Source organism: Halorubellus sp. JP-L1 (assembly GCF_011440375.1).
Lineage (GTDB): Archaea > Halobacteriota > Halobacteria > Halobacteriales > Natrialbaceae > Halorubellus.
The window spans coordinates 54,731-170,073 of record NZ_JAAOIR010000003.1; the positions used below are offsets into that span (position 1 = coordinate 54,731).

General features: G+C 66.4%; 101 protein-coding genes and 5 pseudogenes (1 of these 106 cut by a window edge). 65 read left to right on the plus strand and 41 right to left on the minus strand.

The window, feature by feature from the left end; genetic code table 11:
- From G9C85_RS14070 to G9C85_RS14125, 12 genes are all read right to left on the minus strand, one after another.
- A protein-coding gene (locus G9C85_RS14070; protein WP_193570766.1) for a hypothetical protein crosses the window boundary here: on the minus strand, positions 1–70 show its 5' end (the start). It extends 596 nt beyond the left edge of the window; only the first 70 of its 666 coding nucleotides appear in the window; the start codon lies at positions 68–70; its stop codon lies beyond the left edge, outside the window.
- Between the two features lie 125 nt (positions 71–195).
- Positions 196–618, minus strand: coding sequence for a hypothetical protein (locus tag G9C85_RS14075; protein ID WP_166041108.1), 423 nt, complete (start codon positions 616–618; stop codon positions 196–198).
- A gap of 188 nt (positions 619–806) precedes the next feature.
- Entirely contained in the window at positions 807–1,388 is a 582-nt protein-coding gene (locus G9C85_RS14080; RefSeq protein WP_166041111.1) for a hypothetical protein, read from the minus strand.
- Positions 1,389–1,601: 213 nt separating this feature from the next.
- Entirely contained in the window at positions 1,602–3,278 is a 1,677-nt protein-coding gene (locus G9C85_RS14085; RefSeq protein WP_166041114.1) for a bacterio-opsin activator domain-containing protein, read from the minus strand.
- Positions 3,275–3,733 (minus strand): response regulator, encoded by a 459-nt coding sequence (locus tag G9C85_RS14090; RefSeq protein ID WP_166041116.1) that lies wholly within the window; start codon positions 3,731–3,733, stop codon positions 3,275–3,277. Before G9C85_RS14090 ends, G9C85_RS14085 begins: the two co-directional genes overlap by 4 nt.
- Positions 3,726–6,623 (minus strand): PAS domain-containing protein, encoded by a 2,898-nt coding sequence (locus tag G9C85_RS14095; protein WP_205254370.1) that lies wholly within the window; start codon positions 6,621–6,623, stop codon positions 3,726–3,728. The genes G9C85_RS14090 and G9C85_RS14095 overlap by 8 nt, the downstream gene beginning before the upstream one ends.
- Before the next feature lie 259 nt (positions 6,624–6,882).
- A complete protein-coding gene (locus G9C85_RS14100; RefSeq protein WP_166041118.1) occupies positions 6,883–7,083 on the minus strand; it encodes a hypothetical protein in 201 nt (66 codons plus the stop codon).
- A 52-nt stretch (positions 7,084–7,135) separates the two neighbouring features.
- Positions 7,136–7,480: a HalOD1 output domain-containing protein gene (locus G9C85_RS14105; RefSeq protein ID WP_166041120.1), complete on the minus strand. Its 345-nt coding sequence runs from the start codon at positions 7,478–7,480 to the stop codon at positions 7,136–7,138.
- A gap of 111 nt (positions 7,481–7,591) precedes the next feature.
- Positions 7,592–9,748 (minus strand): bacterio-opsin activator domain-containing protein, encoded by a 2,157-nt coding sequence (locus G9C85_RS14110; RefSeq protein ID WP_166041123.1) that lies wholly within the window; start codon positions 9,746–9,748, stop codon positions 7,592–7,594.
- A 1,294-nt stretch (positions 9,749–11,042) separates the two neighbouring features.
- Positions 11,043–12,239 (minus strand): orc1/cdc6 family replication initiation protein, encoded by a 1,197-nt coding sequence (locus tag G9C85_RS14115; RefSeq protein ID WP_166041124.1) that lies wholly within the window; start codon positions 12,237–12,239, stop codon positions 11,043–11,045.
- A gap of 238 nt (positions 12,240–12,477) precedes the next feature.
- Positions 12,478–13,734 (minus strand): RNA-guided endonuclease TnpB family protein, encoded by a 1,257-nt coding sequence (locus G9C85_RS14120; RefSeq protein WP_166041126.1) that lies wholly within the window; start codon positions 13,732–13,734, stop codon positions 12,478–12,480.
- 337 nt (positions 13,735–14,071) lie between these two features.
- Positions 14,072–14,872, minus strand: coding sequence for an aldo/keto reductase (locus tag G9C85_RS14125; RefSeq protein ID WP_166041128.1), 801 nt, complete (start codon positions 14,870–14,872; stop codon positions 14,072–14,074).
- 155 nt (positions 14,873–15,027) lie between these two features.
- On the opposite strand from G9C85_RS14125, the gene G9C85_RS14130 reads away from it, so the two are divergent.
- Positions 15,028–15,285 carry a hypothetical protein gene (locus G9C85_RS14130; protein WP_166041130.1) on the plus strand — a complete coding sequence of 86 codons (258 nt, stop codon included), beginning with the start codon at positions 15,028–15,030 and terminating at the stop codon, positions 15,283–15,285.
- A gap of 89 nt (positions 15,286–15,374) precedes the next feature.
- Here the strand turns inward: G9C85_RS14130 and G9C85_RS14135 are convergent, their stop codons facing one another.
- From G9C85_RS14135 to G9C85_RS14155, 5 genes are all read right to left on the minus strand, one after another.
- Positions 15,375–16,013, minus strand: coding sequence for a hypothetical protein (locus G9C85_RS14135; RefSeq protein ID WP_166041132.1), 639 nt, complete (start codon positions 16,011–16,013; stop codon positions 15,375–15,377).
- Between the two features lie 131 nt (positions 16,014–16,144).
- Positions 16,145–16,435 (minus strand): translation initiation factor, encoded by a 291-nt coding sequence (locus G9C85_RS14140; RefSeq protein ID WP_166041134.1) that lies wholly within the window; start codon positions 16,433–16,435, stop codon positions 16,145–16,147.
- Positions 16,436–16,642: 207 nt separating this feature from the next.
- Positions 16,643–17,938 (minus strand): site-specific integrase, encoded by a 1,296-nt coding sequence (locus G9C85_RS14145; RefSeq protein WP_166041136.1) that lies wholly within the window; start codon positions 17,936–17,938, stop codon positions 16,643–16,645.
- 133 nt (positions 17,939–18,071) lie between these two features.
- Positions 18,072–19,475, minus strand: coding sequence for an ATP-binding protein (locus G9C85_RS14150; RefSeq protein WP_166041138.1), 1,404 nt, complete (start codon positions 19,473–19,475; stop codon positions 18,072–18,074).
- A gap of 308 nt (positions 19,476–19,783) precedes the next feature.
- Positions 19,784–21,133 carry a hypothetical protein gene (locus G9C85_RS14155; protein WP_166041139.1) on the minus strand — a complete coding sequence of 450 codons (1,350 nt, stop codon included), beginning with the start codon at positions 21,131–21,133 and terminating at the stop codon, positions 19,784–19,786.
- A 172-nt stretch (positions 21,134–21,305) separates the two neighbouring features.
- Between G9C85_RS14155 and G9C85_RS14160 the strand changes: the two genes are divergently transcribed.
- The 3 genes from G9C85_RS14160 to G9C85_RS14170 all read left to right on the plus strand — a co-directional run bounded on the left by G9C85_RS14160 (position 21,306) and on the right by G9C85_RS14170 (position 23,051).
- Entirely contained in the window at positions 21,306–22,400 is a 1,095-nt protein-coding gene (locus G9C85_RS14160; RefSeq protein ID WP_166041141.1) for a TIGR04053 family radical SAM/SPASM domain-containing protein, read from the plus strand.
- 143 nt (positions 22,401–22,543) lie between these two features.
- Complete coding sequence (locus G9C85_RS14165; RefSeq protein ID WP_193570767.1) at positions 22,544–22,831, plus strand: DUF2249 domain-containing protein; 288 nt, start codon at positions 22,544–22,546, stop codon at positions 22,829–22,831.
- Positions 22,824–23,051, plus strand: coding sequence for a hypothetical protein (locus G9C85_RS14170; protein WP_166041145.1), 228 nt, complete (start codon positions 22,824–22,826; stop codon positions 23,049–23,051). The genes G9C85_RS14165 and G9C85_RS14170 overlap by 8 nt, the downstream gene beginning before the upstream one ends.
- A gap of 160 nt (positions 23,052–23,211) precedes the next feature.
- On the opposite strand, the gene G9C85_RS14175 is transcribed toward G9C85_RS14170, so the two are convergent.
- A complete protein-coding gene (locus G9C85_RS14175; protein WP_166041147.1) occupies positions 23,212–23,445 on the minus strand; it encodes a DUF2249 domain-containing protein in 234 nt (77 codons plus the stop codon).
- Positions 23,446–23,582: 137 nt separating this feature from the next.
- Here G9C85_RS14175 and G9C85_RS14180 point away from each other — a divergent pair, with 137 nt between their 5' ends.
- Positions 23,583–24,119 carry a hypothetical protein gene (locus G9C85_RS14180; protein WP_240148904.1) on the plus strand — a complete coding sequence of 179 codons (537 nt, stop codon included), beginning with the start codon at positions 23,583–23,585 and terminating at the stop codon, positions 24,117–24,119.
- 31 nt (positions 24,120–24,150) lie between these two features.
- Here the strand turns inward: G9C85_RS14180 and G9C85_RS14185 are convergent, their stop codons facing one another.
- Positions 24,151–24,372, minus strand: coding sequence for a DUF2249 domain-containing protein (locus tag G9C85_RS14185; RefSeq protein ID WP_166041149.1), 222 nt, complete (start codon positions 24,370–24,372; stop codon positions 24,151–24,153).
- Positions 24,373–24,424: 52 nt separating this feature from the next.
- Complete coding sequence (locus G9C85_RS14190) at positions 24,425–25,075, minus strand: helix-turn-helix domain-containing protein (protein ID WP_166041151.1); 651 nt, start codon at positions 25,073–25,075, stop codon at positions 24,425–24,427.
- A 121-nt stretch (positions 25,076–25,196) separates the two neighbouring features.
- On the opposite strand from G9C85_RS14190, the gene G9C85_RS14195 reads away from it, so the two are divergent.
- The 14 genes from G9C85_RS14195 (at position 25,197) to G9C85_RS14260 (ending at position 40,642) form a co-directional block, all read left to right on the plus strand.
- The gene (locus tag G9C85_RS14195) at positions 25,197–25,610 is read left to right on the plus strand and encodes an SRPBCC family protein (RefSeq protein ID WP_166041153.1); all 414 of its coding nucleotides are present in this window, start codon (positions 25,197–25,199) and stop codon (positions 25,608–25,610) included.
- A 134-nt stretch (positions 25,611–25,744) separates the two neighbouring features.
- A complete protein-coding gene (locus G9C85_RS14200) occupies positions 25,745–28,030 on the plus strand; it encodes a nitric-oxide reductase large subunit (RefSeq protein ID WP_166041155.1) in 2,286 nt (761 codons plus the stop codon).
- A gap of 111 nt (positions 28,031–28,141) precedes the next feature.
- On the plus strand, positions 28,142–28,375 hold the full coding sequence (locus G9C85_RS14205) for a DUF2249 domain-containing protein (RefSeq protein WP_166041157.1): 234 nt from the start codon (positions 28,142–28,144) through the stop codon (positions 28,373–28,375).
- 153 nt (positions 28,376–28,528) lie between these two features.
- Positions 28,529–28,909: a cupin domain-containing protein gene (locus G9C85_RS14210; protein WP_166041159.1), complete on the plus strand. Its 381-nt coding sequence runs from the start codon at positions 28,529–28,531 to the stop codon at positions 28,907–28,909.
- Positions 28,906–29,211, plus strand: coding sequence for a cupin domain-containing protein (locus G9C85_RS14215; RefSeq protein ID WP_166041161.1), 306 nt, complete (start codon positions 28,906–28,908; stop codon positions 29,209–29,211). Before G9C85_RS14210 ends, G9C85_RS14215 begins: the two co-directional genes overlap by 4 nt.
- Before the next feature lie 105 nt (positions 29,212–29,316).
- On the plus strand, positions 29,317–29,487 hold the full coding sequence (locus tag G9C85_RS14220; protein WP_166041163.1) for a hypothetical protein: 171 nt from the start codon (positions 29,317–29,319) through the stop codon (positions 29,485–29,487).
- 135 nt (positions 29,488–29,622) lie between these two features.
- Positions 29,623–30,936 (plus strand): molybdopterin molybdotransferase MoeA, encoded by a 1,314-nt coding sequence (locus tag G9C85_RS14225; protein ID WP_166041165.1) that lies wholly within the window; start codon positions 29,623–29,625, stop codon positions 30,934–30,936.
- 194 nt (positions 30,937–31,130) lie between these two features.
- Complete coding sequence (locus G9C85_RS14230) at positions 31,131–34,304, plus strand: molybdopterin-dependent oxidoreductase (RefSeq protein ID WP_166041167.1); 3,174 nt, start codon at positions 31,131–31,133, stop codon at positions 34,302–34,304.
- Positions 34,305–35,486: a 4Fe-4S dicluster domain-containing protein gene (locus G9C85_RS14235; RefSeq protein WP_166041170.1), complete on the plus strand. Its 1,182-nt coding sequence runs from the start codon at positions 34,305–34,307 to the stop codon at positions 35,484–35,486.
- A gap of 9 nt (positions 35,487–35,495) precedes the next feature.
- The gene (locus tag G9C85_RS14240) at positions 35,496–36,440 is read left to right on the plus strand and encodes a molecular chaperone (protein WP_240148905.1); all 945 of its coding nucleotides are present in this window, start codon (positions 35,496–35,498) and stop codon (positions 36,438–36,440) included.
- Positions 36,437–37,513 carry an ethylbenzene dehydrogenase-related protein gene (locus G9C85_RS14245; protein WP_369680826.1) on the plus strand — a complete coding sequence of 359 codons (1,077 nt, stop codon included), beginning with the start codon at positions 36,437–36,439 and terminating at the stop codon, positions 37,511–37,513. Before G9C85_RS14240 ends, G9C85_RS14245 begins: the two co-directional genes overlap by 4 nt.
- Complete coding sequence (locus G9C85_RS14250) at positions 37,510–38,451, plus strand: HEAT repeat domain-containing protein (RefSeq protein ID WP_166041172.1); 942 nt, start codon at positions 37,510–37,512, stop codon at positions 38,449–38,451. The genes G9C85_RS14245 and G9C85_RS14250 overlap by 4 nt, the downstream gene beginning before the upstream one ends.
- Positions 38,452–38,453: 2 nt before the next feature.
- Entirely contained in the window at positions 38,454–39,176 is a 723-nt protein-coding gene (locus tag G9C85_RS14255) for a hypothetical protein (protein WP_193570769.1), read from the plus strand.
- A gap of 2 nt (positions 39,177–39,178) precedes the next feature.
- On the plus strand, positions 39,179–40,642 hold the full coding sequence (locus G9C85_RS14260; protein ID WP_166041174.1) for a P-loop NTPase: 1,464 nt from the start codon (positions 39,179–39,181) through the stop codon (positions 40,640–40,642).
- 4 nt (positions 40,643–40,646) lie between these two features.
- On the opposite strand, the gene G9C85_RS14265 is transcribed toward G9C85_RS14260, so the two are convergent.
- Positions 40,647–41,414 carry a molybdenum cofactor guanylyltransferase gene (locus G9C85_RS14265; RefSeq protein WP_166041176.1) on the minus strand — a complete coding sequence of 256 codons (768 nt, stop codon included), beginning with the start codon at positions 41,412–41,414 and terminating at the stop codon, positions 40,647–40,649.
- Between the two features lie 115 nt (positions 41,415–41,529).
- On the opposite strand from G9C85_RS14265, the gene G9C85_RS14270 reads away from it, so the two are divergent.
- Positions 41,530–42,294: a pirin family protein gene (locus G9C85_RS14270; RefSeq protein WP_166041179.1), complete on the plus strand. Its 765-nt coding sequence runs from the start codon at positions 41,530–41,532 to the stop codon at positions 42,292–42,294.
- Between the two features lie 61 nt (positions 42,295–42,355).
- Here the strand turns inward: G9C85_RS14270 and G9C85_RS14275 are convergent, their stop codons facing one another.
- Positions 42,356–42,679: a hypothetical protein gene (locus G9C85_RS14275; protein ID WP_166041181.1), complete on the minus strand. Its 324-nt coding sequence runs from the start codon at positions 42,677–42,679 to the stop codon at positions 42,356–42,358.
- Positions 42,680–42,991: 312 nt separating this feature from the next.
- Between G9C85_RS14275 and G9C85_RS14280 the strand changes: the two genes are divergently transcribed.
- The 5 genes and pseudogenes from G9C85_RS14280 to G9C85_RS19275 all read left to right on the plus strand — a co-directional run.
- The gene (locus G9C85_RS14280; RefSeq protein ID WP_166041182.1) at positions 42,992–43,390 is read left to right on the plus strand and encodes a metalloregulator ArsR/SmtB family transcription factor; all 399 of its coding nucleotides are present in this window, start codon (positions 42,992–42,994) and stop codon (positions 43,388–43,390) included.
- Positions 43,383–44,546, plus strand: a complete 1,164-nt coding sequence (gene arsB / locus G9C85_RS14285) for an ACR3 family arsenite efflux transporter (protein WP_166041185.1) — start codon at positions 43,383–43,385, stop codon at positions 44,544–44,546. Before G9C85_RS14280 ends, arsB begins: the two co-directional genes overlap by 8 nt.
- Positions 44,547–44,600: 54 nt before the next feature.
- Positions 44,601–45,239, plus strand: coding sequence for a hypothetical protein (locus tag G9C85_RS14290; RefSeq protein WP_166041188.1), 639 nt, complete (start codon positions 44,601–44,603; stop codon positions 45,237–45,239).
- A gap of 20 nt (positions 45,240–45,259) precedes the next feature.
- Positions 45,260–45,868, plus strand: a complete 609-nt coding sequence (locus G9C85_RS14295) for a hypothetical protein (protein ID WP_166041634.1) — start codon at positions 45,260–45,262, stop codon at positions 45,866–45,868.
- A 79-nt stretch (positions 45,869–45,947) separates the two neighbouring features.
- A pseudogene (locus tag G9C85_RS19275) lies at positions 45,948–46,350 on the plus strand (SDR family oxidoreductase); the annotation flags it as partial.
- Here the strand turns inward: G9C85_RS19275 and G9C85_RS14305 are convergent.
- A complete protein-coding gene (locus G9C85_RS14305) occupies positions 46,343–48,115 on the minus strand; it encodes a hypothetical protein (RefSeq protein ID WP_166041190.1) in 1,773 nt (590 codons plus the stop codon). The pseudogene G9C85_RS19275 and the gene G9C85_RS14305 overlap by 8 nt on opposite strands.
- 533 nt (positions 48,116–48,648) lie before the next feature.
- Positions 48,649–49,377 (minus strand): PHP domain-containing protein, encoded by a 729-nt coding sequence (locus G9C85_RS14310; RefSeq protein WP_193570770.1) that lies wholly within the window; start codon positions 49,375–49,377, stop codon positions 48,649–48,651.
- 27 nt (positions 49,378–49,404) lie between these two features.
- Here G9C85_RS14310 and G9C85_RS14315 point away from each other — a divergent pair, with 27 nt between their 5' ends.
- The 6 genes and pseudogenes from G9C85_RS14315 to G9C85_RS14335 all read left to right on the plus strand — a co-directional run bounded on the left by G9C85_RS14315 (position 49,405) and on the right by G9C85_RS14335 (position 55,157).
- Positions 49,405–50,328, plus strand: coding sequence for a diacylglycerol kinase family protein (locus tag G9C85_RS14315; protein ID WP_166041192.1), 924 nt, complete (start codon positions 49,405–49,407; stop codon positions 50,326–50,328).
- A 116-nt stretch (positions 50,329–50,444) separates the two neighbouring features.
- Entirely contained in the window at positions 50,445–50,819 is a 375-nt protein-coding gene (locus tag G9C85_RS14320) for a hypothetical protein (RefSeq protein ID WP_166041194.1), read from the plus strand.
- A 106-nt stretch (positions 50,820–50,925) separates the two neighbouring features.
- Positions 50,926–51,165, plus strand: coding sequence for a hypothetical protein (locus G9C85_RS14325; RefSeq protein ID WP_166041195.1), 240 nt, complete (start codon positions 50,926–50,928; stop codon positions 51,163–51,165).
- Between the two features lie 191 nt (positions 51,166–51,356).
- Positions 51,357–53,216 carry an SLC13 family permease gene (locus G9C85_RS14330; protein ID WP_166041197.1) on the plus strand — a complete coding sequence of 620 codons (1,860 nt, stop codon included), beginning with the start codon at positions 51,357–51,359 and terminating at the stop codon, positions 53,214–53,216.
- A 443-nt stretch (positions 53,217–53,659) separates the two neighbouring features.
- Positions 53,660–54,085: pseudogene (gene rdfA / locus G9C85_RS19280) on the plus strand (rod-determining factor RdfA).
- Positions 54,063–55,157, plus strand: a complete 1,095-nt coding sequence (locus G9C85_RS14335) for an SDR family oxidoreductase (protein WP_205254372.1) — start codon at positions 54,063–54,065, stop codon at positions 55,155–55,157. The pseudogene rdfA and the gene G9C85_RS14335 overlap by 23 nt, the downstream one beginning before the upstream one ends.
- Before the next feature lie 58 nt (positions 55,158–55,215).
- Here the strand turns inward: G9C85_RS14335 and G9C85_RS14340 are convergent, their stop codons facing one another.
- Together G9C85_RS14340 and G9C85_RS14345 are read right to left on the minus strand one after the other, a co-directional pair.
- Positions 55,216–55,929: an ABC transporter ATP-binding protein gene (locus tag G9C85_RS14340; protein ID WP_166041199.1), complete on the minus strand. Its 714-nt coding sequence runs from the start codon at positions 55,927–55,929 to the stop codon at positions 55,216–55,218.
- A complete protein-coding gene (locus G9C85_RS14345; protein ID WP_166041201.1) occupies positions 55,929–56,639 on the minus strand; it encodes an ABC transporter ATP-binding protein in 711 nt (236 codons plus the stop codon). Before G9C85_RS14345 ends, G9C85_RS14340 begins: the two co-directional genes overlap by 1 nt.
- Before the next feature lie 140 nt (positions 56,640–56,779).
- On the opposite strand from G9C85_RS14345, the gene G9C85_RS14350 reads away from it, so the two are divergent.
- From G9C85_RS14350 to G9C85_RS14365, 4 genes are all read left to right on the plus strand, one after another.
- Positions 56,780–57,640, plus strand: coding sequence for a flavin reductase family protein (locus G9C85_RS14350; protein WP_166041203.1), 861 nt, complete (start codon positions 56,780–56,782; stop codon positions 57,638–57,640).
- A 62-nt stretch (positions 57,641–57,702) separates the two neighbouring features.
- Positions 57,703–58,074: a hypothetical protein gene (locus G9C85_RS14355; protein WP_166041205.1), complete on the plus strand. Its 372-nt coding sequence runs from the start codon at positions 57,703–57,705 to the stop codon at positions 58,072–58,074.
- A complete protein-coding gene (locus G9C85_RS14360) occupies positions 58,067–58,858 on the plus strand; it encodes an alpha/beta fold hydrolase (protein ID WP_166041207.1) in 792 nt (263 codons plus the stop codon). The genes G9C85_RS14355 and G9C85_RS14360 overlap by 8 nt, the downstream gene beginning before the upstream one ends.
- Before the next feature lie 164 nt (positions 58,859–59,022).
- Positions 59,023–60,333 carry an ABC transporter substrate-binding protein gene (locus G9C85_RS14365; RefSeq protein WP_205254373.1) on the plus strand — a complete coding sequence of 437 codons (1,311 nt, stop codon included), beginning with the start codon at positions 59,023–59,025 and terminating at the stop codon, positions 60,331–60,333.
- Positions 60,334–60,506: 173 nt separating this feature from the next.
- On the opposite strand, the gene G9C85_RS14370 is transcribed toward G9C85_RS14365, so the two are convergent.
- Together G9C85_RS14370 and G9C85_RS14375 are read right to left on the minus strand one after the other, a co-directional pair.
- Positions 60,507–61,445, minus strand: a complete 939-nt coding sequence (locus G9C85_RS14370; protein WP_166041211.1) for a MaoC family dehydratase N-terminal domain-containing protein — start codon at positions 61,443–61,445, stop codon at positions 60,507–60,509.
- A 66-nt stretch (positions 61,446–61,511) separates the two neighbouring features.
- Positions 61,512–62,744 carry a CaiB/BaiF CoA transferase family protein gene (locus tag G9C85_RS14375; protein WP_369680827.1) on the minus strand — a complete coding sequence of 411 codons (1,233 nt, stop codon included), beginning with the start codon at positions 62,742–62,744 and terminating at the stop codon, positions 61,512–61,514.
- A gap of 100 nt (positions 62,745–62,844) precedes the next feature.
- Between G9C85_RS14375 and G9C85_RS14380 the strand changes: the two genes are divergently transcribed.
- Positions 62,845–63,594 carry an IclR family transcriptional regulator gene (locus G9C85_RS14380; RefSeq protein ID WP_166041215.1) on the plus strand — a complete coding sequence of 250 codons (750 nt, stop codon included), beginning with the start codon at positions 62,845–62,847 and terminating at the stop codon, positions 63,592–63,594.
- A 441-nt stretch (positions 63,595–64,035) separates the two neighbouring features.
- Here the strand turns inward: G9C85_RS14380 and G9C85_RS14385 are convergent, their stop codons facing one another.
- Positions 64,036–65,163 (minus strand): acyl-CoA dehydrogenase family protein, encoded by a 1,128-nt coding sequence (locus G9C85_RS14385; RefSeq protein WP_166041217.1) that lies wholly within the window; start codon positions 65,161–65,163, stop codon positions 64,036–64,038.
- A 221-nt stretch (positions 65,164–65,384) separates the two neighbouring features.
- Between G9C85_RS14385 and G9C85_RS14390 the strand changes: the two genes are divergently transcribed.
- Positions 65,385–66,557, plus strand: coding sequence for a thiolase domain-containing protein (locus G9C85_RS14390; protein WP_166041219.1), 1,173 nt, complete (start codon positions 65,385–65,387; stop codon positions 66,555–66,557).
- Between the two features lie 26 nt (positions 66,558–66,583).
- A complete protein-coding gene (locus G9C85_RS14395; protein WP_205254374.1) occupies positions 66,584–66,979 on the plus strand; it encodes an OB-fold domain-containing protein in 396 nt (131 codons plus the stop codon).
- A gap of 48 nt (positions 66,980–67,027) precedes the next feature.
- Here G9C85_RS14395 and G9C85_RS14400 read toward each other — a convergent pair whose 3' ends face one another.
- A complete protein-coding gene (locus tag G9C85_RS14400; protein ID WP_166041223.1) occupies positions 67,028–68,653 on the minus strand; it encodes a class I adenylate-forming enzyme family protein in 1,626 nt (541 codons plus the stop codon).
- A gap of 146 nt (positions 68,654–68,799) precedes the next feature.
- Between G9C85_RS14400 and G9C85_RS14405 the strand changes: the two genes are divergently transcribed.
- The 3 genes from G9C85_RS14405 (at position 68,800) to G9C85_RS14415 (ending at position 71,508) form a co-directional block, all read left to right on the plus strand.
- Complete coding sequence (locus G9C85_RS14405) at positions 68,800–69,405, plus strand: flavin reductase family protein (protein WP_166041225.1); 606 nt, start codon at positions 68,800–68,802, stop codon at positions 69,403–69,405.
- 181 nt (positions 69,406–69,586) lie between these two features.
- Complete coding sequence (locus G9C85_RS14410; protein WP_166041227.1) at positions 69,587–70,450, plus strand: branched-chain amino acid ABC transporter permease; 864 nt, start codon at positions 69,587–69,589, stop codon at positions 70,448–70,450.
- Positions 70,447–71,508 carry a branched-chain amino acid ABC transporter permease gene (locus G9C85_RS14415; RefSeq protein ID WP_166041229.1) on the plus strand — a complete coding sequence of 354 codons (1,062 nt, stop codon included), beginning with the start codon at positions 70,447–70,449 and terminating at the stop codon, positions 71,506–71,508. Before G9C85_RS14410 ends, G9C85_RS14415 begins: the two co-directional genes overlap by 4 nt.
- A gap of 55 nt (positions 71,509–71,563) precedes the next feature.
- Here G9C85_RS14415 and G9C85_RS14420 read toward each other — a convergent pair whose 3' ends face one another.
- The gene (locus G9C85_RS14420; RefSeq protein ID WP_166041231.1) at positions 71,564–72,349 is read right to left on the minus strand and encodes an enoyl-CoA hydratase/isomerase family protein; all 786 of its coding nucleotides are present in this window, start codon (positions 72,347–72,349) and stop codon (positions 71,564–71,566) included.
- A 163-nt stretch (positions 72,350–72,512) separates the two neighbouring features.
- On the opposite strand from G9C85_RS14420, the gene tcuA reads away from it, so the two are divergent.
- Positions 72,513–73,907, plus strand: coding sequence for an FAD-dependent tricarballylate dehydrogenase TcuA (gene tcuA, locus G9C85_RS14425; RefSeq protein WP_166041233.1), 1,395 nt, complete (start codon positions 72,513–72,515; stop codon positions 73,905–73,907).
- Positions 73,908–74,000: 93 nt separating this feature from the next.
- Positions 74,001–75,251, plus strand: coding sequence for an MFS transporter (locus G9C85_RS14430; protein ID WP_166041235.1), 1,251 nt, complete (start codon positions 74,001–74,003; stop codon positions 75,249–75,251).
- Positions 75,252–75,605: 354 nt separating this feature from the next.
- On the opposite strand, the pseudogene G9C85_RS14435 reads toward G9C85_RS14430, so the two are convergent.
- Positions 75,606–76,330 (minus strand): annotated as a pseudogene (locus G9C85_RS14435) (IS6 family transposase).
- Between the two features lie 483 nt (positions 76,331–76,813).
- Between G9C85_RS14435 and G9C85_RS18975 the strand changes: the two are divergent.
- The 5 genes and pseudogenes from G9C85_RS18975 to G9C85_RS14460 form a co-directional block, all read left to right on the plus strand.
- A pseudogene (locus G9C85_RS18975) lies at positions 76,814–76,954 on the plus strand (RNA-guided endonuclease TnpB family protein); the annotation flags it as partial.
- Positions 76,955–77,022: 68 nt separating this feature from the next.
- A pseudogene (locus G9C85_RS14445) lies at positions 77,023–77,100 on the plus strand (IS6 family transposase); the annotation flags it as partial.
- Between the two features lie 328 nt (positions 77,101–77,428).
- The gene (locus G9C85_RS14450; RefSeq protein ID WP_166041237.1) at positions 77,429–81,943 is read left to right on the plus strand and encodes a PKD domain-containing protein; all 4,515 of its coding nucleotides are present in this window, start codon (positions 77,429–77,431) and stop codon (positions 81,941–81,943) included.
- A gap of 190 nt (positions 81,944–82,133) precedes the next feature.
- Positions 82,134–84,047 carry an ATP-binding protein gene (locus tag G9C85_RS14455; protein ID WP_166041239.1) on the plus strand — a complete coding sequence of 638 codons (1,914 nt, stop codon included), beginning with the start codon at positions 82,134–82,136 and terminating at the stop codon, positions 84,045–84,047.
- The gene (locus G9C85_RS14460; RefSeq protein WP_166041241.1) at positions 84,044–86,104 is read left to right on the plus strand and encodes a hypothetical protein; all 2,061 of its coding nucleotides are present in this window, start codon (positions 84,044–84,046) and stop codon (positions 86,102–86,104) included. Before G9C85_RS14455 ends, G9C85_RS14460 begins: the two co-directional genes overlap by 4 nt.
- A gap of 63 nt (positions 86,105–86,167) precedes the next feature.
- On the opposite strand, the gene G9C85_RS14465 is transcribed toward G9C85_RS14460, so the two are convergent.
- A complete protein-coding gene (locus G9C85_RS14465) occupies positions 86,168–86,524 on the minus strand; it encodes a DsrE family protein (protein WP_166041243.1) in 357 nt (118 codons plus the stop codon).
- 127 nt (positions 86,525–86,651) lie between these two features.
- Positions 86,652–88,127 (minus strand): dihydrolipoyl dehydrogenase, encoded by a 1,476-nt coding sequence (locus G9C85_RS14470; protein WP_166041245.1) that lies wholly within the window; start codon positions 88,125–88,127, stop codon positions 86,652–86,654.
- A 258-nt stretch (positions 88,128–88,385) separates the two neighbouring features.
- Between G9C85_RS14470 and G9C85_RS14475 the strand changes: the two genes are divergently transcribed.
- The 7 genes from G9C85_RS14475 (at position 88,386) to G9C85_RS14505 (ending at position 95,590) form a co-directional block, all read left to right on the plus strand.
- Complete coding sequence (locus G9C85_RS14475; protein WP_166041247.1) at positions 88,386–89,144, plus strand: helix-hairpin-helix domain-containing protein; 759 nt, start codon at positions 88,386–88,388, stop codon at positions 89,142–89,144.
- Positions 89,145–90,434: 1,290 nt separating this feature from the next.
- Entirely contained in the window at positions 90,435–90,659 is a 225-nt protein-coding gene (locus G9C85_RS14480) for a hypothetical protein (protein WP_166041001.1), read from the plus strand.
- A gap of 179 nt (positions 90,660–90,838) precedes the next feature.
- Complete coding sequence (locus G9C85_RS14485) at positions 90,839–92,041, plus strand: CaiB/BaiF CoA-transferase family protein (protein WP_166041249.1); 1,203 nt, start codon at positions 90,839–90,841, stop codon at positions 92,039–92,041.
- A 33-nt stretch (positions 92,042–92,074) separates the two neighbouring features.
- The gene (locus tag G9C85_RS14490) at positions 92,075–93,013 is read left to right on the plus strand and encodes a hydroxymethylglutaryl-CoA lyase (protein WP_166041251.1); all 939 of its coding nucleotides are present in this window, start codon (positions 92,075–92,077) and stop codon (positions 93,011–93,013) included.
- 105 nt (positions 93,014–93,118) lie between these two features.
- Positions 93,119–94,432: a 3-isopropylmalate dehydratase large subunit gene (locus G9C85_RS14495; protein ID WP_166041253.1), complete on the plus strand. Its 1,314-nt coding sequence runs from the start codon at positions 93,119–93,121 to the stop codon at positions 94,430–94,432.
- Positions 94,429–94,944, plus strand: coding sequence for a 3-isopropylmalate dehydratase small subunit (locus G9C85_RS14500; RefSeq protein WP_166041255.1), 516 nt, complete (start codon positions 94,429–94,431; stop codon positions 94,942–94,944). Before G9C85_RS14495 ends, G9C85_RS14500 begins: the two co-directional genes overlap by 4 nt.
- Before the next feature lie 157 nt (positions 94,945–95,101).
- Positions 95,102–95,590: a redoxin domain-containing protein gene (locus tag G9C85_RS14505; RefSeq protein ID WP_166041258.1), complete on the plus strand. Its 489-nt coding sequence runs from the start codon at positions 95,102–95,104 to the stop codon at positions 95,588–95,590.
- A 664-nt stretch (positions 95,591–96,254) separates the two neighbouring features.
- Here G9C85_RS14505 and G9C85_RS14510 read toward each other — a convergent pair.
- From G9C85_RS14510 to G9C85_RS14520, 3 genes are all read right to left on the minus strand, one after another.
- Positions 96,255–97,025 (minus strand): IclR family transcriptional regulator, encoded by a 771-nt coding sequence (locus G9C85_RS14510; RefSeq protein ID WP_166041260.1) that lies wholly within the window; start codon positions 97,023–97,025, stop codon positions 96,255–96,257.
- Positions 97,026–97,236: 211 nt separating this feature from the next.
- Positions 97,237–98,631 carry a dihydroorotase family protein gene (locus G9C85_RS14515; protein WP_166041261.1) on the minus strand — a complete coding sequence of 465 codons (1,395 nt, stop codon included), beginning with the start codon at positions 98,629–98,631 and terminating at the stop codon, positions 97,237–97,239.
- Positions 98,624–99,292 carry an isochorismatase family protein gene (locus G9C85_RS14520; protein WP_166041263.1) on the minus strand — a complete coding sequence of 223 codons (669 nt, stop codon included), beginning with the start codon at positions 99,290–99,292 and terminating at the stop codon, positions 98,624–98,626. Before G9C85_RS14520 ends, G9C85_RS14515 begins: the two co-directional genes overlap by 8 nt.
- 168 nt (positions 99,293–99,460) lie before the next feature.
- Here G9C85_RS14520 and G9C85_RS14525 point away from each other — a divergent pair, with 168 nt between their 5' ends.
- From G9C85_RS14525 to G9C85_RS14560, 8 genes are all read left to right on the plus strand, one after another.
- Positions 99,461–100,903, plus strand: coding sequence for an FAD-dependent oxidoreductase (locus tag G9C85_RS14525; protein ID WP_166041265.1), 1,443 nt, complete (start codon positions 99,461–99,463; stop codon positions 100,901–100,903).
- Complete coding sequence (locus G9C85_RS14530; protein WP_166041267.1) at positions 100,900–101,391, plus strand: nuclear transport factor 2 family protein; 492 nt, start codon at positions 100,900–100,902, stop codon at positions 101,389–101,391. Before G9C85_RS14525 ends, G9C85_RS14530 begins: the two co-directional genes overlap by 4 nt.
- Positions 101,388–102,374: an LLM class flavin-dependent oxidoreductase gene (locus G9C85_RS14535; RefSeq protein WP_166041269.1), complete on the plus strand. Its 987-nt coding sequence runs from the start codon at positions 101,388–101,390 to the stop codon at positions 102,372–102,374. Before G9C85_RS14530 ends, G9C85_RS14535 begins: the two co-directional genes overlap by 4 nt.
- Before the next feature lie 91 nt (positions 102,375–102,465).
- On the plus strand, positions 102,466–103,878 hold the full coding sequence (locus G9C85_RS14540; RefSeq protein WP_166041271.1) for a dihydroorotase family protein: 1,413 nt from the start codon (positions 102,466–102,468) through the stop codon (positions 103,876–103,878).
- Positions 103,875–105,974, plus strand: coding sequence for an acetate--CoA ligase family protein (locus G9C85_RS14545; RefSeq protein ID WP_166041273.1), 2,100 nt, complete (start codon positions 103,875–103,877; stop codon positions 105,972–105,974). The genes G9C85_RS14540 and G9C85_RS14545 overlap by 4 nt, the downstream gene beginning before the upstream one ends.
- 88 nt (positions 105,975–106,062) lie before the next feature.
- Entirely contained in the window at positions 106,063–107,193 is a 1,131-nt protein-coding gene (locus G9C85_RS14550) for an acyl-CoA dehydrogenase family protein (RefSeq protein WP_166041275.1), read from the plus strand.
- Positions 107,194–107,368: 175 nt separating this feature from the next.
- Complete coding sequence (locus tag G9C85_RS14555) at positions 107,369–108,628, plus strand: aconitase/3-isopropylmalate dehydratase large subunit family protein (RefSeq protein ID WP_166041277.1); 1,260 nt, start codon at positions 107,369–107,371, stop codon at positions 108,626–108,628.
- Between the two features lies 1 nt (position 108,629).
- A complete protein-coding gene (locus G9C85_RS14560; RefSeq protein ID WP_166041279.1) occupies positions 108,630–109,121 on the plus strand; it encodes a 3-isopropylmalate dehydratase small subunit in 492 nt (163 codons plus the stop codon).
- Positions 109,122–109,151: 30 nt separating this feature from the next.
- Here G9C85_RS14560 and G9C85_RS14565 read toward each other — a convergent pair whose 3' ends face one another.
- Together G9C85_RS14565 and G9C85_RS14570 are read right to left on the minus strand one after the other, a co-directional pair.
- Positions 109,152–110,051 (minus strand): oxaloacetate decarboxylase, encoded by a 900-nt coding sequence (locus tag G9C85_RS14565; protein ID WP_166041281.1) that lies wholly within the window; start codon positions 110,049–110,051, stop codon positions 109,152–109,154.
- Between the two features lie 85 nt (positions 110,052–110,136).
- Positions 110,137–110,919 carry an SDR family oxidoreductase gene (locus G9C85_RS14570; RefSeq protein WP_166041282.1) on the minus strand — a complete coding sequence of 261 codons (783 nt, stop codon included), beginning with the start codon at positions 110,917–110,919 and terminating at the stop codon, positions 110,137–110,139.
- Between the two features lie 104 nt (positions 110,920–111,023).
- Between G9C85_RS14570 and G9C85_RS18705 the strand changes: the two genes are divergently transcribed.
- Entirely contained in the window at positions 111,024–111,761 is a 738-nt protein-coding gene (locus G9C85_RS18705; protein WP_205254375.1) for an ABC transporter ATP-binding protein, read from the plus strand.
- Positions 111,758–112,519 (plus strand): ABC transporter ATP-binding protein, encoded by a 762-nt coding sequence (locus tag G9C85_RS18710; protein ID WP_205254376.1) that lies wholly within the window; start codon positions 111,758–111,760, stop codon positions 112,517–112,519. Before G9C85_RS18705 ends, G9C85_RS18710 begins: the two co-directional genes overlap by 4 nt.
- Here the strand turns inward: G9C85_RS18710 and G9C85_RS14580 are convergent, their stop codons facing one another.
- Together G9C85_RS14580 and G9C85_RS14585 are read right to left on the minus strand one after the other, a co-directional pair.
- Positions 112,520–113,860, minus strand: coding sequence for an MmgE/PrpD family protein (locus G9C85_RS14580; protein WP_166041284.1), 1,341 nt, complete (start codon positions 113,858–113,860; stop codon positions 112,520–112,522).
- The gene (locus G9C85_RS14585) at positions 113,857–115,317 is read right to left on the minus strand and encodes an FAD-dependent oxidoreductase (protein ID WP_166041285.1); all 1,461 of its coding nucleotides are present in this window, start codon (positions 115,315–115,317) and stop codon (positions 113,857–113,859) included. Before G9C85_RS14585 ends, G9C85_RS14580 begins: the two co-directional genes overlap by 4 nt.
- Positions 115,318–115,343 lie beyond the last annotated feature (26 nt).

The window sequence follows — 115,343 nt, forward strand, 5'->3', positions numbered from 1 at the left end:
CCGTGGCGACGCCGACCGCCGCCACGAGCCCGACCACGAGCAGCCCGGCGACGAAGATGCCTCGGTTCATACGTAACCTGTCGCAGAGAGGGTTAAAGGACGCCCGGTGCCTCAAAGGGATATTTCACGTAAACGAGGGGCGGGTGCGCTCCCGCCGGTGCACAGCGGCGGTCGTCGCGCTCGCAGAGTGGACAATCAGGTTCCCGGTCGAGCCGTCCACTCGGCGCTCGCTTCGACGGCATTCCGGATCGAGAGTCTCGCGTACTCGGGCGGGGCATCGCTCCCGTCTCCGCCCCCGGCGGGGAGGAACTCGAACGGGAGGCGGTCGCCGTCGTCGCCGATTCGGGCGGCGACCGTCACCGCAGCGCCCGGCGCCGCGGAGACGAACTCGGGCTGGACGACGTGCTCTCCCGATGGAACCGTGGTCTCGAGGCTCTTCGCCGGCTCGTAGTCGACCGTCGAGACGGTGACGGTCAGCTCCGAACGAGCCGTGTTGGAGAGATAGATGGACCCGCCAGGATGCTCGGGCGCCGAGTTACTGGGCGAGAGTCGGCTGCACCCGCTGGTCGCGAGTACCGCAACGCTCGACGCGGTCGCCACGAACCGTCGTCTGTTCATGCGTCGACAGTTCGGGCCAGGGAGGAAATAGTTGGTCGTTCCTCGCACGCGCGAGACGTCCAAGAGTCGGGGTCGGACCGGTGCGTCGTCTACTGGACGTCGTGTCGGCGCACCGTAGCGTCGATTTCCCCGTGGCGTCCACCTCCCCGTGGCGTCCACCTCCCCGTGGCGTCGGCCTCGCTTGCTGATTAGTACTGGACGGTTTCAGCGTCGGAGTCGTACTCAAGGACTCCGCTCCGGTCGAGTTTCGGGAGGTGCTGGTGGTGCAGTGCGACGTCGATGTCGTCGACGAGCGACGCCGCGGGTCGCCCGTCCGACTCCCGGTGGGCGAGTTCGCGGGCGAGCGTCTCTCGATCCATCGGTTCGGACTCGGACGCGAGGATCGCGACGACCCCGCGTCGACGGCGCTCCTTGCGCCGCCGACTCGACGAACCGGCGTCGCCGAGGGGGATTTCGCTGGGATTCTCGCGGTCGTACACCGCGTGGTCCGTGGCGGTCACCTCGCGCGTCGCGTCGTCCACGTCGACCAACCCGGACGCAGCGAGCATCGGCAGGTGGACGTGGTGCAGTCGAACGCGGAGCGATTCGACGTCGTTCGTCCCGGTCGCCTCCGGCGTGGACGCCACGAGCCGTTTCGCCAGGTCCTCCAGCGAGACCGGGGCCGTCGCCTCTGCGAGCACGCGAACGATACGCCGACGGACGCCGTCCGAGAGCGCGTCGATCGTTCGGTTCCTCGTCTCGTCTCCCGGTTGGTCCTGTTTCGTGCTCATCGTACTCCGTCCATGGGGCAGTGGAGCATGAGGTCACTCCCAAATACTTTCAGTGGCATCAATCCGGATTGGAACCGGAGACGAATACGCGAGTGACTCGTCGCAAGTGGGAATTATCGGTCTCGAACTGTTTCGGTGCGGCGGCTCCACTATCCGGTTTCGCTCCGTGGTGAGCCAGCGCTCGCGTGTTCGCTCGCCGCCAGCAGTCGGCCGTCAGTCGCCAGGGCCGACCGCCTCGTCGCCGTCGGCGAACAGTTCGGCGAAGACGTTCCGTTCGGCGGCGCGAAGATGTTGATTGAACGTCGGCGGGGAGACCTCGAGGCGGTCTGCGACCTCCTGCCCGGTACTGTGGCGGGGCCACTCGAAGAGTCCGGCGTAGTACGCCGTCTCGAGGGCGGTGTGTTGCTTCTCGGTCAACGAGGCATGGAGGAGCGACCGGGCAGTGGACGCGTCGTCGACTGTCCGTTCGACGACGCGTTGCGAGCGGACCGTCGCCTCCGGACAGTGACGTTCTACCAGCTCGACCAGCTGGCGCTTGTCCCGCCCTGGCGGGAAGTCGACGACGAACCTGAGACTGCCGTCGGTGATCGTCGCCGACGCGATCTGACCACCGTGGCTCCCGATACTGTCGACGAGGTCGTCGAACGCCGTCGTGACGACCTCGAATCGGTGCGTGCCCGCGTCCGAGGAGAGCACGCGGAGTTCGTCGACGAACGGCGCGTTCGACACGACGTCCCGGAACGTCTCCAGGGGCACGTCGACCGCGCGACCGTACGCGAGGACCCCGCCGTCGGTCCGCACGAGGTCGACGATGGACACGTAGCCGTCGTCGGGCCTCGAGAGGGCCCCGAGGTCGACGCCGAGGTCGTCGACGCCGAACTCGAGTTCGAGTACCGTGTCGCTCACCAGCGCTTCCTTGCGTTCGATCGCCGTGATCGCGTGCCCGATGACCGCACCGAGACGCGAGAGGATCTCGCGTTCGGCGTCCGAGAAGGCGTTCGGTGACGGCGCGTACACGTTCAGCACGCCGTACGTGATACCGTCGTACTCCAGTGGGACCGACGCGCTCGACTTGTAGTCGCGCTCGATCGCTTGCTCGCGCCACGGCTCGTACGCCGGCTCCGTCTGCACGCGCTGGATCGCCTGCACGCTCCCGGTACGGATCGCGCGTCCCGTCGGGCCGTCGGCGGTCTCGTCCCCCTCGACCATGACCGTCACGTCGTCGAGGTAGCCGTCCTCGACGCCGGCCGCCGCACGCGGCGTGATCTCGTCGGTCGGCCTGTCGACCTCGCCGATCCACGCGAACCGGTACGCGTCGGACGCGACGAGCGTCTCGCAGACCGCGCGCTCGAGTTCTTCGCGCGTCGACGTCGTGATCACGGCGTGCGTGACGTCGTGCGTGAGTTCGTTGAGTCGATTCAGTGCTTCGAGCTCCTCGCGGCGTCGCGCGCGCTCGCGGTCCTGTCTGTTCCGCTCCATCGCGTAGTGGATCGAGCGGACGAGCAGGTCGCTTGTCACCTCGTCCTTGACGAGGTAGTCCTGCGCGCCGTGCTGGATCGCCGAGACTCCCACGCCCTCGTCGTTCAACCCGGTGAGTACGACGATCGGGACGAACTCGGTGGCGCCCGTGACGGCCGCGAGGGTCTCCAGTCCCCGCGAGTCCGGGAGTCCGAGGTCGAGGAGGACGACGTCGACGTCGTCCGCCGAGCACCGCTCGACGCCCGCCGCCAGCGTGCTCTCGTGATGGATCCGCGTCTCGCTCGCAGCGTGCTCGCCGGACCCAACCCGCTCGAAGAGCCGTTCGGCGTCCCCCAGCATCTCCTCGATCAGTCGCACGTCGCCCGGGTTGTCCTCGATCAGGAGGACGTCGAGCGTCTCGTCGTTCGTCATGATTCGCCCTCTGGGGGGAGGCGGACGACCGAGAGCCAGAACTCCTGGAAGGACCTGACGATCTCCACGAACTCCATCGGGTCGACGGGCTTGGTGAGGAACGCGTTCGCCTGGAGCTCGTACGACCGCACGACGTCCTCTTCGGCCGACGAGGACGTGAGGACGATCACCGGGAGCGTCTCGAGGTCGGGGTCCGCGCGGATCTCCGCGAGCACCTCGTCGCCGTCCTTCCGCGGCAGGTTGAGGTCGAGGAGGACGATGTCGGGACGGGGAACGTCCGCGTACTCGCCCTGCTGGCGGAGGAACTCGAGCGCCTCGACGCCGTCCCTCGCGACGTGCAGCGTGTTCCGAATCTGGCCCGCTTCGAACGCCTCTCTCGTCAAGCGGACGTCACCGGGGTTGTCCTCGACGAGGAGGATGTCCACCGGGTCCTCTCCACCTCGTCGGTCACTCATCGAGACCACCCGTCGCGGGGAGCGTGAACGTGAACGTCGTCCCCTCCCCGGGCGTGGACTCGAGCCAGATCTCGCCGCCGTGCCGTTCGACGATCCGCTCGGAGAGCGCGAGCCCGATGCCGGTACCCGAGTGCTCCGTGGACGGCTGGAGGCTCTGGAATACCTCGAACACCCGGTCGGCGTCCTCCGGGTCGATACCGACGCCCTCGTCCCGGATCGAGATCGACCACCTCTCGCCGTCGCGGGCCGCGTCGATGCGGACGACGGGTGCCCCCTCGCCACTGTACTCGATGGCGTTGTCGAGCAAGTTCTGGAACAATTGCCGCAACTGGCCGGGGTCGCCGTGGACGACGGGGAGCGACTCCGCCTCGACGTCCGCGTCAGTCTCCTCGATCCGGAACTGCAGGTCCTCCTGGACGTCGTCGAGGACGTCGTTCAGGTCGACGGCCTCGAACGGATCACCGCGCGTATCGACGCGCGAGTACCTCAGGAGGCCGTCGATCATGTTCCGCATGCGGTCCGCGCCGTCGACCGCGAACTCGACGAACTCGACGCCGTCCTCGTCGAGCGCGTCCGCGTACCGGTTCTCGACGAGCTGGAGATAGCTCGACACCATCCGAAGCGGCTCCTGCAGGTCGTGCGACGCCGCGTACGCGAACTGCTCCAAGCGCTCGTTCGACGTTTCGAGCTTCCGCTCGTACTCCCGCCGGTCGGTGATGTCGCGCCCGATACCAGCGAGCACGGACCTCCCGTCGGGGTCCTCGAGCGTCGACGCGACGAACTCGTAGGGGATCAGGTCCCCCTCCTTCGTCAGGATCTCGGCTTCCACCTGGGTCTCGCCGGCGTCGAGCCCCTCGGCGATCGCGGTCGAGATCGCCTCGTGGTCGCGTTCGTCGAAGAACTCCAGCGCGTGCATCGACGCGATCTCCTCGTCCGTGTACCCCGTCACGTCCCGGAGCGACTCGTTCCAGCGCTGGAGCTGTCCGGACTCGTCGAGGAGGTAGAAGAGGTCGTCGATCGCGTTCAGGATGTCGTCCGTGTACTGCTTCTGTCGGTTGAGGCGACCCTGGCGCTCGCGGAGCGCGCGCTCCTGTCTCTTGCGCTCCGAGACGTCTCGGAAGTAGATAGAGAGCCCGGAATCGGAGGGATAGACGGTGAACTCGAGCCACGCGTCGAGGGCTTCGGCGTAGAACTCGAAGGCGACGGACTCCTGGGTCTCCATCGCCTCGCGGAACTTCTCCCAGAAGACGTTGCCCTCGGCGTCGGGGAACACCTCCCAGAGCGTGTGCCCGAGGAGGTCCTCCCTGGACTGCTGCATCAGTTCGGCGGCAGAGTCGTTGAGGTGCGTGAACCGCCACTCCTCGTCCAGGGCGTAGAACGCGTCCGAGATCCGACCGAGTATCTCGCCGAGCTCCGTCTCGAGCTCGGCCTTGCGCTGCTCGAGCTCTCGCTCCCGGTCCCGCAACTCGGTGATATCCTCGCCGGTCGTGATGATCCGTTCGACGTCGCCGTCAGCGTCACGGACGGGTGCGGCGTTCACGCGGAACTGAATCCGGTCGGCGTTCGGCGGTTCGATCACGACCTCCTCGTCGTACACCGGCTCGCCGGTCGCCAGGACGCGAGCCGACGGCGTCTCGGTCGCGTCGAGTGGGTTCCCGTCGTCGTCGAAGAGCGTCCACGCCTCCGGCTGTTCCGGTTCGTCGAGGATTTCGTCCTCCGTGAGTCCGAGCGCGTCCTGGGCGTGCTGGTTCGCCAAAATCGTGTCCCCGTCGGCGTCCTGGACGGCGATGGCGATCGGCGCCGTCCGCAGCAGTTTCTCGGTCTGGTTCGACTCCCGACGGAGACGGCGTTCGCGTTCCTTCCGGTCCGTGACGTCGTCGGCGGACATGACGACTCGCTCCACCTCGGACCCGCCTTCATCGAGCGGCGCCGCGTTGATCGAGAACCACCGTCGGTCGCCGTCCGCCACGTCGACCTGGCACTCGAAGTGCTGGACCGACTCACCGGTCTCGACGACCCGCGTCCACGGCCAATCCGTGACAGGGATCGAGTCGCCGTCCTCGTCGTACAGGTCCCACGAACCGGCGTCGAACGCGTCGAAGTCCGCGGGTTCGACGTCCAAGAGGTCCCGGACGCCTCCGTTCGCGCGAACGAGCTCGCCGTCCTCACTGAGCACGAGGACGTTCACGGGGACGGTCTCGAGGACCTGTTCCGTGAAGTCGCGCTCCTCGTGGAGTTCCTGCTCGTACTCGCGCTGTTCGGTCATGTCGCGCGTGACCTTCGTGAACCCTCGCAGCGCCCCGTCCTCGTCCCGGATCGCCGTGATGGTGACGTTCGCCCAGAACCGCGTCCCGTCCTCGCGCACTCGCCACCCCTCGTCCTCGTATCGCCCATGCTCGGCTGCCCGCTCGAGGTTGCGCGCCGGGACGCCCGCGTCGACGTCCGCGTCCGTGTAGAACGCCCGGTAATGCTCGCCGACGATCTCGTCCTCGGTGTATCCCTTGAGGCGCGCCGCGCCGTCGTTCCAGCTTCGAACGAAGCCGTCCGGGTCGAGCATGAAGATCGCGTAATCCTTGACCGCTCGAATGAACGCCCCGAACTCCTCTCGGCCGGTTTCCTGGTGGACTGTTGTTCCCTGGTCGCCGTCGATTACTTGGTCGCCGTCGGTTTCGTCCGTCCACCAGACGCGGTGTCGGTCGTCTATTCGTCGCGTTCGAACCACACCGCGATCGGCGAGTGTCGTCAGGTTGGTCCTGGCCGTCTCGAACTCGCAGTCGAGTCGGGCCGCGACTTCGTCGGTCGAGAGTGGCGTGCAGGGGGGTTCGAGACGCGCGAACACGCGCTCGGTCTCTTCCGGCGATACCTCGGAAGTAGACCCTGATGGTTCCATTACGTGAGGGAGGAGCGGGGCAAGTAAACGATTGACGGTGACTTGGAGTTTACCGATAGTTTGCAGGATACAGACGCTCCCTGTTTCGTCCTCACCAGATCACGAAGAGGAAAACGAGACCGTTCACTCGCGTGTGGGGCGCGCCAGGTAGGTGACGAATAATTCTCGGCGGTCAACGGCCGAATTCTCGTGAAAAAGGCGACTGGTGCGGGCGTGGACGAGGACTCCCCGGCGATCAGTTCTCGAATCGCCGGTCGCGCTACTCTTCGGTCCAGTCCTCTCGACACTCGGGACCGCAGAACGCGAGGATCTGGAACTCGTCGTCACTCGTGTACTGCGTGGCGACCGGATGCCAGTCGGACGGGTCGATCTCGCGCCCGCACGAGGCACACCGCTCGGTATCCACCAGCCCGTCGTCGGGACGGTGGCGACGATCCGAGTCGATCTCGCGCTCCGTCATCCCACCCTCGACTGGACTGCACGCGCGTCCTCGAACCGCGAACGAGAGCGCCTCAATCTACCGACCCGGGACTGTCCGCCTGCGTCTCGACGCCCGGGCCCGGCGCGATCGCTGTCGCGGTCCCGGAGCGTCGCGTGACGTCGATCGACCCGTCAGCGGAGACGACGACGTCACAGCCCTCCATCACGAAGCGGACCTCCGCACCCCGCTGGTCCCCCACCCCGTCGTTCCGCTCGAAGAGCGCGTCGAGGTGATCGGGGTCGACGACGTCGTAGAGCGGTTCGAGATCGAGCGGGTCGGTTCCGGTGACGTCGGCCACTCGGTCGACGACGCGCATACTCACGGGGTCCTCGTCGCCTACAGTGGGGCCGGGTACTGAATTGGAAGTCGGAATCATCGTGTGCATTGCATCGAAGTACCCCATCCGGGATAGACGTGCTTCGTATCCACCTACAGCGAGCGACGCGGCGAGCGTATACTGATACGCACCGCGTTCCGCCGCGAGAACTCACCGCGACTCCGCATCGCCGAACAGCAACGAGAACAGCGTCTCCTCTGCGGTCCGAATGTGGCGACTCACAGTCGGCTGGGAGACGTCCAGGAGTTCGGCGACGTCACGCGCCGAACTCGCGCGCGGTTGCTCGAAGAACCCCGCGAAGTACGCCGTCCTGAGGACTTCCTCCTGGCGCCCCGTCAACTGGTCGAGATACGCCTGCCCCAGTCCCTCGCTCGACCGAACCGGGACGTCCACCTCGCGCCGCGCGACCAGCTCCACGGTATCGAACCGATCCCTGAACAGTTCGACGAAATCACGCGGCGACGCCGCCTTCGACGTCCGGATCGTTACCCGTGCTTCCTTCGGGGACGCACGGAGGTTCGTCGGAACGGCACCCCGGTCGAGGAGTCCCGCGAGGAACGACCCGGGGCGCAGGGACGCCTCGACGACGACTTGGTTGTCGCGTTCCCGAATTACGGACAGGTCGGAGATCGCCGAGTATTGGTCGGCGAACGCTCGAACTTGCTGGACGGAAGCGCCCTCGACCGCGCCGACGACGACGATGCCGGACTCCGACCCCGCGGAGACGTCCTCCAGCGCGAACTCGGCATCGTACTCGGCGAGGAACCCGAGCAACGGATAGTCGTCGTCCCGGATCGCGAACTGGAGTTCGACCGACTCCTCGGAAACCAGCGCGTCGTAGCGCTCGCGAGCGTTCAGCGCGAACCCGACCATCTCCCCCAGCTCGGACAGGACGCCTTCCTCCATCTCGCTGAACACCCCCGGCTCGTTCGCGTAGAGGTTCAGGAGGCCGTACACGGAGTCGTTGTACGCGACCGGGACCGAGATGCTCGCTCGATACTCCCGCTGCATGGCCTCCTGGCGCCACGGCTCGAACGGCGGGTCCGCCTGCAGGTCGTTCTGTACCTGTGGTTCGCGAGTCCGGAACGCTCGCCCCGCCGGCCCCTGGCCGTTCTCGCTCGAGTCCGCCGTGACGGTCACGGCATCCAGGTAGCCTTCTTCGACGCCTGCCCACGCAACCGGCTCGATCTCGTCCGTCTCGATGTCCCGTTCGCCGAACCAGACGAACCGGTACGGGTCGCTCTCGGCCAGCCGGTCGCAGACAACCCGCTTGATCTCCTCGCTCGAATCCGCATCCAGCAACGATCGAGTGAGCGCGCGGATCTGGTCGTTCACGCGCTGCACGCGCTCGAGTTGCTCGTTCTTCGACTCGAGGTCGGCCGTGCGTTCGCGCAGCGAGACCTCGCGATCGAGTCGTTCGAACGCCGACGCGACGTTCCGGACGAGAATGGACGTGAGCGCGATCCTCGACTCGTCGAACTCGCCCGGTTCGGTCTCTCCACAGATCAGGACGCCGTGGCCGCCGATCGGAAACACGGCGGCGCTGGATAGCAGCGTGTCCTCGGCCGCGACCTCCGTCTCCGATTCGACGTTCGCGTACACGCGATGTTCGTTCTCCACGAACGCTTGCCACGCGAGATCGTGCGCGTCGTCGAACAGCGAATCGTCGTCGGCCAGCGAATCGTCGTCGGCCAGCGAATCGTCGTCGGCCAGCGAGTCGTCACCGGCGAGTTCCGTGCCGCTCCAGGAGCGCGCAGCCGGTTCCAGCGTCCCCGTCTCGCACTCGTACAGGTCGATCGCCGCGATCGAATAGTCGAGGATGTCGCTCGTCGCCACGACGGCCTGCTCGCAGCACTCCTGAAACGTCTCCACGTTCGAGAGTTCGCTGCCAAGTCCATTGAGCCGCTCCAGCCGGTCGATCTGGCGCCTCTTGTCGGAGGCGTTCCGGATGACACCGGTCATGTATCGGTCGCCGTCGAGCGCGAACTCGTTGAACGAGATCTCTAACGGCACCCGATGTCCGTCCCTGTGCTCGCCGGGTAATTCGACGTGATCCCAGTCGAGTCGGCGCGTCCCAGTCTCGAGGTATCGGTCCATCGCCTCGAAATGGCTGTCGACGTACTCGTCGGGCATGAGTACCGTGAGCGGTTCGCCCCGGAGATCGTCCGGGGCGTAGCCGAGGATCGATTCGATCGACTGATTCACGTACTGGATGCGGCTCTTCGTATCGATGGTGACGAACGCGTCGGACGTGGTCGCTGCCAGTGCCTCGAGATGGGCGGCAGCCTCCGAATCGTCGATGTTCATGTGGAGAGCAGAGGTGGCGAGCGGATATCGAGAGAACGCGGAAGCGGTCGAACCCACTACCGTCGTCAACTTCGAGATGCCCAACCTCGTTTACTGATGTGGTCTTCGGACTCTCGCCAGTTGAGGACGTGGCCTAACATCTACAGAACGTGCTTCTCCACCAATGGTTTGCTCCCCTCTCCGGCGTCCTCCTGATGTCGGCAGCAAAACCCGCCCTCACTCGGAGACGGAACCGTAGCCCGCGTCGAGATTACTCGACCGGGACGGGTACCCTGCGGTTGCCACGACCCCCACACCACCCGTTCCGTTGTTTACTCGCCGGACATCCAATCTGGTGTGGTTTTTCCGTGGTCTGAGATCAGACACCAACTCGGCGTCGGTAGGAGTTGTCTCACTCTGGAACGGTTCGTGCGTCTCGATTCGTCGTCGGTGAGAGAGACTCCTGAGAGAGCGGTATGGTGGCGAGCAGCTTGACGGAGCAGGGTCGATTGATGACCCACCGTCGAAAGAACTGCGCGGACGAACCGCCCGTGTTACCGATCGACGAAGGGGGCACGACCCTCGAGGAGAACAGCGGAAGTCGTGGTGTCGGGTGGGAGTGATATCGGACCAGTGGGCGAATTTTGGTCGCTGAGGAATTGGAGAGGCGGAATGGGGTTTGATGCGTTGGTGGGACTCTCCCACCCCACTGGTTCCGTTGTTATGGTGATGGAACGGGGGTGGGGGGACCCACCCCCAGTTCCAAATCCGACTACGGCAGACTACGGATTAGTTTTGGATAGATTGTATTAAGGTTTGGGTTATAGTTGGGTTAGAACTCGTCGTAGTTATTTCAACTAGAATATCTATTGCTTGTTCGACTGGGATTGGTAGTAGCAATGTGAGAAGAGAGAAGGAAACCAAAGCCCTGCGGAGGGACAGACCCCACCCTGCTCACCTCGAGAACAGCGGAAGTAGTGGGGTGGGGGTGTCCCGAACGGTGCTGGACGCCGGGAGATTCTGGAGGTAACGTCCGAACGCGACGACGATCGGGGCGTCCTGGTCTGGCGGACCCGGTCGCATCGAGGCGGGACGGGATGAGTCGAGAAGAGCGAAGAGACGGAAGTAGCAGCGGAAGCGATGGACTGGGGTGGTTATCCGTGGTTCACGTCAGGCGGTGAACTGCGACAGGTCCATGACGACTCGACCCCCACCCACCTCATCCCGAAAACAACGGAACCAGTGGGGTGGGTGGGTAGTGGGTTCTCCCAGCCTCCCCGTCGCGGGCGAGCGTTCGAACGTCGCGAGCCAGCGGTCAGAGCACGTCCATGTCGAGTTCGAGGAGTTCGCTGACGCCGGCGCGAACGATGTCCGCGTCGTGGTTCAGTTGCTGTTCCGTGAACTTCCCGCCGTCGCGACCGCGGTTCGTCTCCGTTCGCTCGATGATCCCGAGCTGGGCGAGCGACGCGAGGTGGTCGCGGACCGACCGGAGCGAGACGGGATCGTCGCCCTGCTGGCGGCAGACGTCCTGGTACACGGGGACGACGTCGCGCGTCCGCGCGGGCGTCTCGTCACGTTCTTCGAGGACGACGAGCGCGTAGAGCGCGTACTGGCCGTGCGGGGAGAGCGTCGAGATCCCCTCCTCGACCTGATTCTTCTTGAGTCGGTTCTTCGCGCGCCGCACGTGCTGTTCGGTGACGTGCTCGGCGTCGTCCTGTCGCGCGAGGTCGCCGGCCATCAGGAGCAGGTCGAGCGCTTGCCGGGCGTCCCCCGAGTCGCGTGCGCCGTACGCGGCACAGAGCGGGACGACCTCGTCCGCGAGCGTGTTCTCGTGGAACGCGACGGTCTCGCGCTGGCGGAGGACCTCCTGGAGTTCCGTGGCGTTGTACGCCGAGAAGTTCACTTCGCGTTCGCAGAGTGACGACCGAACCTTCGACGAGAGGTTCTCGCGGAACGAGAGGTCGTTGGAGATCCCGATGACGCCGAGGTCGACGTCGTCGATCACGCCGTTGTCGCGAGCGCGCGAGAGCTGGTAGAGGATGGAGTCGTCGTTGATGTGGTCGACCTCGTCGAGCACGACGATGACGGTTCCCTGGCGGTTCTCGAGTTCGTCCCAGAGCGCGTTGTAGACCGCGGATTGGGGATACCCCGTCGTCGACATCTCTTTGCCGGCGTCCCGCATCCGGTTGACGAGTTCGACGGCGGTCTGGTAGCTCGTGTTCAGGCCGTCGCAGTTCACGTCGATCGTGGTGAGGTCGACGTCGGGGACGTCGCGAACGTCGCGTTCGAGGCGGTCCAGCAAGAACCGGGTCGCGGCGGTCTTCCCGACGCCGCTCTTCCCGTAGATGAAGATGTTGGAGGGGTTCTCGCCGTTGATGACGGGCTGGAGGGCGGCGTGGAACTCGGTGAGTTCCTCGTCGCGCCCGACGAGTTCGTCGGGCGTGTATTGCTCCGTCAGCGCGTCCCGGTTCTGGAAGACGCGCGTGTCCTGCTCGAAACTGAAGTCCGCCATGCTGTGACAATCAGATGGATCCCACATAAACACTTCGACCAGGGGTTCCGATGTTTCCTGTGAAGCCGATGGTGATAAAACCCCGACGACCACCCCTCCCCAATACTTCCGCTGCTAATCGCTTGCGGGCGCCGCCCTCGACCCGCCATCTGTACCCCTGCATCGCGAACTTCTCACACCGAGATTCGGTAAAATCGGTCTTCTCGCCACACCACCACTTCCGGTCAACTACCCCGCCCTACTCGCGCTGACGCGCTCGGTGAGGACGGGGCTTGTCCATGAACTCGGCCTCGAACCCTTCCGGGTGGGCGGTGAATCCGTCGCTCGGCGTCACTGTTCCAGACTTCAGGGCAAGCTGACTGTCGCCCGCCCGCCGAGACGACTGTTGGCCTCGACGGACATACCGCATCCCGATGTTCTTCGCCGCGTTGTAGTCCGCGTTCGCTTCTGCCTCGCAGTTCACGCACCGGAAGTCGTTTCGAGTCGGGCGATTCTCATCCGCCGTGAACCCACACTCGGCGCACCGCTGAGACGTGTACGCCGAACCGACTTCCTTCACCGAGATACCCTCTGCCTCGGCTTTGTACGCTACTTGCTCGTAGAGCGTTCTGAACGCCCACTTGTGCCCCCACGACGCACCCGTTCGGTCGCGGATATCAGTCAAGTCCTCGAACGCGATTACGTCGCAATCGTATCGGAGTGCTTCGTCTACGATGGCGTTGGACGCTTGGTGGAGTACGTCGCGGACGTAGCGAAGTTCACGGCCACTCGACCGTTCGAGCGTCCGGTGGGCGCTTCGCGTCCCGGTCTGTTGAAGTCCGGCACGCACCTTCTCGAACTCGCGGAGGTCGTGGGTTAGCTCTCGCCCGCTGAGGAAGTACGCCGTACTGGTGACGGCGAGGTTTTCGATACCGAGGTCGACCCCGAGGACCGTTCCGTCCTCGGCGGTGTTTCGCTCGGCGTCGGTTTTGGATCGGCGGAATCCAATATGCAAGAAGTACTCGCCGTCACGGGCGGTGAGGGTGCTTTCCATGACGCTCCACGTGTCCGAGTCGAGGTACTTGTGTTGGTAGCCATCGTCGGCGTCGGGCAGCGCAAGGTCACATCGGACGCGACTCTCCGTGGTGGAGAGGGACACCGTGTCGTCGTCGAACAGCGTCATGGTCCGCGTATCGTATTTCACGGTCGGTGCGGTGAAGGTTGGCTTGCTCACCGCCTTGCCTTTTGACCGGCGTTCGAGACAGCCGGTGATGGCTTGGGCGGCTTGGTGGGTGGCGAGAATCGCGTGCTGACTACCGAGGTCGGTGTGTTCGCGCACGCCGTCGTAGGCGAGGGGCTGGACGTCGCTCTTGGCGTTGCACGTGCCCCACGCCATGTCGGTGGCGAGTTGGCACCCACGCTTCCACTCGGAGATGGTCTCTTCGAGGAGGTCGCGTTCCTCGTCCGTAGCTTCGAGACGAGTGATCGCCGTCCGACGCACGTAGTCGTCTGCCACGTATTCAATGTAGATATGAGGCTACTTATATTTAGGTGTTTGCAGTCACTACAAATGCGCTCCTCCCCTCCCTGCTCGCTCCCGCTGGTCGCTCCTTGCGGAAGGGACTCCGCGCTTCCGCTTCAGTTGAAAAAATCGTCAGACGCACTCGGTTGCAGCTACCCACCCATGCCCTTCGCAGGAACTCCCCCGTGATCGGGGAATCCGCGACGGCATCGCGCACCGCCCACGCCAGTTACCCCACGTTCGAAATCCGACTGTGTGGGGTAACTACGGATTTTACGTTCCGTCACAGCGCAACGGGCACCTTCCCGCGCGGACGAAAGCAAAACTACGGTCATCGAGTCCAGGGTGCGTCGTCGGGGTCGATCTGTCGCTCGGTTCGTTCGATGGCGTCGATGCGCGCGACGTCCTCGTCGTCGAGTTCGAGTTCGCGAGCCGCGTAGTTCTCCTCGATGTGCGCGGCCGAGGACGATCGTGGGATTGCGGTGACCGCTTTCGCGCGGAGCCACGCGAGACTCACCTGCGCTGGCGTTGCATCGTGCTTCGCTGCGATATCGACGAGTTCCGGAACGTCGAAGACTGCGCCCTTCGCGAGCGGCGAGTAGGCGACCAACTCGTGGTCGTGTTCATCAGCGTACGCTCGGAGTTCGTCCTGCTGGAGGAGCGGATGGCACTCGACCTGGTGTGCGAAGATCGACGCGTCGAGGTGATCGCGTGCCTCGTCGAGCATGCTGGGCGTGAAGTTCGAGAGTCCGACGTGACGGACGACGCCGTCGTCGTGGAGTTCGTCGAACGCCCGGAGCGTCTCCTCGGGGTCGTACGCCTCGATCGGCCAGTGCACGTAGAGGAGGTCGACGACGTCGACGCCGAGGCGCTCGCGGCACCGATCGAACTGATCGAGGACGTCGTCGTACGCGAGGTTCCGGGGGAGGATCTTCGTGGCGAGGAAGACGTCGTCGCGGTCGACGGTCGACGCCTGGATGCCGTCGCCGACGGCGCCCTGGTTCTCGTACATCTGTGCGGTGTCGACGTGCCGATAGCCGACGTCGAGCGCGTGCCGAACGCTCTCTTCGCACGTGCCTGGTTCGAGGCCCGCCGTACCGATGCCGAGGTCGGGGATAGTGTCACGGGTCATGATGGGAGTCGCTCGCTCTCGGGGGAACGACTGTCAGAACCGTCGTCTCCAACGAGTGTAGCGATACCGACTCCATCACCGGTCCTGTCTCCGATTCGAGTCCTCGGTCCATCGGGTCCGTCGGATTTTTTATAGGTGGTCCCTGCATCTCGTACATGACTGATGGCTCGGAGTCCGACGGGTCGACGTCCACCGTCGACGACGAGACCGGTGGCATCGGGAGCGTCCTGTACGCTGGCGTTCTCCTGGGAATCGGCTTCCTCTTCCTGGTCGATTCGACCACGCATCTTTCGTACCTGTACGAGGGCATCGTGATCTCTCCGATCGGCGGCTGGGTCCGGATACTGATCACGTCGATACTTGGCTCGACGTTTGTCGTCGCGTCACTCTCTGTCGTCCTCGATAGCACCTAGCCGTCGTTCGGCCTGGGATGCGCTCGTAGGTTTTTCGTCGTTCGGACGGGATCGAGGTCGGCAGCGTACTCGTCGAAGTGAGCGGGTGCTCAACCCATCTCCTGCGTGGTGACGGCGACGACGTACACTGGGACGGATTGCGTGCTCGTCTGGTCGGCGAGGTGGATGGTTCCGCGAATCGTCTCCGGGGTGACGGCGATCGTCTCGGGTTTCGACATGGGTGGTTCCGAGATGACGTTGCCGTCTTCGTCGAGTCGCGTCTCGAGATGGACGGTCAGCCGGAACGGGAGCTCGTCGGTGGGTGCCGAGAGTGCGACGGGGACGTGCTCGCTGTTCGGGAACTCATCGGCGAAACGATCTTTGAGGGCGCTCGCGCCGAAGCTCGCGGTCTCGATGGTCGCCCATTCGTCGAACGACTGGTATCCGTACCCGCTCACGTCTCCGCCCGACCTGTACTTCGGGTACTTGACGGTGTCGTTGCTGGGGACGTACTCGTGCTGTTCTCCGGTGACGGTTCGCTCTATGGGCAGGACGTCCGCGGTGCCGCGGACCGGCCGAGGTTCGGCATCGCTTCGGGTCTCGTTCGAGGCATTTCGTGCGTCATCGTCGGGTGTCGTGGTCGTCGAAGTGGTCGATGCGACCCCAGATTCCCCCGGCGTTCTCGTGAGGCATCCGGTGGCGAGTGCGACCGCTGGCAGGCTGGCGAGGAGCGTTCGCCTGGAGGGCATACGTCCTTGTTCTGTCGTGTCGGTTATAACGATTGTTTCGCGGGGGTGCCCGCCTGCGGGTTCGCGGTACGTGACCGGTGCGACAGCATCCGGGCCGCTTCCGCTGCTGCGGTTCGAGCCCGGTTCCGCTGCTACGGTTCGATGTTGAATCCGCGTTCGCGGAGGAGGTCTCGGACGCGGTCGGCGTGGTCGCCCTGGAGTTCGATGCGGTCGTCTTTGGCGGTGCCGCCGGTCCCGAGGGCGGACTTCAGTTCGCTCGCGAGCGCGCGGACGTCGGTGCCGGACTGGAATCCGTCGACGACGACCATCTTCTTGCCGTACCGGCGTTCTTCGGTGCTCACCGAGAGTTCCTGGCTGGCGCGGTCGAGGTCTTCGGTCGGATCGTCGGGGATGTCGAGGTCGTCGAACGGGTCGTCGCTCATGGTTAGCTAGAAGTATGCACGCTGGGCTGAAGAGTGTTCCCAGCGGGAGGTCGATGCCGGTCGCGAGGGCGGTCGCTGCTATGACTTGCAATTGCCGTTTGCAACGGCCGTTGCAAACGGTTGTAACGGGGACTGTGCAGTGGTGGTCGGGCCGATGTCAGCGTCGCGGTATGTGACGAGGTCGCGCCGAATTCGACTCCCGAACCGTCACGTGTCGGGGTCGAACGCGGCGGCGAGCTTCTCGCGCATGGCGTCGCGGCGGAGTTGGCGGGCGCGGTCTTCGGAGAGGTAGTTCTGGAGGACGACGCTCGGGTCGGCGCTGCCCTGTTCGGCGGCGACGTCCTCGAGGCCGGCGACGACCGCTTCGAGCGTCTCGGAGTACCGGTCGTACCAGAACCGCCGGCAGAGTTGTGGCGAGGGGCGTTCGCCGTCGATCTCGTCGGGGAGGTCGGCGCGGTCGGCGAGCGCCTGGAACTGCCGCCAGACGGTCTGCCTCGTGACGTGGCCGGCGTCGGACTGCGGGGACGGGAAGAGGTAGCCGTTCCAGGCGTCGTGGTCGGCGAGTTCGGCGATGCGGTCGTCGAGGGCGTTCATGCCGTAGAGGAGGCTGACGCTCCCGGGGCCGTTCTTTCGCGACTCGAACTCGAGGCGGGGGACGTCGGCGGTGTCGCGGACGACCTGATGGCGGTGGAGGCTCGCGACCTCGTTCGCGCGGAGGCCCCAGGCGGCGAGGGCGACGACGAGCAGGTGCTCGCGTGGGTCGGCGGCGGCGTCGACGAGCGCCCTGACGTGCGCCGTCTCGAGCGCGGGCGTCGCACCACTGCTTCCGCTGTTCCACTTGAACTCGGAATCGAGGTCGCTCGCGGGGTTCGTCGCCGCGAGGCGGCGCGAGACGAGGTGGCCGTAGAACGCGTCGACGACGTTCGCGATCCGCTCGATCGTGCTCGGCGCGAGGTCCGAGGCTTCGTTCAAGTGGTCGAACGCGGCGAACACCTCGTCGACGGCCCGATACGCGGGCGCGTCGGCGTCGCGAGCGACCGGGTCGAGGAGGGCGACGTGGTCGTTCGCGGCGCGGAACGCGTCGAGGTACGCGTTCAGGCGATAGCGGAGGGTGTCGACGGAGGACGCGGAGAGGCTGTACCGGCTCTCGCGGCGGTCGAGGAAGTGCTCGAGGGCGTCGACGGTGGCGTCGTCGTCGGTCGCCCAGTCGTAGCCGTCGTTCGCGTCGGCGGCGACGTGAGCCGTCCAGAACTCGCCGAAGCTCTGGTCGTGGTGGCGGCGGAGTGCCGCGACGAACGACCGATGGCCGTTCGCGGCGAGCCAGTCGTGCGTCGGTTTCGTGGCCTCGACGTCGATGCCGTCGTTGGCGGCCTCGGGCGCAATATGACGCCAGAAGTAGCCCTGCATCTCGCCGAGGTCCTTGTCGGTCCAGCGAACGGACTCCGACGCCGCTGGAGCGGACGTCGTTTCGGTGTTATCTCGGGGCGTGTATGGGTCAGACATCGGTTGCGAGTACGGGCAGTTTCGACATCGGTTACGCGTGACGGCAGTCGAGTCGCCTACGGGTTCGTGTTAGAGATAGTAGTGTTTTGTGTATGTTACTGGCACTTGTCCGGGTCGGTTCACGCGCGCGCCACTACTGTACGTGAGTCGTTTCGTCGAGGAGCTCTCTTGGTGTGAATAGCGAGAGGTCGTCTCGACCCGTTGCCGTCTCTCGAAGGCCGCCAGAGAAACCACTCCGGCAGAAACAACAGTAGTGATAGTCGAGGTCGGCACCGTTCGGTGGTGTCCACTCGAGGACGCTCGCACTCCGTTCCAGGTCGGCCAGATCCCCTTCGTGCATTTCCCGACTCGTATACTTGCATTCACCTGCCACGACCGTCCCGTCCGTCGTGAGCCCGACGACGTCCAGTTCGTGCTGCTTGTGCCACCAGTACCCGATGCCCTGGAAGGTCTTCGACAGGAGTGCGGGAAGACGACGCTGGCAGACGCGCTCGAACATCGGGCCCATGTATTCCGTGAACGACGGTGCGATCAGTTCCTCGTAGGCGTCGTCGCCGAGCTGTTGGAGTTTCGCCGATTGCCCGTACACGTACCGGAACCAGAACCGGAAGAGGGGTTCGTTCAGTCGATACCGGCTCTTTCGGGTGCTCGTCGGGTCTGCGGTCACGGGGATGTCACGTTCGACGAGTCGCAGCTGGCGGAGGTTCGAGAGGTACGCGCCGAGTTTGTTCGAGTCGACGCCAGCGAAGTCGGCGATCTCGCTCGTGGCCCGTTTACCCGTCGCGATGGCTCGAAGAATCGTGTAGTAGGTTTGTGGTTCTCGTATCCCGAACTCCGTGCGGAGGAGGAACTCTGGCTCGTTGTGAAGGATGCCATGTTCCGAGAGGATGGTCGTCCGGATGTTCTCTGGGAGCGTTTTCGAGGCATCGAGCGCCTGAAGGTAGTATGGAGTGCCGCCGAAGACGCCCCACGTCTGGATGCTCTCGTCGGGCGTACTTGCAGGGTAGAGTTGCTGGGCATCAGTCAAGTCCAATGGTGGGAGGTCGATGGTAGCCGTACGACGGCCGTAGAGGGGGCTGCCGCCGCTGAGGACTTTGTCTTCCATGACGCTAATCGAGGAGCCGACGAGAACAAGCGTCATCCCGGTCTCTCGAAGATGCATGTCCCATACGCGCTGGAGTTTCGACGGTACAGCGTCGTCGGATTCGATGAGATACGGAAACTCGTCGAGGATTACGATCGCATCTTCCTCCCCGAGCGTCTGGAGGAGTGGTTCCCAGTCACGCTGGATGTTCGCTAGGCTCGGGTATGTTTCGGTGGCGGTGTCGACGAAGTCGTCGAGTTGGACGTGAGGCGTCTCCTCGGTGGCCTGCCAGTAAATCGCATCGTTCCGGTCGCGGATTGCTTCGCGAACGAGCTCGCTCTTCCCGAGGCGTCGACGACCGTACACGACGATGAGATCCGCAGCGTCGCGTTCGAACCGCGATTCGAGGAGTTCGAGTTCGGACGCACGGTTCACGAATTGACGCTGCGCCATATCCCTACCACAACAGAAGCCACCATAACGACTTCGATTATCTTAATCCTAATTTTGTTAATCAGGATTAGTATATTCGCGTCGGCGGACACGACCCCGAAGTGAAACGGGGAAGTCTGGCGACGAATATAGGGCGGCTTCGACGTTCGAAACCTGGGGGTGTGTGAAGGGTGGCGTCCTGCTGCCCAGTCCGAGGGGATCCGCTCGTAGCGCATTGTCCGATCAGGGCTCGAGGATTCGAGGGCGAGAATCCGCGGAGTAGGGCTGCCGTCCTCCTTGCGTAGGGCAACCCGTGGCACGAGTGCGCGTTACTGCTCGGTCTCGGGGTGACTCGCCCGTCGGCGTGGGCTGAGGGAGCCGAGGATGACGCGGTCGAGGGGGTCGGGGCCGTGCCTGTGGACGACGAGGCCGACGTTCGTCGTGAAGACGACGACGGCCGCGGTCAGGGCGATGCCGCCAGCGGCGGCGGTGGGGAGCGTCGTCCACTCGGCGGCGAGCAGGAGGACGGTACCACCCACCCAGAGGGTGCCGTCGGCGGCGGCGAGCCGGTGGTCGTAGAGGTCGTCGATCATCGGGACGGGCTCGAAGCCCAGGCGGTCGCTGTAGCGGTCCACCCAGATGATGAACGGGACGATGTGGTAGAGCGTCCCGAGGACGACCGCGCCGAGGACGCCGAGCGCGAGGAGGTGGACGGAGCCGGCAGCGCCGAACAGGTGCGCTCTCGCGGTGGGGTCGGCGAGCCACGCCGGGCCGGCCGTGACCGCCCACGTGGCGAGTGCGACCGCGACGACGGCGTAGCGCCGGTGCATGGGTTCCCAGTCGACGCGCATCTCGACGAGCTTCCGTCCGAGGACGACGGCGACCGCGAGTGCGCTCGCTAGCACGAGCAGTCCGCCGAGTCGTGCCACGATCGCCGAGTCCACGAGCCGACCGCCGGCGAGGAGGACGACGCCGACGGGGTGGGCGACGGCTTCGAACGACTGGAGGCGAAGGTCCACGTCGTGAAGCTCGGTCTGCGTGAACATCGTCCCGAGCTGGTAGAGCGCGCCGTACACGGTGGTCAGGACGGCGCCGAAGACGGCGACGGTCGCGTGCGCCTGCACGAGCTGCTCGTGGCCGACGGGGAGCGACGCGGTCGCGGGGTGGGTGAGGTCGACGGCGATCAGGATGCCGAGGAGGGTGAGGACGACGAAGAACCCGAGGGCGTACGCGAAGTGTCGTTCGGTCACGTCGTAGTCCTCGAGGGTGGCGAGCGTGCGCGCGACGTTGTACGCGAACGTCCAGAATCCCGCGAGCATCAGGAGGCCGAAGGCGGGGAGCCACGACGCGGAGCCGAACAGGAGCGTCCCGACGAATCCGGTGACTCCGGCGACGACGAGCACGAGTTGGAGCCTGGCGAGGCGCTCGGAGTGCAGACTCGTGCCCGACCAGACCGGGACGAACTGCGTCATCGCGCCCATGATCGTCACGCAGATCCAGCCGGCGAACAGCAGGTGGACCTGCGCGAGCGTGGCGAGGCCGGGGACGAGGTCCGCGACCGCGCCGACGCCGACGAGCGCCCCGGCCGCGAGAAACCCGAGGGCGACGAGGAAGTGCCGGAGCGGGACGGCGAGCGGGAGGTCGACGTCCGTGTCGATGCCGCCGGGGACGGCGCTCACGCCGCACCACTCGCGCCGTCGGCGTGGGCGCGAGAGAGTCGATGACTGGCGCTCATGGTCGAGCGTTCTGGCCGCTCCGTCCAGTAGTTGTGCCCGAACATCTCCGCCCGCGTTCCAGCCGACTGAGAACGCGGCTGCAGGGATTTGTGCGCGAGGCGGCTACCGGTCGGGTATGCGACCGCCAGCGGACACGGCCGAGCGACCGATGGTCCTGATCTGGGAGGTCACGCAGGCCTGCGAGCTCGCGTGCGAGCACTGCCGGGCGAGCGCGGAACCGGGGCGGCATCCCGACGAGCTATCGACGCGCGAGGGGAAGGCGTTGCTCGACGACGTCCGCGAGTTCGGCGACGGCCAGCTCGTCGTCCTCTCGGGCGGGGACCCGATGAAGCGCCCGGACCTCGTCGAGCTCGTCGAGTACGGATCCGACGCCGGGCTGTCGATGACGCTGACGCCGAGCGGGACGAGCGCGCTGACGGGGGACGCGATCGAGGAGCTCGCGGACGCGGGCCTCCGGCGGATGGCGGTGAGTCTCGACGGGGCGACGCCCGAGCGCCACGACGCCTTCCGTGGCGAGCCGGGGAGCTTCGAGGAGACGCTCCGCGCTGCCAGGGACGCGCAACGGGCGGGGCTCCCGCTCCAGATCAACACGACGGTCTGTGCGGGGACGGTCGACGACCTGCCGGCGATCGCCGACGTCGTCGCGGACCTGGGGGCCGTGCTCTGGAGCGTGTTCTTCCTCGTCCCAGTTGGACGGGGGCGCGTACTCGACCCGGTGTCGCCCGAGCGAGCGGAGTCCGTGATGGAGTGGCTCCACGACCGCCGGGGGACCGCTCCGTTCGGCATCAAGACGACGGAGGCGCCGCACTATCGCCGGGTCGGCCTCCAGCGCCGCGAGGACCGTGTTCGGGAGGATGCGGACGACGGACCGTCCGGGACGAGGCGGCGTGCCGGCATCGTCGCCGGCGACGGGTTCGCGTTCGTCAGTCACACCGGGGACGTCTATCCCTCGGGGTTCCTGCCGAAGGCGGCCGGGAACGTTCGCGACGACGACGTCGTGGACGTCTACCGGAACGCGGACCTGTTCGAGGCGCTCCGCGACCGGAGTCGACTCTCCGGGAAGTGCGGCGTCTGCGAGTACCGGCACGTCTGCGGCGGGAGTCGGTCGCGGGCGTTCGCGACGACCGGCGACCCGCTCGCGAGCGACCCGCTGTGTAGTTACGTGCCCGAGGAGTGGACGTCCGCGGACGCGAACGTCGCCGGCGACTGACGCAACGTCGCTGCCGAGTGAGGCGCCGTCGCTGCCGACGGACGCGACATCGCCACCGACTGATGCGCCTGCCGGCCGAAACCCGCGGCGAGGCGAACATCTTCGGGGAAATCGACAGCCTGCTGTGGGCGAGAGATGGAACTATGAGTGACCTCGACCGCTCGCTGCTGGAGGGGACGGACGCGCCGACGGACGCGCCGGTCGAAACGCTCGACGTGCGCACGCTCGGGCCGCCCGAGCCGCTCCGGCGGACGCTCGAGCTACTGCCCGAGCTGGACGACGACGTGGTGCTCGTCCAGTACAACGACCGGGCGCCACAGCACCTCTATCCGAAGCTCGACGACCGCGGCTATCGCTACGAGACGGTCGAGACGGGCGACGCGACGACGACGGTCGTCTGGACGGACGGCGACCGAAGTGGCGATGAGTGACCGCCCGTCGCCTCTGGTGGACGCTGCAGAGGTCCGCGAGGACGACGCGGAGATCCGGGCGGACGCCGCGGAGGTCCGAGACGAGCAGGTCGCGCGTGCGCTCCGGCGACTCGACGAGCACGGGGAACTGACCGCGGAGAAGCGAGCAGTCGTGGAACGGCTCGCGGACCGAATCACCGCAGAAGTCGACGACCTGTTCGACGCCGACGCTCTCTCGTGACGACGCCGACGCACGACTGTGACGACGCCGACGAGACGGGAGACGGCGATACGGGAGACGACGATACCGGGGACGACGACATCGGAGAGAACGTGCGCGCCCCCGATGGGGACGCAGGGACGGGTGGGGATGACAGCGCTGGAGCCCTGCTGCGGCGTGGCTACTGTTTCGGGAGCGTCGCGACGAACTCCGCGTCGCCGCGGCGCTCGCACGTGTAGTTCTCGGCGTCGAACGCGTCCACCTCGGCCTGGAACTCGTAGAACAGCGGCTTGGGTTCGTGGTCGTTGACTATCTCGAGGTCTTCGCCGCTGTCGAGCGCCTCGAAGGCGTCGTGGATCTTCGGGTGTCGCTCTCGCGGCGGTACGTCGCGGAGGTCGAGTGTGGTCGCTGGCATGCAATCTGGACTATCGGCCGGGACAGCGAAGGCCTTCGTGCGAAGATGTTCGGGTCGGGCTCCGGGGCAACCGGTGCCGCGTCGTGGCGAACACGTTCGGGGATACCGATAGCCGTACTGGCGACGAACGACCCCGTATGGACGTGCCACGCCCGTTCTCGAACGACGGCGACGACGATACGTTCGACCCGTACGACCAGTTCGTCCCGGAGTCGATCCCCGAACCGGGGCCGTTCCTCGAGGACCACGACGTCCTGACCGGCCGCGACCACGTCGCGTTCCACCGGCTCGCGCGAGAACTGTTCGAGGACCGCGGGGTGTACGACATGACGTTCGGGTACAACCTCGCGCGCCTGAACGTCGACCGCCGGCATCCCGACGCGGGCTTTCGGTACGCCCGCGAGCGCAACGGCGAGCGAGACGACGAGCGCGTGCTCCGCGCCGAGTTCACGCCAACGACGGCGTTCTGCCCGCAGAGCGACACGCTCACCGTCGGCGCGATGCGCGCGTTCAACGGCGAGAGCGACCGCCACGAGTACGACGACGTACGGGTGCGGGTCGCGCCCATGCACCACGAGGCGACGTCGATCAACGGGAAACTCTACGGGTCCGAGACGGCGTCCACGGACGACGACCCTGCGTCGACGACGGAGTCGAGCAGCACGCCCTTCTGAGGGTCGCGTAGAATCGACCGGGTTCGCCGGATTAGGTGTCGTGGGTGATGCGGACGTGCCACTCGTCCTGGGCGACCTGCTCGCTCTCGTAGTCGAACCCGCGGTCGGAGAGGACGTCGTACAGCGGCACGGGCTCGAAGCTATTGACGAGTTCCAGCGTCGCGCCTTCCTCGAGTTCGTCGAGGGCGGCGACGATGTCGCCGAACGGTTCGCCGTCGACTTCGCGGACGTCGAGGACTGTATCGGCCGTCATCGGTACATCGTTCGTCGAGCGAGTGGGTAGCGGTTGTCCCGAACACGTTCGTTCATGGCCTGGCGAGGTCGTCGACGTCCTCGTGCTGGACGAAGTCCTTGACGATCGCCTCCTCGGCGCGGTGGAGCGTGCTGGAGCACGTTGACTTCGCGATGCCGACGCGGTCGGCGAGGTCGGTCAGCGAGCACTCCCGGGGGGTGTCGTAGTAGCCGGCGTCGACGGCGGCGTCGAGCAGGTCGCGCTGGCGTTCGGTCAGGAGCCGACGGCGGTCGGTCTCCTGGCGGACGTACACGACGTGGAACGGGATCCCGAACTCCTCGAGTTGCTCGCCGAGCCGGGAGAGCTGGTCGGTCGACGCGGTCACCTCCCACGTCACCGTGCCGTCCCTGATGTCGAACGGCATCTCGAGGGGGACGCCCGACCCGCGAGCCGGCATGAGGAGGAGGGGGTCTGCGGTCTCGAACTGGACGAGCGCCTCGTCGTCGCCGTGCTGGAGGACGTCGATGCTCGTGATGTCGTCCTCGCCCTCCATGGTTCCGAGGACGGCGTCGGTCGCGTCGCCGTCGATCTCTATCAGCCCGACGCCGGTGAGGCCGTCGGGGATGGCTGCGAGGACGCGGATCCGCGTCTCCGGGTGCGCTCGCGTCACCCGGCCGAGCCAGATGCCTTCGGGGACGGTGAGTTCGAGTTTCGCGTTGGGCATACGAACGTGTCGTCGGCCCACGAACCCATCAATGTTGTCGAACATGTTCGGCTCGGTTGGTCTCGGCGGACGCGTTTCCGTTCCGGAAGGTTCGACTAGGCGGGGTCGCGTAGGTAGACGTATGGAAACCGTCACTGTGTCGAGGACGGTCGACGTGGACGCCGATAGGGTTCGAGCGGCGATGACGGACGTCGGTCCGTTCATGCGCGCCGCGGAGTTCTCCGAGGTGACGGTCGACGGCGACGTCGTCCACATCGCGAACCGGGTCGGACTGGCGACGATCGAACTGACGCTGGAGGTCGTCGACGAACCGGACACGGTCCTGACCTACGAGCAGCGAGACGGCATCTTCGAGGAGATGGTGACGCGGTACACGCTGGAAGAGACCCCCGACGGCGTCGAGGTCGAGGCGACCACGGAGTTCGCGGTCCAGGCGCGACTCGTCGGGCCGCTCCTCGACGCGACGGTCGTCTCGCGCCAGCGGCGCCGCGAACTGGACGCACAGTTCGACTACCTCGCCTCGCTCGCGGACTGACCGCACCCGACCGACCCAACTCGTCTAGGCGTCCTAACTACTCTTACAGTGTGATTCGTTACCAGACAGCGACGGCGTGGTGATCGAACATGTTGGGAACATCATTAACGCTCGACAACTCACAATCGTCGGGCATGGAGCTCACGCGAAAGACGATCGCGAAGTTCATCGCGGCGGCGTTCCTGCTCAACCTCGTCGTGATGGGTGCTGGTGCGTGGTTCGCGTACCAGGAGGCGCCGCCGATCCCCGAACGGGTGGAGGGGCCGGACGGCGAGACGGTCGTGACGGACGTCCAGATCAGGGACGGGAAGCGGGCGTTCCAGCGGAACGGGTTGATGAACCACGGGTCGATCCTCGGGAACGGCGCGTACTACGGCGAGGACTACACCGCGGACGCGCTCGAACTGAAGACCGAGCACATGCGGACGTACTACGCGCAGGAGCGGTACGGGGCCGCGTACGACGAACTCGGGTCGGCGGAGCAGGCGGCAGTCGACGCCGACGTGAAGGCCGACCTCGAGAGCGACTACGACGGAGGAACCATCGAGTACTCCGCCGCCGAGCTCTACGCGCACGAGCAGGTGCGAGAGGAGTACGTCGAGCGCTACAACGAGGGGAGTCACGACCGCGGCGTCCCCGAGGGGATGATCGAGAGCGAGGAGGACGCTCGCGAGTTCGCGGACTTCGCGATGTGGACGGCGTGGTTCTCCCACACCGACCGCCCGGGTGGCGATCACTCGTACACGAACGAGTGGCCGTACGCGCCCGCCGCCGGGAACGACGCCACGGGTGCCGCGATGACGTGGAGCGTCGTCGCGATGGTCCTCCTGGTCGCCGGTGCCGGGTTCGGCATCTGGCTGTACAACTCGGTTCGACTCCCCGAACCGTCGACGGAGGGGCTCTCGGTCCCGGAACCGGGGGACGTGAGCGTCTTCCCGAGCCAGCGGTCGGCGCTGCGGTTCGTGCCGGTCGCCGCCGGACTGTTCCTCGCGCAGGTCCTACTCGGTGGCCTGATCGCGCACTTCTACATCGAGCGCGCCGGGTTCTTCGGCGTCGAGGAGCTGTTCGGCGTTCACATCCTCCAGATCTTGCCGTTCGCGATCGCGAAGACGTGGCACATCGACCTCGGGATCCTCTGGATTGCCGCGACGTGGCTCGGCGCGGGCCTGTTCCTCCCGCCGTTGCTGACCGGACACGAGCCCAGGCACCAGTCGACGCTCGTCGACGGCCTGCTCGGTGCGATCGTCGTCGTCACCGTCGGTGGCCTCGGCGGCATCTGGCTCGGCGCGAACGGCTACCTCGACGGGTCGCTGTGGTGGTTGCTCGGTAATGAGGGGCTCGAGTATCTCGAGGTCGGGAAGATCTGGCAGGCGGGCCTGCTCGCCGGGTTCGGACTCTGGGCCGTCCTCTCCATTCGCGGTCTGAAACCGCTGCTCGACCGCGAGCCCGTGTACGGACTCGCGCACATGATCCTGTACGCCGGCGGCTCCATCGCGGTGCTGTTCACCGCCGGGTTCTTCTTCACGCCGACGACGAACATCGCGGTGACGGAGTTCTGGCGCTGGTGGGTCGTCCACATGTGGGTCGAGGGCGCGTTCGAGTTCTTCATCGTGGCCATCGTCGGGCTGACGCTGGTGTCGATGAACCTCCTGAAGCGCCGCAGCGCCGAGAAGGCGGTGATGCTCCAGGCGTTACTCGTGATGAGTACGGGCGTCATCGGCGTCTCCCACCACTACTGGTGGGTCGGGATGCCGGACATGTGGGTGCCGATCGGGAGCGTGTTCTCGACGCTCGAACTCATCCCGCTCGTGTTCATCCTCTACGAGGCCCTCGGCCAGTATCGCGCGATGACGGAGACCGGGACGTTCCCGTACCGGCTCCCGTTCATGTTCATCGTCGCGAGCGGCGTCTGGAACTTCGTCGGCGCGGGCGTGCTCGGGTTCTTCATCAACCTCCCGCTCATCAACTACTACGAGCACGGGACGTACCTGACCGTCGGGCACGCGCACGCGGCGATGTTCGGCGCGTTCGGGTTCCTCGCGCTCGGGATGGTGACGTACATGCTCCAGATCTCGATCGAGCCGAGTCGCTGGGACGGGTCGTGGCTCCGTGCGGCGTTCTGGTGCTGGAACGTCGGCCTGGCACTCATGGTGTTCGTGTCCGTCCTCCCGGTCGGATTCCTCCAGCTCGAGGTCGCGTTCACCGAGAGCTACGCCGCTGCGAGGAGTCTCGCGTTCTACGATCAGCCGATCGTCCAGAACCTGTTCTGGGCGCGGCTGCCCGGTGACACGCTCATCATCCTCGGAACGACGATTTACGCCGCGGACCTCGTCCGCAAGCGCTTCGTGCTCCGGGAGTCCGAGGACGACCCGTCCGTCGACGACATGGCGGTCGCCGAGGGCGTCCTCAACGACGACTGAATCGACTCCCCCTGGAAGCCGAGTGGACTGACTCCCGTTCGGGGAAGCCGAGCGAGAGCGAACATCTTCGCGACAACCGACTCGGGGGGAGCGCCCCGAGATGTAGTCGTAATGTCCGAACGGCAGCTCGACCTGCGCGAGATTCCGCCGCCGCAACGGCATCCGAAGATCTTCGACGCGTTCGAGGACCTCGACAGCGGGGAGGCGCTGACGTTGGTCAACGACCACGAGCCGAAGCCGCTCTACCACCAGATGACGGCAGAGATCGAGTCGTTCGACGCGGAGGGGTACACGGTCGACCGCATCGGCCCGAACGAGTTCGTCGCGACGCTCCCGAAGTTGTAAGGTGGAATATGTTCGGGCCAATCCTCTTCGAGGTACTGCTCGTAGACCCAACCACATGAGTTTAGGCCAACCTAAAAAATGGTGGGTGGATGGTTCGAGGATACTCCGTCCGACGGCCCGTCGAACGCGACGTCCGCGAACGGAGGGATCTGCGTGACGAAGACGAGCTTCGACGCGGAGCGAACCTACGGCGACGACAAGTTCACTGCGGTCGAGGTCGACCGTAGCGACCGGATGAAGGTCGTCTGCGGCTACTTCGAGCCCGGTCAGTTCATCCCAGTGCACGCCCCGGCGAGCGACGTCGCGATCCACGTCCGCTCCGGGACTGGACTCGTCCGCGACGGCGACGACGAGCACCGCGTCGAACCGGGCGACGTCGTCGTCGTCGACGCCGACACCGACCGCGGAATCAGGGCCGGCGAGGACTCGCGGCTCGAGGCCCTCCTCGTCACCAGCCCACCGCCCACCGACGCCGAGCACGAACCGGTCCGCGAAGGACTCCGAACGAACGACTTCGAACCCAAGAACTCATGACATCGATACGACCCCTCGACGAACTCGACGGCCACCCGCACGCGAACGTCTTCCCCGACGCGGAACCGAAGACGATCAGGCTCACGCTCGACGCCGACGAGTCCGTCGCCGCGCACTCGCATCCCGACCGCGAGATCGTCTTCTACCTCGTCGACGGCGCGATCGAACTGGACCTGGACGGGGCGACCCACGACCTGACGGCGGGCGACGTCGCCCGCTTCGACGGCGACCAGGAGATCGCGCCGCGAGCGCTCGAGGCGAGCACTGCGCTGATCGTCCTCGCGTCGCGCACGACCGACTGACCGGCTCTCTCCCTCACTCGCGTTCACTCTCCACTCCCTCGCGACGCGAACATGTACGGCGGTTTCGACAAGGGCGAGCGGGCGCTGCTTGCTCGTAGAGCTCGCGTGATACCGATAGCGTACGTCCCACTCGCCCTCGCATTGCTCGGCGGTCTCCTCTCCCTCGTGGATCCCGTTCCCGAAACGGTCGTCCTGGGACTCCTGTTCGGGTACTTCGCCGGAAAGCTCGTCCAGAGCGTCGTCTGGACGGTCAACGGGCCGCGGACCGCCGCCTGAGTTCGCGTAAACTCCCTTCACAAAGGACGAGAGCGTACCGTCAGGGCCGCGTCTACCCGTCGTTACGACCGCCCCGGAATGGCCCTAGGCTTCTAAGGGGGAACCGCCGAAACGTGCGGTCGGTTGAAGGAGCCAATGACCGGACACGCCGGGTTCAAGGATCGGACGCGGCTCGCGGCCGCTCGCGAGCGACTGCTCGACGCCGTCGAGCCCGTCGACGGGACCGACCGCGTCTCCGTGGCGGAGGCCGACGGGCGCGTCCTCGCCGGTGCAGTGACGCCCCGGCGCCCCGTCCCGCACTACGAGCGCGCGGCGATGGACGGCTACGCGGTCGTCGCCGAGAGCACGTTCGGCTCGAGCGAGCACTCCCCCGCGGTCCTCGACGTCGCCGAGCAGGAGTCAGATCCAGCGGAGACGCCAGCCGTGGACCGACGGACGGCCGTGCGCGTCCACACGGGGAGCGAACTCCCCGCGGGCGCGGACGCCGTCGTGATGGTCGAGGCGACGGAGACGTTCGGGGACGAGGTCGAGGTCCGCGAGAGCGTCACGGTCGGCGAGAACGTCGCGCCCGTCGGCGAGGACGTTCCCGGCGACGCCGAACTGTACGGGGACGGCCACCGGTTGCGGCCGAGCGACCTCGGCCTCCTCCGGTCGGTCGGCGTCGACGCCGTCGAGGCGTACGAGCCGCCGACGGTCGACGTGATCCCGACCGGCGACGAACTCGTCGACGCGGACCCCGACCCCGGGGAGGTCGTGGAGACGAACGCGCTCGCGGTCTCGCGGTACGTCGAGCGCTGGGGCGGCACTGCGACGTATCGCGACGTCGTCCCGGACGACCGCGCGGCGCTACGCGCGGCCGTCGAACGCGGCCTCACCGCCGACCTCGTCGTCACGACCGGCGGGTCCTCGGTCGGCGAGCGCGACCTTATCGCGGACGTCGTCGGCGACCGCGGGACGGTCCTCGAGCACGGCCTCGCCATCAAGCCCGGCCACCCCGTCGGGTTCGGCGTCGTCGAGGACACGCCGGTCCTCATGTTGCCGGGGTATCCGGTGTCGTGCATCGTGACCGCGGTCCAACTCCTCCGGCCGGCACTCAAGCGCGCCGGCCACCTCCCGGTGCCCGAGCACCCGCGGACGACGGCGACGCTCGACCGCAAGCTCGCGAGCGAACCCGGCGTCAGGACGTTCGCTCGCGTCTCGCTCGACCCCGGAGCGGATACGGATCCGGGCGCGGACGCGAACGCGACCGCCGGGCGTGCCGAGGCGGCCGCTGACGCCGACGCGGCCGCGGAGCGCGCCGAACGCCGCGCGGTTCCGGTCCGCACAGGCGGGGCCGGCGTTTTGTCGAGCGTCACCGACGCGGACGGCTGGGTGACGGTCCCGGAGTCCGTCGAGGGCGTCGACGCGGGCGAGCGCGTCGTCGTCGAGGACTGGGAGTATCGGCCCTGATCGACGACGGGAGTGGATGCTTCTCGGACCGACCGACGGCGACCGGAGGGGCACTTGAATGGTCGAGCGAAGGTATTCGCCCGGCTTCCCAGCTAGTAGTAATTTCAGGGGGTGCTTGTGGTGCTTGCGTCGTGAGGGTCGCGTATGCGCCGACACGACTCCGGAGAGTGGACCGCGCACGGAGGTGGGACGGTGTGAGTCTGTCGCGTCGCGACTTCCTGACCGCGGCGGGTGCGGGTTCGGTGGCCGCGCTCGCCGGTCGCGCGTGGGAGGCGACGGACGCCGTCGACCCCGTCACGGCCGTGGACAACCCCCTGAAGTCGTACCCGAACCGCGACTGGGAGCAGGTCTACCACGACATCTACAGCTACGACGAGGTGGACTGGACGGTCTGTCACCCGAACTGCACGCAGTCGTGCGCGCTGAACTTCTACATGAAGAACGGCGTGCCGATCCGCGCCGAGCAAGTGTACCACAACGAGGAGCCCTCGGTCGGCCCCTCGGGGTACGAGGACGCGGACGTCAGCCAGCACTGGAACCCCCGCGGGTGCATGAAGGGCCTGACGCTCCACCGGCGGACGTACGAGCCCTCGCGGATCAAGTACCCGCTCGTCCGGAAGGGCTGGAGTCCCGACGACCCGAACCCGGAGGGCCGCGGCGAGGACGAGTTCGAGCGCGTGTCCTGGGACGAGGCCGTGGACCTCGTCGCGGAGAAGATGGCGAACCTCGAGGACGAGAAGCGCTTCCACATCTTCAACGCGATCAAGTCCGACGGCCTGTTCACGCGTCACGGCTCCGGGCGACGGCTCGCCTCGATCTTCGGTGGCTGCGAGTGGACGGAGTACGACTGGTACGCCGACCTGCCGCCGGGACACGTCATGACGACCGGGTACCAGACGAGCGACTCCGACGCGTCGGCGTGGCGGGACGCGGACTACACCATCATCCAGGGGAAGAACCTCATCCACAACAAGCTCGCGGACAACCACTGGTTCCAGGAGACTCGCGAGCGCGGCGGCGAGATCGTCGGCATCTACCCGGACTACTCGCCGACCGTCCAGAAGTGCGATCGCTGGCTCCCGCTTCGACCGGGGAGCGACCCGGCGCTTCCGCTCGGGTTCGCGCACGTCATCATCGACGAAGAGCTGTACGACGCCGAGTTCATGCGGCAGTTCACGAGCCTCCCGCTGCTCGTGCGCGAGGACGACGAGAAGTACCTGCGAGCGCACGAGGTGTTCGAGGACCACGAGGCGCCGCCGGAGGATATCGACGACCAGCACGAGGCGGACGACTGGGGCGACTTCGTCGTCCTCGGCGAGGACGGCGACCTCCACGCGGTCACGCGCGAGGAGGTCGGGTCGGAGACGCCCGCGACCGCCCGTCTAGATGCCGAGACGACCGTTTCGACGGTCGACGGCGAGGACGTGACGGTCCGCACGGACTTCGCGCGCCAGAAGGCGAACGTCATGGCGAACTACGACCCGGAGACGGTCGAGGACATCACGACCGTCCCGGCCGACGCCATCGCGAAGACCGCGCGCGAGTTCGCCGCCGCGGAGAAGGGCCAGTGGTTCACGGGCGAGGGCATCAATCACTGGTTCCACGGGAACAGCGAACTCCAGCGGTCGATCTTCTTCGTGCAGTCGATGCTCGGGAACATCGGAGACAAGGGCCAGGGGTACTACAACTACTCCGGCCAGTACAAGATCGAGCTCCTGGACGGCTACCCGCAGTACGTCAACCCCGACGGCCACAGCGCGCACGGGATGTACCCCGGGTACGCGTTCGCGTTCTTCGGCGGCGAGTCGCTCGACCCCCACGAGATCCGCGGAGACTTCGACCGCGAGCTCGACCTCGTCCCGCAAGGAGACGCCACCGAGCCCGTGATGCCGAAGAACGCGGAGACGTACACGATGTCGAAGCCGACGGTGCTGTGGACGATGAACTGCAACCTCCTGAACCAGACCAAGCACCAGGAGCACGTCCTCAACAACTTCGTGAAACACCCCGAGACGGAGAACGAGCTGTTCGTCGTCTCGGACATGCACATGACGTACTCCGCGCAGCACGCGGACATCGTCCTCCCGGCGCCGTCCTGGCTCGAGTGCGAGTATCCCGACATCACGGTCGGGCCGGAGAACCCGTTCGTGACGATGGACCACGGCATCATGGACCCCATCTACGACACGAAGCAGGACGGGGAGGTCGTGGCGATGGTCGCCGAGAAACTCGACGAGAAGATCCCGCCCGAGGAGCGCAACGTGGACTCCTACCGCGAGTACTTCGCGGAGTTCCTCGACGACGACGGGGACGTCACGAACTACATCCAGGAGGCGTTCGACGCCGGGATGACGACGCAGGGTATCGACGTCGAGGACCTCGAGGACGGTCCGGAGCGCCTGAAGCTGAAGACGTATCCCAGAGTCCCGTTCTACTCGCAGATCCACGAGGACCGGCCGTTCTACACGAAGACCGGCCGGATGGAGTTCCACAAGGAAGAGGACCGGTTGCTCGAGCACGGTCGCGGTGACCTCGACCACATCGAGAGCGTCGAGGGGACGCCGTACGGTCGCGGCGAGAAGTGGTCGGAGGCGAAGGACATGGAGAACCCGATCTACGAGGACGGGTACGAGTTCTACTACAACACGCCGCACTCGAAGTACCGCACGCACTCGTCGTGGGGGATGACGGACTGGAACCTCATCTGGTCGTCGCGGGACTTCGGGAGCGTCTCGGGCGATCCGGAGGGGACCGAACGCCTCATAGACGACTTCTCGTTCCCGCAGGGCGAGGGCGAGACGGAGGAGGCGCCGGCGCTCGGGGAGGCGTTCGCGGAGATCCACCCGGACGACGCAGCGTCGATCGACGTCGAGAACGGCGACTACATTCGCATCAAGGGCGAGCGCGGTGACACCGTCGTTCGCGTGATGGTGAGCGACCGCCAGCGGCCGTCGACGGCCGGCGAGGAGTCCTTCGGGCAGGTGACGGTCTGGCACGGCTGGTGGCCGCAGCACTTCCCCGACGACGAGGACGCGGAGGGAGAGGACGGCGAGAAGGGGTTCAACGTGACGACGAACATCTGGCTCGACCCCGGCCAGGAGACCGACGACCTCGTCCACAAGGCCGTGTTCGGCGACCCGAACGTCTCCGAGGAGGTCTCGGAGGACATCGTCTGGCACGGCGCGGAGCTCGAGCACGGCTACGAGGAGACGGTGTGGGCGCCGACGGGCGTGAATCGCGACGACCTGATCACGATCGAGAAGTACCGGGAAGCGGACTGGTGGCCGGGCGACGCGCGCGAAGAGGACCGGTTCCAGTCGTACGTGGACGGCTCGCTGCAACCGAACGGTACCGGAGGTGCCGACTGAATGCCACAGACCTACAACCCGCAACTCGGCCACGAGCACAGTTACCCCTACGAGCACCGCCAGGAGGAGCGCGACTGGCACTGGGGGATGATCGTGAACACGAACCGCTGCATCAACTGCAACACGTGCTCGTTCGCGTGCAAGTCCACGTGGACGAGCGGCCGCGGCGAGGAGTACATGTGGTGGATGAACGTCGAGACCGAGCCGCTCGGCGGCTACCCGCTCGGGTGGGACGTGAAGCTGCTGGAGGACCTGGACGCCGAGCAGACGGTGTTCGACGCCGCCGGGGACGGCGAGAAGGTCCGCGGGTACATCGCGGAGAAGCAGGAGTGGGAGTACCCGGCGCTGGGCGACGATCAGGTCCACGGCGAGTACCCCGAGGGCGAGGTCGTCGAGAGCGACCCGTCCGAGGGCGAGTACCACGACATCTGGCAGTTCTACCTCCCGCGACTCTGCAACCACTGCAAGAACCCGGCGTGTCTCGCGGCGTGCCCGCGGAAGGCGATCTACAAGCGCCAGGAGGACGGTATCGTCCTGCTGGACCAGGAGCGCTGCCGCGGCTACCGGAAGTGCGTGAAGGGCTGCCCGTACCACAAGCCGATGTACAACCCGGAGACGGGGATCTCCGAGAAGCCCGTCGGGTGCTATCCGCGCATCGAGGAGGGGAACGTCCCCCGTTGTGTCTCCTCGTGCATCGGGAAGACGCGCCTGCACGGGAACATCAACCGCGGCCCGGACCGCGGGCACCCGGACGGCGTGCGGTCGGCCGCGGACGGTCGGTCGCCGATCAACTACCTCGTGCAGAGCGACGAGAAGGTCGCGCTCCCGCTGTACCCGCAGTTCGGGACGCGCCCGCAGGTGTTCTACATGCCCCCGTACCACGTGCCGCCGGACTTCCTCACGCAGATGTTCACGCCGAACACGACCGAGAAGCGCAACGACTGGCCGGGGAGCACGTACGAGGAGTCGATCAAGATTATCCAAGAGCGCGTGCGGAACCCGAGCCATCACGTCCTCGGCATCCTCCAGCTGTTCGGCGCGACGACGCGACTCATCGAGACGTACACCGTGAAGGAGACGCGCGTGAAGGGCTGGGACCGGAAGGGAAACCAGGTCGTTGACATCCCGTTCGACGAGGAGATGGAGGTCCGCGAGGGCGAACAGTGGACGAACCAGCCGTGAGGTGACGCCATGCAGGACCACACCACTCCCGACGACGCGACCGAGAACGACCTAACCGAGAACGAACCGGTCGAGAACGAGATGGACCCGGGGGAATCGAGCAGTCGAGCGTTCGGTGACGTCCGCGACGTGCCCGGGTTCCACGCGCGCCGCGGCGCGCTCTACGGGTTCGCGGCGACGGCGTTCCAGTTCCCGGACGAGGACGTGCTCGCCGACCTCGGCGACGCCGAGGTCCGCGACGCCGTCCAGGATGCGGCGACGGCCATCGCCGAGCGAGCGGACGCCACGGCCGCGCTCGCGGCCGCGGACGACGTCCAGCGACACCTCGCGGCGTGCTGCGAGCGCTTCGCGGCGGCCGACCCCGACGCCGTCGAGTCGGCGTACAACGACCTGTTCGGGTTGCCCGACGAGGGCTCGTACCCGGTCGTCCCCTACGAGGCGCACTACGCGACCGGCGGCGACGTGAGCGAGACCCAGCGGCGGGTCGCGACCGTCGTCGGCCTCCTCGAGCGCTTCGACCTGGAACCCAACGACGGGTTCGACGAGCGACGCGACCACGTCTCCGTCCTCCTCGAACTCGCGCAGGTGCTCGCCGCCCAGCGCGCGGTCGCGCTCGAGGAAGGCGACCTCGACGCCGCCGAGCGCGTCGCCGCGGCCGAGGCGACCGTGCTCGACGAGCACCTCACCGGGTTCGTGCCCGCGCTCGCACACGACGTCGCCGACGCCGTCGAAGCCACTGACGCCGTCGAAGCCACTGACGCCGTCGAAGCGACTGACGCGGTCGAAGCCATTAACGCCGACGACGCAGCCGACGACGCGCCGGCGGCGGCGGACGCGCGGTCGGGGTACGTCGCCGCGGCCCGGTTCGCGGCGGCGCTCGTCAGGTGGGACCACGTCGTGCACCCCGACCCCGACGTCGACACGACCGCGGTGCCGGGAGGTGATGGGGCGTGACCGACGGCCGAGCGGTCGGCGGCCTGCTGGAGCGGGTCGCCGACCGAGTGCCGACGGTCGACCGTCGCGCGGCGTTGCGCGCGTCGCTCGTCTCGCTCGTCACCGTGCTCGTCCTCGTCGCCGGACAGGCCGCGCTCACCGCGGCCGTCACGGGCGGGAGTCAGCCGATGCAGTCCACCGACGCCGTCCCGGTCGACCCAGAGTCGAGCCAGTGGGCGGACGCGCCGTCGCGGACCGCGAGCCTCTCCGAGCAACAGATGGCGCTCCCGCACGGCGGGGGGTCCGTCGAGGAAGTCGACGTGCAGGCGCTCTCGAACGACTCGCACGTCGGCTTCCGGCTGACGTGGGCCGACCGGACGAACGACACGTCGATGTCGTCGCCGGAGAACTACAGCGACGCCGCCGCGATCATGCTCCGGGGCGGCGAGTCGCCGCCGATCACGATGGGCGCGGCCGGACAGCCCGTCGACATCTGGTACTGGCGCGCGAACTGGCAGTACGCGAGCGGCGAGACGGCCGCCTGGAGCGGCGACATGTACTCGTACCCGCAGGACGACGAGGAAACTCGCCCCGGACTCGCGGCGGACAACCCGCTGTCGAAGCGGGACTACGAGGACTTCGGGCAGAACTACTACGCGAAGGGGTACGGCTCGCTGAGCGACGCGCCCGTCCAGCCCGTGACCGCTCGCGCGGAACGCACCGACGACGGCTGGTCCGTCGTCTTCGTCCGCGAACGCAACGCGACCGGCCAGTACGGCGCCGCGTTCGACGAACACGACCAGATGTACCTCGCGTTCGCGGTGTGGAACGGGAGCGCGGACGAGGTGAACGGCGAGAAGTCGATCACGCTCCGGTTCAGCACGCTCGACACCGACTCCGGCGAGCTCGGGCAGGCCGAGGTCGGCGGTGGGAGCGACGACGGCGGGAGCGATGGGGGAGCTGGCGGGAGCGGCGGGGGGACGACCGCCGGCGGCGCCGACGAGATTGTCGACCTCCTCTCGACGTACCTCGTGCCGCTGCTCGCGGCGATCGTCGTGAGCTGGACGATCGCGTACCGGAGGATGAGCCGATGACGGGCGACTACGGGAGCGCGACCGACCGTGCGCCCGCCGACGACGAGCCCGGGCTCCGCGAGGCCCTGGAAGGGGGGCCGGCGCCGGCGCGTCGGGACGCAGCGCTGGCGCTCGCGAGCGCCGCCGAGAGCGGGGTAGCGGACGCGACCACCGACGGAGGTGGCCTGGCGCCAGCGACCGTCGACGCGCTCGCTGCTCGCGTCCGCGAGGACTCGAGTTCGGACGTCCGGCAGTTCGCGGTTGAGGCGCTCGGCGTCGCCGGGGAGCGCGTCGACCCGATACGTGACGCGCTCGCGGACGACGACGAGTGGGTGCGCGCCGAGGCCGTCGTCGCGCACTCGCGGGTCGCTCCGGGTGACGTCGACGTCCTCCGAGACGTGCTGGCGTCCGACGACTCGGGATGGGTACGGCGGAACGCCGTCGTCGCGCTCGGGAAGGCGGGCGGGGCATCGCACGCCGACCTCGTCGAGTGCATCAAGACCGACCCGCACCCCGCGGTCCGAGAGTACGCCGCGCAGTTCCTCGCGGACGTCGTCGACGACGTCGAGGAGGCCGAGCGCGTGCTCGCCGCGGTGCTCGCTCGCGAGGCGAACGCGTTCGTGCGAGCGAAGGCCGCGGAGAGCCTCGGGGAACTCGGCACGGACCGCGCGGAGACCGCGCTCGAGGAGTACGGCGTCACCGATCAGAGCGAGGACGTCGTCCGCACCGCGACGCGCGCGCTCGCTGACGCTCGCGGCGTCGACCCGGACGCGCTCGACGTCGACGCGAACCTCGACGACCCGGCCGAGGGTGCACCGGGCACTGGCCCGGACGCACCGGACGAACGAGCGCTCGAACTCGGGACGCGAACCGGCGGCGAACCCACCGCCGGACCCGGGGGCGCACCCGGGTTCGACCCCAGGGAGCACCTCGACGCCGACCTCGACGACAGGAACTGACCATGCCATACGAACTCGACTCTACGCCCGACGAACCGGCGTCGGACGAATCGACCGGCGAACCGACCACCGACCACTCGACGGCCGACGCCAGCGACTCGACGACCGACGCCAGCAATTCGACGACCGAGGAGGACGCGACGGACGGTAGCGAGGCATCGGACGCGCGAAGCGCGGGGGAGACGCTCGAGGACGCCGTCGGCGTCGCCATCCCGGACGAGCACGTCGGCGCGTTCGTCGCGGAGGCGTTCGAGGACGCCGAGCGCGACACCACGTGGGCGGACGTCGTCGACGCGTTCGTCCCTCCGAGCGCGCGGGAAGCGTGGAACGACCTGTCGACGCGCGACCAGGCGACGGCGGTCCTCGACCGGGCGGCGGGCTACGACGATGACGCGATCGCGGCGTTCGAGTCCATCCCGCGCTCGTTCGGGGGCGACCTCGACCCCGAGGCGCTCGACGAGGCGCTGCGGTGCCGGCGGAACGCCGACCAGTTCCGGGACGGCGTCGCGGACGCCTACGGCGACGGCGTCCTCGACGACGACGCGCTCGTCGGCGCGGTGGAGGACTCGGCGTTCGACAACGAACTCGTCGCGCGTCGCGAGCGCCTCCTCGAGGAAGTCGACGAGTACTACGACGTCGACTTCCGGCCGTACGGCGGACAGCTGTTCGACGCGGAGGAGGGCCCGGACCCGGACGTCGATCACGACGCGAACGCGACCTGGTGACCATGACCGACGACCCCACCGACCCCCCCGACGGCAGCGAGCAGAGCCCGACCGACCCCGACGCGGACGGCCGAGACGCCCCAGACGAGTACGCGGACGGCCCGTCGCCCGAGCGCGTCCGGGAGGCGCTCGCGGACGTCACCGACCCGGACCTCGGCGGCGACGTCGTCGCCTCCGGGCTCGTCGAGTCCGTCGACGTCGACGACGGCGTCGTCACCGTCCGGGCGTCGTTCGCGGGCCTGGACGACGAGACGAGCGACGTCCTCGTCGACCGCATCCGGACGGCCATCCTCGGCCTCCCCGGCGTCGAACGCGCACAGGTCTCCGCGAGCGGCGGCAACCCTGGCCAGCACGCCGAAGCGCCCCAGCATCACGGTGGCGGCCATCACGACGACGGGAGCCACGGCGGCCCGCACCGTCCGGACGACGTCTCGGTTCCGGGCGTCGACCGCGTGCTCGCGGTGGCGAGCGCGAAGGGCGGCGTCGGGAAGACGACGGTCGCGACCCAGCTCGCGCGAGCGCTCTCGGCCGGCGGCGAGACGGTCGGGCTGTTCGACGCGGACGTCTACGGCCCGAACGTGCCCAGCTTGCTGGACGTCGACGACGTGCTCGGCGCGACCGACGACGGCCGAGCGAAACCGGTGGATGCCGACGGCATACAGACCGTCTCCGTGGGGTTCATCGCGAACGACGAACCGCTCGCGTGGCGCGGCGCGATGGCCCAGGAGGCCGTCGTGGAGCTCCTCGGGGATGCGGCGTGGCGGGACGTCGACACGCTCGTCCTCGACCTCCCGCCGGGGACCGGCGACGTCGTGCTGACGGTCCTGCAGTCGGTGCCCGTCGACGCGGCCGTCCTCGTCACGACGCCGTTCGCGACCGCGACGAGCGACACCGCGCGGAGCGCGACGCTGTTCCGCGAACAGGGCATCGACCTCCTCGGTGCCGTGCACAACATGGCGTCGTTCGTCTGTCCGTCCTGCGGCGACGCGCACTCGCCGTTCACCGACGACGGGAACCACTCGACGGAGTCCGGAGACGACGTCGATCCGGACGTGGACGTCCTCGCGGAGCTCCCGCTCTCGGACGCGATGCGGGACGCGACCGGCGACGTCCCCGACGAGTTCGACGCGCTCGCGGACGCCGTCGCCGCTGGACTCGAGGACCTCGACGGGGTCGACCTCCCGCCGGAGGCGCTGGACCTCCGCGGCGTCCCGGATCGCGCCCGCCACGACCAGGTGCGCGCCGAGTACGATGCGCTCGAGGCTGGCGAGGCGCTGTTCGTGCGGACCGACCGCGACCCGAACCCGCTCGCGAGCGCGCTCGCAGACGCCGTCGACGGCCCACCACCGACCGTCGACGTGGACCGACGCGGCCCCGAAGAGTACGCGCTTCGACTCGGCGTCCGCGACCCCGACGCCTGCGAGTGCCACGATCACGCGGCCGGCGAACCGGCCCGCCCCCGCTAACCGCTCATCCGTCTTCGTCCCCACGGGCGGGGTTCTCCGCGACCAGTCGCTCGAGTTCTGCGCGAGTGTCCGTGTCCGCGACCGCGAGCGGCGACGCCCCGACGTCGGAGAGTGCGACTTCCCTCACCTCGAGGCCGTCCAGTGCGTCGCGGAGTCGCCGGTTTCCTGCCGCGAGCGCGTCCGCGACCGACGCAGCGAGCGGCGCCGTCCGGTACGCGGCACACGTCGGCTTCCGGAATCCGTCGTCGTCCACCGGCACCGCCGCGTCGGGCGGCCTCGTCGCGTCCGGTGATCCGTCCGCGTCGTCGACCGGCGCTGCGTCATCGACCGGCGCTGCGTCGTCGACCATCGCGGCCAGTTCGGCGAGGAACCGGGGGTCGAGGAAGGGGAGGTCGCACGCGACCACGACAACGCGCCGAGCGTCCACCTCGTCGAGTGCGGTATCGAGGCCGACGAGCGGACCCTCGTCGGGTCGGTCGTCGACGGCGAACCGGACCGGGACCGCCACGTCGGCGAGCGCGCGCTCGAAGGCCTCGCGCTGGTCTACGCGACAGTTCACGACGACCTCGTCGGTCGCCGCGCCCAGGCGTGAGACGACGCGCGCGAGCATCGGCGTCCCGTCGACGGCCGCGAGCGCCTTGTCGCCGCCGTCGAACCGCGTCGACCGACCGCCTGCGAGCACCACACCGACTGCGGACGCGTCGTCGTCGACGCGCTGCTCGCTGCCGCTCGCGTTCGCGTCGACGCGCTCACCTCTGGCGCGACCCGTCATTCCCCCGGTCGTTCTCGCGCCACCCACCTAACCCCGTCGGCGCCCGCCCGGGGCGATGCGGTCGAATCGGCCGCCCGCCGAACCCCTATCCGACTCGAGGACCTACGAACTGGGAATGAGTGACTCCGAGTCGGCGCGTCGACGACCCCAGATACACACCGCGGAACGAACCACGGTCTCGCAGGACCAGGGTGCGTTCAGGATCCACCTGGACTTCCCCGGTCGCGCCGTCCCCGACCACGACGACCACGGGTACGGCCCGCTGGCGACCGTCGTCGAGTCGTTCATGGACCCGGGGACGCTGATCCGGATGCACCAGCATCGCGACGAGGAGATCGTCTCGTGGGTGCCGGCGGGCGTGATGCGCCACGACGACCGCCACGGCAACGAGCTGGTCACGGACGCCGAGCACCTCATGGTGATGAACGCCGGCAGCGGCTTCTGGCACGCCGAGGAGACGTACGAGGACGACCCGCCGCTGCGGATGCTCCAGATCTTCGTTCGCCCGCACAGCCTCGACCTCGAACCCGACATCCAGCACGAGCCGATCCCCGACCCCGTCGCGAACGAGTGGCGGCACCTGTTCGGCCCGGAGGGGAGCGACGCTCCGCTGTACGTCCGCAACGACGTCCACCTCCACGACGCGCGTCTCGACGCCGGCGCGTCCGTCACGCTCCCCGGTCGACCCGGGTGGGACACGTACTGCTACGTGTTCGACGGTGCCGTGACCGTCGGCGACGAGCCGGTCGGGTACACAGAGAGCGCGCTCGTCGTCGGCGACGGCGACGTCACTGTCACCGCGACCGAGGACACGACCGTCGTCGCGTTCACCATCGATCCCGACGCCCCGATCACTCGCAACGGAACGATCGGGCGCTGAGGACGGTTCGCGGGCCGGGAGCCGAGCGACTGGGCCGGTCGCGCACGAGCCGCGACCCCATTCACTCCGTCGGCTGCTCTTGTTCGAGAGCCATTGCATTGGCGAGGAGTATTGCCGCCGTCGGGAGCATGAACAGGCCGATTGTGAAGTTCCAGAATCCCAGGAGGAATTGCCCGAGGGCGCCGACGAACAGGAGTTTCGCGCGGTCGTACACTGCACCGGTGGCGCCGACCCATCCGACGAGGGCGACGACGGCGAACAGCACGAGCCGCGACGTCCTGTAGCCGGGTGCGCGAAGCGTGAGGAGGAGCAGGAGCGTCAGGAGTGCGACGGCGACGACGGACGCCCCGCGGAGCACGTCGAGCGTGGAGTACCCGCCGGTCATACGAGAACTCCGCTCGATTCGGCACTAAAGTTTTCCCTCGGGATCTGTCCGAAACGTTCTCACCGGACGCGTTCGTCGCGGGGAACGCCTCGGGTATCTACGTCTGACGACGGTCGTGGTCTCTTCGACAGATGAGTGGATGCAAAAGTGAGTGCTAGACGTTTCCGAAGTGAGTGCTGTAGGAACCTAATCCGAAAATACGCCGAATAGCGGTAGGAGTGGGGTTCTCTGCCGAAATATACGAGGTTCTATCCGGACGGTGAGGGGAGCTCTTCGCAACACTTAATTGAATATCTGTTCAAACCGTTGGTGATGGCACAAGCGACGGAACGGTTCCGACGGTACCTCGACGACGAACTCGGGGAGTGTCGCGACGAGGACGTCGAGCAGCGCCTCGACGAACTCGGCACGCTCGAGGCAGCGCTCGGGACGGGACGGGTGGACGCCGAACTCGACGTGCTCTCAGCACTCGCCAACGAGACGCGGTACACGATCGTTCGCGTACTCGTCGCCGCCCGAGAGGAACTCTGCGTCTGCGAACTGCACGCGGTCGTCGACGTGACCGAGAGCGGCCTCAGTCACGCGCTTTCGGCACTCGTCGAGGCGGGACTCGTCGACGGACGCAAGGACGGACGCTGGAAGAAGTACCGAGCCACCAACCGGGCCGTCGCGCTCGTCACCGTCCTCGAGGGGAGCGTGAGCGATGACTGACGTCGACGCGCACGACCACGGCCCAGACTGCGACTGCGAGAGCTGTGGCGACCCGCGGTCGATGGACTTCCTCGACAAGTACCTCACCGTCTGGATCTTCGGCGCGATGGCGATCGGCGTCGCGCTCGGTTTCGTTGCCCCGTCGGTGACCCAACCGATTCAGGACTTCCATCTTGTCGAGATCGGGCTCATTCTGATGATGTACCCGCCACTGGCGAAGGCTGACTACTCGCAACTTCGGACCGTCTTTAGCAACTGGCGGGTGCTCGGGCTCAGTCTCATCCAGAACTGGCTGATCGGCCCGACGCTGATGTTCGGGCTTGCGGTGTTCTTCTTCAGTGGACTCGTCCCCGGCCTGCCCGCGCGTCCCGAATACTTCCTCGGGCTCGTGTTCATTGGGATGGCGCGGTGTATCGCGATGGTTCTGGTCTGGAACGAACTCGCGGAAGGATCGACCGAGTACGTGACGGGGCTGGTCGCGTTCAACAGCCTCTTCCAGATCGTGACCTACGGGGTGTACGTCTGGTTCTTCGCGCTGTTCCTCCCACCACTGCTTGGTATGGAGTCACTCGTCGCCGGCATCACGACCTTCGACATCTCGCCGATGCAAGTGTTCGAGGCGATCGTCATCTTCCTCGGGATTCCGTTCGCTGGAGGCTTCCTGACCCGGTACGTTGGCACTCGCGCGAAGAGTGGAGCCTGGTACGATGATGAGTTCATCCCGAAGATCGATCCGCTGACGCTCGTCGCGCTGCTGTTTACCATCATTGTGATGTTCGCCACGCAGGGCGGGAACATAGTCGCCTCGCCGGGCGACGTCCTCCTGATCGCGGTGCCGCTAACGATCTACTTCGTCGTCATGTTCCTCGTGAGCTTCGGGATGGGACGCGGCATCGGCGCGGACTACTCGACGACAACCGCGATCGGGTTCACGGCCGCGAGCAACAACTTCGAGCTCGCGATCGCCGTCGCCGTCGCGGTGTTCGGCGTCGGCTCCGGCGTCGCGTTCGCGACCGTCGTCGGCCCGCTCATCGAGGTCCCGGTGCTGCTCGCGCTGGTGAACGTTGCGCTGTACTTCCAGCGCAAGTTCGACTGGCGCGGCTTCGATACCGGGCGCCTCGATTCGTCCGCACCCGAATCGACGACCGACGACTGACGACCGACTCGACGTCGTTGGGCTTTTACTGCGCCCCGGTCTCTGAAAGAGCGAATGAGCGATCGCGCAGACGGAGTCGACGCGGCCGGCGGGCGCGAGCCGGACGACGCGCTTGAGTTGCTGTTCCGTGACGGCCGCACGAACGCCGTGCTCGCGTGGGGGCTCGTCGCCGTCCTCGTGGTCGCGTTCGTCGAGAGTGCGCTCGACCTTGACTACCAGTGGACGCTCTTCGTCGCGTTCGTTGGGGGCGTGGTTCTCCTTCCGTCGGTCGCGTTCCGCGACTGGCGCGTGATGCTCCCCTGGGAGCTGCTCGTGCTCGCCACCCTCCCGATACTGGTCCGCGGGCTGTTCGCGGGTTCGGTCGGGACGTTCGCGACGTACCTCGCGCTCGCCGCGCTCGCGTTGCTCGTCATCGTCGAACTCCACATGTTCACGTCGCTCGCGGTCACGCACTGGTTCGCCGTCGTCCTCGTCGTTCTCACGACGCTCGCGGCGGTCGCGGCGTGGACGATCTTCCGATGGCACGCCGACCGGTACCTCGGCACGACGTACCTGGTCGACAACGAGACGCTGATGATCGAGTGGCTGTACGTCACGCTCGCCGGCGTCGCGGCGGGCGTCCTCTTCGACGGCTACTTCCGACGCCGCGACCGCCTGCTCTGGCGTGCGATCCGACGGATGGTGAGACGATGACGCGACTGCCGCGGCCGTCGATGCGGAACCAGCGGCGACTCAACCGCGGGCTCCAGGCGGTTCTGGTCGCACTCGTCGGCTACGGGGTCCTCGCGGGCCAACCGAAGGCGATCATGAACGGCGGCGTCGGACTGCTCGTGACGTTCCTCCCGGCGGCGTTCCAGCGGAACTACGAACTCCCGCTGGACCCGTGGCTCGGGCTCTGGGTGACGACTGCTGTGTTCCTTCACACCCTCGGGTCTGCCGGACTGTACGGTATGATTCCCTGGTGGGATCACGTCACGCACGCGATGTCGGCGTCGCTCATCGCCGCGGTCGGCTACACGACCGCTCGCGCCATCGACCTCCACAACGACGACATCCACGTCCCGCGTCGGGTGACGTTCGTCTACGTGTTCGTGGTCGTGCTCTCCTTCGGCGTCATCTGGGAGCTCTTCGAGTTCGGGCTCGACATCCTCGCGGACGAGACGGGCGTGACGATGCCGCTCTCCCAGCACGGACTGGACGACACGGTCCGCGACTCGATGTACAACTCGCTGGGCGCGCTCGTCGTCGCGCTCTTCGGGCAAGTGCACCTCACGGGCGTCGCGGAGACGGTCCGCGAGCGGTTCTTCCCCGTCGAGGAGTGACCGACCCCACAGGGACTCCCGGTGCTCGACCCGGCGTCGCTTCGCGAGTGCTTCGACGCCGACCAGCATGGGCCGCGGCGACGGCGGTGGCGTGGTGGCGAACACGTGCTCGGTGCACGGGCACATCGTCGCGCGGGACTAGGTCGCGTACAACACGACGAAGTTCGGGCTCCGCGGCCTCACGCAGTCCATCGCCGCCGAGGGCCCGGGGAGCATCCGGGCGTTCACCGTCAGCACGGCGTACGTGAAGACGGCGCTCGTCGCGAAACAGCTCCCGGACACCACCGACCGCCGGAACATGACCGTCGACGAGGTGGTCGAGAACGTGATGCTGGAGCGCACGCGCGTCAAGGAGAGTGCTGGAGCCCTTCGAGGTCGCGAACCTGTTCGTGATGGGATGCTCGCAGCACAGCAAGCACCTCGACGGCGGCGACGCCGTCGCGCCGGACGCGACGGCATCGACCGCCGGGACTCTCAGTTGACCGCTTTCGACAGCTCCGCTCCTGCCTTGAACTTCACGTCGTTCGACGCCTCGGGAGCGTCCACGAGGTGGAGGAGGGGCGCATCAAGCGCCGTCACGACGGACCACGCGGGGGCGTCACCGTCCTTGCCGGGACACCCGCCGGTGTCGTGTACGGCCAGCGCTTCCCGGGACTGGACGCCCCAGCAGTACAGGTCGCCGTCGTCCCTGCACACCTGGTGCGCCCCCGGCGGGAGGGCGTCGTCGTCCGGGTCGTATCCGCGGCTGAGCGTGACGTTCGCGTACGTCGTCCGTCCGGGCTTCTTCCGTATCTTCCCGCGCGATTGGAGGTCGACGCCGCCCTCTTCGACGTCCGAGCGCGTGACGCCGGCGACGACGTTCGGGCCCTCGGCGGCCAGGAGTGTCGCGGCGTTCTCGTAGAGTGCGCCGTCGTCGACGTGCCAGCCACCGACGACGAGCAGCTGGTCGTCGTGACGGATCCGCCGCACGTGGAACAGCGCGGGCATCGGGAGCGGGGCGTCCGGCGGCGTCGCCGTCACGGGGACGACGAACGTCTCGGACACGGCCGCCTCGCCGGAGGTGGTCTCCTCACCCCATGACTCGAGGACGTCACAGCAGAGTGTTGGGGTCGTGCAGCCGGCGAGCGAGACGAGCGCCATCGGCTCCGCGTCCTCGGCCGCAGGCGTCGCGCCCGTGACGACGCCGCCGCCGGAGGTCTCGAAGGCGGCGACGCTCCGAGCGGCCCTGCCACGACGGATGTCCCTCTTGTCGATCCCGCGAAGTAGCGATGCGACGCCGTCGTCGACGTCGAGCGTCGCGGTCAGCAGGGTCCGGCACGACAGGTCGCGATGGACCGCGACGACCCGGTCGCTCTCGCCACAGCCGTCGGCGTTCCGTTCGCCGAAGAAGTACTCGAGGACGCGCTCGGGCGTGAGTTCGTCGGCCAGCGCCGGACCGTCGCCCCGGACGCGGGCGTCCGGAAGACTGACGGCGAAGTGCTCGCCGATCGTCGGCTCCCCGTCGAGGTACTCGTAGAGCGGCTCCGTGGCGTCCGGGATTCCGTCGCCGTCGCTGTCGAGGTCGTCGTGGATCCGCTCGACGTCGCCCTGGACGATGCGGCGGGCCCGCTCGATGGACCGTCGCGCGCTATCCCACTCGCCCGCGTCGATGGCGTCGCGCGCGTCCTCGGCGAGTCCCTTCCGCGCCTCGGCGTTCTCTCGGACGGTCCGACAGGTATCAGAGGGACAGTCCTCGAGTTCCGCCCGGACCTCCGTGGTCGCGTCGACGAACGCGTCGAGGGACGTCTTCGCATCCTCGGTCGACCGGTCGTTCACGGCCGCGAGGGCGGCGTCGGCGTACACGAGCAGCGCTCGTTCGACGTCCAGGACGTCCACGAGCGCGCCGATACCGTCGTTGTCGTCGTCCTCGTCGTGCGGGTTCGGTACCCAGATCGAACTCGGCTTGTTCGACCGCGATGAGTTGTAGTCCTGTGCCTTCGTGGTCGTGCCGGTGCTCCAGCCGTCGATCTCGATGCGTCGCGAGTCCGCCCGTAGCGTCGGCGGGACGAAGCGCACGTCGACCGGCCCGCTCCGGTACGCCGTCACGCCGTCGGGATTCCCGCCGGCGTAGAACCCGGCCGGTGAGGCAGTCCTGTTCGCCACTGCCTCCTCGCCGGCCCGGTCCACCAGTCCGTCGAGCCCGGTACAGCCCGCGAGGCTCCCGAGTCCGACTGCGCTACCCGCTGCGAGGAGCGTTCGACGCTTCACCAGCGAGGTCCTCGGATCTCGTCCACTGCTCCGGCGTTCGACCGACGCTCACTGTTCATTACAGGAATAATACGCGCCGAGTGTATATAAGTTAGAAGCGTAATATTTCGCTGCACCCTGGGGAATCGGAACCCTACCGGACCCCCGCGTGGCGGACGAATCGGGCTCTCGGATTCGCGTTCCGAAAGCGGACCGTTCTACGGGAGACGCTCTCGGCGCCGGTGCGACCCTTGGAACCCGGTACGGGCAGGCGGTTTCGACGGAGCCGACGACCGACCCCACCGACCGGTCTCGACCAGATCCCACAGAGATTGAAACGGGCTGCCGGCCTCTCTCACAGTTTGGGGTTGAAGATCGCGTGAAAAACCCGTCAGTGCCATCGTTGCGGGTGCATACTGATGGCCGCCTTCATCCCCGACCTGAAGGGCGAGGCTTTCGCCTCGAACTTTCCGTAGCGGCACCGCCGCCGCATCCAAGTACGGCCGTCGCCGCTATCCGAGGTCGGTCAGTACGAAGTCCGGACCGACCCAGGGCTACAGATGGCCGCGGACGCGGTGGATCGTCGAGTACGCCGCCCCGAGAGCGCGCGTCAGCCGGCCGTCGCGGACGACCGGTTCGACCCGGCCGTCGCGGACGGCATCGACCACTGCTTCGGGGGTCAGCTCGTCGACGTCGAGGCGCGTCGAGAGCCGCCCGACCTCGAAGGGCAAGTGCGCGTCGCTCCCACCGACGACGGGGATGTCACGGTCGCTGGCGATACGTTCGATGCGCCGGCGATACTCGGGGTGTTTGCCGTTGATCTCGATCGCGTCGAAGTCGGCGTCGCTCTCCCGAAGGCGGCTGTTCCGGAACGGGTGCGCGACGATCGCGACGCAGCCGTGGTCGTGTGCGAGTTCGACGGCCTCGTGCGGGGAGAGTACCCCAGGGTCGGTTCTATCGGGCGGGTTCGGCCCGACGACGAGCAGGTGCCCCTCCGTCGTCGAGATCTCGATACCCGGGATGCAGGCGTCGCTCACCAGCGTCTCCGGCCGAAAGAAGTCGTGGTTGGTGACTGCGACCCCGTCCAGTCCGCGTCGGCGCGCTATGGCGAGCGTCGCCCGCACGCTGTGGGGGTCGAAGCCCGCTGCGAACGCCGGGTCGCGATGGAAGAACCGGCTGTGGGTGTGGAGGTCGCAGTCGAACACGGATACTGGTGGGGCGCTCGCCGGACAAAAGACGGTTTCGGTCGCCCGGACGTCGCCGACGAGCGCTCCGACATCCATTTCAGGGTTTGGTGTGACGGGGGCTCTATGACTGATCCCCGCAGAGTGATGGTCCGGAATCCGACGAGCGGGGACGGGAAGCGAACTCGAAGGGCGCGAGCGATGGCCGAGGAGCGTGGCTGGGAGGTCCTCGACAGCGAGGGTGGCGAGCACACGGTCGAACTCGCGGCCGAGGCGTCTGTGCGTGCGGACACTGTCGTCGCCTGCGGCGGCGACGGCACGCTGAACGCGACGCTCACTGGCGTGCTGGAGGCCGGGCGGCTGGACGACGTCTCGCTGGGCGTCGTTCCGGCCGGGACCGGGAACGACTTCGCCGACAACGTCGGCATCCGCGGCGTCGAGCACGCGTTCGAGGTCGTCGAGTCCGGTGCATCGCGCGCGCTCGACTTCGCGACGGCGAACGACCGGCCGTTCCTGAACTCCTGCGTCGGCGGACTGACCGCCGAAGCGAGTGCGAGGACGACGCCCGCCCGAAAGCGGCGTCTCGGCGTGCTGGCGTACGTTCTCACGACCATGTCGGTCTCCAGGGACTTCGAGGGATTGAAGCTGCAGGTCTCGATCGGCCCGGACCGCGACCCGGTCTGGGCCGGCAACGCGCTGATGCTCCTCGTCGGGAACGGCCGACGATTCCCCGGCGAACGGATGCGGCAGGCGAACATGGAGGACGGCCAGTTGAACGTCGTCATCATCGAGGACGCACCGACGCTCGACTACCTCTCGAGGGGCGCCGCCGACAGACTGCTCCGCCGGAACGCCACGCACCTCACGCGAGTGAAGACGTCTCACCTCCACGTGACTCACGAGGGGTCGCCGGTCCAGTTCAGTCTCGACGGCGAGATGATCGAGGCGACGGAACTCGCGGTCGACAGCCAGCCGGGCGCGATGGAGTTCTTCGTCGGCTCCACCTACGAACCGAGTCCAGCGGAGTGGAGCAAGCAGCCGTCGACGTGATCGGCCTCTGTCACGGACGCCCGTCCCCTCGATCCCTGCCGGTCACTTCGTTGCGGTCCGTATCGGGGTTCGTGGAGGCGAAGACGTATCCCCATCCGAGACCTCTATACCTGTAGATGTCACTAATCGACCTGACGATCAACAAGCCGGCACTGAAGCGAACCGAAGTCGTCGACTCAACCGACGAGACACGGACGGCGTCGACCGACGAGGGACGGACAGCGTCGACCGAAGCGGCGCGGACAGCGTCGACCGACGAGACGGACACGGGACCGACCGACGAGGCGGCTGGCGTCTCCACTGGATCGAGTGGCCGTCTCCGACGGACCGCTCGGAACGTCGGCCTGCTCGGCGTCGGCGTCGTCGGGCTCCTCACCCTCCGGAAGCTCCGCGGCCGCCGAAAAAACGAGAGCACGGCTGCGGACGACGTCGTGGCCGACGCCGAGACCGAGAGCGTGGACGTCGACGTCAGCGACCCCGGCGCCGAATAACTACTCGGTTCCCCGTCGCCGATTCGCTCTCTCTCACTTTCGAGGCAGCTTCGAACCCAAGTGGTATGTGTCCGACTTCTCTCTAAAGGGTAGAGGTAACTATATAATGGGACTCCTGGATTCGTTCGGCGCGCTCGTCAGCAGCTTGATCGCATCGATAGTACTGCTCGTGTTCGCGGTACTCAGCTTCTTCATCACGGTGTTCATCGTACAGGTCGGGGCCGGCCTGGCTGGCTACTCCACGCTGAGCGGTGACTTCGTCGTGCTGTCGGCCGCGATACTCGCGACTGGCGCCATCGTGGCGGGCGCGACGCCGATGTCGAGCCTCGCCGGCGTCGACGAGTAGCATCTCGACCGGGCACGGCACTGCTGCCGTTCGCGGGCGTTTCGCGTAGTCTCGACGCATAGTGGGAAATCGACCCAGTCAGTGGATCTTGCTTCGGGTCGGTGCGCTGGACCTCGAACGGGAAGTCACGTGGTACCATCTCCCGACCGCCAGTCCAAGTGCCTATATAGCAGTCTGCCGGTAGGCGACGCATGGCCGTTCCCCCGATGTCGACGGAGATGCTCGTCGTCTTCGGACTCATCGGGGCCGCACTCGTCCTGTTCGTGACGGAACTCGTCCCGAGCGACATGACCGCGATCGGGGTCCTGGTGTCGCTCGTCGTCCTGGAGTCGTGGACGGGCGTGGGGGCGCGCGACGCGATCTCCGGGTTCGCGAGCAGTGCGACGATCACGATCGTCGCGATGTACATCCTCAGCGCGGGCATCCAGAAGACGGGGCTCGTCGAGCGTCTCGGCGTCTACCTCGCTCGATTCACGAATGGAAGCGAGTCACGATTGCTCGGCGCGACCGTCGGGTCGACGGGCGTCAGCGCGGGCATCATCAACAACACGCCGGTCGTGGCGGTGTTCATCCCGATGATAACGGGGCTCGCCGAACGGAGCGGGATCTCGCCGTCGAAGCTCCTCCTGCCGCTGTCGTACGCCGCGATGCTCGGCGGGACGCTGACGCTCATCGGAACCAGCACGAACATCCTCGCGAGCGACCTGTCGCGGGAACTGCTCGGGCAGCCGCTGTCGATGTTCGAGTTCACGAAGCTCGGCGTCGTCGTGCTCGCCGTCGGCAGCCTCTACCTCCTCACCGTCGGGCGACGACTCACGCCGGCGCGCATCGACCCGATCGCGGACTTCACCGAGGAGTTCGGGCTCGAGGATCACTTGACTCGACTTCGCGTCCGGGAGTCGTCGCCGCTGACCGGACTGGCGCTCGCCGACGCGGACGCCGAGATCGACGTGGGTGCGGACGCCGACCTCGACATCCTCCAGCTGGAACGTGGCACGGAGACGTTCTTGGCGTCGGGCTCGGACCAGACCGTCGAAGCCGGGGACGTCCTCACGGTGCGTGCGAACACGCAAATCGCGACGCACGTCGCGTCCCAGTACGACCTCCAGCACCAGCCGCGAGCGGCGGTGACGGAACTCGAACTGACGGCCGAGGACGACGCGGGGACGCTCGCCGAGGTCGTGATCCTCCCGGAGTCGCGGTTCGTCGGCGAGACCGTCCTCGACACGAAGCTCGCGGAGCTGTTCGAGACGACGACGCTCGCTGTGCGTCGCGGCGACGCCCTCTACCGCGACGGACTCGACGAGCGGGAACTCCGATCGGGGGACGTTCTCCTGTTACAGACGACGCCCGGCGCGATCGAGTACCTGAGCGAGCGCGGGGACGTCGTCGTCACGGAAGCAGCAGAGGAGCCGCTGGTCAGCGAGGACGAGCCCGCGGAGGCGATCGCGCCGCTGTCCTCGCACACGCCGATCGCGGCCGGCATCATGCTGGCGGTCATCGGCGTCGCGGCGCTCGACGTGCTCCCGATCGTCATCGCCGCACTCGGCGGCGTCGTCGCGATGGTCATCACGGACTGCATCGACACGAACGAGGCGTACGACGCGGTCAGCTGGAACATCATCTTCCTGCTCGCGGGCGTCATCCCGCTCGGGCTGGCGATGCAACGCACGGGCGGCGACGAGTTCATCGCCGCAGTCCTCGTCCAGAGCGCGTCCGTCCTCCCCGTGATTGCGGTACTCGCTCTCTTCTACCTCCTAACGGGGCTGCTCGCGAACGTCATCACGCCCGTCGCGAGCGTCGTCCTGATGATCCCGATCGCGGTCGATACCGCCGAGCGAATCGGCGCGAACGGGCTGGCGTTCCTGCTCGCGGTCATGTTCGCGGGGTCCGCGGCGTTCATGACCCCGATCGGGTACCAGACGAACCTCATGGTGTACGGCCCAGGCGGCTACCGGTTCACGGACTACCTCCGCGTCGGCGGCCCACTCCAGGTACTTACCGCGACCGTCACCACGCTCGGAATCGCGTACTTCTGGGGCGTCACCTGAACGCCACTGACGCGTGTGCTCGAGGGCGACAGGTGCGCTACGGGGACGGTTGGTTGGTGGACTGGCGTCGCGTTCAAGTGCACGAGGCCGACTCCCGTCCAAGTGACATTCTAATCGCTTCCCCGTTCGTTTCTGAGAGCGGGGAACAGCGGACGACTACTGTTCTCGTCGACGATCGTGACGAGTCGACGACGCGGCCGCGTCGACTGTGCACTGGCGTGGGTCCCTCGGCCTCAAGACGGGGTCGTTCGGAGATCGTGGTGAGCCTCGTTCCGCAACCACCGGAGGCGATGCCCTGTTGGTCTTTATGAAACATAAAATACACTTTATTATACATATAAGGAGCATATTTATAGAAGATAATTATCAAATCTGGGTCTCGTGGTGGCTGGTCGCCGACGGTGAAGTGAAACAGGATTTCATCGATCTCTCAACTTTAGAGCATGCACGATTCAGATTCGTCGGACCCCGGGTCGGGGACGAACGGGGGGCGGCGGTGCAAGGTCGCGCGAGTCATCGACGTACGCGACTTCGATGGATTGGACGCAGACAGGGAGCGTCTCTGGACGACCATGACTGCGATCAGGGGGAGCCTACGCGAGCTCACCGACCTCTTCAATCGCCGCGTCCTGGCGGACGAGCCCGGTCGGGCCCGTATGTAGCTGTTCGGCAGCGACCTCGATAGTGTGTCCGAAATACTCACTGACGACGGCGTCGGGTCCGAGACGCAGGTCGGCGTCGAACGCCGCCTGGAACGGGAAGACGACGACCCCGGCTCTTCAACTACTGGCTTTCTTATGTATATGGGAATACTTACGTATTTGGTGAACTGTCGTAGAGTGATGAATGACGCGAACGACGGGTGGTGAACCGTCGACGACGGCCGTCGCACAATCAACCGGCCGTAGGGCCGCGCTCGGTCTGAAATCCCGTGGCGGGACTCCCGTGTCTTCAGGTGCGGGAGGAGGTCAATGGTCGACGCTTCGTTCGTCGGGCAGATGCGTCCTTGTACGTCAACAGTTATGGGACCTCGGCGAGTGTATTCAGGAGATGCTGTCAGACCGCGTCTACGTAGTCGCAGGTGGCGGTAACGGAATCGGGAAGGCAGCGGCCGTCGAACTCGGCCGTCACGGAGCAACGGTGGTGGTCAACGACCTCGGCGTCGACGTCCACGGGGAGGAGAGCGACGACGGGTCGCTGGACGACGTGATCGAGGAGGTGGAGGCCGTCGGTGGTACGGCCACCGCCCACTACGGCGACGTCAGCTCACTCGAGTACACGGAGCGACTCGTCGAAGAAACCCACGGGACGTACGGGCGGCTCGACGGCGTTGCGAACTTCGCCGGTATCCTCAAGGACGCCCTCTCGTACAAGATGACGGGCGAAGAGTGGGACGACGTCATCCGGGTCCACCTCCGCGGGCACTTCTCACTCCTGCGGAACGCCGGTTCGCACTGGCGCGAGATTGCTGAAGACGACGTGGACCGCCCGCAGCGGTCGTTCCTCTCCGTGACGAGTCGCTCGGCGCTCGGGAACGCTGGTCAGGCCAACTACTCTGCAGCGAAGGCGGGTATTCTTGGCCTCACTAGAACTACAGCGCAGGAACTCTATCGACACGACGTCCGTGTCAACGCCCTGATGCCGACGGCGTTCACCCGGATGATAGAGGATATCCCGGAGAGCCAGCGGTCGTTCGACGAGGAGGAGATGCCGGCGTCGAAGATCGCGCCAGTCGTCGCATTCCTCATGAGCGATGACGCGACGGACGTCACCGGCTGCACGATACGCGCCGCAGGCGATTCGATTGGCATCGTCTCGAACCCCGAACTCACCCGCGTCGGCTACAGCACCGACGGCTGGTCGGTCGAGGAACTTCAGGAGCACTTCCACGACGCCGTCGGGAGCGGGACGAACCTGAAGAAGACCAGTCGGGAATTCTAGCTACCGGTCGAGCAGTCTGTGCGGTCCTCGAGGACTCTTGAGTTGTGACCGAAGGCGGTCACCGGCCGCCGAGGTACGCCTCGCGCAGATCCTCGTTCTCTAGGAGTTCGCTGCTCTCGCGCTCCATGTACACGCTGCCTTCGCGAAGCACGTACGTCCGATCGGAGTTTCGCAGAATCACGTTGACGTTCTGCTCGATGGTGACGAAGCTCGTAGACCGTCTCTCCTGGATCTCCCGTAACTTCTCGAAGACGTCCTGGACGTACTTCGGCATCAGGCCGGCACTGGGCTCGTCGAAGAGGATCAACTCCGGCTCGGTGACCACGGCGCGTGCGATGGCGACCATCTTCTGCTCGCCACCGCTCATCGTGACGACGTCCTGATCCTTGCGCTCCTCGAGTCGCGGGAACAGCTCGTAGAGTTCGGCCTTCCGGTCCTCGAGTTCGTCGTCGTCGACGGTGAACCCACCCATCTGGATGTTCTCGTCAACGGTCATGTCGGGAAACACGTTGTCGCGCTGGGGCACGTACCCGATGCCCTGCTTGATGAGGTTCGAGGGCCGTTCCCCGGCAATGGATGACCCCTTGAACGTTATCGAGCCCTCCCAAGGGGAGAGATAACCCATGATGACCTTCAGGACCGTCGACTTCCCGGCACCGTTCGGCCCGATGACGCCGACGATCTCGTTGTCCTCGATTTCGAGGCTGACGTCCTTGATCACTGGGACGTCGGTGTAACCCGTCGTAACGTCCTCGACGTTGAGGACGGACATCAGGCGCTCCCCCCCAGGTACGACTCTACGACCCGTTCGTCTCGTTTGACGCGCTCGGGGACGTCCTTCACGAGGTGCTGGCCGTTACTCATCACGATCACCTCGTCGCAGGAACTCGAGATCTGCTCGATCTCGTGGCTGATGATGAACACGGTGACGCCATGCTCCTCGACGAGTTCGTCGAGGAGATCGGCGATGTTGTCGACGAGGCCGGGGTTGACGCCGGCGAACGGCTCGTCGAGCATAATCATCACGGGTTGGAGCATCATCGCGCGTGCGAGCCCGAGGAGTATCTTCTGCCCGCCGGAGAGTTCGCTCCCGTAGAGGTGCTTGTGATCGTCGAGCTGAACGAACTCCAGCAGTCGGTGGGCTTCTGTCTCGACGTCGCCCGGGCAGGGGACGACCATGAGGTTCTCGAGGACGGTCATCTCGGCGAAGATATTCGCGCTCTGGAACGTCCGCGCGAGCCCGTACCGCGGAATCTCGTACGGTGGTTCGTCAGTGAGGTCGTGTCCATTGAACTCGATCGTGCCTGCATCGGGTTCGAGCATTCCGCTGATCAGGTTGAACGTCGTCGTCTTCCCTGCACCGTTCGGTCCGATGAGTCCCGTGATCTCTCCGCGCTCGACTTCCAGGTCGAGGTCGTCGACAGCGACCATGCCGGAGAACTTCTTGGTGAGACCCTGGACTTTCAGAATCGATTGTCCCATTTGATAAACTACCGTTGCACTCAATCGCGTATAAATATTGTGCCGCGTTAGCGTTCGAGAGGGGGTCCGGAATCGGTCCTCCGGTCCGCTCGTCTCAAGACTCCCGGTACGCTTATCTCGAAATCGGACGGACACCCCGTATGGAACTCGACCCCCGCGAGCGCGAGCATGCGATGCATCACATCGTTACCAGTCTCGTCACGCCACGACCGATCGGGTGGATCAGCACTCGCAACGACGACCGCGACAACCTCGCCCCGTACAGCTACTTCACGCTCGTCAACACCTACCCGCCGGTCGTGATGTTCTCCGCTTCCCGCAACGAGGACGATACGTCGAAGGACTCGCCCCGGAACGCCGTGGAGTCGGGCGAATTCGTCGTCAACGCCGTCACCGAGGATCTGGCCGAAGCGATGGACCTCACGAGCGCACCACTCGGTGACGTCTCGGAGTTCGACTACTTCGACATCGAGCGCGCGCCGTCGTCGACGGTGGCACCGCCACGAGTGGCCGACGCCGTCGCCAATCTCGAGTGCTCCGTCATCGACACGATGGAGGTGTACGACAGCGACCTGGTCTTCGGCGAGGTCCGCCATATCTCCGTCGACGAGCGGATCACGACGAACGAGACGGTGGACGCGACGAAGGTCCGATCGGTGGGCCGTCTCGGCGGTGCGCACTACACCGGAGTCTCGCTACTAGACGTCAAACGCCACGGGTTCGGTGAGTGGGAGGCCCCGGTGCCGCTCGGATTCGAGGTCGACGACGAGACCGGCTGGATCAGCGTCGACGAACCCGAGTTCGAGGCGGTTCGAACCGCACTCGAACGGGTCGTCGACGGCGAAGACCCTGCCGTGCTGGAGGCTTCGGGTCCGTTCGACGAGGGCGAGCTCTCCGGGGCGGTCGACCGTACCGAACTCTATCTGGAGGGCGTTACCGACGACGAGCGACTCGAGGCGGCGCTCACTGCGGCCGGCTACGAAACCACGTTCTCGTACTGACGCGAGGTCGCCGGATCGGCGATAACTATATCATCGGTCGACGAAACTTCACTACCCAAGGTATGGATGTCGACCACTGGCGATCGACAGTGACGGAACGCGCGAACGAAGACGATCGGTTCGCGACGGCGTCCGAGCAGTTCGACGGCTCGGTTGCGTTCGACGTCGGCGACCGAACGCTCTGGTTCAAGCTCTACCGTGGCCGCATCATCGACACCGAGCGGTACGTTCCGTTCTTCGGTGCGACGTTCCGAGTCCTCGGCGATCCCGACGCGTGGGCGACGGTCGCGGCGGAGGAAGCGTCGTTCACGGAGCAGGTGCGCCGTGGCCGTCTTCGGATCACGGGGAACAAACTCGAAGCGAACCGGATGCGGGACGCGACCGAACTCATGATGCGGTACCTCCCGAAGCCGACGGAGGAACTCGATGCCTGAGTCACTGACTGGACGGTACGCAGAGGTGTGGGACACGCGGACGTACTACGAGACGATCGGGGACGAGAGCGATACGTCGATCGTCTTGTTGCACACGGCGGGGTCGGAGGGGCGACAGTGGCAGTACGCCGCCCCGGAACTCGCTGCGGCCGGGTACCACGTCGTCGTGCCGGACATGCCCGGGCACGGGAAGTCCTATCCGGTGGACTGGGAGCCCATATCGGCGCTCCACGACTACGGGGAGTTCGTCTGGGAGCTCGCGTCCGTACTGGAACTCGGCGAGTTCGCGGTGGCGGGCTGCTCCATCGGTGGCTCGATCGTCATCGACATGGCCGTGAACCACGGCGATGACCTCCTCGGCGTGGTGGCGTTCGAGGGATTGGCGAAGACGGATAGTGCGGCACTCGGACGGCTCTCGCACCCGCACGCGTGCCCGGGCTGGCAGGACATCCTCGACTACTCGACGGTCGATGCGACGCACTCCGGCCTCGACCCGGCTCGCCGAGAGGAGCTGAAGTGGCAGCATCGCGGGTCCCAGCGGGTGGCGACGAACGACCTGCAGGCGTCTCACGACCACGACGTCCTCGCCGACGCCGAGCAGGCGACGTGTCCGACGCTCGTCGTCCGCGGTACCGACGACTTCTACATCGCTGAGGAGCTGTTCGACCAGACGGTCGATGCGATCCCGGACTGCGAGAGTGCGGTGATGGCGGAGACCGGCCATTATCCGATGATGGAGCGGCCGTCGGAGACGGTCGAGCTGATCGTCGACTTCTTGCAATAACGCCTCCACGCAACTACAGTATTGGGTCGCGAATCAACTCGGCAAGACGCCGAATAAACGTTCTGTGCACATTTACGGGTTTCTTCCTAGAGGTACCTTTATGCTTGTGTAGTTCTAGCATAGCGTACCGTATGGCAGATGACAGCCCCTCATCCGATAGGATAGTGCATAGTACCCGTAGACGGCGAATCCTGCAGGCATCCGGGTTGGCCACCGTCGGCCTGGCTGGCTGCCTCTCCGGCGGCGATGGTAGCGATGGCGGCGATGGCGGCGATGGCGGCGACGGTGGCGACGGTGGCGACGGTGGCAGCGACACGACTGACGGCGGCGACGGTGGGGGTGGCTCCTCGGACAACGCGGAGCCCATCCACATCGGTGTCTCGCTCCCGTTGTCCGGATCCTTCAGTTCGATATCGACGCTTCTCGAGGGCGGCTACCTCGGCTTCCAGGACTGGGTGAACAACGGTCTCGGCGGCATCGAGTCTGACGACGGCATGCACGAACTACAGTTAGACCTACGAGACGACCAGTCCCAGGAATCCCGCGCGGGACGGATCGCGACGCGGTTCGCGAGCGACGACAAGTTCGGTGCGATGGTGCAGGCGTACGGCTCTTCGCTCGTACAGGCTGCGGCGTCCCAGGCGGACCGCAGCCAGATGGTACTGATGTCCAGCGTCTCCGCGAACAACCCGCTCCACGAGGAGTTCTCGTACCTGTTCCAGACGAGCCAGAAGATTACGCGGCTGGGGGACGCGTCCCTCCTCGAGGGGAACGTCGACAAGGTGGCCGTCTGGGGCCCCGAGATGTCCTGGGTGGACCTCTCGCTAGAGACGTTCGTGGAGGCCGCACCGGACCACGGTCTCGAAGTCGTCGTCAACGACCGGCATCCGCGCGACACCCGCGACTTCTCGGCGCTCGTATCCAAGGCCCAGAACAACGGCGCCGAAGCCCTGATCCAGTCGGGGTACGGCGAGCACTCGCAGGCGACGATCGACGCGATCTCGTCGTCGAACTGGCAGCCGAAGTACGGTGCGTTCCAGACCCTTCCGCTTTCCATCGCGAAGGACATCGGCTCAGATACGGTCGACAAGCTCTGCTTCCCGAGCATCTGGAACTCGTCGCTGTCCGCCGGGTCGAACGACCAGCTCCTCGAGTACTTCCCGAAGCACGCGCCCGAAGGCGAAGAGCCGACGTACCAGACGGCGCTCGCGTGGGCGACGCTCGAGGTCTACAAGGCGGCGGTCGAGGACCTCGGGAACGACTTCAACGACAGCGAGAAGTTGAAGAACTGGTACGCCGATGCGACGCCCGAGACGGTCATCGGGACCGAATCCTGGAACGAGAACGGGGGCCAGACCGGCGTGGAGTGGAACCTCGCCCAATGGCAGGTGGAGGGCGACACCTTCAATCGCCCCTACGTCTACCCCGAGAAGTTCAAGCAGGCCGACTTCCAGTTCCCCAAGCAGAACTGGTAACGGCGTTCCCGATTCGCTCGTCAGCAGTCACGTTTTCACGCCGTCTACGCTCCGACCAGTCGCTCGCACTCCTCTGGCGAGCCACGGTCACGTTCGCTAATCGATTCGGTGACATCTGGAGTAACGGTCCGATGGTGTCGCCGTGGCTTCGGCGTCTGTCGAATCCTGGGTCGTCACTCGGACGAAGGGGAGTGAGCGGTCGCGTCGCCCGTCAGGACTGTCGTTCCGTGTTGGTTCTGCATCTCGAATCGAACGCCGTCGTCGGTTGGGACGCCAGCGACCTCGAGCCGATCTCCGGGCCAGACGCGAGCCTCGAACCGCGTCCGGAAGCAGCGTAACTCCGCGAGCGGGACGAACCGGCGGGCGAACCGGCTCGCGATTCCCGCGAGTAGCATTCCCTGTGCGAACACCGAGCGCGAGCCGGCATCGTGGGCGGCCGACTCGTTGACGTGTAGCGGGTTGAAGTCGCCGCTCGCCCCCGCGTACTTGACGAAGTCGATCTGGGACATCTGCGGGACGCGTAGCGTGGCGGCATCGCCGTCTCCGTCGTCCCGTGGTCTGCCCGTGGGTTCGACGAACCCGCTCGAATCGTTCGCGCGTCCCGACGGTCCCGGGTCGGTGTCGTCCGTCTCTCCTTTCTCGATGCGGGTTCGTCGTTCGGTGACGACGAGTTCATCGCTCTCCGTTCGATACGTCGTCTCGAGGGTCGCCATGACGAGGTCGGCGTCGTCGTCGCGCGTCCGGAGACTGACGTCGACCAGTTGCGTTCGACCGTCGAGGGTATCGCCGGCGTAGACCGGTCGCTCGAACGTGTACGTCTGTTCTCCGTGAACGGTCCGTGACTGGGCGAAGCCCAGGTCGAACCCGAAGTCGCTCGTCGCATCGTCGACTCGATATCGTGGGAAGTAGGCGACGCGCGTGAACGTCGGCGGTGCCACGACCGCGGGGTGGCCTGCCGCGACGGCTTCGTCCGCGTCCACGTACAACGGATGCGGGTCGTGGATTGCACGTGCGAACTCGTCGACCTTCCCCGCTTCGACGGTGAATCCCGACACCGTCTCGTGGGATTCCCCGACCAGTGCCTCGAGCTCGCTCAGTGATCTCTCGGGCATCGTCTTAGCGAGAGCGTGACGATGGACCGTCGAAGGGGGCGTCGTGGCGTCGTCCGGTGAAGGTCATCAGATGACGCCCTCCTCGTCCAGTGCGTCGATCAGTTCGTCGTCGTAGTCGAGGAGGTCTGCAAGCACCTCCTCGGTGTGTTCGCTGAGGAGTGGTGCGGATTCGACGTCGGGCTGCTCCGAGCCGGAGAACTTGATGGGGAGGCCCGGGACCGGGACCTCTGAGCGACCGTCGGACTGGTTGGGGAGGTGATTCAGCATCCCGCGCTCTTCGAGGTGGTCGTCGGCGACGATCTCCTCGATGGTCCGAACGGGCGCGCACGGAACGCCGGCCTCGCGGAGGCGCTCGGTCACCTCGTCCTTCTCCATGCCGTCCAGCCACTCCTTGATGTAGCCGTCGACTTCGCCGATGTGCTCGGCGCGCTTAGCCTTCGAAGAGAGGCGGTCGACGCCCAGGAGGTCCTTGTGCCCCATCAGTCGCGCGAGCGACTCCCAGTGTCGTTCGGCGATGCAGATGATGGTCACGTGACCGTCGTCGACTTCGTAGGCGTTGTAGGGCGCGATGGAGAGCCCGGAGTGCTGATTCCCGGTCCGCGGCGGCGTCTCGGTCTCTGACACCCAGGAGGCGACGGGCGAGGCCAGCGTGGGGTAGATGGTATCGAACATCCCGACTTCGACGTACTGGCCGGAGCCCGTCCGTTCGCGCTGGAACAGGGCGCTCACGATTCCGGCGACGAGGTGGATGGCGCCGAAGAAGTCGGCGACGGCGGGCCCCGCCTTCACGGGTGGTTGTTCGGGAAACCCGGTCGTGCTCATGATGCCGCTCATCGCCTGTACGGTCAGGTCCATCGCGGGATACTCCGCGTACGGTCCGGTGTCGCCGTACCCCGACCCGTGCGCGTAGATGAGTTCAGGGTTGATCTCCTCGAGTGTCTCGTATCCGACGCCGAGTTCGTCCATCTTCCCTGTCGCGTAATTCTCGAAGATGACGTCGGCTTCCGCGGCGAGTTCTTTGAGGAGCCCCTTCCCGCGTTCAGACTTGAGGTTGATCGTGATTCCGCGCTTGTTCGGGTTGAGGTACTGGTACTGGGGGGGTTTGCCGTCCTCGGTCCGCGTGCGGACGTTCTCTCCCCATGGCGGTTCGACCTTCACGACGTCTGCGCCGAGGTACGCAAGCACCATCCCGCAATAGCCACCCTGGTAGATTTGCCCGAGATCAAGTATGCGTACGTCTTTCAACGGCGGGTCCATGTGACTAACCACATGCGATACACCAACATATAACTCACGCATGGGGGAACCGCCCGAGGGAAGGCGGCCACCCTGCCCAACGCACCCATCCCCGTTCCAGATTATCGAACCAAATTTATAGGTGGGGATTCAAGGTGATAGCATGGGAATCAAATCCACGCAAACGCTCATCGGCATCAGCGAGGTGCTGAAGGATCACGAGGAGGGACTGGGGGTGACGGCGCTCGCGGACGAACTCGGGATGGCGAAGAGCACGATCCACAACCACCTGTCGACGCTGGAGGAGCACGGATTCGTCGTCAACGACGACGGAACCTACCGGCTCGGACTCCGGTTCCTCGATTTCGGGATGGCGACGCGGAACTCGAGCAGGGTCTACCAGGTCGCGAAACCGAAGGTGGACGAACTCTCCGCGTCGATAGAGCAGAAGGTGTGGTGCATGGTGGAACAGCAAGGTCGCGGTGTCAGGCTGTACGTCTCGGACTACAACGACAAACTCCAGACGAACGCGTACATCGGGCAGCGGACGTACCTGCATCAGAGTGCGGCTGGGAAGGCAATCCTCGCGCACCTCCCGGAGCGTCGAGTCGACGAGATAATCGAGCGGGTGGGCTTGCCGGAGGCGACGTCCGAGACGATTACGGAGCGCGACGAACTCTTCGAGGAGCTGTCTGAGATCCGCGACCGAGGGGTCGCGTTCAACCAGGGCGAGTCGGTGTGGGGACTTACGGGTGTCGGAGCACCGATCCGGGACAAGGACGGGAACGTTCTGGGGTCGGTGAGCGTCGCTGCCGCCTCGAACATTATGAAGGACAGTCGTCTGCGGTCGGAGCTATCGGAGCAGCTCCTTGGGACGATCAACGAGATCGAGATCAACCTCACCCACAACTGATTCTGTTCGATGATGTGGGACGAAGGATGTGGTGTGGTCCCGAGAAACACGGTGTTTTTGCGAGACTGACTCCGACTGTGTTACACCAATACCGGTGTAACTGGGCCTGGTCGGTACCATTCGAAACCCGCTATCCTGGGGAGGTCGACCGATCGTGCACCCGCGCCTACGTTCCGAATAATCGAACGATCCGGCTAGTCGGTAAAAGAGAAACCGTACGCGACGAACTGGCAACCGCCGAGCAACCCACCATACCCCGCGTCGTCGCGACCCGATGTCCGCCACTCCAAGCCGGCTCCGACCACGAGCGCCCGTGGACGTCGACGGTTCGTCTGGGCTGTCGGCACGGTGGACGCACCACTAGTACGTTGGAAACGAAGCGCCGATAATAGGGCGCTAACCTGCGACGGAACCGTTCGATGATGTGGAACGATGGGGTGGTCAGTCGAGACCGTGCTTCTTCAGATCGCGAGCGATCATGTTCCGTTGAATCTCGGTCGTCCCGCCGGCGATACGCCAGCCGCGCACCCACCGATAGAGGTACTCGACCGGACTCTCCTTCATGTACCCCATCGCACCCTGGACCTGGAGCGCCTCGTCGACGACCTCGTCGCCGAACTCGTTCGCCACGACCTTCGCGAGCGACGTCTCCAGTCGCGACGGGGGGCTGTCGATCGCATTCACGGCCGCACGATAGATCAGTAACCGTGCGGCTTCCAACTTCATCGCCATGTCAGCGAACTTCCACTCGATGCCCTGGAACTCCGAGATCTGCTCGCCGAACTGCTCACGGTCCTTCGCGTATGCCATCGCCTTGTCGAACGCGTTGAGTCCGCAAGCGACGCACATCATCGCGTTGTGAGTTCGTTCGACGTTGAACTCGATGAGGAGGTTCTTGAACGACTCCTTGCCCTCCGCGAGGATCTGCTCCTCGGGGAGCTCGCAGTCGTCGAACTCCAGTTCGTACTGCTCGTGGCCCGCCATGTTCGTGTAGGCCTGTCCGAGCGAGAACCCGGGCGTGTCAGCGTCCACGACCACGGCACCGATGTTCCCGTCCGGGAACTTGGCGTAGACGAGGAACGCGCCGCAGACGTCGGCCTTCGTCACCCATTGCTTCGTCCCGTTCAATAGGATACCGTCGTCCGCCCGCTCGACGGTCGTCGACATCGCTGCCGCGTCCGTCCCGGCCTCCGACTCCGAGATGGCGACCGACATTATCATCTCGCCGTCGCAGACGTCCTGGAGGTACTTCTCCTTCAGGTAGTCGTTCCCGAGCGTCGCGATTACGCGCGGCGGACCCATCGAGGACCGCGAGAGGACGTGCGCGGTGTCGGGGCAGACGCGACCAACCGCTTCCTGCGCGAGCAGGACCTCGATGACGTCGTACCCGCCACCGCCGTACTCCTCGGGCAGTGCGATGCCGAGCAAGCCCTGCTCCGCGAGCACGTCCTTGTTCGCCTCGGGGAACTCGGTTTCCCAGGTGAAGGCGTCGTCGCTGAACTCGGTCTCAGCGAGCTCGGCCGCTAGATTCTTTATCATCCGCTGTTCGTCCGTTAACCGGAAGCGCATACGATTACCACCCCGGATATTCGGATAAGTATTCTGGTTCAAATCACAATTGGAACAGGTACGCTCGACGCAGCGGTCCGGCCGCCGCCCGACCCAGAACGAGTTCCGAGCGGACTCGGGGCGAGACGACAGCCCCCGACGTAGTGAGCGTCGTGGGGATACCTGGACGCGTGTGTGAGTCACCCAAACGTATATCTCTCCACGTTCGATACTGGTGAGACATGTCTGAAGAGCCGGTGTACGTCGCGGGCGCCTTCGAGCATCCGACGCGTGAGGCGCCGGAGTCGTCGACCATGCAGTTACACGGCGAGTGCGCCAAGCACGCGCTCGCGGACGCGGGCCTCTCCAAGGACGACGTGAATGGCTACTTCACGTCTGGCGTCCCGGAGTACGAGGACGGGAAGCCGACGTTGCTCATGGCGGACTACCTCGGACTCGACGTCTCGTACATGGACGGGACGGACCACGGCGGTGCGTCCTACGTCAGCCACGTCGCGCACGCCGTCTCCGCGATCCGCGACGGGCGCTGCGACGTCGCGCTCGTCACCCTCGCCGGCCGGCCGCGATCGCGCAACCAGGCCACTGGGTCGGGGAGTCGTCCGTTGCGCTCGATGCAGGACAGCTTCGAGCGAATCTACGGCGTGACGAACATCGCGATGTACGGGATGGCCGCGCGCCGCCACATGCACGAGTACGGGACGACGCCCGAACAGCTCGCCGAGATACGGGTCGCGGCGTCGACGCACGCACAGCACAATCCGAACGCGCTCTACCAGGACCCGGTGACCGTCGAGGACGTCGTGGAGTCCCGCGTCGTCGCCGATCCCCTTCATCTACTGGACTGCTGCGTGATCACTGACGGCGGTGGCGCGCTCGTACTCGTGTCGGAGGACGTCCGCGAGGACCTCGAGCGCGAATGCGTCGAAGTCCTCGGGTGTGGCGAGGCAGCCGGACATCACCAGGCCGGTCGGATCGACATCACGCGGACGGCCGCCGAACGCTCGGGCGCTCGCGCGTTCGACGAGGCGGGCATCGAACCGGCGGACGTCGACTACGCGTCGCTCTACGACTCGTTCACGATCACCGTCCTGGAGACAATCGAGGACCTCGGCTTCTGCGAGAAGGGCGAAGGCGGCGAGTTCGTCGAGGACGGTGCGTTGCAGGCACCGGACGGCGAGCTCCCGTTCAATACCGACGGCGGCGGACTGTGCTCGAACCACCCGGGCAACCGAGGCGGCATGACGAAGATGATCGAGGCGGTTCGACAGCTCCGGGGTGAAGCGAACGAGCCGGTGCAGGTGGACGCTGACGTCGCGATCGCACACGCAACCGGTGGGTCCATCGCGACGCGTCACGCTGCCGCCACCGTCGTCTTCGGGAGGGAAGACCGATGACGTGGGAGCCACGCCCCGTACCCGACGTGACCCCCGAAACCCGCGAGTTCTGGGCGTCCGCCGCCGACGGCGACCTCAGCCTCAGCGAGTGCCAGAACTGCGGGCTCGTCTACTACTATCCGCGAGCGCTCTGCCCCGACTGCTTCAGCGACGACGTAACGGGTCGGTCGGCGACGGGCGAGGGCGAGGTCTACTCGTACTCGGTGACGCGGACGATCAGCGGCTGGCCGGAGGACGACCTCCCGCTCGTCGTCGCGTACGTCGAACTCGACGAGGGCGTCAGGATGATGACGAACGTTCACGCCGACCCTGACGACGTGGCCGTCGGCACCAGGGTCGAGGTGACGTTCGTCGATACCGAGGAACCGGACGTCGCGATTCCAGTGTTCGTTCCCGTGACTGACGGCGAATCGGACGGATAGCAATCGGACGGATGCACTCGGACAAGGAGTCATCGGGACCGTGCCCGTTCAGCCGAGCAAGTCCTTGGCGCGGTCGCGGAGCTTGTGTTTCTCGACCTTCGGCGTGTGCGGTCCGGTCGTCCGGGGGAGTTCGTCCATGAACTCGACAATGTGCGGGACCTTGTAGTCCGCGATGCTATCCGCGCAGTACTCGAGCAACGCGTCCTCGGTGACCGACTCGTCCGAACGGACCACGAACGCGACCGGAAGGGTGCCGTGCTGGTCGTGCTCGGCGCCGACGACCGCGGCCTCCTCGACGCCAGCGTTTCGCATGAGTACGCGGTCGATCTCGGACGGATCGACGAGGAACCCCCGGATCTTGAGTGCATCGTCGATCCGCGACCGGAAGTACACGTAGCCCGTCTCGGGGTCGATGACACCGATGTCGCCCGTGTGGAGCCAGCCGTCCGCGTCGAGTGCCTCCTCGGTCGCCTCCGGCTTCCCGAGGTAGCCCGACATCACGTTGAGTCCGCGCAGACAGATCTCGCCCGGTTCGCCGTCGGGCACGGGTTCGCCGGTCGAGAGGTCGACGATCTCGACCTCCTCCTCGGGGTGGATCATCGGGCCACCGACCTTCACGCGCTGCTCGAACGAATCGCTCGGGTCGCCAACGAACACTTGGCTGTTCGCCTCCGAGAGCCCGTACGGCTGGACGATCGGGAACCCGAGCGCCTCCTCGAGGTCACCGATGACCTCCGGGTCCGGCGTGTGGAACGTTATCGCACCGCGTTCCAGGCTGGAGACGCGTTGTGGTTCGAAGTCGTCGTGGTCGACGATGCGCGACGCGATGAGTTCGATCGCCGAGAGGTACGTGACGTCGTGGTCCTCGATGAGGCCGATGGCGGTGCCCGCGTCGAAGTGCGTCTGCGGGACGACGGTCGCGCCGTGCAATAGCGCTGCGAAGAGCGTACCGTACCCGAAGACGCCACAGAACGGGAGTGCGCCCAGCGCCACGTCGTCGTTCGTGACCCCGAGGTGCACGCCGGCCTGATGGCAGTGATTGAGGAGCCCGACGTTAGGCTGGAGGCAGCCCTTCGGTTCCCCCGTCGTCCCGCTCGTGTAGAACACGCAGGCGGACGCCTCCGGCGTCGACGCGGGCTCCGACGGGGACGACGCGTCCCGGCCACGTTCGACGACGTCGTCCAGTGACCTGACTGCCTCGTACTCCGACCCGCCCGACACCGACACGACGTGTTCGAGCGCGGGGAGGTCGGGCGACTCGATCTCGGACGGAGCGGAACCGTCGATCTCCGGGACGACCTCCGCCAGCATCCCGAGGTAGTCCTTCCCAAGGAACTCGTCCTCAAGGATGATCGTCGTCGCATCCGAATCGTCGAGCATGTACTCTAGCTCGTGCGTTCGATACCGCGTGTTCACTGCGACGATACTCGCCCCGAGGAACGACGCCGCGAGCTGGGCGGTGATCCACGACGGGCGGTTCGCCAGCCAGACCGCGATCGTCTCGCCCTCGCTGACACCCAGGTCGCTGAGCCCCCTCGCGAGTGCGACGCTGTCGGCTCGCAACTCGCTGTACGTCGTCGTCTCCGAGTCGAAGCGGAGCGCGATATCGTCGGCGTACTCGTCTGCCACGTCAGAGAAGCCCTCGTAGAGCGTACTGTCCGGCCAATTAGCCATAGGGGGAATCTCACACGGACGAGTATAATCGTTTTCCCCGCCGACCCGTCGCGTACCCGCCATGGACGTTCCACGGCGGCTACCACTCGCGGTACTCGCACCGGGTGCGACGACAGGACTATAATGCGCACCTGCGATGAGTACCTATGGATATCGATCTGTCGGTGGCCGACGAGAGTTCGATACATCGAACTCTGACCACGATCGTCGCCCCGCGACCAATCGGCTGGATAAGCTCGAAGAGCGCCGACGGCGAGGAGAACCTTGCGCCCTTCAGTTACTTCAACGCCATCTCGACGCATCCGCCGATGGTGATGTTCTCTCCCGTCGACCGCGACGGTGGTGAACTGAAGGACACGCCCGCGAACGTCCTCGAGACCGGCGAGTTCGTCGTGAACATGGTGACCGAAGACCAGCTGGAAGCTATGGACCTGACCGGTGAGACGGTCGAGCCGAACGTCGACGAGTTCGAGTTCGCCGGCATCGAGAAGGAGCCCGCGGAGACCGTCGACGTGTCGCGAGTCGCGGACGCCCAGGCCGTGTTGGAGTGCTCGTTCCACGACGACGTCTCCGTACCCGGGTCGACGCTCGTCCTCGGCATCGTCGACTACATCTCCGTCGACGACGACGTCTGCGTGAATGGAAAGATCGATTCGAGAGAGATCGACTCCGTCGGCCGCATGGGCGGCCCGTACTACACCGGCGTCAACTTTCTGCCCTACGAACGTGGTGACGCCGGGAAGCGACAGTAAACGGGCGTTCCGCGAAACCCGCCTCACCGGTAGTTATAAGGGGTGTGTTGTCATGCCATACAAACGGTTAACGAGTTGCGCATGACGAACCTCACCTCACAAGAGAGACCGACCACTTGTCGAGAGGGTCGGGTCTTCCGTGTACAGCACATACCCAAGCACAGCCAATTTGACACCACCCATGGCGTTCGTTGACACGCTCCTGACGTTGGTCGTTCTCAGCCTGACGCTCGGTGGCGTGTACACGCTCATCTCGCTGGGCCTGACGCTGATCTTCGGGGTGATGGACATTGTCAACATGGCGCATGGTGGGATGATCATGATCGGTGGCTTCATGGCCTTCGCCTTCACCCAGGAGTTCGCCATGAACCCACTCGTGAGCATCGTCGTCGTCGTCCCGGTGATGTTCGCCCTCGGTTACCTCCTTCAGGCCCAGCTCCTGGAGCGCCTGAAGTTCGACCTCCACATGAACAGTCTCCTGTTCACGTTCGGGTTCGCCGTGGTCATCGAAGCCCTGTTGACCCTCCACTTCGGGAACTCGCCGAAGTTCATCAACGCGTTCGACACTTCGATTCCCATCAACGTCGGATTCGCGAACGTGGTCGCGGGCGTCGGCGGGTACATCGGCGCAGCCTCGCTGTACGTGTTCCTTCAGCGCTCAGAGACGGGTCGGGCCATCCGGGCGACGGCGCAGGTCCCCGACCTCGCGGAGGCGTCCGGGATCAACGTCCCCTACGTGCGGTCGATCACGTTCGGTATCGCGAGCGTTCTGGCGGGCATCGGGGGCGTATTGTACCTGCTCCCGTACCAGATCTCGCCGATAGGTGGACAGAAACTCCTCGTGTTCTCGTTCATCATCGTCGCGCTCGGTGGCCTCGGAAGCCTCCGCGGCGCAGCCGTCAGCGCAGTCATCATCGCGACGTTACAGATGGTCATCACGTACTACGTCGGCTCGACGACCGCGTTCATGGTGTTGCTGTTCGGCGCGGTCGCCGTCCTCTTGGTCACGCCGAACGGACTGTTCGGTGACCAGGTGAGAGCATGAGTAAAGAACACGTGGACAGCAGCACGGCAGGTAGCCGTACCGACACCGGGTCGGCTGACGCCGACTGGTCGAAGATCACCGAGGAGTCGCTCTGGCGGCAGTTCCTCGTCACTGGGTCGAAGGAATACAGAAAGTACTTCTATCCCGTCCTCGGCGTGCTCGCGCTCGCCATCGTCACGTCGATGTTCGTCGTCGGCGCGTACCTCCACGAGTTCCTGTACATCCTGTTCATGTACGTCGGGCTGGCGTGCCTCTGGAACTTCCTCTCGGGGTACAGCGGCTACGTCCTGTTCGGCGTGACGATATTCTTCGGGGTAGGAGCGTACGCTACTGCTGGCGTGATGAACGCGTTCGCCGTGTCCTGGCCCGTCGGCCTGCTCGCGGCGGCACTCATCTCGCTGGGGATCTCGGCCGTCATCGGCTACATCCTCCTCCGTATCTCGGGTATCTACTTCGCCATCGGGACGCTCCTCATCGTCGAAGGGACGCGCGAAGCGATCTTCGTCGAGGACGGAGTGACGGGACACCTCGGCGGTGCGAGCGGAATCACCGTCTCGCCCGTGTCCAGCGAGATCACCTTCCTCGGGTTCGGCCTCCTCGCACTCTTCACGATCGCGCTCACGTACGAGCTTGCGACCTCGAAGTTCGGACTGCGGATGATGGCGATACGCGAGGACGAAGAGGCGCTCGTCTCGTTGGGCGTGAACCCGCTCCGGTACAAGCTCACGGCGTTCGTCCTCATCTCGATCGTCATGGGCATCATCGGCGGGATGTACGTGCTCACGCTCGGGTTCATGTACCCGGAGACTCCGTTCAATCACCAGATCATCCTCACCGTCATCCTCGCCGCCATCCTCGGCGGCCGCGGGACCGTGTGGGGGCCGGTGCTGGGCATCATCATCCTGGTGCCCCTCGAGGAGGTGCTCTGGCTGAACTACCCGGACATCTTCCTCGTCCTGTACGGGCTCTGCCTGATGGCTGTCATCCTCTTCATCCCCGATGGCATCATCAATCGCCTGAAGACCATGGGTATCCTCCCGAACAGTCGTTCGGTCTGAACTGTCGCCTCGAGCACTTCCGCTCGAGACGGCTCGCCTTTTTCGATCGTTCGGTTCAGTCGTCGAGCACGGCGTCGATCCGTTCGAGGACGCCCCCGGTCTCGTACGCCGACGCCAGGGCCTCGGTCTCGTCAACGCGGATGCGTTCCCTCTCGGCGTCGTCGACGGGGAACGACAGCCTGTCCTTGAGGACGCCAACAGCTCTGGAACTGCTCGCTGCGAGTCGGTCGACGTAGTCGCCGGTTCGCTCCGCCAGCTCCGATTTCGGTGCGGCGACGGTGACGAATCCGGCTTCGACTGCCGTCTCGCAATCGACGGAACGACCGGTCAGCAGCCAGTCGCGTGCGCGACGGTCGCCGACGATCTCGGGGAGCAGTACGGACGCCCAGCCCGCGATCGGAATTCCGAGCGTGACCTCCTTCATCCCGAACGTCGCGTCCTCGCCTGCGACGACGACGTCGGCGGCCATGCAGACCAGGAACCCGAGGCCAAACGCGATCCCAGTCACTTCGGTGACGACCGGTACCGGGCACGACCTGATCGCGTCCACGACGTCGTGGACGCGCGTCTGGTCGACCGGGTTCCCCGAGACGATCTCGTCCCTGAGCTCCTCGATGTCGGCGCCCGCACAGAACTGGTCGCCGGCCCCGCGGACGACGACGGCGTCGTACTCGCCCTCCGAGACGGCCTCGAGGACCGCGACGAGGGCCCCTGCCGACGACGCCGGGAGCGAGTTCAGTTTCTCGGGGCGGGCGAGCGACACGTCGAGAGCGGTCCCGTCGCCGTACGTCCGAACCTCCACTTCGAGATGCGGGTCTGCAGACCCGTCGATGGTACCCATACCTCCAAATCGTGGACCCGCGTCAAGAACATGTCGCCCACTGCACGCCGCCCGCGGACCTGCCAGCGAGGACCTACGCACGTCGAGGCAGCGTCGGAGTCACCGCTATCGATTTCGTAGAGACATAGATTTAAGAACGTCGGTGCTGAGTAGCCGTGTATAGATGGAGACACGTCGCTCAGACCTCGTCGTCATAGGCTGCGGTATCGCCGGCCTCTCGGCCGGACTCCGGGGCGCCGAGCTCGGGATGGACGTCACGATCCTCGAGAAAGCACCGAAGGCCGAGCGCGGCGGTCAGACGCGCTACAGCGAATCGTTCCGTGCACCGTCCGCGAGTACGGACCTCTCCGAGTGGGGGTACGAGTTCGCCGTCCCCGACTACACTGAGCAGGACTTCTACGACGACATCATGGCGCGTACCGACGGGTCGGCAGACCCCGAGTTGGCCAGGACCGTCGTCGAGAATGCCGGGCCGACCATCGAGTGGTTGACGTCCCACGGCGTCGAGTGGGACATGGAACCGCTCGCCGTCGGGTACGTCGCCGGGCGCACGTGGTTCGACAGCCCCGAACTCATCGAACATCTCGTGACGACGATCGAAGACCTCGGGGGGGAGATACACTACGAGGCCGAAGCTCGCGACCTGGATCTCGCCGACGACCACTCGGTCGAGGCCGTGACCGCGGTCGTGGACGACCGATTCGTCCGGTTCGAGTGCGAGGCCGCGGTCCTCGCCACCGGTGGGTACGAGTCCAGCGAGGAGAAGCGCGCGAAGTACATCGGCGCCGGCTTCGAGGAGATGAAGGTCCGAGGTAGTCCGTTCAACACCGGTGAGGGTATCGATATGGCGGTCGACGCGGGCGCGAACGCCGTCGGCCAGTGGAGTGGCGCGCACATGGCGATCATCGACGCTGCCTCGCCCGCGTTCGGCGGCGGTGCGAACCGCGTCGACGGCTACCAGTACGGGCTCATACTCAACAAGAACGGCGAACGGTTCGTCGACGAGGGCGAGGACGCTCGCGCCCACACGTACGCGAAGTTCGGTCGCCTGATCTTCGAGGAACCCGAGCACGTCGCGTACATCGTAGTCGATTCCAAGGTCCACGACCTCGTGCGGGCCACGGGCCCATCCGACCCAGTAATCGCTGATACCGTCCCCGACCTCCTCGCCGAACTCGACATCGACGAGAGTACCGCGGAGCAGACGGTGTCGGCGTTCAACGACGCCTGCGACCCCGGCGAGTTCGACCCGGAGGTCCTGGACGGCAACGACGCCCAGCTCGACCCGCCGAAGAGCAACTGGGCGCTCCCCGTCGACGAACCGCCATTCTACGCGTACGCAGTGACGGGCGGCATCACGTTCGGGTTCGGCGGCGTCGAGATCACCAGCAGCGGCGAAGTGAAGGACAGCCGCGGGCACGTCATCTCGGGGCTCTACGGCGCTGGGAACAGCACCGGCGGACTGTTCTACAACAACTATCCGGGCGGCACTGGGCTGACGAACGCCGCCGTTTTCGGGAAACTAGCGGCCGAACACGCCCACGAATCGAGCGAGTGATGGACGACCAGACGGTATTCGCTGCGCCGTACGTTCCCACACTTCCGAGCGTGAGGCCCGAGTCTGTCGCCCGACCGCAGCACTCGTAACGCCGTGGCTGTACTCAGCTGGTTATTCGGCGACGACGCCAACGTCCTCCGGAGACGCAACTTCCAGGCGTTGCTGCTGGCGAACGTCATCGGCCCCCTCGGCACGGCACTCATCTCGCCCATCCTCGACTCGCTCATCGAACCGTTCGGGGCGACGCCAGCGACGATCGGGCTCGTCATCTCGTTCTTCACCGCACCACCGATCGTGATGATCCCCCTCGTCGGCGTGCTCGCGGACCGATACGGTCGGAAGCCGATCCTCGTCACCGCAATCCTCGGGTACGGGCTCGCCGGGACGCTCATCGTCTTCACGACGGACTTCCAGATTGTCCTCGGGCTTCGATTCGTCCAGGGAATCGCGTACGCCGGTTTGACGCCCATCATCATTACCTCCATCGGCGACATCTACGAGGGCTCGCTCGAGGCGACCGCACAAGGCCTCCGGTTCACGGGGTCGGGCCTGACCCAGGCAGCTGTCCCGTTGCTCTCCGGCGCGCTCGTCACGATTGCCTGGTACTATCCATTCCTATTCTATGCGCTGGCGTTCCCGATCGCTGTCGTCTGCTACGCGTGGTTCGACGAACCAGAGGGCGGCGACGAATCGGCTCCACGGGACGAAGTGGCGGCGGACGGCTCCGAGCCGGACACCCTCAGGTCAGTACTCCGACAGCCATACGTCCTTGCGTTAGTCGTCGCCCGTGGCCTCCCGGTCGTCATCTGGATCGGATTCCTCACGTACAATTCCATCATCGTCGTCCGTCTCTTCGACGGCACGCCGACCCAGGCGGGGATTCTCGTCACCATCGCCAGCGTCTCGTACGCCCTCGCCGCCAGTCAAGCGGGACGGATCGCCGACACCTTCGACAGTCGATTCCTCCCGCTCGTCGGCGCGAACGTCTGCCTCGGGGTCGGCTTCGCCACGTTCCTCCTTGCGCCGACCATCTTCGTCGCCGCGGTCGGTATCGTCGTCACCGGCGTCGGATTCGGGGTCACGCTCTCGCTCTACCGGAGTCTGATTACTGGCATCACAACGAAGTCCCTCCGCGGCGGTCTTGTCGGCGTCAGCGAGTCGATCGGACGGTTCGCCGCGACGGTCACTCCGCTCTACTTCGGGTGGGTCATCACCGTTACCTCCCCCCGGATTGGTATCGGCCCATCACTCCAGCTCGCCGGCGTTGCCTCAGCCCTGCTGGTGAGCACGAGTAGCATCCTCTGTCTCGTCGTCTTCTACTCCGCATCGTCGTACGTGGATTGATCCGGCGGCGTGCGACGCGGCCTCGAAAGTACGGACGGCCCACTGACGGAGACACGTCCTCGAACTGCGAGTGGCGACCGTAGCGAGGACTGGGACGACGGAACGATCGTTACGACCTGACTACCGATATCTCGAAGGGAGCGGTCGAAGGATCGCCATGTGCCGACTCGAAGCGTGGCGCTTTTGTGGCAGTTGAGCCCCACCGGAGTTTGGAGTCCAGTCAGTCCCCGACGGAGAGATACTGCCCTCCTAAACACCTCTAGAATCTTAGTATTACCGTGTCCTATAAATTAAAAGCACATTCTGATGGCGTCGTGAATCCAGCCAATGGAACGGAGGCTGTACCGGCACTATCTAGTTAAGTACCTCCGGAGCTGGCGTGTACCCATCGAGTGCTTGGTGCGGTCGCCGATGGCTATGGTAGTTCATGAAATGGACAAGTCATTCGCGGTCGATCCATCGACTGCTCACCCACGAGTTGTACAAGCGGTCGACCCGCATCTCGATTCTATGAAACCACATCTCGATGGGTCTTGCTCCACGTCGTTCACCCGACCGCTCACACCCAAGCGAGCGAGGGCAGTCCGATTGACGTACTGGACGACGACAAACACAGACTCTGAACAGTCGGGTTTCTCCGTCAAACCGTGAAGGAATCCAGTCGCTGGACCGGTGCCGAGGCGACCACACAACGCGACGTCGAGGATCAACTTCATCTCGACGTCGATTGCAGCGTACTGCCAAGACTGCCCGCCATTACCGTCGGTTTCGTCGAGGGCGACCCACGGCAACCGAGCCGTCGGCGGGTCGAAGCCGCTATCAGCGAACCGACGAACCAGTTTCAGACCACTCTGTGAGGACGTCCAACGCCCAATTCCGTGAGAACCGTAGCTGTTTCTCCGAGTGAACAACCTGTCTGCTGGTGGCGGACGCCGAACGCCCTGACGGGCGTCCCCAGAGCGCTCTGCATTCTGGTGTGGATCGAGACGCGAAGCATCTCGTCACCGTCGCTGTCCGTCGCGCTCCCAATATCCCTCTAACTCTCCGCCATACGTCTCGCTGATTAGGTCTGAGAGTATCTATGGACAAGTCACTCGACGACTTGCTCGTTCCTCAATCTGCGCTAACTACACAGTGCCAGACTGCAACACAAGTATAATACTAGATATACATTGTTCGTTGAAACGACCGGGCTGCACGCAGATCGAACAACAGCTGCTGAACCGGAATCTTGGCCGGGTCGAAACGCTCACCGCCGACAAGGGATACGACTGGGACGAGTTACGGCGAGACTGCGCGAAGCGGCCGTGAAACCGATATTTAAGCACCGCAAGTTCTCGTCTCTATATGGACCGCGCGAGACTCGACGAGGAGACGTACCACCGCAGATCGGGCGTCGATTCAGTTATCCACTTACTGGACCAAGGCCTCGGCGATACGTTGCGAGCACGAACCTGGTTCGGTCAGTTCCGCGAACTCGCGTTCAAGGCTGCCGTCAAAACCATCGAAGCCGTGATGAGTATCTAAGACGCATGATCTGGACCCTTAAAAACGTCTGTCCCGAGAACATCCGGCAGAAAGCATCTCCGAGTCTCGCTACGGATGGCGGCAATAGGAGTACCTGCTGGTTGGCACAGCTATCGACGTTCCTTTTTGACAAGGAAACGGGTGCGTTCACACCTCGACAACGGGTCACGTCGTAAACCACAATATCCCAACGGTGGTCGGGAGTCCTCGCGCCTTCGCACGAGAAAGATAGAAAAAACCCTGTATGCGGGTCGACCGCTTCTACAATCCGGAGGTTGGTAGTCGGGCGAGCCTCCGCGAATGGCTGGTGCTGTTCACGCACTAATACAATCACCAGCGACTGCACCAGGCGCTGACTGAAGGCCTGCCAGTTGTGGATGTACTAACTAGATAGTGCCGTCAGTTCGCACGATTCAAGGATCCTCTTTGTGAACGGTCCTGCCGACTCGGACGTCCGAAGGCCACAGCAGATAAATGATAGGCCTTTCAACAGGACGCGTGTCTTCAGGGGGACGACACGTTGGGGCGTCCTCGGAATGCGGGGCCAAATGGAAATGACACGAGCACCATCCACTTCGTTGCGGTCGGTCGTACCGGTTCTGACTGTCGTATTTCTGGTCGTCGCGTTGGCGACGACGCCGCTTTCCGCGATGGCGGCCGACAGTGGCGAGATAACGATCGACGTCGTTCACGAGAACGGGAATCAGGCGGGGGAGGTGAACGCGCTGGTGATATACCAGGACGGCCAGCACTACGAGACCGTCGAGAACTATCCGTCCGTCGACCTCGAGCATATGTTCTCGAACCTCCCGACGGGACACGACTACACGATCAACGCGTACATCCACGACCAGCTGGCGGGCTCGGTCGGTCCGTTCACGTTGTCCTCGGACGACTCGTGGTTCAGTGATCCGAGTTCGGTCTCGAAGACGATCACCGTCGAGAACCCGGTCGAGCTCTCGCCGACGGTGACGTACCAGGACGGGTCGACGCCGCTCGAGGGCGCGACCGTGCGGGTGAAGTCCCATCAGGACGACCCCGATGGGTCCGGGAAGGTCGTCTGGCGGTCGGCGACGACGACCGGCGACGGCACGACCGATCCCTCGCCGCTGTACCTGTATCCGTCGGAGGGGACCGCCCCGGGATACTATACCGTCGAGGTGCTCTACGGCGGTGAGCAGGTGGCGAGCGAGCGCTTCGACGACCTCGATAGCGACGCGAGTCCGACCATCACGACGGACGCGACCGTTCCGGAGTACGACGTCTCCGCGTCCACCGACGGGTCGGGGAGCGTCGACGGCGTCCCCGACGGTCCGGTCGAGGCGGGGTCGACGGTGACGCTCACCGCTGACCCGGACGCGGGTCACGAGTTCGCGGGTTGGTCCGGTGACGTCCCCGCGGGCGCGGACGACGAGCGCGTCACGCTCACCGTCGACGCCGATACGAGCGTCACGGCCGAGTTCGAGGAACTCGCGGGCGACCTGACGGTCGACGTCCGCCACGAGAACGGCGACCGAGCTAGCGAAGTGAACGGCCTGATCGTCTGGCAGGACTCCGTGGGCGGTGAGGCCTTCCGGACGTTCGAGAACTATCCGTCCGTCGCCGTCGCACAGAAAATCAACGACTTGCCGGGCGGGCACGAGTACAAGGTCACCGCGTACGTCAACGACCAGTACGCGGGCTCGACCGACTGGATCGCCGTCCACGACAGCGACGAGAGTGCGACGATCACCGTCGACGACCCGGCGTCCGTCGAACCGACGGTCTACTACGCCGACGGCTCGACGCCGCTGTCGGACGCCCGGGTCGTCGTCGAGTCCCACGAGGGCGTGGAGTGGCGCAGCAGCACCACCACCGGTGACGGCACCACCGAAGCACCGAACCTCTACCTCCATCCCACGGACGAGGGGTACTACGACGTCACCGTGTACTACGACGGCGAGCAGGTGGCGAGCGAGCGCGTGGACTCGCTCTCGGGCGACCGCTCGCTGGACTTGACGACGAGCGTCGAGGGGACGGTCGACGGAACGATCACGGGCTACCGGTCCCCGAGTAGCGACCAGGAGTACGCGCTCGACGAGTGGTACGACGTGACCGTCGCGGTGCGCAACGACGGCAGCACGGAGCGGACGTTCACGGTCCGCCCGAAGGTCCCCTCGGGGACGGAAACGCGGTCGGAGAGGGAGACCGTCACGGTCGCTCCCGGTGCGACCGAGACCGTGACGTTCGAGCAGCGCTGGTACGGGACGTACACGCAGACGCGGTCGTTCTCGCACGAACTACTGGTCGACACTGACGACGACGGATCGAAGGAGGTCGTCGACGAGGGGTCGGTGACGCTCTCGGAACCACGGAACGGCGACCTGCACCTCGCACCGAACACGGGCGACGGCGAACCGGCGTCGTTCCAGGTGACGGCGACGAACACCGAGACCGGCGACACGGAGATCGATCGACAGATCAGTACGGACGGGACGAACGTCTCCGCGAAGATCATCTCCGTCCCGGCGGGGACCTACGACGTCACGGTCGACGGCGACGGGTACCGGTCGAAGACGACGACCGTCACCGTCGAGGCGGACACCGAGCGGGTCGTCGAACCGCTGGTGACGCCGACGGGCGTGGACGCCACGATCGACGACGCCGTCGACGTCTCGTCGGGGACCTACGAGACGGGTGACACCGTCGAGGCGACGGTCGACGTGACGAACACCGGCGAGAATCAGTGGGAGTTCTTCGTCGGGTACTCCGTCAGGCACGCCGAGAGCGGCGAGACGTACTCGAACGAGGGCCAGACCGGGACGTTCGTCACGCTCGAGCCCGGTGAAACGCGGTCCGTCACCGTCGAGTGGCGCGTCGACGACGGCGCGCAGAGCGGGACGTACGACGTCGTCACGGCCGTCTGGTACGGGTACCCGGAGGACGGTGCCGACCAGATCGAGTCCTCGGGGTGGACGACCGGCGTCTTCGACGTGTCGGATACGCCGACGACCTCGCTCGAGTACCAGGGGTCGAAGTATACGATCGAAGAGCGGTCGGACGGGACCGTCGCGGTGTACGACGACTCGGGGTCGCTCGTCGGCGCGGAGACCGCCAAGAAGGTCCTCCAGTACAGGGTGTTCGTGAACAACTCCGTGGACGACGCGACCGGCGGGTGGTGGGAGGTCACGAACCAGTCCGAGGACTTCCGGACGTACTACTGGCTGTCCCACGCCAACCAGGCCGGCATCACGGGGTTCAAGGCGTACGTCAACTCGCACTTCGGGGGATACAAGGACAGCATCGGTGAGTTCGTCGACCTCTCCGTGCAGGCGACCCGGGCGCTGAACCAGCAGCGGTCCGGGGCGACGTACCAGTGGCTCAACGAGTACTCCAGGGAGACCCAGCGTGCGTACGCGATGTACGACGGCCAGAAGACGGAGGTAGAGCGACTGACGAAGACGGCCGAACTCGTCCAGGAGGCCTACCGTCTGAAGAAGACGAGCGACGACGTCGATACGGTCACCGACGCCGTCAGGCAGGCGAGCGACTCGACGGACGCCGGAGAAACGATCCAGGGGATCGCGATCGAGACCGCGATGCTGCCGTTGAACGACGTGAGCGCGGGACTGAAGACGACGGAGAAGCAGTCGCTCCTGCTCTACCACTGGGGGAAGACCAGCAAGGCGAACCTCCAGATGCTGGAGAACCTGGAGGAGAAGCGTCGCGCCGGGACGATCACGCCAGACGAGATGCGGCTGTACTACTACCTCCAGATCCGCTTCTACAGCTCGCAGACGAACCTGTGGCGGCACATGGCGACCCTCCAGGAGCGCGGTGAGCGGTCGAGCGTCGGCTTCGACCTGATCGCGTCGGCGCACGGGAACTCTCCCGAGAAGTTCCGCGATAGCGCGGAGGGGATCCAGATGCTCGTCGAGCTGAAGGCGGACGCGATGGGGCGGTTCCTGAATCGCTCGGACAGGTTCGTCGACAGGTCGGTCAACGTGCGCGACGACCCGGTGAAGACCCAGCTGGATACTGCCGAGCCGCTGACGGTCCAGCCGTCGTCGTGGGTCGCGCCGGGCGAGGAGGCGACGATCGACGTCTCGTCTCGTGGACGACCGGTGATCAACGCGAAGGTCGCGATCGGCGACAAAGTCGTCGAGACCGACAGCGAAGGAACGGCGACGGTGACGTTCTACCAGTCCGGATCGTACGACGTCACCATCTCCAAGGACGGGTTCGAGTCCGCGCAAGCGGCCCTGCTGGTCCGGGAACCGAACGTCTCGACTCAGGGCTTCTCGGCGGTGTCGCTCGGGACCGTCTCGGGCGAGGAGTCCGTGACGCGGTCGACGGAGATGACCAACTCCGGTGAGGTGGCCGTCGACGTCACGGACGCGTCCATCGACCACGACGGCCTTTCGGCTTCGGTCGCGAGTGGGCACGCCGACCCCGGCGAGACGATCGAGGTCTCGGTCACCGCCGACCCGACCGAGCTCGAAACCGGGTCGTTCACCGCGAACGTCACGGTCGAGTGGGAGAGCGTCGACGAAACCACCGAGATCCCGGTCAGCGGGACCGTGGATGACGGCGACGAGGATGTGTCGCTGTCGGCCGACGCCGGCGGGGATCGAACGGTCGAGGCCGGTGCGACCGTCACGTTCGACGCGTCCGGTTCGAGCGATCCGGAAGGGGACGTCGAGTCCTACGAGTGGACGGTCGAAGGCGACGACGCGTCCGACCGGTCGGGAGCGCGAGTCGAGTACGCGTTCGAGCGTCCCGGTACCTACGAGGTGACGGTGACGGTGACCGACGGGGACGGGAACACGGACGACGATACGGTGGTCGTCACGGTCGAGGAGCGCGACACGACGACCACGACGGCCGACGAGGGCCCGGCGACGGACGAGGACCCAGCAGCGGACGAGGATCCGGCGACGGACGAGGCGTCGAGTCGGGGGTCGACGACTGGCGAGGACGAGACGGGAGGGTCCGAGTCCGATTCGGAATCGACGCAGTCGTCGACGACCGGTGATCCGGGGTCGACGAGCGAGGTGGATTCGACGACGGGATCGAGCGACGGCGACGATTCGCTCACGGTGCCGTCCGCCGAGGAACCGGGCTTCGGTATCGTGGCTGCGCTCCTCGCCCTGTTGGGGCTCCTCGCTGTCGGTCGCCGGCGATAGCCGACCTAGAACCGTCGAGCAAGCCATCGACCACTCTCGTCCGGTCGTCGCGTCACCATGCCGGTGGCACCCGACGCGTCCGTATCTCGCCGTCGTCGTCCTCCGGCGTAATTGGCCGGAACCCACTTACTTGTCAAAGGGTAACTGGTGCCTATAGGCGAAGATGGAGGCATCAGGAGGTCCGGTGGTGGTGGTGGGGGGCGACGAGTCGGTCGTCGCCGACGCCGCGCGGGCAGTGACGGATGCGGGGTTTCGCGTCGCGGGAACGGCCGAGGAGCCGACGACGCGAGGCGACGAGTCGGTGCTGGAGGGTGTGGAGTGCGTCGTGATCGCGGCGACCGACGGCGAATCGCTCGCCGAGCGGACGATAGCCGTTCGACGCGAGCCCGCGTCCCTCCCGATCGTCGCGGTCCTCGTCGTCGCCGACGAAGCGACTGTGGGTGTCACGGATGCTGCGGACGAAGCGATCGCCAGCGTTCTCGATGCTGGCGCTGACGAGATCGTCCGGGGTCGCGTCGGGGACGACGGGTTCGAGCGCATCCTCGAGCATCGCATCGACCGGACGATCCGGGCGGCGGGCGCGAGCGGTGCGACTGAGACGGTCGACGTGGTCGGGGAACGGCCGGTCGCGGACCGAGTGGAAGCCCTCGAGGCCGAACTCGAGGACGTCGGTCGCGAGCAGCGGATCTGTCAGCGGATCGTTGCGGCGATCGTCGATACCGTCGCGTGCGACGCGTGCGGCGTCGTCGAAGCGCGCGACGGCGAGTTCGTGCCGCTCGCCGCCACCGCCGCCAAACCGAGCCCCGGCCGGGCGCGCCTTCGAACCGACGAGGGGGTCGCGGGAGAGTCCTATCGGGCGGAACGCATCGTCTATGTCCGGGACGTCCAGACGCACGATCGGGCGCGCGCGGACCTCCCGTATCGGTCCGTGCTGTCGGTGCCAGTCGGCGACATCGGCGTCCTTCAGGTGGCGTCGACGAACGTGGACGCGTACGACGCGGCCGACCGGGAGACCGTTGCGCGGTTCGCTGACGTGGCGGAGCACGCGATGACGCGCGTTCGCTTCGAGCGGTCGTTGACTCAGGAGCGCGATCGTGCGGCCGCGCTCTTCCAGAACATCCCGGACGCCGCCGTCGAGTACGTCCTCGACGACGGGGCGCCCCGTATCGAGCGCGTGAACTCGGCGTTCGTTCGCCTGTTCGGGTACGAACCGGAGGAGAGCGTGGGCGAGACGACGCTCGACCTCCTCGTGCCGTCGGACGGCGTGGACGAGGCCCTGGACACCTTCGAGACGTTGCGCGACGGCGAGTTCACCGAGCGCGAAGTGGAGCGCGTCACGACGAACGGTTCGTCGCCGTTCCTCCTGCGTAACGTCCCGATATCGAGCGAGAGCGGGCTGTCGACGGGCTACCTCATCTACACGGACATCTCGGAGCTCGTCGAGCGTGAACGCCAGCTCGAACGGCAGAACGAGCGGTTGGACGCGTTCGCGTCGATGGTGAGTCACGACCTCCGGAATCCGCTGTCGGCCGCACAGGGATACGTGGATCTGACCCAGGAGACGAGCGACCTCTCGCATCTCGAGGTCGTTCAGGCGGAGCACGAGCGCATGTTCGACATGATCGACGACCTCCTGACGCTCGCGCGACAGGGCGAGGCGATCGGGGACGTGGAAACCGTCGACCTCGAGGGCGTGGTTGCGAGCGCCTGGGAGACGGTGGACACGGCGAACGCGACGGTCGAGACGGCGTCGCTCCCGGCCGTCGAGGGGGACCCGGACCGCATCCGGCAGCTGTTCGAGAACCTGTTCCGGAACGCGGCCCTGCACGCCGGACCGGACGTCAATGTGACGGTCGGGGGGTTTCCCGGCGGGTTCTTCGTCGCCGATGACGGCCCGGGCATCCCCGAAGCCGAGCGCGACGCCGTCCTCGAGATGGGGATGACGACCGCGAAGGGCGAGGGTGGCACGGGGTTCGGGCTCGCGATCGTGACCGAGGTCGCCGACGGCCACGGCTGGGGGGTCGAGGTGACCGAGAGCGAGTCGGGTGGTGCGCGCTTCGAGTTCCACACCGAGTGTGCGCCAGTCGCGGAGGGCGAGCCGTGACGGACGCTCACGAGGATCGGTCGCCAGAGCGTTCGGCGGTGTCGGTCGAGGTGGACGACCGGACGATTCGCGCGACCGACAGCATGGACAACCAGGGGTCGGTGGAGACCAGTGGGTGGGACGAGATCCAGCCGCGTCACGACTTCCCGCAGGAGATGGACGCGGTCGTGGCCGGCCGGGTCTCGAACGCGTCCGTGCAGGCGAAGTTCCCGACGCTCTCGATTGTCCACGACGACGGCGACCTCGGCGAGTCGCGGTCGCTGGAGGACGACGCGTCGCTCGAACTCGACGCCGGCCAGTACCACCTGAACGTCGACACGCCGGTGTCTGTCTCGCTCCGGTTCCAGGGGCCGGCGACGGTCACGTGGACCGATACCGACCGCATCAAGATCTCGTTCGACCAACCGGAAGCGGTGTCGATCGGGTTCGCGAGCTGGCTCCGGTACCCCAGGAATACCGTGACGGTTCCGCGGACGACAGAGGGGCTTGCGACGGCGGTCTCGCAGTTCTCCGCAGCGCTCCAGACCACGAAGTCGGGACGGACTGGCGACCCGAACCGACAGCATCCACCGACCGTCGAGTACGGGGATGCAGTCGACGTTCCGGACGCGGTCCAGGAGCACGTCCCGGACACCGGCCTCCGGGTGGTCGTCCCCGACCGACTGGACGCGATCATGCAGGTCGCGCCGCTCGCGTACTACCTCGGCGCGGTCGTCGAGATCGACGCGGGACCGCCGCGTCTCGAGTCGACGGACGGCGGCTTCGTACGCGAGTTCGCGTCGCCGCCGCGATTACAGTTCGAGGTGGCCGCGTTACTGCGTCGCATGTTCCTCGTGGAGAGCCTCGTCCGCCATAGCGAGACGGTGAACGCGAGTCCGCGCGAACTAGACTTCGTGGACGACATCGACCTCGACGTCTCGTCGTACGACACCGGCTCGGACCTCGAGCGGCTCAAGTCGGTGCTCGCGACGGACTTCGACGCGATCAGCGACGCGCTTCCCGAGTGGCACGTCGCGAGCTTCGTCGAACCGACGTTCGAGCACGCGAAGACGCTCCCGTACCTCCTTCGGTACCTCAGTCCGGTGTTCGATCCGTCAGCGTACCCCCGCGACGGCGAGGACTCGGCGTTGCTCGAGGAGTTCTCAGCGACGATACCGGACCGGCTCCGTCGGGGCACGCCACACGGGAGCGCGCTCGCGTGGGTGTCATCGGAGCCCCGCCCGGACGACCAACCGTTCGTCGGGACGCTCTCGGGGTTCGCGAACGGCTCGCGGTACGTAGACCGCTCCGACGGCGCTGGACGCGTGCTCGTCGTCTGCAACGATTCCTCGCGTGCCAGTACCGCGGCTTCGACAGCGGACAGGTACCGCACGCATACGCCGGACTCGGTGACCGTCGAGATGCACGCGTCGACGACGCGACGTGAACTGGCGGCGCTGTTCGAGGACGGCGCGGACTTCCTGCACTTCGTGGGCGACGCGACCGACGGTCTCGCGTGCGAGGACGGCGTCCTCGACCCGTCGTCGGTCTCCGCGTCGAACGCCCGACTGCTCTTCCTGGATAGCCCGGCCGGAACGGCGACCGCCCGCACGTACCTCGAGCGCGGCAGCGTCGGCGCGTTCGCGTCCACCGCGAACCAGCCACCCAGCGAGCCGCTCCGGGAGACCCTGACGGGGACGCTCACTCGCGGGTTCACGGCCGAGCAAGCGGTCCGGTACGCGAACACGATGACGGACGGATCGCGCCCGCTCGTCGCGATCGGCGACGGGTTCCAGCTGCTCGCGCGCTCGATGACCCTGTACAGTCCCGTGGCGTCGGTCGAGGGCCGCGGCACGAACGAGTTCGCGGTGACCGTCTATCCTTACGTCCCCGAGGCGGGGTTCGTGTGGCGACCGGAACCCCTCGACGTTCGCTCGCAGCTCTGCGGCGCGCCGTTCGAGCTCTCCGTCTCCGGGCCCGAACTGGAGGAACTCGTCCACACGGAGAACGTGGTCCTCGTCTACGACGACGTCGTCCACTGGAACGACCACTTGGACTTCTTCAACCCGCTCGTCTAGTCCGGTCGACGCCGCGGTCGCGCCAGGCGACCGCCTCGCGGGTCGGTGGGTTCCTGCGTGCGGTCAGAACGTGATGACCTCGTAGTCGTCGGCGACGAGCGATCGGATGCTCGGGTGTCCGTCGTGGTCGTCGAGCGTCACGATGCCGGCGTCGTCGACCGCGTCGTCGACCCCGAACGCACCCGAACAGAAGTCGCACGCGGACGCGTCGTCGCGGACGGCCTGGTACAGTTCGTGGTTGTCGTTGTCCTCGTCCTCGAGTTCCGGGATCCACTGCGTGCCGGCGCCATCGAAGACGAGTTCGAGTTCGTCGTCGTCGTTCTCGGCGAACTCCTTCGCGGTCTCGAGTGCGTTCACGATGCGACCGAGATTCTCGTGGCCCTCTGTGCCTGCCAGGACGATGACTGCTGCTTTCGTCATTACGTCACTTGCTATGGGCGAGGGGGCATTATCGAGCGGGGTGCTGTGTGTCGGCGCTGCTTTCGCGACGAGCGTTTATACGACCCGGTTCGCAGTTCGGGAGCCGGTTCGTCGTCGCGGAACCGTGTCAGTGCGAGTGGTCGACGTCGCCGCGCGTGAACTGCCCGGAGAACCCGCGCTGGACGACTTCCGAGAGCGCGGGATGGATGTGAACGGACTCGCGGACGTCCTGGACGGAGCCCGAACCGGCCTTCATCGCGACGACGACCTCCTGCACGAGGTTCGAGGCCTCGGGGCCCACGATGTGACAGCCGAGGATTCCGCCGTCGAGGTCGACGATGGCCTTCAGGAAGCCGTTGGCCTTCATCGCACTCCCCCTCGCGGTCTGGTCGTACTGGTACGTGCGGGTGGCGTAATCGCGGCCGGCGGCGCGGAGTTCGCTCTCGGTCGCGCCGACGCCGGCGACCTCGGGCGACGCGAACACCGCGAACGGCATCGCCGTGTAGTCGACCGGCACGAGGTCCTCGCCGAAGAGGTTCCGCGCGACGGCCTGGCCCTCGTGGTTCGCGCTGTGCTTCAGGAGGTACTCGCCGACGACGTCGCCGAGCGCCCAGACGCCGTCGGCGGTCGTCCGCAGGTACTCGTCGGTCTCGACGAACCCCTGCGCGTCCGTCTCGATTCCAGCGGCCTCGACGTCGAGGTTGTCCGTATTCGGGCGGCGGCCCGCCGCGACGAGCAACTCGTCGCCCGTCACGCGAACCGGGTCGGCGTCGGCCTGGACGCCGGCGTCCACGCCGCCTTCGCCAGCCTTGCCGTCTTCGCCGCTATCAGCGTCCTCGCCGTACTCGTACGGGCGCGCCTCGACCGTGACCGTGCCGTCGGACTCGGAGACCGACGTGGCCGCGTGCCCGGTGTGGAGCGAGAACCGGTCGGCGTACCGCTCGGTGAACGCTTCGGCGACCTCCGCGTCGGCGTCCGGGAGGAGGTTCGGTCGCCGGCCGATTATGGTGACGTCGCTCCCGAACGTCCCGAAGAAGTGCCCGAGCTCGGCCGCGATGTATCCGCCGCCGACGATCACGAGGTGGTCGGGCGGCGTCTCCCGCTGGAGCGCCTCCGTGCTCGTCAGGTAGTCCACGTCGTCGATGCCGTCGATGTCGGGGATCGCCGGACGGGTTCCGCTGGCGACGAGCACCGTCTCGGCCTTCACGGTCGCGCCCTCGTCCGGGCCGCTCACGACCTCGATGGTCCTCTTGTCGACGAACCGCCCCTCGCCCTCGTAGAGGTCGTGGTGGGGCGACGAGGAGAGTCCTTGGCGGATGGACTCGGCGCTGCCCTGGACGTCCTCGTTGACCTCCCTGACGATGTCGGCGAACGCGACGTCGTTCACCTCGACGTCGATATTGAACTCGTCGGCGCGCTCGACCGTCTCCAGCACGTCCGCGTGGTACAGGAGCATCTTCGAGGGGATGCAGCCGCGGTTCAGGCACGTCCCGCCGAGTGGTCCCTTCTCGACGACGGCGACCGACTGTCCCTGGTTCGCCGCGGCGTTCGCGACGTCCAGTCCCGACCCGGAACCGATGACCAAGAAGTCCACTTCGTTCATACCGTGGTGGAGGGTCTCGGGCCGTAATAGTCGCCGGCTGTCGTGCACAAGGACCGCATCGCACGTCGCGGTCCGCGGATCGGCCGGAGCAGGACGTCGCCCCCTCGACCTGACAGACGAACGCGGCCGTCAAACCCACCACTTTCTATCCTTTCAGACGGAATTCGGAGACCTTCGAAGACACCAAATGGTAGCGAATGGTTCTCGCTGCCACTCGGGGGTAAGCTTATATCCCTCCGGCGTCTACGTTAGGGTACAATGAGTCAACTGAACGCTCCCGTCAGCACGATGTTCGACGTCCAGCGCACGATGATCGAGCAGTCCCACGAGGCGATGACACAGAGCATCGACGCCCAGCAGCAGTTCGTCCAGTCCATGATGGACGTCGACGCCGCGAAGCAACTGAACGAGCGCGGTTACGAGGCCGCCCACGGGATGGTCGACGCCTACTTCGACACGCTCGAAGCCACGCTCCCCACCGACCAGGCGACCGCCCTCGAGGACGTCCGCACGACGATGGTCGAGCAACTCGACGCGCTCGAGGCGAACCAGACGGAGGCACTCGAGGCGTTCGAGGCGTCCGTCGAGGACGCGACCGAAGTCACCGACGACGGCTTCGAGGCGTTCCTCGCCGCGCTCGACGAACAGATCGACGCGACCTTGGAACTCCACGGCGACGTCGAGCACCAGACCCTCGAGAGCGTGGACGAGTTCGAGCACAACCTCGAACAGCTCGAGACGCAGGTCGGCGAGATACAGGCCAAGCTCGAGGACGCGTCCGACGCGATCGCCGACTCCACCGAGGAGATGGTGGAGGTCCAGTTCGAAGCGACCGGCGAGTCCCTCGAGTCCCTCCCGGGCCTCGGCGCGACGTACGCCCAGCGGCTCCAGGAGCAGGGCATCGAGACCGTGCAGACGCTGACCGAAGCCAACGCCGACGCCATCGCGGAGATCGCCGACGTCTCCACCGAACAGGCCGAAGCGTGGATCGACGCCGCCCAGACCACCGCGAACTGACCGGCGCGCAAATCGGCGGCACTGACCGTGGAACCGAGCGTTAGTGCCGGCGAGAGCCTCTCGGACGCTACTGCCCTCCCGACAACTTTCCGTTTCTTTTGCAACTCACGGATCGAACCAACGCTCTCTTCGCGAAGGAGACGACGCTCTCATAGCTGGAGAGCAGGCATTTAGGGAGAAGCGCGAGCGACCGCCAGAGTCACAGGCGGAGATCGATGTAGCGGACGCGAACATGGATTTCGGACGCGAGGCGCGGGAACCGGTGTATCGCCGAAGCGGGGTCTCAGCGAGGGGATCACTGACTCGACTCCTGATCTGCAGTGGTACGGCTCGTCGTCGAGTCGCGCGTTGTGCGCGTCGTGGAGCGACGGGAACTCCCGGTACTCGCTCACCGACCCGACGCCGCTATTCCGAAGATCGTGCCGATTCGAGGATCGATACACCGAACACATGGACGTCTGTGAGAACACTCCTTCGTTTGTCACGACGGACGGAAAAGAAGAAAACATAGAATGACACCTATATTATGGTTCTTCAATATTCGTTGAGAACAAATACGAAGTAAAGTCGTCCGCTGACGACTAGTAATGCCTTCTCTGCTCAGGATCCTGCGATCGTTCGTGTACCGGACTTCCAGGAGGATTATCAGTAACACTTGAAACCGAGGATCGGTCCCGGTCGGGCATCAGGGTTAGACGCCGAAATGAACGTTCCCTCCGGCTATACCCGTACAATCGGTTTATAGGGGACGCTCCCGATACCCGATTTCTCCGATTCAGTATGGGTGGTTGCTGGGAAAAGCACCGAACTATCGGACGTGCCAGGGATTGGAGCGGGGCGCGGGATCCGAACTCCCGATGTTTGAAGCGACGATGCTCGTCGGCCGCGAAACAGATAGTATTCTAGATATACACCGCCAGATGGGGGGAATGCCTGAACCACGGATCGGTGAACGGGTGCGTTATCGGAATTTTGAGCGGGTGGCAACGATTGTCACTGGCAACTGGTACGACTCGGACGAATATCGGCGCCATCATCGGAGCGACGTTCGTGAGGCTGTACTGCAGTACGGTTCGCGTATCGCTATCGCCCGTCGCCCGCGTCGATCGAACGAAGGACCGCTGTTCGATCTGGCGCACCTGCGACCGGATAACCCGTGCGCTGGCTCGCCAGAGGATGCGGCCCGTCCAACGGCGACCACCGTTCGACCCGTCGAACGACCGGGACTCGAGAACTCGCTCGAGGGAAGCACATATTATCACCCGCGGGGAATACCGTGCATAGGGTCGCATGACCGACCAGATGCGGAACGGCCTGTTCACCGAACAGGGCAAGGCAGCGATCGAGAAGGCCGGCTACGACGAGCCCGGCGCGACCTCCTGGGAGTCCCGGGGGCTCGGTGACGACCCGGTGGTGCCCCACGGGGGCCGCGAGGTCATCGGATGGCCGTTGCACACGGTCGTCCGCGGCCAGTTCGCGTACGCCGACGGCGATGGTTCGCGATCAGCACGCTGACGAAGACGGCGAGGTCGACGGCGCGTACGGGTACGGGACGCACATCGGTCGCCCCATCGAACTGGGACAAAGGTACGAGCTATGGAACACGGACACATCAACGCGGCAGGCGACGGCGCACAGCACTCACCGACGGGCGTGGTGGCGAACCACTCGGATCGACGAGGGACGGTGGTCAGATGACTGAACGAGCCGGCCCCCTAGCGGGACTGCGGGTCGTGGAGGTCGGAACGATGATCTCCGCGGGCACGGTCGGTCGGCTGCTCGCCGACTTCGGCGCGGACGTCGTGAAGGTCGAGCACCCGAAGGCTGGCGACCACTTGCGGCGGTTCGGGCCGGAGAGCAACGACGCTGGCATTTGGTGGAAGTACCTCGCGCGCAACAAGCGCTCGGTGACGCTCAACCTCTCCACGGAGGAAGGGAGCGTGGTGTTTGAGGACCTCGTCGCGGAGGCGGACGTGCTCGTGGAGAACTTCCGCCCGGGAACACTGGAGCGCTGGAACGTCGGCTGGGATCACCTATCGACGGTGAATCCGGACCTCGTGATGCTCCGATTGAGTGGGTTCGGACAGACCGGCCCGTACAGCGAACGCCCCGGGTTCGGGACGCTTGCCGAGGCGATGTCGGGGTTCGCGTACCTGAACGGGTTCCCGGACCGCGAGCCGCTCCTCCCGCCGAGCGGGCTCGCCGACGGCATCGCCGCGATGTACTCGACGTTCGCCGTGATGTTCGCGCTCTACCACCGAGACGTCAACGGAGGTGGCGGCCAGTACATCGACACCAGCCTCATCGAGCCCATCTTCTCCATCCTCGGGCCGCAGCCGCTGCGGTACCAGCAACTCGACGAGGTCGAGGAACGCGCGGGGAACCGCTCAACGTCGTCCGCGCCCCGGAACGTCTACGAGACGAAGGACGACCGGTACGTCGCCATCTCCGCAAGCTCGCAACCGATCGCGATGCGGTTGTTCGACGCCATCGATCGCCCGGACCTCAAGGACGACCCGCGCTTCGAGACTAACGAGAAGCGCCTTGAGAACGTCGAGGAACTGGACGCGATCATCCAGGACTGGATGGACGACCACGACCGCGAGACGATTCTGGAGCGCTTCGAGGAGTACGAGACGACGATCGCGCCGATCTACAACGTCGCTGACATCGTCGAGGACGACCACTATCGGGCCCGGGACGCGGTCGTGGAGGTCCCCGACGACGACCTCGGGGACGCGCTCGTCCAGGGCGTCGTCCCGAAGTTCTCGGAGACCCCTGGCGAGATCACGCACCTCGGGCCGAGCCTCGGCGAGCACAACGACGAGGTGTACGCGGAGATGCTCGGATACGACACGGAAACGCTCGCGGACCTCGAGTCCGCGGGGGCGATCTGAATGCCGGCGCTCGCTCGCGTGGAGGTGGCCTGAATGGACCTCCCTGCGGACGTGACGATCGTCGAGATGCTACCACGCGACGGGTTCCAGCGCCTCGACGAGTTCGTGCCGACCGACGAGAAGGTCGAGATAATCGACGCGCTGTCCAGTACCGGCGTGGACGAGATCGAGTTCACGTCGTTCACGCACCCGAAAGCGGTGCCGACGCTCCGGGACGCCGACGAGGTCGCGGCGCGCATCGACCGCAACGACGACGTCACCTATCGCGCGCTCGTCCCGAACGCCGTCGGGATGGAGCGCGCTTTGGAGGCGGGCGTTGACAAGGTGAACGCACTTGTCACCGTCTCGGAGACGTATAGTCGGAACAACCAGAACATGACCGTCGACGAGATCCTCGACGAGATCGACGCTATCGTCGAGCTCGCCGACGGCACTGACGTCGAGGTCGAAGCCGGGATGGGGACGAGCTTCTACTGTCCGTACGAGGGGCGGATCCCGCAGGAACAGACGCTCGCGGTGGTTGACCGCGTCGTGGAGGCGGGCGTGGACGAGGTGACGCTCGCGACGACGATGGGGCTCGCGAACCCGGTGCAGGTGGAGTCGATGTTCGACGAGGTGTTCGAGCGCCACCCCGACATCGACGTCGGATTGCACCTCCACGATACGAACGGGATGAGTCTCGCGAACACGCTCACCGCGATGCAGGCGGGCGTCGATCGCTTCGACGCGTCGCACTGCGGGCTCGGCGGCGGCGTCGTGCTCCCCGAAGGAATGTCGGGCGTCGGGAACACGCCCACGGAGGACCTCGTCCACATGCTCACCGAGATGGACGTCGCGGTCGACGCGGACTTCGACCGCGTCCAGGACGTCGCGCGCGACGTCTCGGACCGCCTCGGGCTCGGAGCGACGAGTCACGTCCTCATGGGCGGGACCGTTGCGGGCGTCCTCGACACCGTCGCCGGCGACGAGTAGCGAGAGCAGTTCACCCAGTCGACCAGGCGGTATCCTTTTCCTCGCGTCCCGAGTATACCGTCCAACGGGCGACGGCCGCGGTCGGGCGGTCGCCGGAGACATCATATGACAGGCAAGACGCTGGCGGAAAAGATACTGTCGCGGAAGTCCAACACCGACGCGTACGCCGGAGACTACGTCGAGGCGGCGATCGACGTCGGGTTCACGCACGACGTCACTGGCCCGCTCACGTTCGACGTGTTCGAGGAAGTGACGGGCGGTGACGGCGAACTATTCGACCCCGGTCGAACGGCGATCACGATCGATCACCACGCACCCGCGGACGGCGTACAGGCGGCGAACAACCACAATCGCGTCCGCGAGTTCGCCGCGGAGTACGGCGCCGTCCAGTACGCCGTCGGCGACGGCATCTGCCATCAGGTCCTCGTCGAGGACGGGTTCGCGGGACCGGGCGATCTCGTGATCGGAGCAGACTCGCACACGACGACGTTCGGCGGCCTCGGCGCGTTCGGCACCGGCGTCGGGTCGACCGACCTCGGCACCGCGCTTGCGACCGGTGAACTCTGGTTCCGCGTGCCCGAGACGCTCCGGTTCGAGGTCGAGGGAGACCTCCCCGACGGCGTGTACGCGAAGGACCTCATCCTGCGGTTCATCGGCGACGTCGGGTTCGACGGCTGCACGTACATGGCCGCGGAGTACGCGGGCAGCGCCGTGACGGACCTCCCCGTCCATGAGCGACTCGTGCTCGCGAACATGGCGATCGAGATGGGCGGGAAGGCCGGCATCGTTCCGCCCGACCAGCGCACCGTCGACTATCTCGAAGCGCAGACCGGGGAGCGCGTCGACCTCGACCCGGACCTCGCATCCGACCCCGACGCCGCCTACTACGACGTCCACAGGTACGACGCCGCCGCGTTCTCGCCGCAGGTGTCGAAACCGAGCAACCCTGAGAACGCCGTCGACGTGGACGAGGTCGTCGGGACCGAGATCGACCAGTTCTTCGTGGGGACGTGCACGAACGGGCGCTACGAGGACATCCGCGTCGTCGCGGACATCATGGAGGGTGAGACGCTCGCGCCGGGGACCCGGATGGTGGTCGTCCCGGCGTCCGCGGACGTCTACGACCGCATGCTCCAGGGCGGCGAGTTGAAGACGTTCGTCGACGCGGGCGCCATCGTGCAGGCCGCCGGCTGCGGCCCGTGTTTCGGCACGCACCAGGGCGCGCTCGGCGACGGCGACGTCGCGCTCGCGACCGCGAACCGGAACTTCCCCGGACGCGAAGGTTCGATGGACAGCGAAGTGTACCTATCGAGTCCCGCAACCGTCGGCGCCAGCGCGCTCTACGGCGAGATCACGGACCCGCGCACCGTCGAGACGCCGCGCTACGACGACGTCGTCCTCGAGGAGGTCGCGGCATGACGGGCGCGACGAACATCACCGAACCCGGGCGGGCGTGGGTGTTCGGCGACGACATCGACACCGATCAGATCGCACCGTCGCGGTTCCTCGTTTCCAGCGATCCCGAAGAACTCGCCGAAGCCGCGTTCCACGACCATCGCCCCGAGTTCCACGAGGAGGTCGTCGACGGCGACTTCGTCGTCGGGGGCGAGAACTTCGGGAGTGGATCCTCGCGCGAGCACGCACCACTCGCGCTCGTCGGCGCGGGCGTCGACGGCGTCGTCGCCGTCTCCTTCGCCCGCATCTTCTTCCGGAACGCCATCAATCTCGGGCTCCCCGTACTCATCAGTCCCGAGGCGAGGCGGATCGACGACGGCGACGAGATCGCCCTTCGGCTCGAGGAGGGGACCATCGTCAACCATACGACCGGCGAGACATACGACGCCGAGGCGCTCCCGCCGTTCCTCCAGGAGCTCGTTGACCGCGGCGGCCTGAAGCCGTACACGAAGGCGAAGCTCGCCGGCGACCTGTAGGACCGAAGGGGTCGCCTCCCCCGCGGACACGGTTCGAGTGCGAGGGAGCGGTCATCGCTCGATCGACTCGACGAGTCGTCCCGTCCGAAGGTTCGTCACTCGGATGCGTGTACCATCGTCCGTAGTCTTAAGACATCAGTCCCCGAACGTCCCATCCATGCTTCACGAAGGTGACACCGTACCAGACGTGACGGCGAAGGTGACCGCTGGCGACGACGGCCACGAGACGTTCTCGCCCGCCGACGCAGTCACAGACGGCCCCGTCATGCTCGCGTTCTTCCCGCTCGCGTTCTCCTCGATCTGTACCACGCAGGTCGAGGACGTCCAGGAGAATCACCTCGATCAGCTCCGCGATCTCGACGCCAACGTGTACGGCGTCAGCGTCGACAGCCCGTACGCGCTCTCGGCGTTCCACGAGGAGCGCGACCTCGAGTTCCCGCTGGTGAGCGACTTCAATCGCGAGATCATCGAGGCGTTCGGCATCGCGACGGACGCGGTCGGGCTCGAGGACGTCGCCCAACGCGCCGTGTTCGTCGTCGACGAAGACCAGCGGGTCGCGTACGCCAACGTCCTCGAGGACGGCACCGAACTCCCGACTATGGATCCCGCAATTGACGCCGTCGAACGGCTGCAGGCGGCCGACTGACCGCTCGCTCGACGGCGCATCCTCACACCGCGTCGACGTCGTGGACGCCGTTACCGGACCTGCTGACCGACGTCAGGACGTCGACGTCGAGATGCATCCATTCCGTATCGCCGACCGCCCCCGTCTCGACCTCGCTCGTACCGACGTGCGACGTGCTCGAGGAGTCACCTCTCCAGGCGGCCGTCTGCCGCGCGGTAGCATGCACGACTCACGCCGGCACTTCCCCGGGCGGCTATTCCCGTGCTCCCGGACGAAGTCGGTCGTGCGGTTCGATCGACCCTGGCGTTCCACATTACGGAACATAGTGATCGTCGAGGGCCGGTCAGGTGAGAAGTGCGATCGGGGCTTCAGACGGGTTGCTTCGATGGGGTTCTTCTCACTCGCGACACAACTGTTACAGGAGTAATTATGTAACATGGCTCGCCATCCGGAGTGAACTCTATCCCGGATAACGGAACGCAACCGATCCTCGGTCACGTCGCGGATCTTTCGGGGAACGACAGCGGGGTACCATGTATGACTCTGGCGCACGTTCTACGTTCGAGAAACGGGATACGATACTGTTCGTCCTAGAAAATGCGGCTATCCTATGCGCCGAAGGCGGGGCGTGAGGGGTCGCCATGGAATAGTACTGTTACGATACCAGCGATGTACGGGCAACGCCTCACATGTACTCGAGGTTGATCTCGAGCTCGTTGGCGGTGCCCAGCAGGAGGTTGGGGATCTCCTCCTCGAACCAGTCGCCGCGGATTCGGTGGCTGGGCCCGGAGACCGAGAGGGCGCCGTTGACCGTATCGTCTGGGCCCAGGACGGGGGCGGCAACGGCCCGCAAGCCCTTGATTGCCTCCTCGTCGTTGAACGCGATGCCTCGCTCGCGGATATCGTCGAGCTGGTCGACCAGTTCGTCGCGGTCCGTGACCGTGTTCTCGGTCAGCTCGGGAAGCCCCCAGCGATCCAGGATCTCCTCGACGCGGTCCTCGGGCATGTGGGCGAGCATCGCCTTCCCGCCGGCGATGGTGTGGAGATAGCGGTAGGTACCGATGCGGGAGTTGGTGCGGACGGCGTGATTGCCGATGCCGCGGTAGAGGTAGACGGCGCGGCCGTGTTCCTCGGTCATGAAGAGCGAACGCTCGTCGGTTTCCTCCGCGAGCGTGTCGACGGCTGGACGGACCAGCTCGTAGACGTTCCGACGGGCTCGCGCGTACTCACCGAAGTTGAGGAACTTCAGACCGACGTGGTACGTGTCGCCTTCCTGAACGACGAACTCGTGGCGGTCGAGCGCCTTGAGGTGACGGTGGACGGTGCTCTTCGCGAACCCGGTCTCTTCGGCGAGTTCGGTAACGCGCCCACCGTCGAGGTCACGGATGGCTTCGACGATGGCGAACATCTTGTCCGCCGTCTTCAGTCCCCCGTCGTCGGCGTCGTTCGTGCTCATACCACCTACAAGGCGCGGAGGGCACATAAAGTTCCGGAAAGTGGAACAGTAGTCGTTCCGACGAGAGCCCTCGTACGACCCCGTGATGGATGTAGGCATGGAATGACGGAGGTGGAGTGCAGGGGTTGTGGGAGCAACGGCCACCACGTGTTCCACTATACAGAACGCAGCTGCAGGTGTTTCGCGAACGAACGCAACGGTACGTCGGGGTTCAGATCGGCCGGTCGATGTGCGTCCCGTAGCCCTTGTCGCCGACCACATCGCCGTTCTCATAGGCGATCTGGCCGCGAACGACGGTGTGGGTCGGCCACCCCGCGAGTTCCATGCCCTCGTAGGGCGAGTAGTCGGAGCCGCCCTGGAGGAACTCGGCGGTGACCGTCTCTGTCTCGTCCAGATCGACGACGGCGAGGTCAGCGTCGGAACCGACCTGGATGGTGCCCTTCTTCGGGTAGACGTTCCACGCCTTCGCACTGTTCGTCGAGGTGACCTCGACGGCGCGAGGCAGCGAGATGCGGCCCTCGCCGACGCCCTCGGTCAGGATGAACGGCAACATTACCGACGACCCGGGGAAGCCCAGCAGCGAGTCCGTGAACGTCTCGCCGAACTTGTTCTCGGAGACGTTCGCGATGTGGTCGCAACCGATGGTCTGGATCGTGCCGTCCGCGAGGCGATCCCAGAGCACCTCCTGGTCTTCTTCGTAGCGCACCGGCGGGTTGACCTTGAACTCGGCGCCGGCCTCGTCGGCCGTCGCGGCGAGGTAGTGAAGTGTCGTCTCGCCCCACAGGTCGTACCCGGCCTTCCGGAGCTCCTTGAGTTCGTTCGCGGTGCGGCCCGAACTGATGTGGACCGCGTAGAAGCTGTCGTCGTAGTCGTGCTGTTTCGCGAGTGCCGCGCCCGACACCATGCTTTGGGTCTCGGCGTACCCGGGGAACTCCTCGACCATCTCCTCGTAGTCGTAGTCCTCGTCGGGTTCGCTCTCCAGGTAGGGGTTGCCTCCCGCGAGCGCGTTCGTGATCTCGACGTTCTCGGAGTGATAACCGAGCGTCGTCGGGACGTCGACCGCCGCCAGTTTCTGGATGAAGGCGTCGCCGAAGTCGTCGCGCATGTCGCAGTCGACGCCGAACTTCTCCCGGGCCGCGTTCTTGTAGTTCATGTACCACTTGAACGACGTGATGCCCAGCTCCTCGACGATGTAGGGGATCTCCTCGACGTGCTCGAACGACAGCAGGCCGAGCGAGAAGAAGTAGTCGTGGTAGTAGTTGGGCTCGGTCTGCGCGAAGTAGTCGTCCATGATCTCCTCGTACGACCCCGCGCGCCGGAAGAAGTTCCCGATGGTCGTCACCCCGCCGACGAGGTTGCCGCGCGATTCGCTCTTGGCGTCCTCGTCCACACCCCGGTAGATGCCGTGGTGCGTGTGGGGGTCGATGGCGCCCGGGAGGACGTACTTGCCGGTGGCGTCGACCTCGGTGTCGCCCTCGCCGGCGAGCGACCCCGGTGCGGCGATGGCGGAGATGACGTCGCCGTCCGCGGCGACGTCGGCCTCGAACTCGCCGACCTCGGGGGTGACGACGGTGCCACCGGTGACGACGAGGTCGTGGTCAGTCATCGAGCATCGCCTCCACGTACTCCTCGACCTCCTCCGTCTCGAGGACCTCGGCGTACTTCATCCAGAGGTCCATCAGGCCGATCTTGTGGCTGGCCTCGATGCGGTCGAAGATGCACTCCTGGGGGAGGACGACGTTGAAGCCGTGCTGCTGGGCATCGACGGCGGTCGCCCGCACGCACCCGCTCGTGGAGTTGCCGACGACGACGACGGTGTCGTACTCGTTGCGGACGAACCGACTCAGGAGGTCGGTGCCGTAGAACGCGGACGCGTAGGACTTGTCCACGACCGTCTCGCCGTCCTCGGGCGCGACCGGGTCGACGATGTCCAGGTCCTCGTGATGCGGATCGTCGTAACTTGTCGGAACGACGCGCGTGTACATCACGTCGACGTCGTGCCCGCGAGCGAACGCGAGGAAATCCTCGATGTGCTCGATGGCGTCCCACGCGATCTCGCCCATCGCGGTCCGATACTCCTCGACGGCCTCCAGGATGGGGACGTCCTCGCCGACGACGAGCCGCTGGACGTCGATGACGAGGACGACGGGGTTGTCGCCCAGGCCCCGCGACTCCCAGGAGGACGCGCCCTCCTCGTCGTAGCCCGCGGCCTCGATGACCTTCTTGTCTCGTTCGGTCAGCAGGTCCTCCCAGATTCGCTTTGTCATGGTACTCCTTCGAACGATACCCCGCGCCGGGCTTAAAATTTCGTGCCAGCGGCTCGTGCGTGAGCGACGCAAATGAAATCGTCCCGAGTGCGGACGTCGCTAGCGACGACACGTCGCCCGGTCTCGGTGTGCGATAGCTTTACACTCGCGGCCGTACCCCGTAGTGGTATGAGCGAGTCCGAGCAGTACGCTCTCAGCGACGAGACCAGCGAGGTCGTCGGCGTCGACGACGTGGAGTGGGACGTCTCCACGGACGTCCTTGTGGCTGGCGCGGGCGGCACCGGGTTGGTCGCCGCGCTCGCCGCCGCCGAGGAATCCGACCTCACAGTCACGATCCTGGAGAAGGCCGCCGAACCAGGCGGGAACACCAGCCTGTCGACGGGGATGGTCCCCGCGGCGGGCACCCACCTCCAGGAGGAGGCCGGCATCCACGAGACGCCCGCAGACATGGCCCGCGACATCCTGGAGAAGAATGGGTACGAGGCGGACGAGGACATGGTCGTCCACCTCGCTGAGGAATCGCGCCACCTCATCCATTGGCTGGTCGAGGACTGGGACGTCGACATGCACCTCGTGGACGACTTCAAGTACCCCAAGCACAGCGAGTACCGGATGCACGCCCCGCCGGGCCGGAACGGCGCGAACCTCGTCAGCCAGCTCGTCGACCTGCTCGAGGAACTGGACAACGTGGAGCTCCTCACGAACGTCCCCGTGAACCAACTCGTCGCCGACGACGGCGCCGTCGTCGGCGTGAAGGCGGGCGTCCACCGCGAGGAAGCGATCGAGGCCGAGAAGGTCGTGCTCGCGACCGACGGCTTCGGCGGGAACAAGCGCATGATCCAGGAGAACCTCGACGAGGAGATCGAGGACGCCCTCTACTTCGGCGCGGACGGGAACGAGGGCGACGGCATCCGCTGGGGCGCGGAACTGGGTGCAGCGCTCGCGTCGATGGACTCCTACCAGGGGCACGCCACCGTCGCGCACCAGACCGGCGCGCTCTCGACGTACGCGATCGTGATGAACGGCGGCATCCTCGTCAACGAGGACGGCGAGCGCTTCGGCGACGAGTCCGCGGGCTACAGCGAGTTCGCCATCGACGTCCTCCAGCAACCCGACGGGGTCGGCTACGAGATATTCGACGAACGCATCTTCGAGCGCCTGCAGGGCCAGTTCGACGACTTCGACGAAGCCGTCCAACTCGGCGCGTACGACTCCGCGGAGACGGTCGAGGAACTTGCGGAGACGCTGGGCTGCGATCCCGACGCGACGGCCGCGGCCGTCGAGTCCTACAACGAGGCCATCGACACCGACAGGCCCGACGACGTCGGGCGGACGGACGGTCGGGACACGCTCCGGTCGCCGTACTACGGCACGAAGGTCACTGGCGCGCTGTTCCACACGCAGGGCGGCCTCGTCGTCGACGCGCACGGTCGCGTGCTGCGCGAGGACGGCGATCCCGTCCCGAACCTCTACGCGGGCGGCGGGAGCGCGGTCGGCATCAGCGGCAGCGGTGCCGGCGGCTACCTCTCCGGGAACGGCCTCACCGCGGCGCTCGGCCTCGGGCGGCTCGCCGGCGAGCACGCCCGGGACGCGCTCGGGATACGGCGATGAGCGACCAGACGGCCGGCGACGAGGGCGGTGACGTCGACGAGCGGGCGGCCCTCCGCGGCGTCGTCGAGGAGTTCTTCGAACGTATGGCCGACGACGACCGGCGGTCGACCGTCGGGGAACTGTTCGCGGACGACGCCACCATCACGGTCCCGGGCGCGACGTTCGAGGGCTCAGATGCTGCCGACGAGATGCTCGCGTTCTTCGCGCCGCGCTACGAGTGGGCCGCCAAGGAGTACGACCGCTGGTTCGTCGACGAGCGCGAGAACGCGGTCGTCTCGCTCGGCACGCTCTACGGCGTGGACAACGACGGCGACGAGTTCTCGGACGTGAGCTACGTCGACGTCTACGAGATCCGGGACGGGGAGATCGATCGCCTCGACATCTACAACGACCTCGTGGCCGACGGCGTCGTCCCGGTCGGGGGCGCGAGCGGTGTCGGCGACGACGCTACCGCCACCGGGAGCGGTTCGGAGGGCGCGAATCGATGAGCGGTCGCGAGCGCACGGGCGTCCTGTTCTCGCTCGAGGACGACCTCGACCTCGTGCAGCGAGCGGAGACGCTCGGGTACGAGAGCGTCTGGACGGCGGAAGGGCAGGGGAGGACGGCGTTCGGGAAGCTGGAGCGGTGGGCGACTGTCACTGACGAGATCGGCCTGGCGACGGGCATCGTGAACGTCTACGCTCGCACGCCCGCCACGCTCGCGCAGGCGGCGGCGACGCTCGACGCGCACTCCGACGGTCGCGCGATTCTCGGGCTCGGCGTCGCCCACCCGGGCGTCGTCGAGGAGTTCCACGGCGTCGAGTTCGACCGGCCGCTCGCGCGGATGGCGGAGTTCGTCGAACTCGTCCAGCGCTACCTGCGCGGCGAGCCTGGGGGCTACGACGGCGAGTTCTTCACCCCGAAGCGAACGCGCTTCTGGGACGCCTTCGAGCCGGTCCGCGAGGAGATCCCCATCTACAACGCCGCGCTCGGTCCCGGGAACGTCCGCCTGGCCGGCGAGTACTGCGACGGCTGGCTCCCCAACCTCTACCCGCTCGACCGGTTCGAGGAGGCCCGGGAGTGGCTCGCGACGGGCGCCGAGCGCGCGGACCGGGACGTCGCGGACGTCGACGTTGCGATGTACGTCCTCACCGCCGTCGCCGACGACCCCGCGAGAGCCCGACGCGCGGCGAGGCGTCACGTCGCGTACTACCTGCGGGACATTCCCGGGTACTACGGTCGGGTCGCGGAGAACGCCGGGTTCGCCGACGAGGTGGCGGCCGTCCGCGACGCCAGCGACCGGGACGCGGCGGCCGCGGCCATCAGCGACGAGTTCCTCGACGTGGTCGCCGTCACCGGCGGTCCCGACGACGTCCGGCGCGACCTCGAGGACCTCCGGAGCGCGGGCGTCGACCTCCCCATCGTTCGCGCCCCCGCCGGTGCGGACCGGGACCTCGTCGAGCGCGTCCTCGAGACCTGCGCGCCCCGTTGACCGCCCGACCCGTCGGGGAAGAACCGACGGACGAATCCCTCGTCCGCCGCGCGACCATACCTTTTTGCCGACGCCCGTTGCAGAGTCTGCCATGTCAGAGAGTAGCGTCGACCTCGTGGTCAGCGACGCCCGCGTCGTCGCAGAACGTGGAACGATCCGGGGCGGCGTCGCCTGCGACGACGGTCGCATCGTCGCCATCGGTAGCGACGCGTGCCTCCCGCCTGCCGACCGAGTGATCGACGCGGACGGGAACTTCCTATTGCCAGGATTCGTCGACCCACACGTCCACCTCGGCCGGCGGGACGCGGGCTACCCCGAGCAGCTCGAGATCGACTTCGAGACCGAGACGCGGGGCGCAGTTCACGGCGGCGTCACGACGCTGTTGAACTTCGTCGAGCAGGGCGACCAGTACCTCCCGGACTGGGACGACTTCGTCGACGTCGGCGAACGCAACTCCTACGTGGACTTCGGTCACCATGCCGTGATGAGTCACGAGCACCACATCGAGGAGATCCCCGGCCTCGTCGACCGCGGCGTCACGTCGTTCAAGATGTTCTTCAACATGTACAAGTATCACGACATCGACATCGAGCCCTGCGAGGCCGACCGCGTCCACCGCGTGCTCTCCCACGTCGCCGAGTACCCGGAAGCGGTCGGGATGTTCCACTGCGAGAACGCCGAGATCCAGCGCGAGATGGAGCGCGAGCTGCGCGAGTCCGGCCGCGAGGACCTCCAGGCGTGGCGCGAGTCGTCCCCGCCCGTTGCGGAGGCGATGCAGATCGAGCACGTTGGCCGCCTCACCCGCTTCAGCGACGCGAACTCCTACGCCGTCCACGTCTCCTCCGCCGAGGGCGCGGACGTCGTCGAGCGCTACCGGCGAGAGGGCGTGAACCTCCACGGCGAGACGCTCGTGACCTTCCTCGTCAACACCGCCGACGAGGACCTCGGCGTCTGGGGGAAGGTGTCGCCGCCGCTCAGAGACGAACGCCACCAGGAACGCCTCTGGGAGGCGCTGCGGCAGGGCGTCATCCGGCACGTCGGCACCGACCACATCGCCACGAGCAAGGAGGTCCGCGAGGGCGGCGAGGGCAAGTACGGCAACATGTGGGCGGCACCGCCTGGCATCCAGCCTGGCGTCGAGTTCTTCCTGCCGATGATGGTATCGGAAGGCTACAACCGCAACCGGCTGTCGATGGAGCGCATCGTCGAGGTTTGTGCGACGAACAACGCGAAGCGGTTCGGGCTCTACCCCCGGAAGGGTGTCATTGCGGAGGGCGCTGACGCCGACCTCGTCGTCGTCGACCCCCAGGCGACGACGGTGATCGACGACGACTTCTTCCACACGCGCGAACCGCGCTGGTCGTCCGTCCACGGCCGCGGAGTGCAGGGACTCCCCACGCACACCATCGCCGGCGGCGAGGTCGTCGTCGAATGCGGCGACCTGCACGCCGACCCGGGACGCGGCTCGTACCTGCACCGGGGTCCCGGTGGTGAGACGGCGTGACCGACGACCGAACCGGTCCCGAGTTCGACATCGAGAGCGACGCGCCGAACCTCGATCGGCTGTTCTCGCCGGACAGCATCGCGCTCGTGGGTGCCTCGGGCGACCCGGAGAAACTCGCAGGGCGTCCGCATCGGTTCCTCGAACGCCACGAGTACGACGGCGACTGCTACCTCGTGAATCCGAACCGGGACGAGATAGACGGCCACACCTGTTACGACGCGGTCGCGGACCTCCCCGCGGTCCCCGATATGGCGATGGTGCTCGTCCCAGCACGCGTCACCCCGAGCGTCGTCCGCGCCTGTGGCGAGCACGGCATCCCGTTCGCGACCGTCATCGCGTCCGGGTTCTCCGAGGCGGGCGACGACGACCTGGAAGCCGACCTCGCCGCGGCGGCCGACGAGAGCGGCGTCCGATTGCTGGGTCCGAACTCGGAGGGGTTCCTGAACCTGCACGACGACGTCTTCGCGTCGTTCAGCTCCATCTGTAAGCGCGACGATCTCGACCCCGGCCCCGTGGGGTTCGTCACGCAGAGCGGCGCGTTCGGCGGTGCCCTCTTCCAACTCACGCAGGACCGCGACGTCGGCACCAGCACGTGGGTATCGACGGGGAACGAAGTAGACGTGGACGCTCTCGACGTCCTCTCGCACCTCGTCGCGGACGACCGGACGGACACCGTGGCCGCGTACGTCGAGTCGCTCTCCGACGGGCGGCGCCTGCTGGAACTGGGTCGATGGGCCGCCGCTACCGACACCGACCTCGTCGCGATGCGCGTGGGCGCGTCCCGCCGCGGCCAGCAGGCCGCCGCGTCGCACACGGGGAGCGTCGCCTCCAGCGACGACGTCTACGACGCCGTCTTCGAGCAGGCCGGCGTCACGCGCGTCCGCGGCGTCGACGAGTTCCTCGACGCCGTTACCGCGTTCACTCGCCTCCCCGGCGACTCGCGACCGGACCCGGGCGGCGGACTGGGCGTCGTCAGCATGTCCGGCGGTGCCGCGGTCCTCTGCGCGGACGTCGCCGAGGACGTCGGCCTCCCGCTCGCGGACCTCTCGGAGGAGACCGTCGCCGCGGTGGACGAGGTCATCCCCGACTACGGTTCCGCGACGAACCCGCTGGACGTCACCGCCGCCGCCATCAGCGACCCCGCCGTCTTCGAGCGCTGCATCGGCCGCGTCGCCGGCGACCCCGCGGTGAACGCCCTGCTCGTCCAGTTCGGGAACTCCGGGCGGGACGTCGTGGAGACCTTCGAGGACGAACTCGCACGACTCCGACGCGAACACCGGATGCCGGTCGTCTGCGTGTTCACCGGGTCGACGCCCCGCGCGGAGACGGCGGCGGCTCTCCGGGACGCCGGCATTCTCGTCTTCGAGGACCCCGTCCGCGCCGTCGAGACGTGCCAGCGTCTCCAGGCTCGAAGCGAGGCCGTCGACCGCCTCAGCGACGCGCCCGCGTTCGGTCCCGGACACGGCGACCGCGTCTTCCCGCGCGACGACCTCGCGGCCGCCATCGACCGCCTCGACGAGTACGGCGTCGAAAGCGTCGAGACGCAGGTCGTCGCGGACGCCGACGCCGACGACCGAGCGGCCGCGGCGGTCACCGCCGCCGCGAATATCGGCTACCCCGTCGTCGTCAAGCAGGACCCGCTTCGGGTCGCGCACAAGACCGAGTCCGGCGGCGTCCACACCGACGTCGGTTCCCCCAAGGAGGTCCGGGACGCCGTCGCCGCGTGCGGCGACGACCCGGTGGTCGTCCAGCGCCAGTTCGAGGGCGTCGAAGCGCTCGTCGGCGTCGTGGACGACGACGACTTCGGCCCCGTCCTCACGCTGGGCGCGGGCGGCGTGTTCGTCGAACTGTTCGACGACTTCGCCTACCGCGCGCTCCCCGTCGACGAGGCGACCGCCCGCGAGATGATCGCGGAGACGCCGCTCTCCCGGCTCCTCGAGGGCTTCCGCGGGCACTCGGGAAGCGTGGACGAGCTCGCGCGGTTCGTCGCGGGCGTCTCCGAGTGCTACCGCGACCACGACCTCGCGGAACTGGAGTGCAACCCCGTCGTCGTCACCGACGACGCGGCGGTGGCGGTCGACCTGCTCGTCGAGTGAGCGACGCCCGTCGCCCGTCCCGGTCGGCGGACGGACGTGGGGCCCACTACCCACACCGCTAAGACCCTCCACGACGGTAGCACACGTGATGGACTTCACGCTCGACGAGACGCAGCGACTCCTCACGCGTACCGCCCGCGACCTCGCGGAATCGGAACTCGCCGCCGACGCCTTCACCTGGGAGGACGAGTTCCCCTGGCCGAACGTCGAGAAGCTCGCCGACGCCGGACTGCTCGGCATCGCCATCGACGAAGCATGCGGCGGCGGCGGCCTCTCTCCCGTCGAGGTCCTGCTCGTCCAGGAGGAGATCGGTCGAATCTGTCCCGACAGCGCGCACGTCGTCTCGCGGTCCTCGATGGGCGCGCCGCGCGCGGTCGACGAACTCGGCTCCGACCACCTGAAGGAGCGCTACCTCCCCGCCGTCTGCGACGGCGAGAGCGTCATGAGCATCGCGATCAGCGAAGCGGAGGCCGGGAGCGACGCGACGAACATGACGACGACCGCCGAGGACGACGGCGACGACCTCGTCCTGAACGGCTCCAAGCTTTGGGTTACGAAGTCGGACGTCGCCGACGTCTTCCTCGTCTACGTGCGGTTCCCGGAGGGCATCGGCGCCGTGATGGTCGAGGACGACGACCCCGGCTTCGAACGTGGCGAGGAGTACACGAACATGCACGGGGGCGTCCAGGGCGAACTCGTCTTCGACGACTGCACCATTCCCGAGTCCCGAACCCTGGTCCGGGGCGAGGACGCGCTCGTCACCCTGCTCAAGACGTTCAACGTCGAGCGCTGTCACAACGCGATGATGTGCGTCACCGTCGCCCGCAACGCCTTCGAGAAGGCCCTGGCGTACGCGCAGGACCGCGAACAGTTCGACCAGCCCATCGGCGACTTCCAGGCGATCGAGCACAAGCTCGCTGACATGGCGATGCAGATAGAGACCGCTCGCCTCGCGGTCCTGTACGCGGCCGCTACCGTCGATCGGGACGCCGGCCTGCCATCGCGCGCGCAGACGAGCATCGCCAAGGTGTACGCCAACGAGATCGGCGAGTCGGTGCTGACCGACGCCGTCCAGATCTTCGGCGCGAACGGCTACATGCGGGGCCACCCCGTCGAGTACATGTACCGGATGGTGCGCGGCTGGAAGATCGCCGGCGGCACCGTCGAGGTCCACCGCAACGGCATCGCCCGCACGCTCTACGACAAGGGGTATCGTTGAGACGCGAGGCGTCGCGTCGAGACCACGGCGAGACCGCCGACGGCACGACGCTAGCGGCGGTGGTCTGCTAGCGGTACGAAGTCCGTTCCGGTCGACCGTCGACGACGTGACGCCAGCACCGGCCGCCCATCCCTGGAACACGAATCGTTTTAACTGTGTGCAAGTATTTCGAGGTATGGTAGGAGGAACGATCGCCCAGAAAGTGCTAGCGTCGCACGCCGGCCTCGACGACGCGCCGGACCCGGGCGAACACGTCACCGCGACGCCGGACTGGATACTCTGCCACGACATCTCCGCGTACAGTGGAATCGAGCGTATGAGCCAGCTCGGGTTCAACGAGGTCGCACGCCCCGAGGACGTCGTCCTCGTGTTCGACCACTACGTGCCGTCACCGAACGAACGCATCTCCACGCAGATGAACGAGATGGAGCGCTGGGTCGACGAACAGGGCATCGAGCACTTCTTCGACGCCGGGAACGGCATCAGCCACAACGTCATGGCCGAGGAGGGGTACAGCCTGCCGGGGACGCTCGTTCTGGGCGCGGACTCGCACACCGTCACGCACGGCGCGTTCGGGGCGTTCGCCACCGGCATCGGTCACACCGACCTCGGCGAGGTACTGGGCAGCGGCGAACTCTGGCTCCGCGTCCCGGAGTCCCAGAAGGTCGTCGTCGAGAACACGCTCCCCGACGGCGTCGCGGCGAAGGATCTCGCGCTGGCGATGATGCGCGAGTTCACGACGAAGGGCGCGATCTACGACAGCGTCGAGTTCCACGGCGAGGGCGTCCGCGACCTCGCGATGCACGAGCGCCACACGCTCTCGAACATCACCGTCGAGATGGGTGCGATGGCCGGCATCGTCCCGCCCGACGACACCACCGAGGAGTACCTCGACGGGCGCGCGGTGCGGGAGTACGAACCGGTCCGCCCGGACGAGGACGCCGAGTACGCGAACGAACGGACGGTCGACGCCAGTAGCCTCGAACCGCTCGTCGCGAAGCCGTCGGCGGTCGACAACATCGACACCGTCGCGAACTGCGCGGGTACCGACGTCGACCACGTGTTCGTCGGCACCTGCAACAACGGCAGCTGGGCGGACATCAGGGCGTTCGCCGAACGCATCGAGGACGAGTCGGTCGCCCGCGGCACCGACCTCGTCGTCACCCCCGGCACGAAGGAGGCGCTGAAGAAGCTGAACGCCAGCGGGCTCTCGAACGACATCGTTGACGCCGGCGGGATGATCGGCACCCCCGGCTGTGGCTCGTGTTTCGGCGCGCACGGTGGCATCCTCGGCGAGGGCGACACGTGCGTCGGCACGATGAACCGCAACTTCCCGGGCCGCATGGGGCCGGGCGAGATATACCTCGCGAGCCCCGAGACGGCCGCCGCCGCAGCGATTCACGGCGAGATAACCGACCCGAGGGAGGTGTTTTGAGATGGAGCGCGTCGGGCCCGCACACGTCCTGCACGACGACATCGACACCGACCAGATCATCCCCGGCGAGTACCTCAACACCGTCCCGGACGCCAAGCTCGGCGAGTTCGTCCTCGAGGGCTACGACCCCGAGTTCGCCGACCAGGTCGAGCCGGGCGACGTCATCGTCGCCGGCGAGAACTTCGGGCTCGGGTCCTCGCGCGAAGCGGCGCCGATAGCTATCCGGAACGCGGGCGTGGGTGCGGTCGTCGCTGAGTCCTTCGCTCGCATCTTCTACCGGAACGCCATCAACGTCGGCCTCCCCATCGTCGTCGTCCCCGGCATCACGGACCACGTCAGCGAGGGCGACGAGATCCGCGTCGACGTCGCCGAGGGCGTCGTGGAGAACGTCACCACCGGCGAGACGTTCGACGCCACCGGCCTCCCCGAGGACCTCCTCGAGATCCTCGAGGCCGGGGGACTCGTCGAGTACCGCAAGCAACAGCGAGCCTGACCACTGCGCCGACCGAGCGGGCGAACCGATCTACAGTTCGTCGTAGGCGTCCGCGTACCGCTCTTTGGCCGCCGCGTACTTGTCTTCGAGCGCTTCGACGTCGCCCATCTCGGTTATCTCGTCGCGTTCGCCCCACTCGACCATGCCGTCGAGGATGTTCTCCTGGCTGCGTTCGTCGATCAGCGTCTCGTAGGTGTTCTGGATAGTCTTGAGCGCGGCCTTGAACGAATCGGAAGGGTAGATGGCGAGGTCGTAGCCGATGTCGGCCAGTTCCTCGGCGGGAATGGGCGGGGTCTTGCCTTTCGCCGCGAGGTTCGCGAGTAGCGGCCCGGGCGCTTCCCTGCAGACGCGCTCCATCTGCTCGCGCTCGGTCGGCGCCTCGACGAACAGGACGTCCGCGCCGGCTTCCTTGTAGAGGTTCGCGCGACGGATCGCCTCGTCCAGGCCGTCGGTGGCGAGCGCGTCCGTGCGGGCGATGATCTGGAAGTCCTCGCTCTCGCGGGCGTCGGTCGCCGCCTCGACCTTCGCCGCGAAGTCGGCAGGGTCGACGATGCTCTTCCCATCGAAGTGCCCGCAGCGCTTGGGGAACGTCTGGTCCTCCAGCTGGATGGCGTTGACGCCGGCGCGCTCGTACTCCCTGACGGTCCGGTGGACGTTCATCTCGTTGCCGTAGCCCGTGTCGCCGTCCGCGATCAGTGGAACGTCGAGGACGCCGGCCATCTGGCGGGCGCGACGCACCATCTCGGTCATCGTCGTCAGACCGACGTCCGGGCCGCCGTGGACCGACGACGACACGCACGACCCGGACATGTAGACCGCTTCTGCGCCTGCCTGCTGGGCCATCCGGGCAGTGAGGGCGTCCCAGCCGCCGATGGCCATGAGGAGTTCGTCGCGCTCGATCAGCTCTCGAAGCTTCGCTCCGCGATCCATACCCACCGCTAGCGGGGGCCGTGACAAAAGCCTGCCTCTCGGGGCGAACCTCCACGTCCGGCTGGCCGACTCGGCGAGTCGAGGGTTAGCCGGTCGAGTGGACGCCGCCGTCGACGACCAGCGATTCGCCGTTGACGTAGGCCGATAGGTCGCTCGCGAGGAACAGGGCGGCGGCGGCGACGTCGTCCGGACGCCCGAAGTGTCCGAGCGGGATGCGGTCGCGGAACGCGTCGCCGGTCGGAGTGTCGACGACCTCGGAGTCCGCTCGCGTCATCTCGGTCTCGACCACGCCGGGGTGGACGACGTTCGATCGAACCCCGTGTGGGCCGAGGGCGTCCGCGAGCGCGTACGTGAGGAGGCGGGTGGCGCCCTTGGACGCGCAGTAAGCGACGTAGTCGCCGACGCCGTACAGACCGGCGGTCGAGGAGACGTTGACGATACTCCCTTCGCCCGCCGGCACCATCCGTTCGGCGGCGGCCTGCGCTCCGAAGAACGTGCTCTTCACGTTCGTCGCCATCACGCGGTCGAACTCGTCCTCGGTGGTGTCCTGGAGGTCGCGCTTGAGGAAGATCCCGGCGTTGTTCACGAGGACGTCCACGCCGCCCCAGTCGTCGGCGGCGGCGACGGCACGCTCGATCGCGTCGGGGTCGCGGACGTCGCACTCGACGAACCTGGCGTCGCGATCCGTCTCGTCGCGGATGCAGTCGTGCGTTGCCGTTCCGCCCTCTCGGGGGGTTTCGCGGATGTCCGCGACGACGACGTCTGCGCCCGCTTCGGCGAACCGGCGGGCGATGGCGCGGCCGATGCCGGACGCGCCGCCCGTGACGACGGCGGCCCGGTCAGTGAGGAGTGCTGGCGTCGAATCCATACCCTCAGTGGCGCCGGCGCGACGTTGTATCTTTCCCCCGCGGCGTTCGTCGAGGCGGTCGTCGGCCCCCCAAGGTTATTGTGACCCGGTTGCAACCAGAGGGTATGCCACCGCTCCTAGAGACCGAGGACCTCAGAAAGACGTTCGGGGCTATCCTCGCCAACGACGGCATCTCGCTGTCAGTTTCGGAGGGTGAAGTGCGCGGCGTCATCGGACCGAACGGGAGTGGGAAGTCCACGTTCTTCAACACGATCACGGGCTTCTACCGTCCCGACGGCGGCACGGTGACGTTCGACGGCGAGGACGTGACCGGCTGGTCGTCCCACCGCATCGCCCGACGCGGCCTCGTCCGAACCTTCCAGATCGTATCGCCGTTCGAGGACCTCACCGTGCGCGAGAACCTGCTCGCAACGCACTCGAGGGGGTTCCGAGTCGAGGACGAGAAGCAGGCGAAGGCCGACGAGATCCTCGAGTTCCTCGAGATCGACCATATCGCCGACAACGAGGCCAGCGAGATGAGCGGCGGCCAGCAGAAGCTCCTCGAGCTGGCGCGCGTCCTGATGCTCGACCCGAAGTGCATCCTGCTCGACGAGCCGACCGCTGGCGTCAACCCGGCGCTCCAGGACCGCATCCTCGACCGACTCGTGGAGATGAACGAACGGGGGACGACGTTCGTCATCGTCGAGCACGACATGGACCTGGTTCGGGAGTTCGCGGACACCGTCACCGTCTTCGACCAGGGGAAGGTCATCGCCGAGGGGGACTTCGACGAGGTCACCGCTCAGCAGGGCGTCCGCGAGGCCTACCTCGGGACCGAGGACAGCGAGGAGGTGCTGCCATGAGCCTCGACGACGCGACTACTGACCGATCGACGGACGACGCCGGGGCGCCGCCGCGACTGGTGGGCGAGGACATCGTCACCGGTTACGGGAGCAGCGAGATCCTCCACGGGATCTCCGTGCGGAGCCACGACGGCGTCACCTGCATCTTCGGGCCGAACGGGAGCGGGAAATCGACGCTCATCAAGGCCCTGAACGGCAAACTCGACCTCTGGGAGGGCACTCGTCGCATCGGCGACAGGGACTGCTCTGACGCCTCCGCGAGCGACATGGTGAAGTCCGGGGTCGTCACCGTCCCGCAGGACGGCGGACTGTTCCCGTCCATGACGGTCCACGAGAACCTGCTCGTCGGCGGGCACACCGTCGACGACGGGCAGGTCGTTCGGGACCGCATCGAGGATGCCATCGACGCGTTCCCCGCCCTGGAGGAGAAGCTGGACGCCAAGGCACAGTCGCTGTCCGGCGGCCAGCAGATGATGGTGTCGTTCGCGCGGGCGATGGTGACCGGCGCGGACATCCTGTTGCTCGACGAACCGTCCGCGGGCCTCCAGCCCTCGCTGGTCAGCGATCTGATGGACCGGATCGTCGGACTCACGGAGCACGGCGTCCAGGTCGTGCTCGTCGAGCAGAACGTGACGTCGGCGATGCGCATCGCCGACCACGTCTACATCCTCGCGCAAGGAGAGAAGCAGTTCGACGGCGTCACCGAGGACCTCTCCGAGGAGGACGAGCTCATCGAGGTCTACCTCGGACTGGGATAGTCAGGGCTGGAGGTGCGTTGAGAGTGCGCGGGGCGCTGCGGGGCCGCGGCGACAGGCGTCCCACAGGTCGGACGCTCGCTGGTCGCCGAGGACGGGCGTGACGAGTTCACGGAACTTCTCCTCGATCTCGGACTCGGTATACGGTCGTTCGGCGTCGCCTTTCGCGGTGACGACTTCCTCGACGAGCGTGTGGCCGTCGGCGAGCGTAACGGTGACGCGAGCGCTTCGTTCGTCGGGGAGGCGAGCGGTCATCTCGTCGGTCGCCTCGACCGCGATGCGGTCCGCGAGGTCGATGACGGCGTCGGTGAGGGCGTCGTCGACGAACGCCTCCTTCCCCGACGTGTGGTTGACGATGCGCGTGGCGACGGCGAACGGCACCGAGAACTTCGCCTGTAGCGCGTTCCGCGGACGGGGTTCGTCGAGGTCGGCGGCGGTGGGATAGGTCTCGACGCGGACCGACGCGACGTCGTCGGCGTCGAAGCCGTTCGCGTCCTGGAGTGAGCCGAGGGCGTCGAGCGTCGGGTGCGTGTAGCGGCAGGCGGCGTGGCGCTTGAAGTAGCCCCGCGTGACCTCCCATCGCTCGCCGAGGGCGGCGTCCAGCTCGGTGCGGTCGACGCCGTCGGCGGTGGCGAGTTCGAGGTGGCGGCCGGTTCCGTCGTCGAGGCCGGTGAGGCCCGCGGCTGCGAGGTCCGCGGCGAGGAGGCCGGTGGCGTTGGCCATCCCGGCGAACGTCTGGCGGACCGTCGCACCCTCGGTGGCGGCGGCCATCAAGGTGTGCTGGGCTTGGTTAGCGGCGATCCGCATCGCCTGGAGGGTCGTGTCATCGTCGTAGTCGCGGAGGCTGGCGACAGCGACGGCCGCACCGACGGGTCCCCAGACGCCGTGGGGGTGGTAGCCGTCGGCGAGCGGGTAGCAGGCGCGGGCGACGCGCGTGACCACCTCGTAGCCGGCGACGAACGCGACGAGGAGGTCGTCGCCGCTCGCGTCCGCGACCTCGGCCTCCGCGAGCGCGGCCGGGAGCGTGTGGATGGAGGGGTGGCCGGCAGCGTACTTGTGGCCCTCGTCGAGTTCCAGGACGGTCCCGACGCTCCCGTTCGCCAGCGCCGCGTACACTCGGGAGGTGGTGGTGTCGTGGCCGACCACCGACGCGTCGCCGGGGACCGCCCCGCAGGTATCGTCGACGAACCGGGAGAGGTCCGGGTCGGTGGACCCGCCGACCATCGCCGCTACGGTGTCCGCGAGGACGAGACGGGCGTGGTCGCGGACCGCCTCGGGGACGTCGTCGACCGCGAGGCCGGCGGCGAACGCGGCGGCCGCGCGTTCGTGGCTGGATCCGGTCATCGAACCGCCTCCGTCCGTTCGGCAACCTGCGTACCGACCATGTAGCCCTCGGTGAGTGCGGTCATCAGGTCCATGCCGGGGATGTAGACGTTCGGGTCGCCTCCCTCGAGACTCTCCGAGGCGTTCCCGCCGGCGTAGAGGTTGTCGACCGGCGTGCCGTCGGCGCGGAGACAGCGGAGCCGGCGGTCGACGCGGATGCCCTGGCGAGCTTTCACGTACATTGGTCGGATCTTCGCGGCGTAGAACGTCGGTTCGAGTTCGTGGGGATACGCCCGGCCGTAAGCCGGGTCGTCGCCGTTGACGTCCGCGATGGTCTCGCGGAGCGCGTCGGCGTCGAGACCGTATAGTGCGGCGAGTTCGTCGACGGAGTCGGCGGTGTCGAACGCGCCGTCGTCGAGCACGTAGCCGAACTGGTGACTGGTGAGGTCGGCGTCGAGGAACTCGTCGACGATGGCCCGATCGAGGATCAGGTAGCCCGTCCCGTGCTCCTGTTCGAGGATGCGCATGTCCATGACTCGGTAGGGGACGTCTCCGCAGTCCATGAACCGCTCGGCGCTCTCGTTGACGATGATCGAACCCGCCTTCACGAGTTCGTTCGGGAGATAGATGCCGTCGGGCACGCTGAACGGGCCGTGCATGTCGTAGAGCGGGACGTCGAGCGCGAGGTCGAGTTCGTCGGCGACCCGGATGGCGTCGCCGGTGTTCTCGCGGGTCCCCCAGTAGTCGAGCTGGGCGAGCTCGGGGAACCGGTCGGTGACGAGTTCGCGGTCCGCGGCGAACCCGTCGCATGCGAGGAGGACGTAGTCGGCGCGGACGGCGTGATTGGGCTGGCGGCGCGGGACCGGGTCGGGGTTCTCCTTCGAGACGACGCCGATGACCGCGTCGGTGTCCTCGTCCAGCAGGAGCTGGTCCATCGGGAAGCCAGTGCGGACGTCGACGCCGTTCGACCGGATCGTCCCTTCGAGGCGGTCGGTGAGCGGCTGCCCTGCGCGCGGAACGACGCCGTCGTCCCGCACTGGGTAGTGGGTGCGGTGGACGCGGTGACCGGGCATCTCGAACCTCCCGCGGTGGAGCGTGAGTCCGGCGCCGACGACGTCCCCGAGGAACTCCATCGCGGCCCCCGAGTTGCCGGCGACGGTGGTGATGAGGTCGCGGTTCAGGTCGTACTTCGCGCTCGATTCCGCGGTCTGCTGGTCGACGAGGTCCTCGCAGAAGGCGTCCGCGGAGTCGTCGATGCCCACCTCGCGCTGGTGTGGGGTATCGACCCCGCAGATCTGGCCGGTGGCGACCCGTGCCTTCCCGCCGAGGCGGTCGGCCTTCTCGAACAGCGTCACGTCGACGCCGTGCTGGCTGGCCGCGGCGGCGGCGGTGAGGCCGCAGCCACCCCCGCCGACGATCGCCAGTTCGGTCTCGTGGTCCCAGTCGACCCGCGCAGGGTCTACGCGTCGGACGAACATACACCCTGTTCGTGGGTTGCAGACGC

Coding starts and splice junctions, on each gene's coding strand:
- G9C85_RS14075 (WP_166041108.1), bottom strand. CDS start 618: ATGAACAGACGACGGTTCGTGGCGACCGCGTCGAGCGTTGCGGTACTC.
- G9C85_RS14080 (WP_166041111.1), bottom strand. CDS start 1,388: ATGAGCACGAAACAGGACCAACCGGGAGACGAGACGAGGAACCGAACG.
- G9C85_RS14085 (WP_166041114.1), bottom strand. CDS start 3,278: ATGACGAACGACGAGACGCTCGACGTCCTCCTGATCGAGGACAACCCG.
- G9C85_RS14090 (WP_166041116.1), bottom strand. CDS start 3,733: ATGAGTGACCGACGAGGTGGAGAGGACCCGGTGGACATCCTCCTCGTC.
- G9C85_RS14095 (WP_205254370.1), bottom strand. CDS start 6,623: ATGGAACCATCAGGGTCTACTTCCGAGGTATCGCCGGAAGAGACCGAG.
- G9C85_RS14100 (WP_166041118.1), bottom strand. CDS start 7,083: ATGACGGAGCGCGAGATCGACTCGGATCGTCGCCACCGTCCCGACGAC.
- G9C85_RS14105 (WP_166041120.1), bottom strand. CDS start 7,480: ATGATTCCGACTTCCAATTCAGTACCCGGCCCCACTGTAGGCGACGAG.
- G9C85_RS14110 (WP_166041123.1), bottom strand. CDS start 9,748: ATGAACATCGACGATTCGGAGGCTGCCGCCCATCTCGAGGCACTGGCA.
- G9C85_RS14115 (WP_166041124.1), bottom strand. CDS start 12,239: ATGGCGGACTTCAGTTTCGAGCAGGACACGCGCGTCTTCCAGAACCGG.
- G9C85_RS14125 (WP_166041128.1), bottom strand. CDS start 14,872: ATGACCCGTGACACTATCCCCGACCTCGGCATCGGTACGGCGGGCCTC.
- G9C85_RS14130 (WP_166041130.1), top strand. CDS start 15,028: ATGACTGATGGCTCGGAGTCCGACGGGTCGACGTCCACCGTCGACGAC.
- G9C85_RS14135 (WP_166041132.1), bottom strand. CDS start 16,013: ATGCCCTCCAGGCGAACGCTCCTCGCCAGCCTGCCAGCGGTCGCACTC.
- G9C85_RS14140 (WP_166041134.1), bottom strand. CDS start 16,435: ATGAGCGACGACCCGTTCGACGACCTCGACATCCCCGACGATCCGACC.
- G9C85_RS14145 (WP_166041136.1), bottom strand. CDS start 17,938: ATGTCTGACCCATACACGCCCCGAGATAACACCGAAACGACGTCCGCT.
- G9C85_RS14150 (WP_166041138.1), bottom strand. CDS start 19,475: ATGGCGCAGCGTCAATTCGTGAACCGTGCGTCCGAACTCGAACTCCTC.
- G9C85_RS14160 (WP_166041141.1), top strand. CDS start 21,306: ATGCGACCGCCAGCGGACACGGCCGAGCGACCGATGGTCCTGATCTGG.
- G9C85_RS14165 (WP_193570767.1), top strand. CDS start 22,544: ATGAGTGACCTCGACCGCTCGCTGCTGGAGGGGACGGACGCGCCGACG.
- G9C85_RS14170 (WP_166041145.1), top strand. CDS start 22,824: ATGAGTGACCGCCCGTCGCCTCTGGTGGACGCTGCAGAGGTCCGCGAG.
- G9C85_RS14175 (WP_166041147.1), bottom strand. CDS start 23,445: ATGCCAGCGACCACACTCGACCTCCGCGACGTACCGCCGCGAGAGCGA.
- G9C85_RS14180 (WP_240148904.1), top strand. CDS start 23,583: ATGGACGTGCCACGCCCGTTCTCGAACGACGGCGACGACGATACGTTC.
- G9C85_RS14185 (WP_166041149.1), bottom strand. CDS start 24,372: ATGACGGCCGATACAGTCCTCGACGTCCGCGAAGTCGACGGCGAACCG.
- G9C85_RS14190 (WP_166041151.1), bottom strand. CDS start 25,075: ATGCCCAACGCGAAACTCGAACTCACCGTCCCCGAAGGCATCTGGCTC.
- G9C85_RS14195 (WP_166041153.1), top strand. CDS start 25,197: ATGGAAACCGTCACTGTGTCGAGGACGGTCGACGTGGACGCCGATAGG.
- G9C85_RS14200 (WP_166041155.1), top strand. CDS start 25,745: ATGGAGCTCACGCGAAAGACGATCGCGAAGTTCATCGCGGCGGCGTTC.
- G9C85_RS14205 (WP_166041157.1), top strand. CDS start 28,142: ATGTCCGAACGGCAGCTCGACCTGCGCGAGATTCCGCCGCCGCAACGG.
- G9C85_RS14215 (WP_166041161.1), top strand. CDS start 28,906: ATGACATCGATACGACCCCTCGACGAACTCGACGGCCACCCGCACGCG.
- G9C85_RS14225 (WP_166041165.1), top strand. CDS start 29,623: ATGACCGGACACGCCGGGTTCAAGGATCGGACGCGGCTCGCGGCCGCT.
- G9C85_RS14235 (WP_166041170.1), top strand. CDS start 34,305: ATGCCACAGACCTACAACCCGCAACTCGGCCACGAGCACAGTTACCCC.
- G9C85_RS14240 (WP_240148905.1), top strand. CDS start 35,496: ATGCAGGACCACACCACTCCCGACGACGCGACCGAGAACGACCTAACC.
- G9C85_RS14250 (WP_166041172.1), top strand. CDS start 37,510: ATGACGGGCGACTACGGGAGCGCGACCGACCGTGCGCCCGCCGACGAC.
- G9C85_RS14255 (WP_193570769.1), top strand. CDS start 38,454: ATGCCATACGAACTCGACTCTACGCCCGACGAACCGGCGTCGGACGAA.
- G9C85_RS14260 (WP_166041174.1), top strand. CDS start 39,179: ATGACCGACGACCCCACCGACCCCCCCGACGGCAGCGAGCAGAGCCCG.
- G9C85_RS14265 (WP_166041176.1), bottom strand. CDS start 41,414: ATGACGGGTCGCGCCAGAGGTGAGCGCGTCGACGCGAACGCGAGCGGC.
- G9C85_RS14270 (WP_166041179.1), top strand. CDS start 41,530: ATGAGTGACTCCGAGTCGGCGCGTCGACGACCCCAGATACACACCGCG.
- G9C85_RS14275 (WP_166041181.1), bottom strand. CDS start 42,679: ATGACCGGCGGGTACTCCACGCTCGACGTGCTCCGCGGGGCGTCCGTC.
- G9C85_RS14280 (WP_166041182.1), top strand. CDS start 42,992: ATGGCACAAGCGACGGAACGGTTCCGACGGTACCTCGACGACGAACTC.
- arsB (WP_166041185.1), top strand. CDS start 43,383: ATGACTGACGTCGACGCGCACGACCACGGCCCAGACTGCGACTGCGAG.
- G9C85_RS14290 (WP_166041188.1), top strand. CDS start 44,601: ATGAGCGATCGCGCAGACGGAGTCGACGCGGCCGGCGGGCGCGAGCCG.
- G9C85_RS14295 (WP_166041634.1), top strand. CDS start 45,260: ATGCGGAACCAGCGGCGACTCAACCGCGGGCTCCAGGCGGTTCTGGTC.
- G9C85_RS14310 (WP_193570770.1), bottom strand. CDS start 49,377: ATGGATGTCGGAGCGCTCGTCGGCGACGTCCGGGCGACCGAAACCGTC.
- G9C85_RS14315 (WP_166041192.1), top strand. CDS start 49,405: ATGACTGATCCCCGCAGAGTGATGGTCCGGAATCCGACGAGCGGGGAC.
- G9C85_RS14320 (WP_166041194.1), top strand. CDS start 50,445: ATGTCACTAATCGACCTGACGATCAACAAGCCGGCACTGAAGCGAACC.
- G9C85_RS14325 (WP_166041195.1), top strand. CDS start 50,926: ATGGGACTCCTGGATTCGTTCGGCGCGCTCGTCAGCAGCTTGATCGCA.
- G9C85_RS14330 (WP_166041197.1), top strand. CDS start 51,357: ATGGCCGTTCCCCCGATGTCGACGGAGATGCTCGTCGTCTTCGGACTC.
- G9C85_RS14335 (WP_205254372.1), top strand. CDS start 54,063: ATGACGCGAACGACGGGTGGTGAACCGTCGACGACGGCCGTCGCACAA.
- G9C85_RS14340 (WP_166041199.1), bottom strand. CDS start 55,929: ATGTCCGTCCTCAACGTCGAGGACGTTACGACGGGTTACACCGACGTC.
- G9C85_RS14345 (WP_166041201.1), bottom strand. CDS start 56,639: ATGGGACAATCGATTCTGAAAGTCCAGGGTCTCACCAAGAAGTTCTCC.
- G9C85_RS14350 (WP_166041203.1), top strand. CDS start 56,780: ATGGAACTCGACCCCCGCGAGCGCGAGCATGCGATGCATCACATCGTT.
- G9C85_RS14355 (WP_166041205.1), top strand. CDS start 57,703: ATGGATGTCGACCACTGGCGATCGACAGTGACGGAACGCGCGAACGAA.
- G9C85_RS14360 (WP_166041207.1), top strand. CDS start 58,067: ATGCCTGAGTCACTGACTGGACGGTACGCAGAGGTGTGGGACACGCGG.
- G9C85_RS14370 (WP_166041211.1), bottom strand. CDS start 61,445: ATGCCCGAGAGATCACTGAGCGAGCTCGAGGCACTGGTCGGGGAATCC.
- G9C85_RS14375 (WP_369680827.1), bottom strand. CDS start 62,744: ATGCGTGAGTTATATGTTGGTGTATCGCATGTGGTTAGTCACATGGAC.
- G9C85_RS14380 (WP_166041215.1), top strand. CDS start 62,845: ATGGGAATCAAATCCACGCAAACGCTCATCGGCATCAGCGAGGTGCTG.
- G9C85_RS14385 (WP_166041217.1), bottom strand. CDS start 65,163: ATGCGCTTCCGGTTAACGGACGAACAGCGGATGATAAAGAATCTAGCG.
- G9C85_RS14390 (WP_166041219.1), top strand. CDS start 65,385: ATGTCTGAAGAGCCGGTGTACGTCGCGGGCGCCTTCGAGCATCCGACG.
- G9C85_RS14400 (WP_166041223.1), bottom strand. CDS start 68,653: ATGGCTAATTGGCCGGACAGTACGCTCTACGAGGGCTTCTCTGACGTG.
- G9C85_RS14405 (WP_166041225.1), top strand. CDS start 68,800: ATGGATATCGATCTGTCGGTGGCCGACGAGAGTTCGATACATCGAACT.
- G9C85_RS14410 (WP_166041227.1), top strand. CDS start 69,587: ATGGCGTTCGTTGACACGCTCCTGACGTTGGTCGTTCTCAGCCTGACG.
- G9C85_RS14415 (WP_166041229.1), top strand. CDS start 70,447: ATGAGTAAAGAACACGTGGACAGCAGCACGGCAGGTAGCCGTACCGAC.
- G9C85_RS14420 (WP_166041231.1), bottom strand. CDS start 72,349: ATGGGTACCATCGACGGGTCTGCAGACCCGCATCTCGAAGTGGAGGTT.
- tcuA (WP_166041233.1), top strand. CDS start 72,513: ATGGAGACACGTCGCTCAGACCTCGTCGTCATAGGCTGCGGTATCGCC.
- G9C85_RS14450 (WP_166041237.1), top strand. CDS start 77,429: ATGGCGGCCGACAGTGGCGAGATAACGATCGACGTCGTTCACGAGAAC.
- G9C85_RS14465 (WP_166041243.1), bottom strand. CDS start 86,524: ATGACGAAAGCAGCAGTCATCGTCCTGGCAGGCACAGAGGGCCACGAG.
- G9C85_RS14470 (WP_166041245.1), bottom strand. CDS start 88,127: ATGAACGAAGTGGACTTCTTGGTCATCGGTTCCGGGTCGGGACTGGAC.
- G9C85_RS14475 (WP_166041247.1), top strand. CDS start 88,386: ATGAGTCAACTGAACGCTCCCGTCAGCACGATGTTCGACGTCCAGCGC.
- G9C85_RS14480 (WP_166041001.1), top strand. CDS start 90,435: ATGACCGACCAGATGCGGAACGGCCTGTTCACCGAACAGGGCAAGGCA.
- G9C85_RS14485 (WP_166041249.1), top strand. CDS start 90,839: ATGACTGAACGAGCCGGCCCCCTAGCGGGACTGCGGGTCGTGGAGGTC.
- G9C85_RS14490 (WP_166041251.1), top strand. CDS start 92,075: ATGGACCTCCCTGCGGACGTGACGATCGTCGAGATGCTACCACGCGAC.
- G9C85_RS14495 (WP_166041253.1), top strand. CDS start 93,119: ATGACAGGCAAGACGCTGGCGGAAAAGATACTGTCGCGGAAGTCCAAC.
- G9C85_RS14500 (WP_166041255.1), top strand. CDS start 94,429: ATGACGGGCGCGACGAACATCACCGAACCCGGGCGGGCGTGGGTGTTC.
- G9C85_RS14505 (WP_166041258.1), top strand. CDS start 95,102: ATGCTTCACGAAGGTGACACCGTACCAGACGTGACGGCGAAGGTGACC.
- G9C85_RS14510 (WP_166041260.1), bottom strand. CDS start 97,025: ATGAGCACGAACGACGCCGACGACGGGGGACTGAAGACGGCGGACAAG.
- G9C85_RS14515 (WP_166041261.1), bottom strand. CDS start 98,631: ATGACTGACCACGACCTCGTCGTCACCGGTGGCACCGTCGTCACCCCC.
- G9C85_RS14520 (WP_166041263.1), bottom strand. CDS start 99,292: ATGACAAAGCGAATCTGGGAGGACCTGCTGACCGAACGAGACAAGAAG.
- G9C85_RS14525 (WP_166041265.1), top strand. CDS start 99,461: ATGAGCGAGTCCGAGCAGTACGCTCTCAGCGACGAGACCAGCGAGGTC.
- G9C85_RS14530 (WP_166041267.1), top strand. CDS start 100,900: ATGAGCGACCAGACGGCCGGCGACGAGGGCGGTGACGTCGACGAGCGG.
- G9C85_RS14535 (WP_166041269.1), top strand. CDS start 101,388: ATGAGCGGTCGCGAGCGCACGGGCGTCCTGTTCTCGCTCGAGGACGAC.
- G9C85_RS14540 (WP_166041271.1), top strand. CDS start 102,466: ATGTCAGAGAGTAGCGTCGACCTCGTGGTCAGCGACGCCCGCGTCGTC.
- G9C85_RS14550 (WP_166041275.1), top strand. CDS start 106,063: ATGGACTTCACGCTCGACGAGACGCAGCGACTCCTCACGCGTACCGCC.
- G9C85_RS14555 (WP_166041277.1), top strand. CDS start 107,369: ATGGTAGGAGGAACGATCGCCCAGAAAGTGCTAGCGTCGCACGCCGGC.
- G9C85_RS14560 (WP_166041279.1), top strand. CDS start 108,630: ATGGAGCGCGTCGGGCCCGCACACGTCCTGCACGACGACATCGACACC.
- G9C85_RS14565 (WP_166041281.1), bottom strand. CDS start 110,051: ATGGATCGCGGAGCGAAGCTTCGAGAGCTGATCGAGCGCGACGAACTC.
- G9C85_RS14570 (WP_166041282.1), bottom strand. CDS start 110,919: ATGGATTCGACGCCAGCACTCCTCACTGACCGGGCCGCCGTCGTCACG.
- G9C85_RS18705 (WP_205254375.1), top strand. CDS start 111,024: ATGCCACCGCTCCTAGAGACCGAGGACCTCAGAAAGACGTTCGGGGCT.
- G9C85_RS18710 (WP_205254376.1), top strand. CDS start 111,758: ATGAGCCTCGACGACGCGACTACTGACCGATCGACGGACGACGCCGGG.
- G9C85_RS14580 (WP_166041284.1), bottom strand. CDS start 113,860: ATGACCGGATCCAGCCACGAACGCGCGGCCGCCGCGTTCGCCGCCGGC.
- G9C85_RS14585 (WP_166041285.1), bottom strand. CDS start 115,317: ATGTTCGTCCGACGCGTAGACCCTGCGCGGGTCGACTGGGACCACGAG.